This is a genomic window from Rhodopila sp. (assembly GCF_965277165.1).
In the GTDB taxonomy this organism is placed as follows: Bacteria; Pseudomonadota; Alphaproteobacteria; order Acetobacterales; family Acetobacteraceae; genus Rhodopila.
In genome coordinates this window covers 2,291,829-2,402,769 of record NZ_CBDICE010000006.1, presented here as the reverse complement: position 1 = coordinate 2,402,769, position 110,941 = coordinate 2,291,829, and the positions used below count along the sequence as shown (strand labels likewise).

Sequence of the window (110,941 nt, the reverse complement as noted above, 5' to 3'; positions counted from 1 at the left end):
TGCGGTCGGCGCGGATGGTGAAGCCATGAACGCGGTGCTGGGGCGTCGCGCGCTACTGGCCGGCGGCGGGGGCCTGATGGTGTCGTTCTCGCTGGCCGCGGAACCGCGGGCGCGGCCGGGCAGTTTGAAGCAGACCCCGGTGCTTGACGCCTGGATACGCGTTGCTGCTGACGGTCGGATCACTGTGTTCACCGGCAAGGCCGAGCTTGGTCAGGGGTTGACGACGGCGTTGTTGCAGGTGGCCGCGGAACAACTCGATGTCGCGATCGGGCGGATCGAACTGGTGACCGCCGATACCGCCCGCACCGCGAATGAGGGTTTCACCGCGGGCAGTCATTCGATGCAGGACAGCGGCACCGCGATCATGAATGCCGCCGCGCAGGTTCGGGGTTTGCTGACGAACGCCGCCGCGACCGCGTTCGGTGTGGGTTCGGATGATGTTTCGACATCGGATGGAATGGTCCGGGCGGCGGACGGTCGCAGCCTGGGGTATGGAGCGCTGGCGGCGAAGCTGGACCTGCACGTCGAGGCCCAGCCGGACAGTCCGCTGCGGGATCCGGCATCGTATCGGCTGATCGGCACCCCGATGCCGCGGATCGATATTCCGGCGAAACTGACCGGTGGCGCGTCGTATGTGCAGGACCTTCGGCTGCCTGGAATGCTGCATGCTCGCGTGATCCGGCAGCCCAGTGTCGATGCCGTGCTGCTGGATTTCGACACTGGGCCGGTTGAGCGTATGCCCGGGGTGATCAGGCTGGTGCGCGAGGCCAGCTACCTGGCGGTGGTCGCACGGAAAGAATGGCAGGCGATCAAAGCGATGCGTGCCCTGGCGGCGGCGGCGAGATGGCGGCAGACCGCCACGCTGCCGGATGAGGCGACGATTCTGGACACGATCCGGGCGCTGCCGGCGCGCGATATTCCGGTGCTGACGTGGCAGGCGGCGGCCGCGCCACCGGTGCGCCGGCTGCGGGCGCGCTACAGTCGTCCATACCTGATGCATGGCGCAATCGGTCCATCCTGCGCGGTGGCGCAACTGATCGACGGCAAGATGACGGTGTGGACCCATTCGCAGGGCGTGTTTCCGTTGCGCTCGGCGTTGGCTGGGCTTTTGCGTATGCCGCCCGAGCAGATTCGTTGCATCCATGTCGAGGCGGCGGGCTGCTATGGGCATAACGGCGCCGACGATGCCGCCGGCGACGCCGCGCTGATCGCGCGCGCGATGCCCGGGATGCCGATCCGGGTGCAATGGATGCGCGAGCAGGAGCACGGCAACGAACCCTATGGCGCCGCGATGATCGCCGAGGTCGAGGGCTCGCTGGATGCCGAGGGCAACATCGTGGACTGGAACTACGGGGTCTGGAGCAACACCCATAACCGGCGGCCCAATGTCGGCGGTCTGATGCTGCAGAACGCCGCGTTGCCCGATCCGCTGGCGGTGCCGCCGCCGGCGCCGATCCCGATGCCGGAGGGTGGCGGAGACCGCAACAGCAACCCGCTGTATCACTTCCCGAACGCCACCGTGGTATCGCATTTCATCCCTGAAATGCCGCTGCGGGTATCGGCGCTGCGTTCGCTGGGTGCCTATCTGAACGTGTTCGCGATCGAAAGTTTCATGGACGAATTAGCCGCCGCGGCGAGGGCCGATCCGGTGGCATTTCGCCTGCGCCACCTGCAGGACGAGCGCGCCAAGGCGGTTATCGATTTGGCGGCGCAGCGGTTTGGCTGGGTCGGAACCAGGCCGGGTGAGGGCAACGGGGGCGAGGCCAGGGGGGCTGAGGGCAGGGGGTTCGCATTCGCTCGCTACAAGAACCTGGGCGCCTATTGCGCCATCGCGCTGGCGCTGCGCGTCGAGCACGAAACCGGTCAGCTCCGGCTCGGCCGGGTGGTCGCCGCGGTGGACAGCGGCCAGCCGATCAACCCCGACGGTATCCGCAATCAGATCGAGGGTGCCATCGTCCAGGCGGCGAGCTGGACGCTGTATGAGCAGGTGCATTTCGATCGCCAGCGCATCCTGAGTACCGACTGGAGCGGCTATCCGATCATGCGGTTTCCGGCGCTGCCGGAGTCGGTGTCGGTGTATGTCGTTCCGCAACCGGGGCGACCTTTCCTGGGCACCGGCGAAGCGGGACAGGGCCCGACAGCCGCCGCCATCGCCAACGCGGTGCGCGATGCAACGGGAGTGAGGTTGCGCGATGTTCCGTTGACTGCGGCGAAGGTGAAGGCGGCGATCGGGGTCTAGTGTCCCGTGTCCGAAGTTCGCGATATCGGGCGAACATCAGCCTCGCGATACTGGCTCTTTGTTTTCAGTGGCCTGCCGATCCCATGCGTCCGCCGCGGAGTGCGGCGAACTTCTGGGGCAGGACACTGGGGGCATTGTCGCGTCTGGTTGACCAGCGGGCGATTCACGCTTTTGGCGATGCCGCCAAAAGCGATCGCGCGCTAGTGGTTCGGGTATGGTCATCATGGCGAGGGGATGAGAATTCCCGTTTTGTAGTCAGACTGATTTCTTCGATACGGCGATGAACTTCGTGTCTTAGTGTCTTAGTGTTAACGCCAACGTCGCGAGCCGCCCGCACATCCGGCCAGAAGTGCCTGACCGACAACGCACTTCCAGCCGCGGCGTCGCCACGTCGCGATCGCGCAGAGCGCGACCTGACCGCGAAAACGTCGGGTCCCGCAAATCTGTTTTCCGGCACCCAGCGTATCCCCCCATAAGCAACTTGGCGGGGCCCTGATTTCAGATGACCTCCGAAGCTGGGCTTTGCTTTCCGCGACAGAAGTCTCGGCAAGTGTGCATCCTTGCGGCCGCAGCGGCGCTGACCCCGGTATCGGTCAGCGCGCACGTAAAGTGGTTCTGCTCGATCGCCGATGTCAGCATGCCGCCGATCGCGCTGAGCAAGGTGCTGACGCCGATCTACGTTTCGGTCTTCTGCAGCTTTCTGCTGCTGGTGTTTGCCGGCTTCGTGCTGGATGGTGCGGTGGCGCAGCGGTGGCCTCGGCTCGCCTCCAGCGGCCGACTGCATGTCGAGACCGAGGAGAAGCTGCTGCGGCTCGCTGTGGGTGCGTTCTTTCTGCTGCTGTGGGACAAAGGCGCCGTGGTGTTGTGGGAGCGCGGGAACGCTATCCTGACGCCCGAACTGATGGCCAGCGTTGGCTGGATGGGTGTCTTGCAGTTCGCTATTGCGCTGTCGGTGGCGTGGCGTCGCACCTGCATCCTTGGCGCCGTCGGAATCGGCATCCTCTATGGTTTCGGGATCGATCAGTTCGGCATCTTTCACATGACCGACTATGTGTTCTTTCTCGGCATTGTGGCCTACCTCGCGCAAACATCGATCGGAACCCAGAACAGCCTTCGAATGCGCGTGCCGCTGCTGTCGGGCAGCCTGGCATTCAGCCTGATGTGGACGGCGATCGAAAAATTCGTCTATCCGGAATGGACCCTGTTCGTGGTCGCCGAGCACCCTGACCTGGCGTTCGGATTTCCATGGGGCTTTGTCGTGGTGGTCGCCGGCTTCGTCGAATTCACCCTGGCGTTCTACCTGATGACCGGAAGGGGGCTGGTGCGCTTCGGCGCGGCTGCCTACGCGTCCATTTTCATTGCCGCGATTCCCGAGTTTGGCCATCTGGATGCGGTCGGCCACATCCCGATCATCGGTATTCTGGCGGTGGTTTGCCTGCGCGGCGCATCGCCGTTGCCCCGGCTGCTGGGATTGATCCAGCGCCGGCCGATCGTCAATGCCGCTGGCGTCGCCGGCTTCTACGTTGCGTCGCTGGTCGTGCTGTTCGCGATGTATTACGGGCTGCAATGGTCTGAATACGGATGACAGCGCATCGAACCGCGTGGGGCTGGGTACCGTTCGGCCTCGGCCTGCTTGCCGGTCTGCTGCTGGCCGAATTGCTGAGCGTGATGATGGCCTATCCGACACCCGTCGTGGACCTGCTGCAGTGGTTGGATTTCGGCTTCGGCTGAGCTTTGCAGGGACGTGATTGCGATCCGTCGTCGTGCCTGCCAGAATCAAAGGGCGCGTGCCAGACTTGGGGCGCGTGCCAGACTTGGGGCGCGTGCCAGACTTGGGGCGCGTGCCAGACTTGGGGCGCGTGCCAGACTTGGGGCGCGTGCCAGACTTGGGGCGCGTGCCAGACTTGGGGCGCGTGCCAGACTTGGGGCGCGTGCCAGACTTGGGGCGCGTGCCAGACTTGGGGCGCGTGCCAGACTTGGGGCGCGTGCCAGACTTGGGGCGCGTGCCAGACTTGGGGCGCGTGCCAGACTTGGGGCGCGTGCCAGACTTGGGGCGCGTGACGGAGAACACCGATGCCAAAACGCCCATTGCGGATCGCCATCATCGGTGCCGGCATCGGAGGTCTGAGCGCGGCCGCCTGCCTGCGCCGCGTCGGCATCGATGTCAGCATCTACGAGCAGGCGAGGGGCTTCACGCGTCTTGGCGCCGGCATCCAGCAGGCGCCGAATTCGATCCGGGTGCTGTATGCGCTGGGGCTGAAGGACAAATTGCTGGCCCAGGCGTTCCAGCCCGACAGCAACGATTCGCGCGATCACGACAGTGGGCGGCTGACCAACGCCCACGCGCTCGGGCAGTCGGTTCGGGATCGTCATGGCGTGCCATATTTCCTGATGCATCGCGGCGATCTGCACGCCATGCTGGCGGAGCTTGTGCCGCCCGACATCGTCAGCCTCGACCACCGGCTGGTTGGCATGGAGCACGCCGCGGACCACGGTGTGCGCATGCGCTTCAGCAACGGAGAGGCGGCCGAGGCCGACGCCGTGATCGGCGCCGACGGGGTACATTCGGTGGTCCGCGAGGTCATGCTGGGCAAGGAACGACCGCGCTTCACCGGCCGCGTCGCCTACCGCACGGTGTTCCCAACCGCCAGGCTTGGCGACCTGCGGCCGCATCCTTGCGTCAAATGGTGGGGCCCCGACCGCCACATCGTCAGCTACTTCGTCACCCCTCGGCGCGACGAACTGTATTTCGTCACCAGCACGCCGGAGCCGGACTTCGACGTGGAATCGTGGTCGGCCAAGGGCGACCTTGGGACGCTGCGCGCGGCCTATGATACGTTTCACCCACAGGTCCGAGCGATCCTCGCGGCATGCCCCGATGTGCATAAGTGGGCGTTGGTGGAGCGCGATCCGCTGCCTCGGTGGGTCGAGGGCAATGTCGCGCTGCTGGGCGATGCCTGCCATCCGATGACGCCTTACATGGCACAGGGCGCTTCGACCTCGATCGAGGATGGTGCGATCCTGTCGCGCTGCCTGCGGGGCGTCGAGCGTGATGGAGTGGCACAGGCTTTGCGCCGCTACCAGGCTACACGCGAGCCGCGCACCAGCCGGATCCAGCGGACGTCGGCGCGGAACACCTGGCTGAAGGACCCGCACGACGCCGATTGGGTGTATGGCTACGATGCCTGGACCGCGCCGCTGGCGGAGTGAACGCGGAGCGGCGGTTGATGTGGCAAGGGTTTCGGCCGCGGCGGCTAGCCGCCTCAGGGGTGGTGCGTAGCCGAAGAGGAGCTGCGTGGCCGAAAAGGAGCTACGTGGCCGAAAAGGAGGTGCGTGGCCGAAGAGGAGCTGCGTGGCCGACGGGGCAAAGCGGGAAATCTTGTGACACAGGCGACAGACTTGCTGCCAATCTCACCTTTTCGCGTTCAGCATGGTCGCGGCAGCCGCATCGGTGCTATAGGCTGGCGCGCCTTATCGCCCCCATGGCCGCCGGTCAGTCCCGGATGCTTGCCCCATTGCTTCACGGACCCGACATGAACGACGCCGTTACCGATTCCCAGCGTGACTACCACGATACCGTGTTCCTGCCGCGGACCAGCTTCCCGATGCGCGGGGACTTGCCGAACAAAGAGCCGCTGATCCTGGCGAAATGGGACAAGATGGACCTGTGGGGCAGGCTGCGCGCTGCCTCGGTGGGGCGCCCGCTGTTCATCCTGCACGACGGGCCGCCTTATGCCAATGGCAACATCCATATCGGCACGGCGCTGAACAAGATCCACAAGGACGTCATCAACCGCACGCGGCAGATGGCCGGCTATGATGCCAACTACATCCCCGGCTGGGACTGCCACGGCCTGCCGATAGAGTGGAAGATCGAGGAGGGCTACCGCGCCAAGAAAAACGACAAGGACACCGTCCCGATCCTCGATTTCCGCGCCCAATGCCGCGCCTACGCCGCCGATTGGATGGCGGTGCAGGCCACCGAATTCCGCCGCCTTGGGGTCGAGGGCGCCTGGCGCGACCGTTACGCCACCATGGATCATGGCTCCGAGGCCGCGATCGCGGCGGAAATCTGCAAGTTCCTGCTGAATGGCGCGCTATATCGCGGGCTGCGCCCGGTGATGTGGTCGCCGGTGGAAAAGACTGCGCTGGCCGAGGCCGAGATCGAGTACCACGATCACACCTCGGCCACGATCTGGGTCCGCTTCCCTGTCGTGCGGCCTTCGGTGCCGGCGCTGAACGGCGCCGCGGTGGCGATCTGGACCACGACGCCGTGGACCATTCCCGGAAACCGGGCGGTCGCTGCCGGCGCCGACTTCGATTATGCCGTGATCGCGGTCGATGCCGTGGCGGAAACATCGCTGGCCCGGGTCGGTGAGAAGCTGGTGATCGCGGAGGCTCTGTTGCCCGCCGTGCTGCGCGATAGCGGGATCAACGCGCATCGCGTGCTGGCGGTGATCAAGGGAGCCGATCTGGCCGGCACGGTCATGGCCCATCCGCTGCGCGGCGCTGCTCGGGCGGATGGCGGCTACGACCAGGACACGCCGCTGCTGCTGGCGGATTTCGTCACCACCGAGGCCGGCACCGGGTTCGTCCACATCGCGCCTGGCCACGGCGAGGACGATTTCAGCCTGGGCCGAGCGAATGGGCTCGACGTCCCGGAGACGGTGGGCGACGACGGCAGCTTCAATGCATGGGTTCCGCTGTTCGCCGGCGTCCATGTCTACAAGGCGGCCGACCCTGTCTCTGCTGCGCTGACCGAGGCCGGCACCCTGCTGGCGCGCGGGTCGATCACTCATTCCTATCCGCATTCCTGGCGTTCCCGGGCGCCGCTGATCTTTCGCGCGACGCCGCAATGGTTTATCCCGATGGATGGGCCGCACCGGATCCGGGAGACGGCGCTCGCCGCGCTGGCCGCAACCCAGTTCGTGCCCGACCAGGGGCGCAACCGCATCGGTTCGATGATCGCCGCCCGCCCCGACTGGTGCATCAGCCGCCAGCGTGCCTGGGGTGTGCCGATCACCGTTTTCGTGGAGAAACGCTCCGGTCAGCCGTTGCGCGATCCGGCGGTCGTCGCCCGCATCATCGCCGCGTTCGAGGCCGAGGGCGCGGATGCCTGGTATGCGTCGCCGCCGTCTCGGTTTCTTGGTCCCGACCATGATCCGAACGATTTCGAGCAGGTGATGGACATCGTCGATGTGTGGTTCGAATCCGGGTCCACCCATGCCTTCGTGCTGGAAAAGCGCGGCCTGCCGTGGCCGGCCGATCTGTATCTGGAAGGCTCCGACCAGCATCGCGGCTGGTTTCAGTCCTCGCTGCTGGAGGCGGTGGGGACGCGCGGCCGGGCGCCGTTCAAGGCGGTGCTGACGGACGGCTTCGTGATGGACGAGAAGGGCCGCAAGATGTCCAAGTCGTTGGGCAACACCACCGCCCCCGACGAGGTCGCCGACAAGTACGGCGCCGACATCTTGCGGCTTTGGGTGATGTCGTCCGACACCAGCGAGGACCTGCGCATCGGCCCCGAGATCCTGAAGCAGCAGGCGGAGCTTTATCGTCGGCTGCGCAACACGCTGCGCTTCGCGCTGGGCAGCCTGGACGGGTTCAGCGAGGCCGAACGCGTGGCGGTGGCGGAGATGCCGGAGCTGGAGCGCTGGGTGCTGCACCGGCTGGCCGAGATCGATGCCAAGTTCCGCGCCGCCGTGGAATCCTATGACTGGACCGGGGTTTATCCCGAGCTGCACAATTTCTGCTCGCTCGATCTGTCGGCGTTCTATTTCGACATTCGGAAGGATGCGCTGTATTGCGACCGCCCCGACAGTGCGCGCCGGCGTGCCGCGCGCTGCGTGCTGGACCAGTTGCACCGCTATTTGTGCACCTGGCTCGCCCCGGTGCTGTGTTTCACCGCCGAGGAGGCCTGGTGCGCGCGTTTTGGTGACTCCGCCAGCGTTCACCTGGAACAGTTCCAGACTCCGGCGGCGGGCTGGCGCGATGCCGCGCTGGCCGCCAAATGGGACACCATCCGCGCCACCCGCCGTCGCATCACCGGCCCGATTGAGGAGGCGCGCAAGGCCAACACTCTGGGTTCCTCGCTGCAGGCCGCGGTGGAGCTGCCGTTGAACGCGGACCACGAAGATTTATTGGATGCCGCTGCATGGGCCGAGATCGCGATCGTCTCCTCCGTAACGCTCGTGTCGGACACGGCCGAACCCCCAGCGAGGGTCACGCCCGCCTGCGGCGACAAATGCGCCCGCTGCTGGAGAGTGCTGCCGGAAGTGGGGTCCAGCGCCGACCACCCGTCGCTGTGCCTGCGCTGCACCGACGCGGTGGATTCGGGGCTGGTTCGCAAGCCGGCGGCATGATCCGCCGCAACCTGATGCCGCTGGGGCTGATCGCGGCGTTGCTGGTGCTTGCCGCCGACCAGCTCAGCAAGTGGTGGGTGGTGAACCGGCTAGATCTGCCGGAATTGCGCCAGATCGTGCTGTTGCCGGTGCTAAACCTGACCATGGTGCAGAACAGGGGGGTTACCTTCGGGCTGCTCAATGGCCTGGGCGCCTGGGGTCATTATATCCTGGCAGTGATCGCGTTGGCCGTGGTCGTCGCGCTTGGGTTCTGGCTGCGGCGGGCGGAGACCCGGCTGGTTGCGGTGGCGATCGGAGCGATCGCCGGGGGGGCGATCGGCAATGTCATCGATCGGCTTCGGTTTGGCTGGGTGGTGGACTTCATCCACGCCCATATCGACACGCGCTGGGGCGACTTTTCGTGGTATGTCTTCAATTTGGCTGATGCCGCGATTGTCTGCGGGGTGGCGGCGCTGATCCTGGATACGCAACTGTCCAGACGCCGGCAGCGGCAGGACCGGGTGCCGACCTGATAGCGGGATGGCCGGGGATTTTGCCGGTAGGGTGATTTTGCCGGTAGGGTGATTTTGCCAGTAGGGTGATTTTGCCAGTAGGGTGATTTTGCTAGTAGGGCGGGGAGGTCTCGCCGGTAGGGGCGGGGCTTGCCCTCGCCGGAGCGGGGGCGGTTGGCGAGGTCGCCTGGGTCGGCGACGCGCGCTCCGCTGGACCGGTCGCCTCGGACGCTGTAGTGGAAGCGCCGTCATGGCCCGTATCGCGACGATCGAACGAAACACTTCGGAAACGCAGATCTCTGTTACCGTCAATCTGGACGGAACCGGGCTTGCCGACATTGCCACCGGCATCGGCTTTCTCGACCATATGCTGACCGCATTGGCCCGTCACGGGCTGTTCGACCTGAATATCCGAGCGGCTGGGGACCTGCAGATCGACTTCCACCACACGACCGAGGATGTCGGCATCGTGTTGGGTGCGGCATTGGCTCGCGCCCTTGGGGACAAGCGCGGCATCCGCCGTTTCGGTCATGCGCTGGTGCCGATGGACGAAACCCTGGCCGAGGCCACGGTGGATATCTCGGGGCGTCCTTTCCTGGCCTGGAACGTCGCCTTCGACCGCCCGAAGATCGGCGAGATGGACACCGAACTGTTCGAGGAATTCTTCCGCGCTTTGGCATTCAACGCACTGATTACGCTGCACATTACCCGCCGCGCCGGACACAATGCGCACCACGTCGCCGAGGCCTGCTTCAAGGCGGCCGCGCGGGCGCTGCGGGCCGCTACCGAACCCGACCCGCGCGTCGGTGACGCGATCCCATCGACCAAGGGGTCGCTGTGAGTTTCGACCGCGGGCCGCTTTTAGTTTGAGCCAAGGGGTCGCTTTGACTTTGGACCCACGGGGTGGCTGTGGGCTGCGACCCAGGGGTCGCTGCAAATATGCCCTCGCCGTGAAGGGACCGAGCGCTCGGCATGCAATCGGATCGCGCCGTCAGCTCGGAAGTTGCTGGAAGGTCGTCTGCAGTGCCGCTATGAAGGCGGTCGCAGTCTTGTTATGAAAACCTATACCGCCCTGCTGAAATCCAACGCCGAACCGGTCCTGGTGAAAGAGGGCTTTTCGTGGGGCGCGTTGCTGTTCGGCCCGCTCTGGCTGGCTGCCCACAGAGCCTGGGTTGCCGCGGCAATCAGCCTGGCCGGCTATATCCTGATTGCCGTGTTGGTGGCGAGGCCGGCAGCGACCGTCCTTTCGGTGGGGATGATGCTGATCCTCGGGCTGACCGGCAACGACCTGCGCCGCTGGGCCTTGCAGACGCGCGGATATCTGCTGCTGCACGTGCTCGCTGCCGGCAACCGGGACGACGCGTTCATGAGCCTGCTGCGGCAGCGCCCGGACCTTGGTGCCAGGTTCCGGCCGGATCCGGTATGACGAAGCCGCGCCTCATGCGGATAGCGGTGGTGGATTACGGCAGCGGCAACCTGACCTCGGCGTCGCGGGCGCTTTCGCTGGCGGCGCAGCGTGCCGGGATCGAGGCCAGCGTCACGGTAACCGCCGATCCCGCCGCGGTGGAAGCGGCCGATCGCATCGTGCTGCCGGGGCAGGGCGCGTTTGCCGACTGCGCCGCCGGCCTTATCGCCGTTCCCGGCATGCGCCAGGCGATCGAAACCGCGACCGCCGCCGGCACGCCGTTTCTGGGTATTTGCGTCGGCATGCAACTGATGGCTGAGCGCGGGCTGGAGCACGGGGTTACGCGCGGCTTCGGCTGGATCAGGGGTGATGTGGCGGAGATGGCGGCGGCCGGGCTGCGGCTGCCGCAGATGGGCTGGAACGCGCTGGATTTCGCCCCGGGTGGGCACCGGCTGCTGGATGGCTTGCAGCCGGGCGATCACGTCTATTTCGTGCACAGCTATGCCCTGGTGAATGGCGCGCCCGGCGAAACCATCGCCACGACCGACTATGGTGGCGCCGTCCCGGCCATTGTCGTCGCCGGCAACCGGGCCGGCACCCAGTTCCATGTCGAGAAAAGCCAGCAGGTCGGCATTCGGCTGCTATCCAATTTCCTGTGCTGGGCGCCCTGATCATGTCGGGTACGTCCTCGGCCAGCCGCGAGCCCGAGCTTCTGGTGGAGCGACTGGATCAATTCACCGATCAGGACCTGAATGCCCTGTGCGAAGCGACCGACGCCGCGATCATCGACGGCGGCGGCTTCGGTTGGGTCACCCCGCCCGGGCGGCGTCAACTGGAGACCTATTTCCGCGGCGTGCTTCTGGTGCCCGAGCGGGACCTGTTCGTGGCCCGTTTGAACGGCGACATCGTGGGGTCGGCGATCCTGGTTCGGCCGCCGCGCAACAACGAGGCGCAGGCGTTCGCGGCCAGCCTGATGCACTCCTTTATCGCACCCTATGCGCGCGGGCACGGCCTGGCGCGCATGGTGACCGAGGCGGTGGAAGATTGTGCCCGCGAACTCGGCTATCAGATCCTGAACCTCGACGTGCGGGACACCCAGACCGTCGCTATCCGGATGTACGAATCGTACGGCTATATTCGCTGGGGTGAGCATCCGGAATACGCGCTGGTGCGCGGCAAGTCGGTGAAGGGCTACTTTTTCTACAAGCGGCTGCGGCGGCCGAAGAGCGGCGGGGGGCAATGATTGCCCGACACGTCTGGCCTGGGCACGTCTGGCCTGGGCAAGCCTGGTGCGGACAGCCTGCATGACCGGCCTGACGCTGTATCCGGCGATCGACTTGAAGGATGGGCGGTGCGTCAGGTTGCGCCGCGGCGACATGGACCAGGCGACGATCTACGCCGAGGACCCCGGCGCGCAGGCCCGAGTGTGGCAGCGGGCGGGGTGCCGATGGCTGCACGTCGTCGATCTGAACGGCGCGTTCGCCGGTAAGCCGGTCAACGCCGCGGCGGTGCGCTCGATTTTGGCTGGCGTTACGATCCCGGTGCAACTCGGCGGCGGCATCCGCGATCTGGCCGGGATCGCCGCTTGGGTGGAAGCTGGCGTGCATCGGGTGATCCTGGGCAGCGCCGCGGCCAAGAATCCAGCGCTGGTGCCGCAGGCCTGTCGCGGCTTTCCCGGCTGCGTCGCCGTCGGCATCGATGCGCGCGACGGCTTGGTCGCCACCGAAGGCTGGGCCGAGACCTCGACGATGACGGCGCTCGACCTCGGGCTGCGGTTCGAGGATGCCGGGGTGTCCGCAATCATCTACACCGATATCAGCCGCGACGGGATGTTGGGCGGGATCAACCTGGAGCAGACGGTGGCGCTGGCGGAGCGGCTGACGACGCCGGTCATCGCCTCGGGTGGTGTCGGCTCGCTGGCTGACCTGACAGCACTGAAACAAGCCGCCCGAGACACCCGAATCGAGGGCGTCATCGTCGGACGGGCCTTGTATGATGGCCGAGTCGATGCCGCCGAGGCACTGTCGCTACTGGCCGCGTGACATCCGGATAAGTGGCGGCATGATCCGCTCCGGTTCGCCATCGTGGTGCCGGCCGGCGTTTACTTCTTGCATCATGCGGCGTCGCGCTTTCTAAACCACCCCCCATGCTGAAGCTCCGCGTCATCCCCTGCCTGGATGTGAAGGACGGTCGAGTCGTCAAGGGCGTCAACTTCGTTTCTCTGCGCGATGCCGGGGATCCGGTGGAGCAGGCCGCGGTGTATGACGCGGCCGGTGCCGACGAACTGACTTTCCTAGACATCACCGCGAGCCACGAGAACCGTGACACTATCCTCGATGTGGTGTCCCGTACCGCGGCTCGGGTGTTCCTGCCGCTGACGGTTGGGGGTGGGATCCGCTCGATAGAGGACATGCGCCGGCTGCTGCTGGCTGGCACCGACAAGTGCAGCATCAATTCGGCGGCGGTGGCGCGGCCGGACCTGGTGCGCGAGGCGGCGGCGAAGTTTGGCAGCCAGTGCGTTGTGGTCGCGGTCGATGCCAAGCAGACGGCGGCGGGCCAATGGCAGGTGTTCACACATGGCGGGCGCAATCCGACCGGCATCGACGCGATCGCGTGGTGCCGTCAGGTCGCGGCACTCGGCGCGGGGGAGATTTTGCTGACCAGTATGGACCGCGACGGCACCGGCCTGGGCTTCGACCTGGATCTGCTGCGCGCCGCGTGTGGCGCGGTGCGGGTGCCGGTGGTTGCCTCGGGTGGGGTCGGCGCGCTGGCCGATTTTGTTGCAGGCGCTGGGGCGGGGGCCACCGGGCTGCTGGCGGCCAGTGTGTTTCACTTCGGCCGGTTCAGCATCGCCGAAGTGAAACGGACGCTGGCGGATGCGGGATTGCCGGTACGGCTGCCGCGACCGGTTGCCTGAGCATGGCGAAATCGACCAAAAAGAAGGTCGCCGCCAGCCCGCGCAATCCGCTGCGGACACGGTTTGCCAAGCGGTCCGGCAAGAGCAAGAAAGCCCGCGGCGACGGGTCCGAGGCGCGCGCGGATGGCGATGCCGTCGTGCTCGACCGTCTGTTCGATGTCGTCGAGAGTCGTCGCGACGCCGATCCGACTATCAGCCACTCGGCGCGGCTGCTGTCGCGCGGCCCGGCCAAGGTGGCGCAGAAGTTCGGTGAGGAGGCGGTCGAGTGCTTGATCGAGGCGGTCGCCGGCAACCGTGAGGCGCTGATCGCCGAGAGTGCCGATGTGCTGTATCACCTGCTGGTGCTGTGGGTTTCGTCTGGCGTCAGTCCGTCCGATGTCTGGGCCGAGCTGATCCGCCGCGAGGGGATCAGCGGCATCACGGAAAAAGCCGCCAGGGCTAAGCCGATACCGGTTCGCAAGAGGCTTGGTACGTCGAAGATTCCCTAGTGTCCCGAGGCCGAAGTTCGCCATATCGGGCGAACACCAGCCTCGCGACACTCGCTCTTTGTTTTCCGTGGCCTGCTGATCCCATCCGTCCGCCGCGAAGTGCGGCGAATCTCTGGGGCAGGGCACTAACCATTTGCAGCACGACTGTGCGTGCCGAAAATAGTCTAGCGCTTTGTTTTGTCCCATGATTCGCTGGCCTTGAAGGTGCCGCACGGGCGTGATCGCGCGCTAGAACCGCGAGGCACGGGCGAGCCACCACTGGCTGAGCATCGAGCGGCGGGGTAAAATCCGAAGGTATACCAGCGGACTTGACTGATCGGTTGGCCGACCGGCCACTGGTATTCTATCGATTTTGCGCGCAGCCGCCACGCCAACCGATGCCGCGCATACCAGTCAGCCCTTCGGGCCGCTGGTACTACTACTCAAGGGGGATGCTTCGATGCCGGTCAATGGCCTGCCGCCCTATAATAGCCAGAACATTTTCGCGCGGATCCTGCGCGGCGAAATTCCTGCCAGGAAAATCTACGAGGACGAGTTCGCCTTCGCGTTCCATGACATCAACCCGCAGGCCCCGACGCATGTGTTGGTGATTCCGAAGGGCGCTTACTGCTCGTTCGCGGATTTCAGCGCCACCGCCACCGAGGCGGAAATCACAGGCTTCATCCGCGCTGTCGGCAAGATCGCCAGAGACCTGGGGCTCGAGGCGCCTGGCTATCGGTTGCTCGCCAATACGGGCGAGCATTCCGGCCAGGAGGTGGCGCACTTCCATATTCACCTGTTCGCTGGCCGGCCGCTGGGACGAATGATCCCGGGTTAGTGTCCCGAGTCTGAAGTTCGCCATAGCAGGCGAACCCCAGTCTCGTGCCACTAGCTCTTTGTTTTCAGTGGCCTGCTTGTCTCCTACGTCCGCCGCATAGTGCGGCGAACTTCGGAGGCAGGACACTAGGGTGTTCGGGGTTAGCTGCTGGCCTGCAACTGCTCCCGCATGTGGCGGGCGCGTGCCAGCACCTTGTTTTCGATGTCGCCGACCGTTGAGTCGGACACCGTGGCGTCCATCCATTGGCCGTTCTGTAATACCTGGCGGTAGATATTGACCCGCAGGCCGTCGCTGCGCAGATCGCGGCTGAGGATGTAGATCGTTGCCTTGAAGCGCTCACCGCTGGTGCCGGGCGGGGTGTACCAGTCGGTGATGATGACGCCGCCGAAGGGGTCGGCCGAAGCCAGCGGCATGAAGGCGATGGTGTCGAGCGCGCCGCGCCACAGGAACGCATTGACACCGATGCCGGTGCCGGCGCCACCGCCGACGCCTCGGTTCTTGTCGGTCGGGCCGTTCTTGCCGATGCCGAAAATGGTGCCGCTGTCATTGCCGCCCAGCCTGGTAACCGACGCGTCGCCTGCCGACCCGCTGCCCAGGCCCATGAAATCCGGCGGCGTGGTGTTCGGCTTCACGTCGTCGGCTGAACAGGCCGCGAGCGCGAGCACCGCGATCAGGGCCGCGGGATAGGCCCGGGCAGGAAACCATGTCGGTCGCATTGCGTTTGCATGCCTCATGTTGCCGATTCGGTCGAGTGCAGCCGTATTACCGCCACCGCGAGCGGTCAGCAATCGAGATTCTTATGGACGCGTCAGCGATAAAATTTCGTCGTCGAGACGGAGCGGCGGGGTGGTGCCCCGCCGCGTTGGTGCCATTTAGCTCAAGAGTAATGTCTACCAGGTCACAATAGTCGAGAACAGGAACCCCTGGCCATGCGCGTCGCGGGTGCTGGAACCCGGCACGCCGCTCGGGCTGGAGGTACCCAGACTGCCGGTGTTGAAGTCGAACCCGCCCTGGTGGCGCTGCACATACTGGTATTCGGCGACCAACTGAATGCCGGGAGCCAGCCGATAGGCACCACCGAAGCCGAACTCGTATTGATGCCGCTGCGACACGTGTACCAGGTTGGCGCTGCCCTGGTCTTGGATGATGCCGGCATCGATACCGGCGGTGACCGGGCCGTTGGCGTAGGTCAGACCATAGAGGAATGAATTTTCCGGCGCACCCCCGGTCGGACGCATCGCCGCCTGGCCATTGTACGCACCGCCGATATACGACACCGCGGCGGTCAAGTCGGCCGCCGTTACGGCGATGCCGGCCTGGTAGAAGCTCAGGTTGTCGTAGCGCAGGAAGTTGCCGTTCGCGGTCTTGAAAGCAAGAGAGCCAGGTGGGGCCGCCACATAGGCCGTGGTGGTCAGATCCTCCTTGCTGGCCGCCTCATAGAACGCGTAGGCCTTGAAGTCGACCGGCCCGAAGGTCTGCTGGAAACGACCACCGATACCGGTCTGGTTGTACCAGCGCTGCGCGTCGTCGCCCGAGGTGACCGAGATACAGGTGTTGCTGGCCTGGTTGCACAGCGTCGGCGACAGCGGGTTGGTCTGGGTGTTGTCGGAGTAGGCATTGCCCATGCTGGGGGCATACTGCACGCCGAAGTCGAAGCCGAAGAACTGCGGCGTCAGATAGACGATCTTGGCGTTGCCGTATTCGTTGCCGGCCTGCGCCAGCCACGGCCAGGATAGCCCGCCACCACCGGACGCGGCGATCGCCGTGGTTGCCTGGAAGCCACCCTGGAAGGTGCCGACGCCGCCGTCCCAGCACGACGAGCTGAACACGCAGTTGTCGAACAGCCCGACCACGCCGTCGGTCTGGCCGATGCGCACGATCCCCAGGCGGTCCGCCGCCAGGTAGGTAAACGCCCGCCGGACGAACAGGGTCTCGGTGGAGGTATTGCCACTGGGGCTGGTTTGCGCGCCCGGGGTGTTGGAGGCGCCGCCGCCGCCCGACTGGGCGATGCCGGCATAGAACGCGGTGCGGATTTCCGCCGCGGCGCCGTAGCGCAGGCCGTTGGCGGCCATCGCGTCCATGCCGGGATACAGCCGGAAGTAGGTCGCGATCCCGACCGGATTGATCTTGTAGCCGTTCGGCGTGCCGCCGGTCGGGCTCGGGCTGATGCCGACGTCGCCGGAGGTGTAGTTGGCCACGACGTCGGATTCCACGCGCCCATTCAGCCGGATGACAAGGGTGCCCGGCGCCGGCACTGCGTTGACGTTCGGCGCATAGATGGTGGACAGCGGACCCGCCGCCGCCGAACCGCTGGGCGTATTGGCGGTGCCCCAGGCGTTGTTGTTGTTGTTGGCGGCCGGGCCAGCGCCATACGGCGCCACCAACTGGCCTTGGTTCGGGTTCGCAATTTTCTGGGCAAGCGCCAGACTACTGGATGCTCCGAGAATGGCGGCACTGGTCATGAGAAGTTTACGCATGTGAGTCCTCCTTGTAACGCCGGTTCGCCGGCGACTCCTCAGGCCTCGCCCGCTGATCCCGCGGAACGGCGGATGGGCAGCCAGACCCGTGAAGTTAATGAAGCCACGGTCACTATCCCGCAACCCGGTTTGGGGGCATCTCATGGTATTTGCGAAACACTGTGCTATATAGACAACAGCGTGGCGGTGGCATCGGCAGTTTTTCTGCTTCGCCGCCCGAACGCTCCGTGAGGACGCCTCGACGCGAAAGAATGATGTGTATTCGGGCGGCGCGGCCAGTCAGACGAGCGGCGGCCACCGGCCGGATAAATCAGATCCCGGCGGCGCATCGCGATGCGGCCGGGTGACCGCTGCGGAGGTACCGCCGGCAGCTTGGCGATTCGGCTGGACCGGGGGCTTCACCCCTGGCTGAGCGCGGCGATCGCCCCGGCTGCGTGAACCAGTCGTGGAGGAAGCCGCTGGATGGTGCGCCCGTCCAGTCCGCCCAAAGCGGCGATGGCGGGGCCGCCGCCACGCCTTGTTATCCGAGCCAGGGCGGACCAGCGCAGGGGACCGAGGCCGCGGGCTCCGGGATGAGTCGCGGTGGCAAATGCCGGTGACAGGAACACCAGGTCGGCGCCGACGGCCCGAGCGCGTCGCAGGTCCGTGGCCGAATGGGCGGAACTGGTCAGTGTGCCCGGGCGGCGGATCACGCCGGGCCAGTGTCCGCCGCGCAGGTGCACGCCGGCGCACACCGAGGCCGCCAGCCGGACGTCGCCGGCGATCACCAGAACCAGCCGGCGCGCCCGGCAGATCCGCGCCAGGTCCATCGCGAGCCGGGTGCGCGCCGGGTCATCGTCGTGGCGCAGCACGACGCCCGCGCGCCCGCGCGGCAGATCCGCCACCGAGGCCCTGGGATCGGCCAACCGACGCCGGTCGGTGAACAGCCAAAGGCGCGGAAGCGGCCCGGCGCGCCGGCGCAGGCCCCAGGCCAGTAGTTTCAGGTCCATCGTTAGGTCATACCGGGCTGCGGATGGTGTCCGATCGCAGCTTGAAACGCGTCTTCCAGCGCGATCGGGCTCTAAGCCTTCGCATCGCGCACATAATAGTCCTTGAAGCGGGTTCGCAGATCAGTCTTCAGCAGCTTGCCAGTCGCGGTGTGGGGCAGGTCCGCCACCACAAGGATCTCATCCGGTAGCCACCATTTGGCGACCTTGTCCTGATACAGTGCGAGCACCGAGGCCGGATCGATCGTCTTGCCCGGCGCCGGCACCACCAGCAGCAGTGGCCGCTCGTCCCATTTCGGGTGCGCCGCGGCGATGACCGCCGCCTCGGCCACGTCGGGGTGCGACACCGCGATGTTTTCCAGCGTGATCGAGCTGATCCACTCGCCGCCGGATTTGATCACATCCTTCGAGCGGTCAGTTATCTGTATGAAGCCATCGGGGTCGATGGTGGCGACGTCGCCGGTGGCGAACCAGCCGGCCTCGTCCAGCGCGCTGTCGGGTTCATCACCGTGGTAGGCGTTGGCGATCCACGGGCCCTTGACTTTCAGGTCACCGAACGCGGTGCCGTCCCAGGGCAGCTCGTTGCCGTCACCATCGACGATCTTCATGTCGATGCCAGGCAGGATGCGGCCCTGCTTGAGCATGTGAGCCGCCGCCTGGTCCGTGGTCAGCCCGACCTGGGCCGGCTTGGGGGCGTTGTATGTGCCCACCGGGCTGATCTCGGTCATGCCCCAGCCGTGCTCGACCGCCACGCCATACTCGTCGCGGAACGCCTCGATCAGCAGCGGCGGGGCCGCCGATCCGCCGGTCATGATGCGTTGCACGGTTTCCAGCCGGTCGCCGCTTGAGCGCAGATACTGCAGCAAACCCATCCATACCGTGGGCACGCCGGCGGTGAAGCTGACCCGTTCGGAGTTCAGCAGGCCGGCCATGCTGGCGCCGTCGAGGTGTCGCCCCGGCAGCACCAGTGACGCCCCGGTCAGCGCCGCCGCGTATGGCATGCCCCAGGCGTTGACATGGAACATCGGCACCACCGGCAGCACCCGGCTGGTCGCCTTGATGCACAGCACGTCGGGCAGCGCGGTGGCGTAGGCGTGCAGCCAGGTCGAACGATGGCTGTACAGCACTCCCTTGGGGCGCCCGGTGGTGCCCGAGGTGTAGCACAGCGCGCTGGCGGTGTTCTCGTCGAAGCTGGGCCAGGCGTAATTGTCGTCCGCTTCGTCCATCAACTGATCGTAGCAGGCCAGTGCGATGCCGGGAGCCAGGGTCATGGGCGGCATGTGCGCGGCGTCGGTCAGCATGACGACTGTCTTGACGCTGCCCGAGACGTGCGGCGCGAGGGCGCTGGCCAGGGCGGCGAAGCTGATGTCGACGAACAGCACTTTGTCTTGCGCGTGATTGATGATGTAGCTGATGTCGTCGGCGTGCAGCCGCGGATTGATGGTGTGGCAGATCGCGCCCATGCCGGGGGCGGCGTAATATACCTCCAGGTGGCGATAGCCGTTCCAGGCCAGCGTGCCGACGCGGTCGCCGGCGGCGACGCCGAGCTTTTGCAGCACCCGCGCGAGACGGCGCGAGTGGGATTCAACGTCGCGCCAGGTGTAGCGGTGGGTGGTGTTCTCTTCGGTGCGCGACACCACCTCGCCCGACCCATGATGCCGCGCGGCATGGGTCAGGATCGAGGAAATCATCAAATCCTGCGTCTGCATCAGGCCGAGCACCGGCGTTACCTCCGGGTTTGTGTGTGCTGTTGGCCAAGGGCGGTGCCGCAAATACCGTCCCCTGGCCGCTTTCCCCCGAACCGTCCTACAGTACGGCGGTTGACCTGCCAATCTTCAAAGGGCGTTGAAATGGAACTGAAAACCGCGCTGATCGTGGGTGTCGGCCCCGGCTTGAGCGCCTCGCTCGCTCGGCTGTTCGCCAAACATGGACTGCAGGTGGCGATGGCGGCCCGCGATCCCAACAAGCTGCGCCAGCTTGCCCAGGAGACCGCAGGCGCGACGTTTGCCTGCGAGGCGACCGAACCGGAGGAGGTTGCGGCGCTGTTCGATGTGGTGATCGCCACCCAGGGGGTGCCCGACATCGTGGTCTACAACGCCAGCGCCCGGGCGAGGGGGCCGATCACCGATCTGGACCCGGGCGAGGTGGCGCGGGCCATCGCGGTGAGTGGTTATGGCGGCTTCCTGGTGGTGCAGCAGGCGGCCAGGCACATGGTGGCGCGCGGGTCCGGGGTGATCCTGCTGACCGGGGCCTCGGCCAGCGTCAAGGGCTATGCCAACAGTTCGTCGTTCGCGATGGGCAAGTTCGCGCTGCGCGGGCTGGCGTCCAGCATGGCGCGTGAACTGTCGCCGAAGGGGGTGCATGTCGCGCATTTCGTCATCGACGGCGGCATCCGCAGCGCCACGCGGGCGGATCCGAACGACAATCCCGATAGTATGCTCGATCCCGACGCGATCGCCGAGAGCTACTGGCAGGTTGCCAACCAGCCGCGCAGTGCCTGGACCTGGGAGGTCGAGTTGCGGCCCTGGGTGGAGAAGTTCTGAGTTCCTGGTGTCGGCTTGTCGTTGCCGCTGCTGGGGCGCGCTTGATACGTCAACAGGAGATTGAGACGATGCCCTTGGATGACGCACTACCGATCAGCCGCTTTCCTGTGCCTTCCTTGGCCGACCTGCCGAAGGACATTGCGGAGCGGGTGGCCGCGGTGCAGGAGAAGGCTGGTTTCGTGCCCAACGTTTTCATGGTTCTGGCGCACCGGCCTGACGAGTTTCGGGCGTTTTTCGCCTACCACGATGCGCTGATGGAAAAACCGGGCAATCTGACGAAGGCCGAACGGGAGATGATCGTGGTAGCGACCAGCAGCGTCAATCAGTGCCAATACTGCGTCGTCGCGCACGGGGCTGTCCTGCGCATCCGGGCGAAGAACCCGCTGCTCGCCGACCAGGTCGCCACCAACTACAGGAAGGCGGACATTACGGCCAGGCAGAAGGCGATGCTTGATTTCGCGGTCAAGGTATCGGTGACGGCCTACGAGATCGCGGAGGCGGACTTTGCCGGCTTGGCGCGGCATGGTTTTGGCGCGGAGGATGCATGGGACATTGCCGCCATCGCGTCGTTCTTCGGCCTGTCGAACCGCATGGCCAACGTGACCGCGATGCGGCCGAACGACGAGTTTTATGCGATGGGCCGGTAGTGCTTTGGCGATCCGAACAACCCGCGACGATTAACTGCGGCCCGATCTGAACGTCAAAATGCGGGTGGCTTTGTTATCAACCGTGGCTGAGAGCTACCAGCGCGGCCCACTCACAACGCGCAATCGACCTACCGATTCGAATACTGTTGACCACTCTTGGCTATGACAAAATCGAGCCATGTTGCCGGATGCTTTTAACACCAACCGTCTGGCTCTTAGGCCCGTTGCTTTGGCGGACGCACGGCCAACCTTCGACGGCTTTAAGATGGCGCCCATGCTCGGCTAACCATAGTCGTCCGCCATACGCAAACGCGGCCAGGTTTCCAGCCACCGCTTCGACCGAACACGATCCAGATACACTCCATGCTTGTTCCCGCTGAATCGGGGGGTGGACCGGAGCATCAAGGTGAAAAGGTCGTCCATACCGAAGGGCGCGGCTATTTCGTAGGTTCCGTCTTCAGTTTGATGTGCCGCGACCGCGGTTGCCGTTTCCGGCCAGCAGCGCATCGCCTCGGCCGCTGAAGTGTAGGGCGCATCCTCGTTGCGCAGGTGCATTCGAGCCTGATTTTTCACCGACCAGCTGATCGAGGGTTCTAAAGCGTGCAACGCCGCCTCCGCCCTATGGTCAATCGAGGATTCGGCTTGCGCAGGGTCGAACCAGATAACGTCTGCGTCCGCGGGGAGGCATGAGGGCGAGCGGCCATGCAGATGGTCCCAGACTGCATTTCTTACGAAACCGGCCCCGATCCAACAATCCGGTAACTCAAGCGAGGAGACCAATCCGAGTGCGCGGTGTCGGATCGGGTCGGCGGAGAGAATTGCTACGAGCGCCGCTGCGTGGTCCATTGCCAATCATAGTGCGGCCACAATGGCAACGCCGACAATCATCTGCCAGCCACCTATGGCTCGCGAGCTGCGACTTTGTTACCCGCCGCGACCTCGCAACGCCCGCGGCGCCGCCGACGGTTCGCCGGAGCCGCACCACTGGGAACCACCATGATCAGGACTGCCATTAGCGCCGTCGTATCGAACTATGTGCTTGTTTTCCTGGTGCTCGGCTTGTTGGTCGCCGCGGTGGCAATCGCGCGGGCGCCGCGCCCGCTGAGCAGCACGGTGGTGACCGAGAAGCTTCTGGCCTGGTATGTGCTGTTCAACATCGGCGTGATGTATCTGGTCAATTTCGTCTTCCACGTGTTTTTCGGTCACCTTGCGGCGGCGTTCATCGGCTGGGCCGACAGCCCATTTCAGGTTGAGGTCGGCATGGCCAGCCTGGGGTTTTCGATCGGCGGGTTCATCGCCGCGTTCGGCGGGTTCGACCGGCGGTTGGTGGCGGTGATCGGTCCCGCCATCTTCATGCTTGGCGCCGCTGCCGGCCATGTTCGACAAATGCTGGTCGCGGACAATTTCGCACCTGGCAATGCCGGGGTCATCTTCTACCTGGACATCCTGATTCCGTTGTTCGGCTTCGTGCTGTTGTGGCGGCAATACCGAGACCTGCGCCGTGGTCCGGGCAGGCAATAGCGACGGGTTTTGGGGGAGGGCCAGGACGGGTTGCGACGCGCGCCGAACTACTGGGCCACCCGCATCGCACCCACTGCAACCGGCGTGTCCTCACCAAGCGTGTGGCGGGTAAACCCGAATGAGACGCCCGCACCGATCAGCGACAGCGTTCCTGCCAGCACGAATGCCGAAGAAAAGCTGCCGGTGACCTGCACGATATAACCCGTAACGATCGGCGCCAGCAGCCCGAACACGTTGCCGCCCAGCACCATGAACGCGAAGGCGCGGCCGGCGTCAGCTTGCGAGCGCAGCAGGTCGCTCGCCAATGCGGCGTTGGTGGCGCTGGCGGTGCCGCCGAAACTGACCGGAAAGATCGTCAGCACTACCACCGCGGTCAGCGATCCGACGAACGGGATCGCCACTCCAAGCGAGCACAGCAGCAGGCAAACCACCACCACAATGCGACGCCCGCCGCGGCGCATCGTTTCGGGCGTCAATATCGCATCGCCGATCCAGTTGGTCAGGATGATCACCGCGCCACCGACCAGAAACGGCACCGAGGTGAACAACCCCGAGTTCACGATCGACAGCCCGCGCACCGTCTGCAGATAATTCGGCAGCCAGCTCAGATACAGGTAAACCGAATACACCGCGCAGCCTTGCGACACCGCCAACCCCCACATCGAGGGCGAGCGCAGCAGCCCGCGATAGCCGACCCCATCATGGTCGGCCAACCTCTCGCCGCCGTGCCGCTGCGCCAGGATGCGCTGGCGCTCGGGCTCCGGCAGCCAAGTGGTGCGTTCCGGGGTTGAGACAAATACCAGCCACACCACGACCCAGATCAGGCCGATTGCACCAGTAATGGCGAACGACCAGCGCCACGACGTGGCCTCGATCAGCCAGGCCACCAGCGGCGCACTCAGCGCCGGGCCGAACATCGTGCCGGCCTGGATGAGCCCGACGGCCAGCCCGCGTTCGGTCGATGGGGCCCAGTCGCGCACCCCGCGATAGCTGACCGGGAAGGTCGGCGCCTCACCCGCGCCGAGCCCCAGCCGGACCAACAACATGGTGCCGAAGCCGCTGGCCAGGCCGGTGAGCATCTGCGCCACCGACCAGAATGCTGCACCGATCGCGGCCACCCGGTGCGCGCCGTAGCCATCCACCAGTCGGCCGGCCGGCAGCATCATGGCAACATACGCCCAAAGAAACGACGAGAACAGATAGCCAAGCTGCAGCGGTGACAGGGCGAATTCCTGTGCCACCGACCGGCCAGCAACCGACATGTTGATGCGATCGAGGTAACAGATCACGTTGAAAACGAACAGCAGGAAATACACCCAGTAGCGGCGATGGGTCATCGACTCGGGCCTCCCGTTGCCGGTTGCGCTCCGGCTGGCCGGCGGACTGTAGCAGCGCGGCGGGGCAAGTCGAAGCCGAAGCCCAGCGGGGTCAGTGCCTTGCCAGGCCGCTGATACGCAAGACCACGCCATCGGCGCTGGTCTGGCTCGGTATCCGGTCTACCGACATCGTCCAGTCTTGCGCTGCTTGCGCGAGCTCCTGCTCGACCTTGGCGCCCTTCAGCAGCAGGCAAACCCCGCCATCGGCCACGAACCGAACAGCCAGCGGCAACAGCCGAGGCAGTGGGGCCAGCGCCCTGGCGGTCACCAGCGGCGCGGGGTGGACTGCCGCGTCCTCGATCCGGCAACAATGCACCATCGCCGGGGCTCCGGTTTCAAGTACGGCGGTGCGCAGGAAGGCCGCCTTGCGCTGGTCGGCTTCGATCAGGTCGAAGCGCACGCCGGTGGCGATTGCCAGCACCAGGCCGGGAAACCCGCCGCCAGTGCCCAGGTCGATCGCGCGGTCGATCCCCGCCGGCATCAGTGCCACCAGTTGCAGCGAGTCCTTGATATGGCGGTGCCACACCACCGCGCTATCGCGCACCGCGATCAGGTTCAGCGTTGCGTTCCAGCGCAGCAACAGGTCCTCGAACTGGCGCAGCCTCGCGTTCGCCGAGGCCGGCAGGGTCAACGCGGCTGCACTTCCACGGTAACGTGCGACAACTCGGCGAAGCGCCGCAGCCGCTGGCGGTAATCCTCGGGTGGGCGGTTGCGCCCGCTGACCACCGACAGCACCGCGCCGAGGTGCCCGGGCCCCAGTCGCCAGACGTGCAGGTCGGTCAATTTGTCGCCTTCGGTCTCGATTTCGCGCCGCACCCGTTCGGTCAACTGGCGGTCCGGGTTCATATCGAGCAAGATACGTCCGGTGTCGCGCACCAGCCCATAGGCCCAACTGGCGATCACGCAGGCGCCGACGATCCCGGCCAGCGGGTCCATCCAAAGCCAGCCAAAGGCGCGCGCCAGCAGCAACCCGACGATCACCAGCACCGACACGGCCGCATCCGCCATCACGTGGATCACCGCCGCGCGCAGGTTGTTGTCGCGGTGCGCGGCATCGTCGTGGGCGTGTTCCTCGAACGCCACCGAGGCGGCGGCATCGCCCAAGTGCAGGTCCACGGTAAAGGCGTGTGGTTCGGGAATGTCCTCGACGCTTTCCATCACCCCAGCGCTGTCGGCGAAGCTGAACCGCTGGCGGGACCCGTCGGGACGAATCGTTTCCGCCCACAGCGCATCGGCCCACGGCGCATCAACTGGGACGGCTTCGCGCACGCGGAACCGCGGTGGCACACCATCCTCGAAAATCTCCAGCGTCAGCCGGCGGCTGGCGATATCGACCCGGTGAGCGTCATCATGCCCATGCTGATGGCTGTGATGATGGTGATGGTTATGATGTTGGGCGCCGCTCAGCAGCCAGGCGCTGACGATATTCACCGCGAGTCCCAGGCAGGCGATCGGGATTGCCTCGGAGAAGACGATCGGCACCGGATGCATCAACCGCCCGACCGCTTCCCAACCGATCAATAGCGCGATCATTGCCAGCACGATGGCGCTGGTGAACCCGGCGAGGTCACCCAGCTTTGCCGTTCCGAAGGTGAACCGGGCATCCGTGGCGTGGCGCCGGGCGTAGCGGTAGGCCAGTGCGGCCAGGAGCAGGGCGCCGGCATGGGTGCTCATGTGCAGGCCATCCGCCACCAGTGCGATCGAGCCGAACAGCAGGCCGCCGACGATCTCCAGCAGCATCATCGCGCCGCACAGCCAGATTACCGCCCAGGTCCGCCGTTCGGCGTGTTCGTGACCCTCGCCCAGAAACACGTGGCTGTGCGGTTCCATGGATGGACCTCATTTCAGGTAGCTGCGCACGACTTCCAAAAGTTGGTCGACGGCGGCGCCGTTCAGCGCGCCGGGATGGGCGGCGGTATCGACCAGGTGCGTGCGCACATGATCCTCGACCACCTGCGCCATCAGCCCGGCCATGGCGCCACGCGCACCTGCGATCTGGTGCAGCACCTGCTCACAGTCGGCTTCACCGTCGAGCGCGCGTTCGATCGCGTCGATCTGTCCGCGCAGACGTCGCACGCGGACCAGCAGCTTCTGCTTGTCGCGGATGGTGTGCGCCATGGATAGGGGGATAGCCTATAGAAGCCGGCTTCGCAAGCGCGGATTGGGGCAGTTCCGGTGCCGGCGCGGCGCCCGTGCGGGGCCGGAGCGCGCCGGTTAGAAATGTTGCGGTGTATCCTTGGCGGGCATTCCCATATATGATGCGGTTTTAACGAGGGTGGACAAATTGGCGGCAGCAGAAATCACGACAGCCATGGTATCAGCGGCATTCGGGGCTACGGCGGCGCGGCCGAAGCGGCGCGATGATGATCCGTTCAAGACCGGCGATTTCGTCGTCTATCCGACCCACGGGGTTGGCAAGATCGACAAGATCGGCTCCGAAGTGATCGCTGGGCACAAACTGGACCTGATCTACATTTCGTTCGACGAGAACAAGATGACCCTGCGGGTGCCGGTGGCGCAGGCGCGGGTCACTGGGCTGCGCAAGCTGGCCACGCCGCAAGTGATGGCCGAGGTGATGACCATCCTGGCCGGCCGCCCCAAGGTCAGCCGGCTGATGTGGGCGAAGCGGGCGCAGGAGTTTCAGGCCAAGATCAACTCCGGCGACCTGAAGATGGTGGCTGAGGTCTGCCGCGACCTGCAGACTGCGGCAAACGGGTCGGCGCCAAGCTACAGCCAGCGGAATTTGTTTGAATTGGCGATCGATCGGTTGGCCGGGGAGTTTGCCGGGGTGGCCGGCACCGACAAGGCCGACGCCATCGTGCAACTGACGCAGAAGCTGGTCGATGGCCGGAGCGCCGATCAGGCCCGGTCGGACGGGCGCGCCGAAAAGGCGCGGGCGGATCAGGCCGATGCCGACAGCGCGCAGGAAGGTTCCGTATCGTTGGCGCCCACGTCGGTATAGAACAGCCCTTTGGGACTCGGCCGCACGCTCGGTCGGGCTCGGAGCAACGCCGAAGCGGACACGAGAGGCGATCATGGTATTCAAGCCGAATTACAACCAGCAGCGCGCTGAACGCGACCGCGCCAAGCAGGCCAAGAAAGAGGCCAAGGTGCGTGAACGCGAGGACGCCGCGGCGCTGCGCCGCAAGACCGAGCAAGACGGTGCCACTCCAGCGGCGGACACCGAGGAAGTCGGTAGTTAATAGTGGTCAAGTAATGGATTTGCCGTTCCTGCTCACCGGTCCGACGCTACCGGAGATCGCATCATGAAGGGGATAGCGCCGCGAGTCAGCCAGATTCTGGAAACCTCGCTCTACGTGGCGGATCTTGAGCGGTCGCAGACGTTCTACGGACGGGTTTTCGGCTTCACCGCGTTCATGATGGACGACCGGATGTGCGCCATGGAAGTACCGGGGGAGCAGGTGTTGCTGCTGTTCCGCCATGGCGCCACCGACCAACCCGCGCCGGGGCCTGATGGTGGTTTCATTCCGCCGCATCATGGTCACGGCGCGCTGCATCTGGCGTTCGCCATTCCATACGGCGAACTTGCGACATGGCAGGACCACCTGGCCGCCGAGGGGATCGGAGTGGAGAGCCGGCTCGGCTGGCCGCATGGGGGCACCAGCCTGTATTTCCGCGACCCTGACGGCCATTCGCTGGAGGTGGCGACACCGGGTCTTTGGCCAAACCGCTAGACGGTTCTTTGGTTAAGATATCGCAATGGTCGGTGCCTCTGAACCTTTCAGAGACTTGTCCAAAGCAGGGTCAAGCCGGAGACCGCAAGCAGGCCAAGCACCAATTCATGAAAGCGTTTGTCGCTCAGGCGCCGGTAGGTGTGGGAGCCGAACCAGGCGCCAAGGAAGGTGCCGGGAAGTGCGATGGCGACGAGCCCGCAAAGCTCGGCCGTCAGCAGGCCTGATAGCGCGTGCCAGACGACGACGGCGGCAAGGATTGCCAAGTTGAAGACCTGGAACACGCTGCGTCGCTGGTCCTTGGTCCAGCCTCGCAGCGTCGCCCATACGGTGGGCAGGGGGCCCGATAATCCGGCGAGGCCGCCCAGGATTCCGCCGGCGAAGCCGACCGCGCTGTCGGCCATGCGGCCGCCCGACATCAGCCGGGGCTGGCCCGATGTCACCAGCATGAAGCCGGAAAAGGCGATCAGGAAGACGCCGACGCTGAGCCGGAAGACATCGACGTCGAGCTTGGACAGCAACATGGTTCCAACCGGGACTCCAAGAAGGCCAGCCAGGACCATCGGCAGAACCCGGCGGCGATCGATCGCATGCCAGATTGTCGGCAACGTCTGGACTTGGGCTGCGACCGAGCAAACCGCGACCAGGGTGGCGGCGGGGGCCGGGGCGAGTACGTGCAGCCAAAAGCCGAGAGCGATCAGGCCGGTACCGAATCCGGCGAGGCCGGTGACGAAACCGCCGGCGACCGCCCCGGCGACGACCACCAGCGCGGTCGCCGGGGTCAACATCTTGGTTCAGCGGTCGATCCGCGGGCGCCGCGGTGTGGCAGCATTCGACGACTCCAGCCGGCGATGATGTCGGGCGGAGCGGTATGCGCGCCTGGGTGATCCGCGCCAAGAGCGGGTCGGCGGGGGCGCGGGTGGCCTTGGCCCGAGTTGGCGGGTGGCTGAGCGACCGAGGAACCGGGTCTGGTCGTGCGAACCTTGCTCCGGCACACTGGGTCGGGTTCGATGCCCGCGAGGAAACGCCATGGCCAAGATCATCATCAGTTGCGCCGTCACCGGCGCGATCCACACCCCCAGCATGTCGGACTACTTGCCGATCACGCCGGAGCAGATCGCCAGGTCCTCGATCGAGGCGGCGGAGGCTGGCGCGGCAATCATCCACTTGCACGCGCGCAATCCCGCGGATGGGTCGCCGACGCCCGATCCGGCGGTGTTCATGAACTTCCTGCCGGTGATCAAGCAGAGCACCGACGCGGTGGTCAACATCACAACCGGGGGCGGGCTGACGATGACCCTGGAAGAACGCCTGGCGGCGCCGCTGGCGGCTCGGCCGGAGATGTGCAGCCTGAACATGGGCAGCATGAACTTCAACATCTCCCGAGCCGGGGATCGCATCAAGGCGTGGAAGTATCCGTGGGAGAAGCCATACCTGGATGCCACTGACAATTTCATCTTCCGCAACACGTTCAAGGATATAGAGGGGATCGTCGAGCGGTTGGGCAAGGCGCATGGCACACGGTTCGAGTTCGAATGTTACGATATCGGGCATCTCTATAACCTGGCGTACTGTCTGGATCGCGGCATCGTCGAGCCGCCGCTGTTCGTGCAGTCGATCTTCGGCATCACCGGGGGAATCGGTGCGGAGCCGCGCAATCTGCTGTTTGCCAAGGAGACGGCGGATCGGCTGTTCGGTGACGCGTATTGCTGGTCGGTGCTGGCGGCTGGGCGGCACCAGATGGCGTTCACCACGATGGCCGGGATCAACGGCGGCAACGTGCGGGTAGGACTGGAGGACAGCCTGTATATCGGCAAGGGGCAGTTGGCGAAGTCGAATGCCGAGCAGGTGGCGAAGATCCGACGGATTCTGGAGGATCTGAGCCTGGAGATCGCGACGCCGGCGGAGGCGCGGGCGATATTGAAGTTGAAGGGCGGCGATCGGGTCGGGTTTTAGCGGCGGGGCGGTGATGCTCAGGCGCCGCGGCTTTATCGGCCAGTCCGGCGTGGCGATGCTGGCGTCGGCCGCGCGAGCGGATCAGCCGCCGCGGACACTGAAGCCGGGGGTGCTGCGGATCGGCACTTACTTCGTCAATCCGCCATTCGAATTTGTCTCCAATCACAAGCGGGTTGGCTTCGAGGTCGACCTGATGCGGGAGATTTCGCTTCGGCTAGATCTGCGGGCTAATTTTATCGATACGCGATGGCAACTCCTGCTTAACGAGATGCAGCAGAGCCGGTATGATTGCGCGATTGGCGGGATCACGATCACGCCCCGACGGCAGCAAATACTGGGGTGGTCGGTGCCCTATATGACCACGACATTGAGCCTTGTGGTCGATGGCCGGAGAACCCCGGCGACGGCGACGCTGGCCGACCTGAAGATGGCGACGGTCGGCGTGCAGGCGGCCACCACCGACTATGATGCGGCCGTCGCGATGAAACGCTCTGGCCGGATCGGCAAAGTCGCGGTTTATCCCTTCGCCCGCATCGCCGACGCCATCAGCGATCTTGTCGCCGGGCGAATCGGGGCGGTGATGAAAGTGTATCCGGTTGCGTCATGGCTGGCGCGAACCACGCCTGGCCTGCGCATCCTGGGTCAGGTTCCTGATGATCCGCAGCCCTTGGGCATCGGCTTCAACCTGAAAAACGCCCAGTTGCTGGCCGCGGTCAACCATGTGCTGGGTGATATGCGAGCGGACGGGAGCTACGACGGTTTGGTTCGGCGTTGGCATTTGGCGTAGCGCTGCGGTCACGCCGTGAGGTTGGCTTCGGCCAGGCGGCGGACTTCGTCGCGGATCAGGCCGTCGCGGGGCTGATCGAGCAGCGTGGTGAACCAGTGTTGCGGCGGGTTGCGGCCAGCGGCGCGCTCGAAGCTGAGGGCGCGCAGGCCAGCCTCGGCGTCGGGTGGCAGGCGATCCGGGATCGGTTGGTCGTTCAAGGTGCCCCAGATCAGTGCCCAGCAGCGGCCGACGGTCCACGGATTGTAGCCGCCGCCGCCCAGCACCAGCAGGCGGGGGGCGCGATGGCGGATTGCCTGGACGACGGCGCGGTGCGCGTTGTTGGACAGCGAAAGTTTTGCCAGCGGGTCTTCCTGCAGCCCGTCGGCGCCGGCCTGCAGCATGATCGCCTGCGGGCGGCGGGAGTCGATCAACGGCAGCACGGCGTTGGTCATGACGTGGGCGAACTCGGAGTCGTTGCAGCCGGCGGGTAGCGGAACGTTGCGCGCCTCTCCGCCGGCGCGGTCGGTGGCGTCGCCGGTGTGGGGCCAGCGGTTGGCCTCGTGCAGGCTGATGGTGAGCACGCGGGGATCGTCGTGGAAGGCATCCTGCACGCCGTCGCCGTGATGGGCGTCGATGTCGAGGTAGACGATGTTGTCCAGCCCGAGGTCGAGCCAGGTCAGCAACCCCAGCACCGGGTCGTTGAGGAAGCAGAAGCCCGAGGCTCGGGCCGGCCGGCCGTGGTGGGTGCCGCCGCCGGGGCAGTGGACGATGCCGCCGTTGGCGGTGAGATGGGCGGCCAGCATGACGCCGCCGGCCGATATTGCCGGGCGGCGGTAGACCTCGCGGTAGACCGGATTGCCCTCGGCGCCGATGCGGAAGCGGGCGCGGACCTCGTCGCTGACCGCCTGGTCGCGTTCCGCCTGGCGCAGCGCGGCCAGGTATTCGGGGTCGTGAAAGCGGGTGAGTTCGTCCTCCGACGGCATCGGCGCGTCGCGATAGACGCTGTCGGGCAGCCATCCGAGGGCGCGGCAGAGATCGGTGCAGACAGAAACGCGAGGGACGGCGAGCGGGTGCTTCGGGCCGTAGCTGGAGTTGCGGTAGATTTCGCTGCCGATGTAGAGCGGCGTCATCTAAGTCCGTTGCGGCATCGCCTGGGGGATGATGGTCTTGACGATCGAGGCGTCGAGTGCCTCGTAATCGTGGTAGCCGATGGTGGCGTAGAGTTCGGCGCGGGTCTGCATGTGCTCGATCATGTTCTGGGTGCCCCCGTCGCGACGGATCGCGGCATATAGTTTCTGTTGTGCCTTGTTGGCGACACGCAGGCTGCTGACCGGCCAGATCACCATCTTGTAGCCCATGGCCTGGAACTCCTCGGCGGTGAAGAACGGCGTGGTGCCGAACTCGGTCATGTTGGCGAGCAGCGGCACGCCGGGCAGCCGGGCGGCGACCTCGCGGAACATGTCGGCGGTTTTCAGGGCTTCGGGGAAGATCGCGTCGGCGCCGGCCTCGATGAACAGGTTGGCGCGGGCGACGGAGCCGTCGATGCCCTCGGAGGCGGCGGCGTCGGTGCGGGCGATGATGTAGAGGTGGCGGCGGGCGCGGCGCGCGGCGGCGATCTTGGCGGCCATGTCGTGCGGGTCGGCCAGCCGCTTGTCGTTGAGGTGGCCGCATTTCTTGGGCAGCAACTGGTCCTCGATATGGACCGCGGCGGCGCCGGCGTCCTCGAAGCTGCGGACCATGTGCATGACGTTGAGCGCTTCGCCGTAGCCGGTGTCGCCGTCGACCAGCAGCGGCAGGGCGGTGGCGCGGGCGATCTGGCGGATGAAGAAGCAGACCTCCTCGACGGTGATCATGCCGAGGTCGGGGATGCCCATGGACGCGGTCATCGCCGCGCCGGAGAGATACAGGCCGTCGAACCCCGCCTGTTTCGCCTGCAGACCGGCCTGGCCGTTGTGGGCGCCGGGCAACTGCAGGATACCAGGATGCTCGAGCAGGGCGCGGAAGCGGTCTCCGGCCGGTTTGGTGGGAAGATCGTCGGCGACGAGGTAGGTCATCAGGGGCTCCTTTTGGCTTTCCGATAGCGGATTGGCCGGGAGAAGAACAGGGTCGGGCGGACCGAGACCGGTCGAACGAGAAGTGAGGCTGCCATGAGTGACGACCCGTCGTGGCGTGAGCTGAACCGAGCGATGTGGGATGAGAAGGTGCCGCTGCACGTGGCCTCATTGGTTTACGACGTGGCCGGGTTCAAGGCTGGGCGGACCACACTGAAGCGGCGTGAGATCGCCGATCTTGGCGATGTGAGCGGGAAGCAGCTGATCCACCTGCAATGTCATTTCGGTATGGATAGTCTATCCTGGGCTCGGCTTGGGGCAGAGGTCACCGGGGTGGATTTCTCCGAACGCGCGGTGCGGGCGGCGCGCGAACTGGCGCGTGAGATCGGGATCGAAGCGCGATTCGTGGACGCGGACGTCTATGACGCGGTTGCCGCGGTCGGGCATCTTCAGTTCGATATCGTCTATACCGGCGTCGGGGCGCTGTGTTGGTTGCCTGATATCGAGCGCTGGGCGCGGGTGGTGCATGATCTGCTGCGGCCGGGCGGCGAGTTGTATCTGTTCGAGTTCCATCCGGTGAAGTGGATGATCGAGGCCTCGGCGCCGAACGCGGTCGAGATTCGCGATGGTTATTTCACGCCGTCCGAGGGGTATCGCGAGGCGGGCGGGGTGACCTATGCCGACGCCTCGGCCGCGGGCGCCGCGACCGTGCAATGGAACCATCCGCTGGGCGAGGTGGTGACGGCGCTGGCGCGGGTCGGGCTGCGGATTGAAAGCCTGCGCGAACTCGATCGGGACGTGCTGCGGCAATGGGATGTGATGCGACGCGCGGACGACGGGATGTATTGCATGCCGCCGGAGCGTCCGTCGCTGCCCTTGATGTATGTGCTGCGGGCGCGGCAGGGCGATTGAGGCCAGCGTTACATTTCGATTCCCTTGGTTACACGGATCTTCAGCCTTCCTTTACCTTTCGCTTCCAAGGTCGGCGAACAGCTTGGCAGGCGCCCGCAGGTTTTTCGTCGCAGCGCTATCATTCCGGAAACGATGCATGATTGAGCACGTCGTGGTGGTCGGTGACCTGTTACGGCCCCAAGGCGACGGGCGTCCGGGCGGCGTTGACCGGCCCACGCTGTGGCTGTGCAATGCTCTGAAGCATTCGATCCATCTCGCCAGCGGGCTGCGGACACGAGCCCTGACAACCAGCGACGACCCGGCGGTCGAGAATTGGATCCGCTCACGCCGCTCGCCGGCCGATGCCGATGCTGACTGGGCCGCGAGCTATGAGGGGCCTGGTCCAGCGGTTCTGGAGCAGTTGATCATGGCCCGACTGCGTCGCTGCTTCTGTATCGGCTACGAAATGCCACCCTGGCTCAGGCGGTTGCTGAGCGAGCATCAGATACCCTTTGTCGACCTACGGCTGGGCCCGGTCCGGTTCATGGACGACCTGCTGTTTGCGGCGCGTGGTTCAACCCTGGAGATGCAGGCAGCCCTGCTTTCGATGGCGATGCAGGAAAGCGAGGTCCGCGCCACGGCCGGGCTGCGCGAAGCGATGTGCCGGCTGATATCGGAGGCGGCGATTCCGGACAACACCTTGCTGGTTGCCGGTCAGCGACGGTTCGATTCCAGCCAGATCGTCGATCGAACGTTCTTTGACGCGTTCCCCAGGGCGGCGGAAATTCACCGCATCTGTGCCGGCTATTCGGCGGTGGTTCTCAAGCCGCATCCGCTGGATCGCAGCCATTCGTTGCTGGAGGTCGTGGCCGGCGCACCAGCCAATGTGATTGGCGTGATCGACGACAACGCGTATCGGATGATGGCGCTGCCGCAGATCAGCGCCGTGCTGACGGTGAATTCTGGCCTGGCGGTCGAAGCCGGGTATTTCGGCAAGCGGGTGCACACGCTGGCGTCACTGCCGATCAGCCTGGCGTGGCGCGGAGAGACGCCCGATCCGGAACGGCATGTGTCGCTGAACGATGTGGTTTTGACCCCGGATTTCTGGCGCATGATCCTGGCGCCCTATGTGCCGGTCAGCGCGGCGGATGGCATGCGGCTGCCACCGAAGCCGAACCGGCTGCGCATTGCTTTGGATAGTTTCTGGAACTACCAGCAGATCGACACCGACCGGATTCCGCGTCCGGATAACGCGCTGGCGTCGGCAATGTAACGATTGCCTGCGTTTGGCAACGCCTAGGGCATCATCGTGTTTGTTGACCGATAATGTCCCGCGAGTCATTGTTTTAGCGAGCGATTCACGCTTTTGGCCATGCCACCAAAAGCGATCGCGCGCTAAGCGGCGGCTTTGCGCGGTTTGGGCCAACGGGCGGCGACCTGTGGCAGGACCTCCTCGGCTAGTCGTCTGGTCTGTGCCAGCATGTCGGCGTCGCCTTCGGCGATCGGGCGCAAGATGAATTTCGATGCGCCGGCGGCGACATAGGCGTCGAGACGGCGCACGATGACCTCGGCGTCGCCGATGGCGAACAGGTCGTGGGGATCGCGGCCGGTGCGGTCGCGGTATTGCTGCATCACCTTCGCCACGCCTGGATCGTCGGCCGACCCGAAGCGGAAGGCGAAGGCCGCGCCGTAATGATCCTCGTCGATGCTGCGTCCGGTTTCCAGCAGTGCCTGCTTGATTCCGCTGATCACCTGGGCCACCGCATCGGGCGCTTCCGGGCCGGCCTGCCAGCCGGTCCCGATGCGGGCGGTGCGCTTGATCGCGGCTTCCGAGGCGCCCCCGATCCACATCGGCAGATCGGGCTGCACCGGCAGCGGTGCGATCGAGGCCTTGGCCAGCTTGAAGTGCCGGCCGTCGTAATCCAGCGGCTCGCCGGTCCACAGCCGGCTGATGATTTGCAGTGCCTCATCGGTTTTGCGGCCACGCGTGGTGGTGTCGACGTGCATCGCGGTCCATTCCGCGCCGCGCGGGCTGCCGATGCCGAAGCCGGGCAGCAGCCGGCCGTTGGACAGCACGTCGATGGTGGCGCACTGCTTGGCCAGCAGCACCGGTTCGCGGAGCGCGACCGAGACCACGTTGACGCCGAACTTGATCCGCCTGGTGCGTCCGGCGATGGCGGCCAGTGTGGTCATGCTCTCCAGGATTGGCGCGCGGCTGACGATGCGGTCGGTCTGCCAGATCGAGTCCAGGCCGGCTTGCTCGCATAGGTCGACCCAGCGCCAGAAGCCGTCCGCGGTCTGGAACGGGTATTCCATGATGCCGACGCCGACCGCGATATTGCGCGCCATCCGTGGTCTCCTGACGGTGTTGTTGTGATGGTCCCGCGATTCGGCGCCGCGGGCAATGGCCCCGACCTGGTTTCCAGTGGGGCGGCATCGGGCCTAAGGTTGCCGGCATCGATCATCCGGGTAGGGAAACCATCATGCAGCACGGCACCTATGAACATATCGCCGCCGAGGTGGCCGGCAATGTCGCCACGATCGAGGTGCGGCGCGGTCCGAACAACTTCATCGACACCGACATGGTGGCGGAGATCGCCGACGCGCTGGAAGTGTATGATCGCACCGTCGACGTGCGCGCGATCGTGCTGTGCGCCGAGGGCAAGCACTTCTGCGCCGGCGCCGATTTCGGCAGCCGCGGCCCCGACGGTGTGGCGCGAGCCACGAAGCGGGGGCGGCATCTTTACAAGGAAGCGCAGCGGCTGTGGCGCACCGGCAAGCCGATCGTCGCGGCGGTGCATGGTGCCGCGATCGGCGCCGGCGTCGGGCTCGCGGTGATGGCGGACTTCCGCGTCGCCTGTCCGGAGGCGCGGTTTTCCACCAATTTCACCCGTCTGGGGTTCCATCCCGGTTTTGGCCTGACCGCGTCGCTGCCTCGGCTGATCGGGATGCAGAACGCGGCGATGATGCTTTATACCGGGCGGCGGCTGACCGGCGAGGAGGCGCTGCGGATCGGACTGGTGGATACCCTGGTGCCGCTGGATCAGGTGCGCGCGAAGGCCCTGGAGGTGGCGACCGAGATCGCCGGGTCGGCGCCGCTGGCGATCGTTTCCACGCGGGAGACGCTGCGTCGCGGGCTGGCTGACGCCGTGGCGCAGGCAACGGAGCGCGAGTATGAGGAACAGGACTGGCTTCGCACCACCGCCGACTTCAAGGAGGGAACCAAGGCGATGGGCGAGCGGCGGGCGCCGAACTTCGCCGGGAGGTAGTGTCGGCCTCCGCGATCGGTCGCACTTAACGGTTTCTTAAGGACTGGACTGTAGGACTCGGCCTCTCGGGACGGAGGCCACTCAGCTTGAGCCAGTCGCTAAGCGTTGCGCGAATCCGTCTTGCGGTGTTCGTCGATGCCGCGCTGTGGCGTGGACTTTCCTGGGCTCGGGCGCTTGGTGGGCGTTCTCCGTTCGTGGCGAAACAATTGCGCCGCGCGGTGCTGCTGCTGTGGTGGACGGCGACGCTGCAGCTTGGCACCCATATCGGCTACTGGCTGCGTGCCAGGCGGCTGCGCCGGGTGGTTCCGGGCGCCCTGGCCGGGGCGGTGATCGAGACCATCGATCCGCGGGCACTCGACATTCCCTGTTCAGATGCTCCGGTGGTGTCGGTGATCATTCCGACCTATGGGCAGGTGGAGCACACGCTCCGCTGCCTGGCCTCGATTGCCGCCAACACCGTAGGGGTGGCGATCGAGGTGATCGTAGTGGACGATGCGTGGGACGGGGCGGGTGCTGCGGCTATGGGCCTGGTGCGCGGCGTTCGGCTGTTGCGCAACGGAACCAACCTTGGATTTCTGCGGAGCTGCAACTTGGCCGCCGCATCGGCTGTGGGCGAGTATCTGTTGCTTCTTAACAACGATACCCAGGTGATGTCCGGCTGGCTGGAGCCGATGCTATCGCTGTTTCGTCAGCGTCCCGACACCGGGGCGGTGGGGGCCAAGCTGCTGTATCCGGATGGGCGGTTGCAGGAAGCCGGCGGGATCATCTGGCAGGATGGGTCGGGGTGGAATTTCGGCCGTCTGGAGGATCCGGGCAGGCCGGCCTACAATTATGTCCGCGAGGTGGATTATTGTTCCGCGGCGGCGCTTATGGTGCGACGCGAAGTGTTCGCCGGATTGGGCGGCTTCGATGAACGCTACGCTCCGGCGTATTACGAGGACACCGATCTTTGCTTCCGCTTGCGGCGCATCGGTCTGAAGACGCTGTATCAACCGGCGGCTCGGGTGATTCACCATGAGGGCGTGTCGCACGGGCGCGACACCTCGGTGGGGATCAAGTCGCATCAGGTCGTCAACCGGTCGCGCTTTGTCGATGTATGGGCGGATGTGCTGGCGCGCGAGCATTGCAGGACCGGGGATCACGTTTTCCGAGCGCGCGACCGGGCGATGCATCGCAAGGTGGTGCTGGTGATCGATCATTATGTTCCGATGCCGGACCGTGATGCCGGTTCGCGGGCCATTATGTCATGCCTGCGGGTGCTGCTGGACGCTGGCTACTTGGTGAAGTTCTGGCCGCACAACCTGAGCTACAATGCGACCTATACCGAGGTGCTGCAGGATTTGGGCATCGAGGTGTTCCACGGACCCGACCAGGCGCCGTTCGATAGCTGGATCAGAGGCGTCGGGCGCGAGTTCGATATGATCCTGGTGAGCCGGCCCGATGTTGCCGAGGACGTGATGCCATCGTTGCGCCGGCACTGCCGGGCGCCGGTGGTTTATTACGGGCACGATTTGCATTTTCGCCGCATGCGCCAACAGGCCGAGTTAACTGGCGATGAGCGGCTGCTGCGTCTCGCCGAACATATGCGGCAGCGGGAGTTCTCGATTTGGCGGCAGGCGGATCTTTCGCTGTATCTTTCGGAAGAAGAGGCGCAGATCGCACTGGCGTTGCAGCCGGACGCGAAGATCGATTCGGTGGTGCCGTATTGCTTCGACCGGTTCGGCGAGGCCAGGGCCGCGCCGGCCTGCCGCGAAATCATCTTCGTCGCCGGCTTTGGTCATCCGCCGAACGAGGACGCCGCGGTGTGGTTCGTGAAGCAGGTACTGCCGCTGATCCGGGCCGACGTTCCGGAAGCGCATTTGTCGATTATCGGATCCGACCCGACCGAACGGGTGCGCGCGCTGGGCGGGGATGGCATCGCTTGGTTCGCCAATGTGACAGATGCCGAGCTGGAGGCGGCGTATCAGCGGGCACGGGTCGCCGTGGTGCCGTTGCGTTGCGGTGCCGGGGTGAAGCTGAAAGTGGTGGAGGCGCTGCGGACGGGGGTGCCGCTGGTGACCACTCCGGTGGGCGCGCAGGGGCTCCCGGGGCTGTTTCAGGTGGCCGCGGTGGAGGACGATGTCCAGTTGTTCGCCGCCGCCGTCGCCGGTCTGCTGCGGGATGACGCGGCGTGGGAAAAATCCAGTGCGCGGCAGGTGGATTTCGCTCGCAAGCGGTTTTCGCGGGAAGCGATGACGGCGTCGTTGCTTGGGGCGTTGAAGGTTGCTGCCTGATCGGATGGGGCGGCTGAATTGCGTGTTGCCAGGCGGGCGGCCGCATGGCTGGATGGCGGGCTGGATCACCGGGAGTGACGGGCCATGCCGAGCGGGCTGCAGCAACGTGAGCCGTTTCATCATCCTCGGGTGCGTGCGGACTGGCTGGCCAATCTGACCGAGGCGGTGCTGGACCCAGCGCAGCCGATCATCGACCCGCACCACCATTTGTGGAAGGCGCGGCCCGATCCTTATCTGTTGCCCGACCTGGTGGCGGATCTGACTTCTGGCCCGGGCGGGGGGCACAACGTTCTGGCCACGGTGTTCATCCAATGCGGGTCGGAATACCGCACCCAGGGGCCTGAAGAGATGCGTCCGGTCGGGGAGACCGAATTCGTCGCCGCCGCGGCGGAGCAATGCGAAACCGGCCGTTATGGCGCGCTGCGTGCCTGCGCCGGGATCGTCGGCCACGCCGATTGCCGGCTGGGCGAGCGGATCGACGCGGTGCTGGCCGGCCATGTCGAGGCCGGGGGCGGCCGCTTCAAGGGTATTCGGCACAGCGGAACGTGGGATGCCGCGATTGCTCCGACCGCGCCGCCGGGGGCGCCGTCGGGGTTGTATCGCGACCCGGCTTTTCGCGCCGGGTTTGCCAGGCTGCACGGCTTCGGCTTGACGTTCGAGGCCTGGCTGTATCATCCGCAACTATCTGATCTGGTCGATCTGTTGCGTACGTTCCCGGAGCAGAAGGTGGTGCTCAATCACTGCGGCGGACCGCTGGGGGTGGGGCCGTACCAGGGTCAGCGCGCCGAGGTATTCGCGCAGTGGCGTGCCTACATCACGGAACTGGCGAGCTTCCCCAATCTTTACGTGAAGCTGGGCGGCCTGGCGATGAACGTGAATGGGTTTGGTTATCACCATGAACCGCTGCCGGCGTCCTCGGGCGAGATGACGGCGGCCTGGCGGCCTTATTTCGATACTGTTATTACGGCCTTCGGGGCCGATCGCTGCATGTTCGAGAGTAATTTTCCGGTCGACAAGGGGATGTGCAGCTACGCCGTGCTGTGGAACGCGTTCAAGCGCGTCGCCGCGGGTTGTTCAGCGGACGAGAAGGCCGCGCTGTTTCATCGTTCGGCGCAACGGTTCTACGACCTGCCGGCGGTGGAGGACTTACCGGCCAGGTGAACGGGCGGATGCCGATCGGCGATGTGATCGTGCCGTATTTGAATTGGTCTTGCGCGGGCAAGGAGCAGCAGTCGATGGTTGAAAAATTCGTGCTTGCGGGGGCTTTTTGGGTTGCGGGTCAGAGGTCGCCCCAGACTTCTCGGGCCACTTCGACGCAGCGGGATAATTTAGCCCATTGCTGATCCTCGGTCAGCGTGTTGCCCTCCTCGGTGGAGGCGAAGCCGCATTGGGGTGACAGCGCGAGTTGTTCCAGCGGCAGGTATTTCGCGGCCTGGTCAATGCGGCGTTTCAATTCGTCCTTGCTTTCCAGTTCGCCGGTCTTGCTGGTGATGATGCCGAGCACGACGATCTTGTGGCCGCGCGGGACGAAGCGCAGCGGTTCGAAACCGCCGGCGCGTTCGGTGTCGTATTCCATGAAGTAGGCGTCGGCGTCGATCTGGTTGAACAACACCTCGGCGACCGGTTCGTAACCGCCCGATGCGACGAAGGTGGAGCGGAAGTTGCCGCGGCAGAGGTGCATCGAGATCGTCATCCCTGGCGAACGGCCGGCGATCGCCTGGTTCAGCATGTCGGCGTAGATGGTCAGCAGGTTATCGACGTGTTCGCCGCGCGCCTTCAGCATCGCGATCTGTTCGGGGTCGCACAGATAGGCGATGTTGACCTCGTCCAGTTGCAGATAGCGGCAGCCGGCGGCGCCGAAAGCGGCGACGGCCTTGTGGTAGGCGGCGCCGAGGTCGGCAAAGAAGCCGTCCAAACTGGGGTAGGCGGCTTTATCGATCGCCTGCCGGCCGCCGCGGAAATGCACCACCGAGGGCGATGGAATGGTTTGCTTGGCAACCGAATTACCCACGTGGCCGGCGAGGAAGCGGTAATCCTCGATCATCGTCGGCTGGGTCCAGCCGATGCGCCCGTTCACCCGCAGCTTGTGGCGCAGCGGGACGTTGCCGTGGAATTGGATCTTCTCCTCGGGTTCGTAGATCTCGACGCCATCGAGGCCGGCGACGAAATCATAGTGCCAGTAGGCGCGGCGGTATTCGCCGTCGGTGGCGGCGCGCAGGCCGATGTCCTGTTGCCTGGCGATGGCGGCGGCGATGCAGGTGTCCTCGATTTGGCGCAGGGCGTCGGGCGGCAGGGCGCCGGCTTTCGCGCTGGCGCGCGCCTGGCGCAGCGGTTCCGGGCGCAACAGGCTGCCGACGTGATCGGCGCGGAACGGCGGTTGGCGAGGCGGGGTCATGGCGGGTCCTCCTGGTGGTTTGTTGTTCGCCGCGTCCGCGCGTGGTGGACATTCCTCGGTTCGGGGCGGAATTCAGATCGTGCGGGTCCATTCGCGCACCGCGCGCACCACGGCTTGCGGCTGTTCGGGGATCAGCGCGTGGCTGGCGTCGGGAATGAGGACGACGCTGACACGCTCGGCGCCGAGATCGTCGCGGATGGTGTTGCGCGTGTCGGCCGGGCGCCAGGGGTCGAGTTCGGCCTGCAGATCGAGTACCGGCGCGGATCCGGCGGTCCACCACTCGGCTTGCGGCGTGGCGGCGCTGGCGGCGCGCTGGGCCTTCGACGCAACCGGGTGCCAGTTGCCCAGCCACGGCGTCGGGTCATGGTTGGGGGCGAAGAACGCGACGCGCAGGGCGGCGAGGCGGACCGGATCGGGCAGGCTGGTATCGACGCACTTCGCGAGTTCCTCACGCAGCGCCGGATTGGCTGATTTGGCGGCCGCTGCGGCCAGGATCACGCCGCGCACCAGATGCGGGTGGTCGGCCGAGAGGCAGCGGCCGATCCATTGTCCGAAGGCATGGCCGAGCACGAAGCATGGCGGCTGGGCCAGTTGCTCGATCACTGTCGCGACGTCGCGGGCGTAGTCGTGCAGCGTCAGGTCCTGCATCGGGCCGGTACTGCCGCACATGCCCCTGGGTTGCGGGCGCAGGACGCGAAACCCGACGGCTGCGAACATCTGGGCGATGGCGTCGAAATCCTCGGAATCACGCGAGGAAGATGGCAGCAGGACAAGAGCGTCCGCCGGCTCTATGTCCGCTTCATCCTGTATGACGTCGATCGACACGGTGTCGTACGCGACCGAAACCCGCCGGCGCTCGCCCATCTGCCTGCTCCCTGGTATTCGGCGGCAGGCTAGCCCGGTGCGTTGCTACACGGAACCCCGGCAACGGTGCGGTGCTGAGTGCCGCCGGACAACCCGAGCAGGCGGTCCAAGGCCGGGCGGATTCACCGCCGTATGGTTGACTTGGCTGGGATGGGTGTCAGGCGTTCTGATCCCAGTTCGGATCATCACTCGGACTCTGCCTGCCGCCTTCGGTCAGCAGCCCCTTGCCGGGGATGTGGTTGATTTCGAGCCGGATGCCGTCGGGGTCCTCGAACACGAAAAAATAGTAGCCTTCCGCCCATTCACGTTCGATCGGACCTCGGTCGATGCGGGCGCCCATTTCGCGCAATTTTTGCGCGGCCTTGTCCACGTCCTGGCGTCAGCGGGCACGCAGGCACAGGTGGTGGAGCCCGACGCGGTTTTGCATGAAACGTTGGCCTTCGTACTCGGGCGCGCAGCGCTGAATGCCCAGCGCCGTGCGGCCTCCGACATGGTAGACGAAATTGTTGCCGTCATAGACCTTCTTCAAACCGAGAAATGGTAAAAGCTCGCAATAGAATGCGCGTGATGCGTCGAAGTCACTGACCGTGAGAATGACGTGTGCCATTCCGTTGACCTCGATCATTGAGCCGCCCCCTGAGCCTGTTCGATTTCCCTCGGTAGTCTCCGCAATCCTGTCCTGACCTGCAACCCGTTCGCTAAAGTCAATAACGAGCATGACCGCGGTATGTTAGACGAGCGGCGTGCTGCGTAATCCACAGCGGCGAACAAGGCTGTCTTCAAGACGACGCTGTCTATAGACCCCCGAAGGACTGCACCCGATGGTGGGGAACGCAGACAGATCACGGAGCTAGGCGGGGCCGTGCTCGTCGTTGGCACAAAACTCTCACACCACCCTGCTTCGGGCCGGATAGAGAAATGGAACCAGCTAAATCGGGTCAAAAGCGGCTTTGCAATGGCTGCCGTCCGCTATTCTCAACAGCCTCGATAAAGATCGGTTCCCACGTTCGGATGTGTTTTCTCACGAGCGGCTTGATCGACTTTGCATCGCCGGCAGCGGCCAATTCGATCAGCCGAAAGTGTTCCCGCACGGAGTCGGCCTGACGCTCCCTGCCCGCCCGGGACGCGATGCCGTAGAGCCGCATCTTGTCGCGCAACGACATCGCCATTTCCGTTAGAAGCGCATTGCCGGCTGCATCGATGAAGGCGTAATGAAAGTTCCGGTCGGCCGCCAGATACTCACTGATATCATCAGCCGCCACCGCATACCTGATATCGTCGGCAAGAGAGCGCAGCCCGTCCAAGGATTTCTCATGACGATTGGCTAGTATCTCAGCGGCACGAACCTCAACAAGCTCTCGAACGTCGAAAAGATTGCGCAGATCTTCAAGCGTCGTCGCCGTCACCTTGAAGCCGCGATTGCGCATCGGGTCGACGAGGCCGTTACGAGCGAGTTCGAGCAAGGCCTCACGGACCGGCGTCGTAGAAACACCAAGATCGGCAGCCAAGGTCGGAACCGAATACATCGCTCCCGGCAGGCTCTGACCCGAGATGATCTCGGCACGCACAAGCTGCAGGACCTTTTCGCGCAAGTTTTGATCCATCGTTATCCTGCCGGTTCCGTCCTTGGTTCGGATCTTCAGCCGAGCCCAGCCGAATTGGCGACAGAGTGCGCCACTACGACTGGCTATAAGGAGATGTTGAGCTCGAAAGCCAATTCGTGCTCAGGAAGTGCCACCGCGAAAGCTGGGCAACGAGGAAAATTAGGATGGCGATTCTCCCATCCGGGCTGCATCAGGCGAAATCGATGGCAACAGGCCCCCTGCGTCCAGGGGGAACCCGGCACTAGCCATTGCCCCTGTCTTGGCGGCGAAATAGGAGCGCGACCACACCATATGCGGACCATCGGCCAACTGTCCCACCGCCTCGGAAATGCTCCCAAGACTGATTGGCCGGCCTGGGGTTCCGCAGTTGCCTTCTGTCACCTCGTGAATGATGGTCAGGATGCTGATGTCAGGATCGTTAGCCCCTGTCGCCGAGGTGATCGCCGAGGCTACCCGGCGATGGACCTCATTCTTATGGACGCGGCTCATTTAGCCTTCCGAAATCGTGATATGAACGACGAACCTGGCTGCACAGTCGAACTGTCCGCTTGGGCGTCCGGCGGCCCACAGATCGTCTGACGCGAACGCCGTGAAGAACACCCAGGCGAAGGCACCGTCGATCGGTGTATCAGCGCCGCACTTCATCTGGATAAGGACGTCTGTGAGACGCAGGCAAGCGCAGCCTTGGAGGCAATGTCCAGACTACCCGATGCGTAACCCACATCCATGACTGGCATCTTGCTTTCTCGTTCCTCTCTGCTGGCTGGGCGTGCTGCTCTCAGCCGTCATCGCCCTGATGTTTTTCCCATTCGCGAACACGGGCATTGTCGGGCATGGACGTCTCGACGAAGAACACGTCAGTGGTGTCGGCCATCTGGCACTCGATCGTTTCCGCACCCGAGACGCCAAGGCTGTCGCGGCGGCCGAGCGTAACGTCGCCGGATTTCAGCTCTCCATCCACGACGAAGACAAAGACGCCGTGTTGTGGGGAGCGCTGGGTGTAGGTGTAGGTGCCAGGCAGATCGGTCACGATGCGTGAGACGCGCAGATCCTGCGGGACCGGAAGAGCTCCATCGGCGTCGCCGACCAACTGAACGATACGATTTCGGCGTTCGCGAAGGTCGAAGTGGGACCGCAAGTAGGAAGGCGGCAGGTAAAGCTGATTCGGTATCAGCCACAGGTAGAAGGCGTGCATATCTTCCGGACCGATGCTGAGCTCGCAGTGCTTGCCGCCTGATCCTGCCGAGAAGACGTAGTAGTCGCCCTGTCTGAGTTGATCGACGGTGCCCCGCCCGGCCGTGTTGACGTGCGTCAGTTCACCTTCCAGAACGAAAGCGCAGATGACGAAGTTATGGTGTGGATGCATGTTGTAGCCGCATCCCGCACCATGAAACGTTTCGTCGCCCCACACGCGCACCGCCCCGAAGCCGGGGCGCCCGCTTTGGTATTGGTGAAAGTTGAACGAAGATTCCCGGCTGATGAAACTGCTGGGGTGTCCGGCGACATAGGACGACGCGCTCCCCTCGGAATAGATCACATCATGGCCGCGGTCCTTGGCGCGGAGGAGGAACGATTGCGTCATCTTGTTGCTCTCGTTGGTTGAATGTTGATCAGGCTTTTTGGGCGAGATCCTGTCCGCCGACGGCGTAACCGAGGACGACCATCTCGAATTGATCCTTGGGCGTACCGCAATCGGGGCAAACCCAGTCTTCGGGGATGTCGTCCCAACGGGTTCCGGGCGCGATGCCGTGCTCTGGCAGTCCCAGAGCCTCATCGTACGAGAAACCACAACCGAGGCACATCAAGCGCTTAAAGGTAATCGTCATGAGCAATCGCACGCGTTTAACTGGTGCGCGACGTATTATAGTAACGCGCTACTGAATGCAACATGCATTTGGTGTCAGCATGCCATTGGGCTTACTTGACGACCGCTTACCCGGATCGGGGCAGCGGCTTCAACCCGGACCCGCATTCGATGATGATATTTTAAGCTGTCGGGAGAGCCTCGCTGGGCGGCCGAAACGGACAGGCATCATCGCGTCCGTCGGCGGTTGGTTCGCGCTTTCGCCGTGACATCCCCGACGTCGATATCGGAACTATCATGCCGCCGCCGCGGCCAGATCGGGCCTGCCCCTTTGCAGCGCCCCGATAATCGCCCAATCTGACGGCAACGCGATTCATTCAGACCGGATGCAGCAACGCTTGGGCTGGCCGGCCGCGGCAAGGGGGAACATCACATGAGCAAGATCGACGGCGCCACCTTAATGGCACGCAGCCTGAAGCAGCAGGGTGTCGAGTATATGTTTGGCATCGTCGGATTTCCGGTCGGGCCAATCGCCGTCGCGGCGCAGAAGCAGGGCATCCACTATATCGGCATGCGCAACGAGCAATCCGCGTCCTACGCGGCCCAGGCGGTCGGCTACATGACCGGACGGCCCGGAGCGGCCCTGGTGGTGTCGGGACCGGGCGTGGTGCACGGGCTGGCCGGGCTGGCCAACGCGCAGCAGAACTGCTGGCCGATGATCCTGATCGGGGGCGCCTCACCGACCTATCAGAACGGCATGGGGGCGTTCCAGGAAGAGCGGCAGGTGCAGATCGCCTCGCCGTTCTGCAAGTTTGCCCACGCGGTCGAGCATGTTCACCGCATTCCGTTCTACGTCGAAATGGCGGTACGGCATTCGATCTATGGCCGCCCTGGGGCGAGCTACCTGGACATGCCCGATGACATCATCCTGGGCGAAGTCGAAGAGGACAAGGTGCATCAGGCGGCGACTGTCGCCGAACCGCCGCGGATGGCCGCGATGCAGCCCGACATCGACAACGCGCTGAATGTCCTGGAATCGGCGGAACGGCCGCTGGTGATCGTCGGCAAAGGCATGGCCTGGTCACGCGCCGAGGACGAGGTGCGGGCGTTCGTCGAGCGCACGCAGGTGCCGTTCCTGGCCTCGCCGATGGGTAAGGGCGTGATGGACGACACCCATCCGCTGTCGGTCGGCGCGGCGCGCAGCCACGCGCTGCAAGAGGCCGACGTGATCGTCCTGCTGGGCGCTCGGTTGAACTGGATCATGCATTTCGGCCTGCCGCCGCGCTTCAACAAGAAGGTGCGGATCGTGCAGCTCGACATCTCGCCCGAGGCGATCGGGCAGAATGTTCCGGCCGAGGTGGCGCTGGTCGGCGATGGCCGCGCGATCGTCGGGCAGTTGAACAAGTCGCTGGAGAACCGGCAGTGGTTCTATCCCAAGGACACGCCGTGGCGCGCCGCGATCGCGGAGAAATCAGCTGCCAACGCTCGCCAGATCAAGCCAATGATCGAGGACAACTCGACGCCGACCAATTACTACCGAGCGCTGAAGGATATCAGCGCCTGGGTGCCGAATGATGCGGTGATCATCGGCGAGGGGGCGAACACGATGGATATCGGGCGCACCCAGTTGCCGAACACCGCGCCTCGGCTGCGGCTGGACGCCGGTAGCTACGGCACGATGGGGATCGGCATGGGGTTTGCCATTGCCGCCGCGGTGGTGCATCCGGATCGGCCGATCGTTTCGGTGTCGGGGGATTCGGCGATCGGGTTCTCGGGGATGGAGATCGAGACCGCGTGCCGTTACCAGCTGCCGGTCAAGGTGGTGGTTTTGAACAACGGCGGGATCGGTGGCGGGATCGCCGATTTCCCCGAGGATCGCGCCAAGCTGCCGCCTCGGGTGCTGACCATCGGGGCGCGCTACGACAGGATGATGGAGGCGTTCGGCGGCAAGGGCTGGTATATCGAGGACCCGAAGGACCTGCGCGGCGCGCTGGATGCGGCGATGGCGTTCGACGGGCCGGCGCTGGTGAATGTGCGGCTGCATCCGGAGGCCGGGCGCAAGCCGCAACAGTTTGGCTGGCACACGGCCTGAACCGGGGCTTGACGCACGGCGGCGGGTCGCCAGGGCGACAAGCAATCACGAAAGCGGGCCGAGGCTTGCCACAGGACCCCCTTTTGTCCATTTTCTAGACCAACCACCGGTCAGGAAAAGGTCATGTCGGTTGAAGCCGTTATCGCCGCCGCGGCCGGTTTTCTGGGCGAGCGGATCACCACCAATGACGCGCTGCGCGACCACCATTCGCATGGTCAGGACACCCAGACGCCGGTGATGCCCGATGCCGTCGCCTTCGTGGAATCGACTGACGAAGCGTGCCGGTTGATGGCCCTTTGCCATGCCGAACATGTCCCGGTGGTGCCATGGGGTGCAGGGACCTCGCTGGAGGGGCATGTGACGCCGGTTCGCGGCGGCATCACGCTGGACCTGTCGCGGATGAACCGGGTGCTGGACGTTAGCCAGGCGGACATGGATTGCCGGGTCGAGGCGGGCGTCACCCAGGAGCAGTTGAACACGTATTTGCGCGACGTCGGATTGTTTTTTCCGGTCGATCCGGGCACCTCGGTTTGCACCATCGGCGGGATGTCGGCGACCCGCGCCTCGGGCACCAATGCGGTCCGCTACGGCACGATGCGGGACAATGTGCTGGGCTTGTCGGTGGTGATGCCTGATGGGCGGCCGATCCGCACCGGGGGGCGGGTGCGCAAGTCGTCGTCCGGCTACGACCTGACCCGGCTGTTCGTCGGCTCCGAGGGGACGCTGGGGATCATCACCGAGATCCAGCTTCGTCTGTGGGGCATTCCGGAAGCGGTGTCCTCGGCCACCTGTCAGTTCCGGACGCTGCAGGATGCGGTTGAGACGGTGATCGCCATCCTGCAATTGGGTATCCCGGTGGCGCGGATCGAACTGCTGGACGACGTGCAGATGGCAGCCTGCATCGCCTATTCGAAGCTGCAGGGGCTGAATGTGCTGCCGACACTGTTCTTCGAATTTCACGGCACTCCGGCGGGTGTTGCCGAACAGGCCGGTCAGGCGGAGGAGATTGCCGCGGGCTACAATGGTCTGGGGTTTGCGTGGGCGACCGAGCCGGCCGAGCGCGCCAAGCTGTGGGAGGCTCGGCATGACGCGCTCTGGGCTTGCCTGGCGTGGAAGCCCGGTCATAAGGGGATCGCGACGGACGCGATCGTGCCGATTTCGCGGTTGAGCGAGGCCATCCTGGGCGCCAAGCAGGATATCACCGACTCCGGCCTGACCGCGCCGATCGTCGGCCATGTCGGGGACGGCAACTTCCACACCGTGATCATGGTGCCGCCGGAGCCCGACGGGATGGCGCGGGCGTGGGCGCTCGACAAGAAAATCGTTGCCCGGGCACTGGCGCTGGGCGGTTCGTGCAGCGGCGAGCATGGTGTCGGCATCGGCAAGCGGGAGTTTCTCGAGCAGGAGCACGGTGCGGAGGCGCTGAGCGTGATGCATGCGGTGAAGCAGGCGCTGGACCCGCGCGGCGTGATGAATCCAGGCAAGATTTTTCTGAATTCGTGACGGAGACGGAGCGTATCGTCGATCTATGCCGCGTCCGGCTGGTGATGGGCCGGTAGGGGACACGGGCTCGCCTTTCAATACGACTACCCGTATCTTCACGACTACCCGTATCTTCTTTTGCAGGGCCAATGCGCCGGCGCATCAGGACCTAGTGGAAGCAGAATGGCAATCGATCGGTCGACAGGCGAACCGGGCTATCGCTTGGGCCGCCGCGATGAGAGGTCAGGACTGTCACAGCTTTCACGGCATCCGCCGCGAGGTCTTCAATCCGCCCTGGCCGACTGATCCAAGCAGTCCCAACAGTCACGATTTGCTGCTGTTCCTGGAGGACAAGCCGATCGGCCCGATCCAGATAGACGATTTGCGTAACGCGGGCCGCTGGGTTCCATCAGACAGCCGGCAACGAGGAAGCGGACTGGGATGAGGTGTTGAGGGGGGCATTGTTCAGATGCAAACGCGGCTGGATTGATGCTGCTCTTGATATGCCGCCCTTCGGTTCCCCGACCTCAGCCCTGATCACGCCGACCCGGTGATCGTGCTTTTGTAGTTACGATCCGGCGCGCCTGCCGGACCCCAACTCTGATGATGACCCGCATCACCTTGCGGCGGCTGTCGTCGCATTTATAGCTTGTTCGGCATTGGCTTCCGTGATCGTTCTTGCTTGGGCGAACCGAGTCAGTTGGCGATTTCTCCGGCGGCCTTCCGAGTAGCACCAACGGCTTCACGCGCCGCGCGGGCCATAAGCCCGCTGTCGTTGGCAATGGTGCAGAGTTGAAAGCCCATCTGCATCATTCGCGCGGCATAGGCAGCGGTTCCGTTGTGAATGCCTGCGAACTTGCCATGCCTTTTGCATGAAGCCAGCAGCTTGCCATAGATTTCGAGGATGACGGGCTCCTCGCGGTCGAGGATTGGGATCAGCCCGAGCGACAATCCCATGTCGGATGGGCCGACATAGATGCCGTTCATACCGGGGACGCTCAGGATTTCGTCGATATTATCGATGGCTTGCTGAGTCTCGATCATTGGGATGACCAGGATTTCGTTGTTCGCGGTCGCCTGGTAGCTGCTCGCCTCGCCATACATGGCGGCCCGGATGGGGCCGTTGCTGCGCTTACCGGCCGGCGGATACAGACAAGCATCGGCCAGTGCTTTCGCCTCGGCCGCGGTGTTGACCATCGGGCAGACGATACCCATTGCGCCTCCGTCCAGGCACTTGCCTATAATTCCGGGTTCGTTCCAAGGCACGCGGACGAGCGGCGTAACCGGATGAGCCTGCATGGCCTGAAAACACTGAACCATGGACTGGTAGTCCTGCACGCCGTGCTGCATGTCGACCGTGACGCTATCCCATCCGCACTGGGCCATCACCTCCGCGGAGAAACCGGACGGGATTGCAAGCCAACCATTGACGTTTGCCTTGCCCGCGTCGATGCGCGCCTTGAGTTTGGTGGTCATGGAGGCTTTCTCCCGAGTTTGACGAGGTCGGCACGCTAGGCGCGGGTCGGCGGAGCGTCAACGCAGCCGGTCCCGATCGCCACCGACCGGGGGCATGACGCCAACGTCAGGGCAAAGAGCTGGCGCGGAGTGGCAGTGTCCTTGCCGCGCTGATCCTGCTGCCAATCCCGCGGGCTTTAGCCGCCGGTCTGGGGGCGGGCGATACCGGCACCGAGGGGCAGGAAGTCAGAGGCGTGATGCGCTTGATTGATGCACGAAATGCCGGCCAGCATTCCAATCGCGAGACCCCCGGCGGCCTGGGTCGGGTCGATCACCGGCAGCCCAAGCGCGCCGCGAAGCGCCGCCGCGTGGTGCGCCATGCCGGTGCATCCCAGGATCACCGTCCCGGCGCCCAAATCGGCGAGCTGGCGCCCGGCGGCGAGAAGCGCAGCGCCGGCTGCGTCGGGCTCCAGTAAGGTGTCCATTGATACATTCAGTGCCACCTCGCCCGCCAGGCGGTCGCCCAGCCCCATCGCGCGCAGCGCGAGTTGGTGGCGCGCCCTGGACGATTCGACAAGCGCGATCACGCCGAACCGTTCGGCACGCGCCACCGCGGCGGCGACCGCGGAGCGGAAGATGCCCAGCACCGGACGGGCAGTGACGGCGCGCACGGCCTCGATCCCCGGATCGGAGGCGCAGGCGATGATGTAGGCATCAGCGTCGGAGCGCTCGACCAGGCGGCACATCGGTTCCACGACGGCGTGCCAGTCGCGCCAGGAGTAGATTGCCGGGGGGCCCTCCGGCAGGGTGGCGACGTCGAAGTTTGGACCGGCATTGAATCGGAACGGTGCCAGGGTTCGAGAGATCGCCGCGGAACATGCCTCAGAGCTATTAGGATTGATTACCAGGACGCGGGCCATGCCGCATTCTTCCGCCGGCGCGGGTCAGGGATCAAGACGGCCGATATGGTATTGCGGCGCAGCGAGGCCTATATTTCCGGCCGATTTGTCGCCCGCCTGCGTTTAACCCGATGACTCATCGGGGTTAATCTTCTGTCAGGCGGCCGGAAGGACCTGAATATGACCCCAATGCGATGGCAGCCCGATCGGTCTGTCGCCACCAACCCCTGGCCGCATCCGCCCCTGGTCACCGCGATCGGCCGGGGTCTGATGGGGCGCTGCCCGGCTTGCGGCGAGGCCCACCTGTTCAACGGCTTTCTTCGCGTGGTGACCGCGTGCCAGAACTGCGATGCGCCGCTGGGGCTGGCCCGAGCTGACGATGCGCCGTCGTATTTCACCATCCTGGTCACCGCTCATGTGGTGGTGCCGCTGTTGATCATCGTCGATCGTATGGGCCAGCCTCCGATCTGGCTGATGTCGTCGATCTTCATTCCGTTGACATTGGTCTTGGCGATCGGTTTGCTGCGACCGATCAAGGGCGGCACGGTCGGGCTGATGCTCAATCTGAATATGCTGAAAATCGACGCCGCCGAAACATGAGCAGCTCCGCGGTCAGCGCCTCGCGTCTCGATCGGGTGATCTTGGATGGCGATGTGCCCAATAACCTTTCGCCGTTCATCGAGGCGGACCGCGAGCAGGCGGTTGCCGATCTGGCGGCAGCCAATCACTTCGCGCCATTGATCGGTACCGAAGCGCCGGGGCCGTATGCGCTGCATCTGTCGATCCTGGAAGGGCGGTTGATTTTCGACATCAGGGACGTGGCCGGCGACCCGCTGACCGCGGTCGGGCTGGCGCTTGGGCCGTTCCGTCGGTTGGTCAAGGACTACCAGTTGCTGGTGGACAGCTACATCAAGGCGGTCGAGGAGGGTCGCGAGCAGCGTATCCAGGCGATCGACATGGGTCGCCGGGGCTTGCACAACGAGGGCGCGGAGTTGATGACCCAGCGGCTAGCCGGCAAGATCGACATCGATTTCGATACCGCGCGCCGGCTGTTTACCCTGGTTTGCGTGCTGGCGCAGCGTATCGCCTCGAGATGAGGAACAGATCAGGATAAGGATGGGGCGATGAAGATCGACGGCATCGCTTATCGCAGCGTCTGGCTGGACCCTGGCGACGGCTGGTCGGTCCATATTCTGGACCAGACCAAACTGCCGTGGTCGTTGGAGGTGCTGCGCCTGGCCACGCGGGACGAGGCCGCCCATGCGATCAAGTCGATGCAGACGCGCGGGGCCCCGCTGATCGGTGCCGTGGCCGCCTATGCACTGTGCCTGGCACTGCGCGCGGATGCCTCGACCGAGGCGATGGAGCGTGACGCCGAACTGATCGCCGCGACGCGGCCGACGGCGGTCAATTTGCGATGGGCTCTGGACCGGATGCTGACCCGGCTGCGCAATACGCCGGCGGCGGAGCGGGTCGCTGTCGGCTATGCCGAAGCGGCGCTGATCGCCGACGAGGACGCGGCGCAGAATGCCAGTATCGGTCGGCACGGGCTGCCGCTGATCGAAGCCGCGGCGCGGCCTGGGCAGGCGGTCAATGTGCTGACCCACTGCAATGCCGGATGGCTAGCCACGGTGGATTGGGGCACCGCGCTGTCGCCGATCTATACCGCGTTCAATGCCGGCGTCGATCTGCATGTCTGGGTGGACGAAACGCGCCCGCGCAACCAGGGCGCGGCGTTGACCGCGTGGGAGCTGGGCAAGCATGGCGTGCCGCATACCGTGGTGGCGGACAATGCCGGGGGTCACTTCATGCAGCACGGCATGGTCGACCTGGTGATCGTCGGTGCCGACCGGGTGTCCCGCACCGGGGACGCCGCCAACAAGATCGGCACCTACCTGAAGGCACTGGCGGCGCGCGACAACGACGTGCCGTTCTGGGTGGCGATGCCGTCCTCGACGATCGACTGGACGCTGTCCGATGGGGTGGCGAATATTCCGATCGAGCAGCGTCCGGCGACCGAAGTGACCGAGATGACCGGGCGGCTGGACGATGGCTCGATCGCCACGATGCGGATCGTTGCCGCCGACAGTGCGGCGGCCAATCCGGCGTTCGACGTGACGCCCAGCCGGCTGGTGACCGGGCTGATCACCGAACGCGGCCGCTGCGCGGCGACGGAAGCCGGGCTGCTGGAGCTATTTCCGGAGCGGCGGTCGGTCTAGCGGCGAGCAGTGAGGCAGGCCCAGACGCACCCGAACAGGCAGACGCCGTCGGCGGAGAGGCGCTCGCACCTTCGGTTGCGGGTTTCGATCCAGCACACCCGCTTCACGATGGCGACGAAGTGAGAACTTGAGACCTTGGGCCGCCTGGAGCGGGGCGAGTAGCACGCGCGCGACAAATTCCGGGCGGCACGAAGCATAATTCTTCTCTCCGCTGACGCCTGGGTTTTAGTCCCGATGGAGACACGGTATGGCTGACACGAACAAGGTGATAGCGATCACAGGTGCTAGCAGCGGCATCGGGCGGGCTACCGCGCAACTGCTTGCCAATCGCGGATATACCGTGGTGCTCGGCGCCCGCCGCGAGAATGTCCTCGCCGCGCTGGCGTCCGAGCTGAACGATGCGGGAGGACAGGCGGCGTATCAGGTTACCGACGTCACGCAGCGCTCCGATCTCGAGGCCTTGGTCGGGCACGCGATCGAACGCTTCGGTCGGCTTGACGCCATCGTCAACAACGCCGGAATCGGCCCGATCTCGCGCTTCGACGCGCTTCGCGTCGAGGATTGGGACGCGATGATCGACGTGAACCTGCGCGGCACGCTCTACGGTATTGCCGCCGCGCTGCCGGTGTTCGCGCGACAGGGTCATGGCCATGTTGTCAACGTGATCTCGACCTCCGGCCTGAAAATGGTGCCGACCCAGGGCGTCTACGCCGCGACGAAGAACGCGGTGCGTACGGTGACGGAGGTGTTGCGGCAGGAAGCCGGGCCGAACCTCCGCGTGACCGAGGTGTCGCCGGGCGTGATCGCCACGGATTTCGCGAGTTCCATTACCGATCAGCCGGCAAAGAGGGCGGTCGAAGAACGATTGAAGGGCATTGCAATCCCCCCAGATGCGGTCGCGCGCGGCATCCTCTTTGCGCTCGAGCAGCCGCCCGAAGTGGATGTCGGCAGCATCGTCATCCGACCGACCGCACAGGATTAAGTTTACGACGGGTCAGGTGCCGAGAACGGGGCGGCCGCATGGTCTAGCTTCACAGTTGGGCACGGCGCGCAAAAGCGGCGACCAGACGGTGTTCTCGCCCCGGGAGCGCATTCGGTTTCCTGGCGACCTGATCGAGCAGCGCATGTTCCCGATCTTTCCATGGTTCCCGCCGGCCGACAGCGACGTCGACGGGGTCCACTGGGCGAACATCCTGAACGAGTTCCAGCGCTGATCGTTCCCGGCCATGACGATCCGGGAACGATCAGCGCTGGAACTGGTATCGCACATCGAGAACGTGGGGCGGCGGGTGCGGGCGTTGCGCGTGGTTGGACAATCCGCCCAGGACATAAGCCCGCGGCCATCCCGGATTGGCAGCATCCGGGGGTGATCGATTGGGAAATCAACTATTTCACGGCGCAGCCGAGGTGACGCGGCGCTGCGTGGGACCGGCGGGGCGACCCGCAAAGCCGGCGCTATTGCGTCGCCTTCTCGGCTGCGTGACTGATTGCGTGGCCGCCGGCCGAGAGATCCTGGCCGGCTCCGGACACGGTGTTACAGGCCGCCAGCAGGGGCGACATTCCGAGCAGTGCCAGCAGAGTCAAGGCGATCGGGAGGTTTTTGCGCATGGCGATACTCCTGGATGGCTGCCTGGGGGTTGGGGTTGCCGGAATTCAACGGCGGCCGCCTCCGAGCAACGATCCTAGCACGCCGCGGACAAGTTGGCGCGCCACCGTACTGCCGACGGTTCGCGCGGCGCTGCGGGCGAGGCCGTCGACCACGCCTGGATGATATCCGCCGCGCGGACCGGTGGACCCGAACAAGATGTTCGACAGGCCGCCCCAGGGGTTGGCCTCGGCCGCCTGCGGGATCGTCGGTGGTGGGTTCGTCGGTTGGGGGGACAGCGGCGACGGCGCGGGCGAGGCAACCTGCTGATGCGCCTCGGGCGGCACGACGGCTCCACCGCCGGCGCGGTCGCGCAGCATCTCGAACGCCGATTCACGGTCCACCGCGGTCTCGTAGACGCCGGCGACGATCGATTGCCGGATCAGGGCCTGGCGTTGTTCGGGGGTGATCGGGCCGATCTGGGACGCCGGCGGCAGCACGAAACCGCGCCGGGTGATTTCGGGCGTGCCCTTGGCGTCGAGAAAGGAGATCAGCGCCTCACCGACGCCAAGCTGGGTGATCGCGGTTGCCGCATCGAGCGCCGGGTTCGCCCGCATGGTGTCGGCCGCGGCTTTCACCGCCTTCTGGTCGCGCGGGGTGAAGGCGCGCAGCGCGTGCTGCACGCGGTTGCCGAGCTGGGCGAGCACCTTGTCGGGGATGTCGAGCGGGTTCTGGGTGACGAAGTAGATCCCGACGCCCTTGGACCGGATGAGCCGGACGACCTGCTCGACCTTGTCCAGCAGGGAGCGTGGCGCGTCGTTGAACAGCAGGTGCGCCTCGTCGAAGAAGAACACCAGCTTGGGCTTATCGGGCTCGCCGACCTCGGGCAGTTTTTCGAACAGTTCCGACAGCAGCCACAGCAGGAAGCTGGCGTAGACGCGGGGGCTGTTCATCAGCCGGTCGGCGGCGAGGATGTTGATCATCCCCTGGCCGTTATCGGTCTGGATCAGGTCGTCGATGTTCAGCATCGGCTCGCCGAAGAAATGCTCGCCGCCCTGGGCCTCGATCTGCAGCAAACCGCGCTGGATGGCGCCGATCGAGGCCGGGGAGATGTTGCCGTACTGGGTGCGGAAGCGCGCTGCGTTGTCGCCGACGAATTGCAGCAGTGCGCGCAGGTCCTTCAGATCGAGCAGCAGCAGGCCAGTGTCGTCGGCAACCTTGAAGACGATGGACAGCACGCCTTCCTGGGTTTCGTTAAGGTTGAGCAGGCGCGTCATCAGCATCGGGCCCATGTCGGAGACCGTGGCGCGGACCGGGTGACCTTGCTGGCCCCAGACGTCCCACAAAGTGACCGGGCAGGCCTGCCAATGGGGCTCGGGCAGGCCGAGACTGTCCAGGCGGGTTTTCATCCGCGCGGATGGCGCGCCGGGTTCAGCGATACCGGTCAGGTCGCCTTTGACGTCGGCCATGAACACCGGCACGCCGATGCGGGAGAAGTTTTCCGCCAGCACTTGCAGGCTGACGGTCTTGCCGGTGCCGGTGGCACCGGTGATGCAGCCGTGGCGATTGGCGAGCGCGGGTAGCAGGGTCAGGTCGGTGTCGCCGGATCGGGCGAAGATCAGGGGTTCAGCCATGCGCCGGTGCCTCGCTGGTTGGTGGGCCGTTTGCCGACGCCTTGGATCTGGCGTTGGATCGGCCCACTTGGCTGTTGCAGTGTAGTTCAGGATCGGGCTGGCGATAATACCGGGGCGCTGCATCGCTGCTTGCGTGGCGACCGATTTCGCGTCGGGCGGATCGCATCGATCTGCGCTTGAGCCGATCGAGTGGCGGGTGGATCTGGTGGATGCGCCGTGAGCGGCGCATCCACGGCTTGATTGGCGCCAACGGGATCAGGGGTTCGGTGCCTGTTTCCTCATTTTGCTTTTTTAAGAACCGGCACAAGCCGGCACGCATCGGATCGGCGGACGGGCGCGAGTTGATTGCATTCCGATAGCGGTGTAACGCCAGTGCGCAATGATAGAACTCGCCGCAGCGCCCGGCTGTTTACCCCCCGGCCGACGTATCTACGCTATTGGTGACATCCACGGCTGCGCCCGGCAACTCGGGAACCTGCACGAGATCGTCGCCCGGGACCTGGCACGGCGACCGATCAGGTCCGCTCTTCTGTTGCATATCGGCGATTACGTCGACCGCGGCGCGGATAGCGCGGGGGTGATCGCCGGGCTGCTGGATGGCTGCCCGGTTGCCGGGGCGGAGATGGTCAACCTGATGGGCAATCATGAAAGTACCATGCTCGACGCGCTTTCCGGCGAGCGTGCGGCCGGCACAGACTGGCTGTTCGCCGGCGGCCGGGCGGCACTGCAAAGCTACGGCATCGATCCGGACGGGCCGCGCGAGGGTTGGGCGGCCCTGATTCCGCAGGCGCACCAGGATTTCTTGCGGGACCTGGTGCTGATGCACCGGGAAGGCGGCTACGCCTTCATCCATGCTGGGGTCCGCCCGGGCATCGAGCTGGCGCAACAGGCGCGCGACGATCTGCTACGCGCTCGCCAGCCGTTTCTGTATTCCGAGGCTGACTTTGGTGCTGTCGTGGTGCATGGCCATACCCCGGTGAAGGCTCCGGTTGTGCGCCACAACCGCATTGCTATCGACACCGGCGCGGTGTTCGGCGGCAAGCTGACCTGTGTGGTGCTGGAGGCTGATACGCTGGGCTTTCTGGCCGCCGATCCGGTGGACCGGCCGGTCTCCATTGCCCATAGGTAACGTGACCGTGGTGGGTTTCGCGTGCAGCTTCGGCGGGCCGCGTTCGGGCCGGCGGTTTCCCTGAACCGCGCTTAATGCTAGCTAGCGCGCCCCGGAGACACGCGCGCACCCATGTTCGATTTCGCCTGGTCGGAAATTGCCCTGATAGGAGCCGTCGCACTGATCGCGATTGGGCCAAAGGACATGCCCGCGGCGATCCGCACGGTGTCGAGCATGATCAAGAAGGCGCGCCGCATGGCGGCCGAGTTTCAGACCCATGTCGATGAGATGGTGCGTGAGGCGGATCTTGGCGATGTGAAGAAGGCGTTCACCGACATCCGCAACCTGGACCTACCCAGCCTGCTGGAAAAGCACGTCGATCCGGACCGGTCGATCCGCAACACCTTCGCGGACGACCCGTTCAAGCCGACCTACCCGACGGCCGGCGAGGTTCCCACCCTGGACGAAGTCGCTGTCGCCGACCGCGGCGGTGCCGAACCGGTGCCCGAGCCGGAGTCTGAGCCGGAGGTCGCGGCCGAGGCGGAGAAACCGCTGGCGCCGGCGTTTATCCCGCCCGGGCTGGTGCCGCCGCCGGCAACCCGGGCCGCCGCGATGCCGGCCGAGGCGCCGGCGTTCATTCCCCCCGAAGCCGTGCGGCAGCGCCAGACCTAGGCGCGGGCAGCCGGCGGAGCATCGAGAAAGCCGAACGTGGCAACCATCGAAGACGACCCGATCAACGACAAGCCGATGCCGCTGCTCGAGCACCTGATCGAGTTGCGCCGGCGGCTGATGTGGTCGGCGGCCACGTTCCTGGTGTGTTTTTTCATCGCATACTATTTTTCCAGCGCGATCTACTACTTCCTGGCCGAACCGCTGGCCAACGTGCTGCGCGAGCAGGGCAATCCCGATCCGCACCTGATCTACACGCAGTTGTACGAGGCTTTTTTCACCAAGATAAAGGTCGCTTTCTTTGGCGGTGCGTTCGTTGCCTTTCCAATGATCGCGGTGCAATTATGGCTGTTCGTGGCGCCTGGGCTGTACCGCAGCGAGAAGCGTGCACTGTTGCCGTTCCTGGCGGCCACGCCGGTGCTGTTCGTGCTGGGCGCGGCGCTGGCGTATTACTTCGTGTTCCCGTTTGCGTGGCGGTTTTTTGCCAGCTTCCAAACCTCGACCGGCGGCGGCGGGGTGCCGATCGAATTGCTGCCGAAGGTGAGTGAATACCTCGATCTGGTGATGAAGCTGATTTTCGCCTTCGGCATCACCTTTCAGCTTCCGGTGGCGCTGACGCTGCTGGCGAAGGTCGGCATCACCAGTTCGGCGCAACTGAGGAAGTTCCGCCGCTATGCTTACGTCGGCATGTTCATTATCGCGGCGATCCTGGCGCCGCCGGACGTGATCACCCAGACCGGCCTGGCTTTGCCGTTGATCGCATTGTACGAAATCTCCATTCTGAGTGCGAAGTGGGTTGAACCCAAGCCGGTCGAGGTCTGAACCGATGCACGACATCCGTGCCATCCGAGCCGATCCGGACGGCTTCGACGCTGCGCTGGCCCGTCGCGGACTGGCGCCGGCGGCGGCCTCGGTGCTGGCGGTGGACGCCGATCGACGGGCCGCGCAGACCGCGCTGCAGGACAAGCAGGCGCGGCGCAATGCGCTGGCCAGGGAGATCGGGCAGGGCAAACGTAGCGGCGCCGACACCGCCGAGCTGGAAGCCGAGGCGACCGCTCTGCGCCGCGACATGGACGGGCTGGAGACGCGGGTGCCCGAGCTCGATGGCGGCATCAGGCGGGTGCTGGAGGGGCTGCCGGCTGTGCTGGATGCGTCGGTGCCGGATGGATCCGACGAGAGCGCCAACGTGGTGCTGAACGAGGTTGGCGAGAAGCGCGATTTCAGGTTTGCCCCGAAGCAGCATTTCGAGCTTGGCGAGGCGCTCGGGATGATGGATTTCGCCACCGCCGCCAAGCTGGCCGGGGCGCGCTTCGTGATGCTTCGCGGCGGGCTGGCGCGGATGGAGCGGGCGCTTGGCCAGTTCATGCTGGACCTTCACATCTCGGAGCACGGCTATGTCGAGATGGTCGTGCCGTCGCTGGTGAACGATGCCGCTGCCTATGGCACCGACAAATTGCCGAAATTCGCTGACACGATGTTCCGTACGACGGATGGCCGCTGGCTGATCCCGACCGCAGAGGTTCCACTGACGGCGACGGTCATGGGCGAGATTCTGCCCGGAGGCGATCTGCCAGTCCGTATCACCGCTCTTACCGACTGTTTCCGGAGCGAGGCCGGGGCCGCCGGTCGCGACACGCGCGGGATGTTGCGTCAGCACCAATTCCGCAAGGTCGAGCTCGTGTCGATGTGCCATCCGGACCAAAGTGCCAGTGAGCACGAGCGGATGACAACTTGCGCCGAGGCCGTATTGTCGCGGCTTGGGTTGCCGTTCCGCCGCGTCGTGCTGTCCTCGGGCGATACCGGTTTCGGCGCCGTAAAGACCTACGACCTTGAGGTCTGGCTACCGGGTCAGCAGGCTTGGCGCGAGATCAGCTCTTGCTCCAACTGCCGGGATTTCCAGGCGCGTCGGATGAATGCGCGCTTCCGTGGCGGCGTGGACGGCAAGTCGGTCGCCTATTTGCACACGCTGAACGGGTCCGGTGTCGCTGTCGGCCGCGCGCTGATCGCGGTGATGGAGAATTACCAGCAGGCCGACGGGTCGATCGGCGTGCCGGAGGTTTTGCGTTCCTACATGGGCGGAACGCAGCGGATCAGCGCGGCCTAGCTTTTTGCTTTGTCGAGCGATTCACGAGCCTCGCGCGAACAGCGCGTCCTTCGGACGACGAACGTTCCGCCCAAGCCGCGATCGCGCTGCAGATTTCAGGCGCGCAGCCCGGCGATGGTTTCCAATTGCCGAGGATCGTCCGGGGGGATCACCAGCAGCACGTCGTCGATGCCCAGATCTTGCAGCCGGTTCAGCCGATCCTTGGCCTCACGCGGGGGGCAGAACAATGAGATCTTCGGCTCGTGGCTGATCGGCAGGTTGGGCGGCGTGTCGCGGAAATCGGTAAACACGTTGGCCAGCACCGCCCGTTTGCCGCCGGCGTCGCGGAACATCTTCAAACCGATCGCCAGGTCCTCGGGTGCGGTGTGAATACCCGAAGCGATCCAGCCTTGCAGCACCTTGGCCGACAGGTTGATCCATCGCTCGCTGCGCCATGCGCCCAACAGGACCGGGGGGCCGTCCTCAGTTCCGGGCCAGGCTGACAAAGCTGGACCATATACCGGCTCGCCGGCCCAGACCCGGCGCATGACGTCGAGATAGGCGGTCAAGGTCTTGAACCGGGCGTCATAGTCGGCCTGCACCGCGTCGAAGTCGTGACGGGTGGATCCGCTGCCGATGCCGAAGCGGAGCCGGCCATTTGACAATGCATTCAAGGTCTGCACGCGGTGGGCGTGTTCGACCGGATGGCGTAGCGGCACCTGAACCACGCATGTGCCGAGTTCGATCCGCGATGTCTGTGTCGCCAAAGCACCGAGCAGAATGAGCGGGTCAAGTGTCGGCTTGCCGCGGGCGAATGCGTCGGTCGCCCATAGGCCGTGAAAGCCGAGTGCCTCGACCTGGCGGGCGACGGCGCAGACCTGGTCGGCCACGCGCGGGCCGGCATGTGCGGCAGACGGTATTGTAACGATTCCGATACGCAAGCGTTGTCTCCTTCTATCTTCAGGCGCGTCCGTGGCGTTTCGGGTTCGGAAATTCGCCATGGCGGGGCGAGCCTGGTCTTCCAATTAGCTGCCGCGCAGTGAACCAATTCAACGCCAAGGCATCAGACCGTTTACTGCAATATGGCCCATTTCTTTGTTTGAGCGCGCGCGCCGGGGGGATCCATCGATTGCGATTGTTGGTGTTTTATTGTCCCCTGAACTTCGCCGGGCGTTTCTCTCGGAAGGCGGCGACACCTTCGTTATAGTCGCTGGTCATGCCCGCTCGACTTTGCAATCTCGCCTCGAGGTCGAGTTGGCTGCTGTAAGTGTTTTCCATTGATTCCCAATACATTTGTCGGATCATGCCCAGTGATTTCGGACCGGCGGCGAGGCCGTGCGCCAGTTGCATCGTCTTCGGCATCAAATCGGCGTCTTCTTCGAGACGGTTGATCAGGCCCCAGGCGAGTGCAGTTTCGGCCGACAGGCGCTCGGCCAGCAGCGAAAGCTCCATCGCGCGTGCCATGCCGATCAGGCGCGGCAACAACCACGATGAGCCGCAATCGGGAACCAGGCCGATGCGGGCGAAGGCCTGCAGAAAGGAGGCGGAGCGCGCGGCGATGCGGATGTCTCCGGACAGCGCGAGGCTCATGCCGGCGCCGGCGGCGATTCCGTTGATCGCGGTGACGACCGGGATGGACAGCGCGCGCAGCCTCATAAACATTGGATTGTACCAGGATTCGAGTGTGCTTGTGAGCTCGCCGCTGGCCTCGGCGGCTCGGTTGCGCTGCGCCTGGTCGGGGTCGTTTAGATTGGCACCGGAACAAAACGCCCGTCCCGCGCCGGTGATGACCAGGCAGCGTGGCGGGTCCTGCTCGATGCGATCCATGGCGGTCGTCATGTCTTCGCGCAATTTTTGTCCGAAGGCGTTGAGCACGCTGGGGTCGTTCAGCGTCATCACCGTGACGTCTCGAGTGGTTTCCAGCAGGATTTTGCCGTGCTTCATGTTGCGCTGCCCCAGGGTCGGTTTGCGGCGTTGTGGGTATTTGCCAGGGTAGCAGCCCGGCGGGGGAACGCCAGGGGCTGCGATCACCGAATTGGGTGGGTCATCGGGCGGTGCAGTGCGGCGGCAGTTTTTCTGTGTCGCAACTGGGCCAGAACGATCGGGCTGGATGCCCGGCCAAGTCAAGGGCCGTCAGCGATGAAATCGGCCGTCGCCGTAGGCCGATGAAGCGACCTGCCGGGCCGGTTTGTCAATCGTTATGACATCCTCCACTAAGACAGCCAGCCTTTTTCAGCGCAAACAGGCTGGATGGGCAATAGAGGTGGTGCCGAAGTTTAGAGCGGGCTGTTGATCGCTGGCGTCGTCTTCTGCGCCGGGCAGGGCGGTGGAACAACAACGAAGTGGCAAGTAGTCACGAGAACGTTTCAACCAGGACTTTCAGGTCCGAGCGCCGGTTTTCCGGGCTGCCTTGCGTGCGGATTTTTTTATTGGGGGGGCGACGCTGCGGCTGCGGCCGAGTCCCATCTTCTTCGCCAGACTCGAACGGGTTTCCGCATAGTTCGGTGCCACCATCGGATAGCTTGAGGGCAAGCCCCACTTGGCACGATACTGATCGACGGTCAGGTTATGCTCAGTCATCAGGTGCCGTTTCAGCATCGTCATCTGCTTGCCATCCTCAAGGCAAACGATGTAATCGGGGAATACGGACTTGGTGACTGCGACGGCGGGTTTGGCGGCCTCGACCGGTGCGATGGCTTCACCGACGTTGGACAAGGTTTTGTAAACCTCGCGAATCAGGCCGGGCAGATCCTCGACCGACACCGGATTTTTCGTCACATGGGCACTTACAATTTGGGCGGTCAAGCCCAAGACATCTTCTGCCATCTGTTCTTTCCTGCAACTCAGTGAAGTTGATATACGACAGATCGGTTCACCATGCCATAGTCCTTTTAGCTAAAATTTTCTATAACTGGCCTGCGCGAGCAATCCGATTTGCCGAAGCACGTGGTTTGACGCCATGCTTAATTGCCAAAGCCGGGGGAAATCATGGAATTGGGCCTGACTGGAAAGGTTGCACCGGTAACCGGCGGTAACCGGGAGATCGGCGCAGCGGTTGGGGCCGAACTTGCAAGAGAAGGCATGCATATTTGCCTGGTGGCCCGCGACTCGGCGAAAGCGGCGGGAGGTCGCCGATACCCTTGTAAGGACAGCAAACATCGGCGTCCATGGGGGTTGCCCTCGATCTGCGCGACCCGGCGGCGCCAGCACAAGCCATTGCGCAGGCAGTCGAGCATTTCGGTCGGCTCGATCTGTTGGTGAACAATGCCGGGGTAACCAAGTGGGCGGATTTCTTCAGCTTGACAGAAGAACACTGGCAGGACGGCTTCGCGCTCAGGTTTCACGGCCACGTGAGGATGACGCGAGCGGCATGGCCGCGGGTGCGCGAATCCAACGTCGGCGTCGTTCATATCGTCGGTGTCGGGTCGCGCTCCGAGTCGGCGGAATTCACCATCGGCGGGTCGGTCAGCGTTGCATTGATGAATTTCACCAAGGCGATGACGGATATCAGCACAGAGCACAGAGCACGGGGTTCGGGTCAACGCGGTCAATCCGAGGCTGATCGGGACCGACCGTTTCACTCGCAATGTAGAGCGGGTGATGCGCGATCGCGGTCTTGTCCGCGACGAGGCTTCACGGTTCCTGGTTGCTTCGCATGGCACTGCCCGGGTTGGCAGACCGGAGGAAATGGTTCCCTGTTGGCGTTCTGGCGTCCGCCGAGCCGATATCGACGGCGGGGCGACGCGGTCTTCTTAGCGCGGGATGCTGATCGGTAGCGCGGCAAGGGAGCGATGCAAATGGCGATCATCGAGGATGCCGTTACGACCCAATTGGCGGCGTATGCAGCGTCCATCCAGTACGGCGACCTGCCCGATGCGGTGCGGCGGGAGGCAATGCGGTCGTATTTCAACATCCTCGGCTGCATGCTGGGCGGCGCGCGTCATGATGGGGTAAACATCGTCGATCGCTCGCTTGGCGGTTTTGCCGGCAAACCGGTCGTCACGCTGGTTGGCCGCGGCGGCAAGTCCGACGGTCTGCACGCGGCGCTGATCAACTGCCTTGCATCGAGTGTCTACAGTTTCGACGATACCCACGAGCAGGCGGTGGTGCATCCCAGCGGTCCGGTCGCCGCCGCGGCGCAAGCGGTGGCGGAGATGCAGCCGGTATCGGGGCGCGACTTCCTGGCGGCTGTCGCGCTGGGGGTGGAACTGGCATGCCGGCTATGCAAGGCGGTGAGCGTGCCGCCGGCGAAAGGGTCGATGGCGTGGTCCGGCACCGGGATCAGCGGCGGGATCGGAGCCGCCGCGGCGGCGGGCCGTCTGCTTGGGCTGGATCAGGCGGCCATGCGTTCGGCGATCGGCATCGCGCTTTCGCAGGCCGGTGGATTCCGCGCCATGCACGGCAGCCTGTGCACGCCGCTGATGCCGGCTGGCGCGGCGCAGTCCGGGTTGCGCGCGGCGTTGCTGGCGCGATCCGGGTTCACCAGTTCGCCCGCCGCGCTGGAGGGGCGGCACGGCTACCTGAGTGTGTTCTCAGAGCAGCCCGACCTGGACGCGCTGAGCGGCGGCCTGGGCCAGCGGTTCGAGATTCTGCGCAACACCTATAAGCCGTATCCGTGCGGCATCGTCATTCATCCGATCATCGATGCCTGCCTCGAGCTGCGGCGGCGGTATCGACCGGATCCGGACCGGATTACCTCGGTGTCGATCGCTGCCTCGCCTGGCGCGATGCTGCTGTGTAACAACCGGTCTCCGCGGGATGAGATGGAGGCTCATGTCAGTCTGCATCACTGGGTCGCGGTCGCCTTGCTTCGCGGTTCGGCGCGAATCCGCGACATGGATACCGAGACCGCGGTAAAGGATCCGGCGCTGATGCAGTTCCAGCGCCGGGTGGAGGCAACGCTGGATCCGGGCAGGGCGGCCGATTCGGCCGAGGTCAGCATCACCCTGACCGACGGTTCGCGCCACAGCAGCCGGATCGAGCACTGCATCGGTAGCGCCACGCGGCCGATGACGGATGCCGAACTGGAGGCGAAATTTGCCGCCATGGCGATTCCGGTGATGGGGCAGCAGCGCGCCGACGCGTTGATGTGGCAATGCCGGGATTTGCCGAACCTGGCCGACGCCGGGGACGTGGCGCGGGCGGCGGCTTGAACGCCGCGGGCCGGCGTGGTCGCCAGGTTGATTTTGCCATAGCGAAGCGGCCGCGCCGGGCAATGGCGGGTGGGTCAAACCGCTCGGATTTGTAACAAAATATCTGAAATGGAGTTGACGGCCTGGTCTGTTGCCGCGCACTACCGGCTGCGACCGGCATCGGGTCGGGCGTGGCTGATCGAGGCCGCGGTCAGCGGCGAGGAAGCACCGCATCTGCCTGCGCATCTATGCCACTCCGGGCGGCGAGTCGCATTTCGACGAAGTCGAATTGCCGCCGACGACGATGTCGGTGCACCCTGATGCCGTGCCGTTCGACGTTTCGGCCAGTTATCCGGCGTCTCGCGTCCGCCTCACCCGCATCCCAGTGGGCATACTCGAGGCATACGGTACCAAAGCCGAATCTTACGGTTAGGCTGGATGGGTCGGTTGAATACGAGACGAGCGACGGAGAGGTGCGCCACGTTCAGGCGGGTAGCCTCGTGTTAGTGGAGGACACACACGGCAAGGGTCATCTGTCACGCCATTCCGCAGAGGCGCAAACTATTATCTGGATCTCACTGCCGGACGGCCTCGATTTGCCACCCGCATAGACGTCCGGGCACGCTGCCGAGAGTCTGCTTTTTCCCCTTTCGGTTATTCTGAGAGCCAAAAACCCCGGCGAAGATGGATGAGGGACCTCGATATCCAGGTCGGCAACCCGTCAAAACCTCTGTGTCGAGGTACTAGATACTGATCAATCCAGGGGTCGCGGCCACCGTTTCGCTGGCGGGGAAGACCTTGCCGAGGGCGGCGGCGCCGAGGCCCAGATGCTCGGTCAGCATACCCTTTGCCACCGCGCGCAGATCGGCGGTGGGAGCCAGGTCGCGGTTCTCGAATAGCTGATCCGGGCGCAGGCCGGGCCATGTCGTCTGGACGCGGCCCCCGGCGACGGCACCGCCGATCAGGAATGCCACGGTCGCGGTGCCGTGGTCGGTACCCTTGGTCCCGTTCACCCGCGCGGTGCGGCCGAACTCCGTCATCACCAGAACCGCGGTCTGGGCCCAGGCCGGTCCGAGCGCGGTCTTCAGCGCCACCAGCCCGGCGTCAAGCTGTTTCAGCGTCGCGTTCAGGCGAATGGTTTGCGCGGTGTGGGTGTCCCAACCATCGATCTCCAGGGCGGCGATGCGGGGACCGTCGGGCGCGGCAAGCATATCGCCGGCGGAGCGGGCCAGCGTGGCGAAGGCGCTGTTGCCGGCATCCGCTGGATGCTGATCGGCCGCCATCACCGTGGTGCTGAAACCACGCGCGCGCAGCCCCTCGGCGATGGCGGGGCCGATGATCGGGTCGTGCCGGTTGAGCGCGGCGATGCTGGCGTAGAGGTCGGGCGCCGGGGTGGCGAAGCCGTGCGGCGCCCAGTTTGCCACCTGCGCCGGCCCGCGCAGCAGCAGCGGCACCGAAACGCCGACCGCGAGCGCATTGCCCTCGGGACGGGGGGTTGCCGCCGGCAGCAGCGCCATGACCGCGCGGTTCAGCCAGCCGCTGGTCATGCGATGGTCGGCGCCGGATTCCAGGTAGTCCTGCGCCTCGAAATGGCTGCGCACGCGGTAGCAGCCGGCGACCGCGTGGACGATCAGCGCCTGGTTGTCGCGATACATGTCGTGCAGGCCGGCCAGCGCCGGGTGCAGGCCGAAGAAACCGCCGAGGTCGAGCACGCCCCCCGGTTGGCCGGGCGGCGGCGGCACGATCTCGGCGCGCAGCGCGGTCAGGCCGGGGTCGCCGTAGGGCACCACCGCGGACATGCCATCGAGCGCGCCGCGCAGGATGATGACGACCAGGCGTTTGTCGGTCGGCGCCGAGGCCAGCGCCAGGACGCTGCGGCCGAGGCTGAAGCTGGTGGCAAGACCCAGCAGGGCGGTGCGGCGGGACAGGATCATGGATCAACGCCTCTGGAATTCAGGGCTGGTCAGTAACAGGGTCATGGCATCGCGGCGCGAGCCGGCACGCGCCATCGCCTGGCGGGTTTCCGGACGCAGCAACGGGCCCATGGTGGTGTCGGCGATGTCGACCACGTTGCGGTCGCCGATGCGGCCGGCGAAGCCGCTGGCCCAGTCGATCCGGCGCAGCATTGCCTCGGGCGCGGCCCAATCCTCGGCGCGATCGGGCCAGCCGTTCGGTGCTGGCGCCGCCCATAGCGGCTGACCGAGGCCGGCCAGAATGCCAAGCATCGGCAACTGGTCGGGCGCAACGTCGAGCGAGCGGACGCTGGCCAGCAGATAATCGATCGGCGCGCGCAGCTTGACGCCGGGTTCCCAGGCGGCATCCAGTTGAACCAGCGCCGCGGATGCCGCCCCGAGGTCGCCGTTCGTATCACGCAGCACGGTCTGTATGTTGTGGACGGCGTCCGCTGGGGGATCGTCGGCGACGAAATGACGCACCAGCTTGGTGGCGAGGAAACGGTGGGTGGCCGGGTGATCGGCGAGGAACGCCAGCGCCTCGACGCCGCCTTGCTGATCGGCCGGAAACCGGCGTCCCAACAGCGTCTGCGGGCCGGGTTCATGAGCCAACGGCCGGTAGCGAAAACCCGGCGGGTCGGATTTCAGGTCGATCGACCAGCCGGTCAGGATCTTGGCGAACGACGTCACATCGGCCTGGGAGTAGCCGGCGGCCGGGCTTAGCGTGTGCAACTCCATGCACTCGCGCGCAAGGTTCTCGTTAAGGCCGCGGTGGGTTCGCTCGCCAGCTGGGCTGTCGGGGCCAAACGAGCGGGCGTTTTCCAGGTACATCAGCATCGCCGGGTGGCGCATCACCGCCAGCAGCATGTCGCCGAAGCGGCCGGTGACGTGTGGACGAATGGCCTCTTGCATGAAGGCAGCGGCGACGCACGCGCAGGCACCCTGGCGGCGCGAGATGGTGAAGTGATTGGCCCAGAACCAGACCAGCCGCTCACGGAACGGGGCCGGGGTGGTCACTGCGTTGGCCAGCAGGGCGGTGGCCTGGGCCTTGAACAGCGCGGCGGAGCGGCGCTGTCCTGGCGGCGGCTTGGTTTGCCGATCCTCGCGCAGCGTGGCAAGGCCCTTGGCCGTCGTCGGCGGATCGTCGAGCTGGGTCGGGTCTGGCTGGCGCAACTGGTCCAGCAGCCAAGACGCCGGGTCGGGGGGCAGCGGTTCGCTGGGTCGGCGGCCAAGACCGAACCGTACCAGGGCTTGAGCGGTGCGTGTGTCCATGGTGGAAACTCTAGCTGGCTATGATGTGTCACAGTGTGATAAACCGTTTGAAAGGTTGTTGCTTCGTGTTCGCGCAACCTGGGCGTTCACCGCAATGCGGGTGCCTGCCGCTAATGGAAGGTACCTTGGGCAGTGGCGCGTCTAATGGCGTGCGAGGCAATTCGCACTTGCAAAACCGCGCAAGCTATCGCATTTCCCGCCCCACATAACCGGTCGAGCGTTCGGCCGGCACGAAAGGCGGGCGCGCGGGGCTTTCCCCAGATCCAGCGATGGGTCGCGCGCCCTTTCTGATATGCCCGTTCTGGTATGGCCGTCGGGTGCTCGTTTGATGGAGGTTCGCCGTGTCTGTTACGCCGCTCGATAGAATACGCAACATCGGGATCACCGCGCATATCGACGCGGGCAAGACCACGACGACTGAACGGATTCTGTATTACACCGGTGTGTCGCACAAGATCGGCGAAGTACACGACGGCAACACCACCACCGACTACATGGAGCAGGAGCGCGAGCGCGGCATCACCATCACCTCGGCGGCGGTGACCTGCGAGTGGAAGGACACCCGCATCAACATCATCGACACGCCGGGCCATATCGACTTCAACATCGAGGTCAACCGCAGCCTCCGCGTGCTGGACGGCGCGATCTTCATCATCGAGGGCGTCGCCGGGGTGCAACCGCAGTCGGAGACCAACTGGCGCCTGGCCGACCGCTACAACGTGCCGCGCATCATCTTCATCAACAAGCTCGACCGCACCGGCGCCGACTTCTACCGCGCCTTCGACACACTGCTGGAAAAGCTCGACATCGTCGCATTGCCGTTGCAGTTGCCGATCGGCGTCGAAGACGGGTTCCTGGGCGTCGTCGACCTGGTGGAGATGAAGGCGATCATCTGGGAAGGCGGCGAGCTGGGCGCAAAATACCATTACGAGGACATCCCCGCCGACATGGCGGAGCTGGTGGCGACACACCGGCAGACGCTGCTGGATACCGCGCTGTCGGTCGATGAGCAGGCGATGGAGGAGTATTTCGACAAAGGCGACGTCTCGATCGAAACGCTGAAGCGCTGTATCAAGCGCGGCACCATCGATGGCGCGTTCCGTCCGGTGCTGTGCGGCACGGCGTTCAAGAACAAGGGCGTGCAGCCGCTGCTCGACGCGGTGATCGATTATCTGCCGTCGCCGATCGACGTGCCCGGCATCGCCGTCGCGATCGAGGAAGGCGAGGAAGAGGGCAACCTCGCTGACCGCCGCCGCATCCCGGCCGATCCGAAGGCGCCGTTCGCTGGCCTGGCGTTCAAGATCATCAACGACAAATACGGCACCCTGACCTTCGTGCGGGTCTACGCCGGCAAGTTGAAATCCGGTGACATGGTGCAGAACACCACCAAGGGCCACCGCGAGCGGATCGGCCGGATGTTCCAGATGCACGCCGACAAGCGGGCCGAGATCAAGGAAGTCGAGGCCGGCGACATCGCCGCCTTCGTCGGCCTGAAGGACACCGGCACCGGCGACACCCTGGCGTCGAACGACGACCCCGTGGTGCTGGAGCGGATGGCGTTTCCGGTTCCGGTGATCGATATTTCGGTTGAGCCGCGCACCAAGGAGGCGGTCGAGAAGATGACGCTGGGTCTGCAGAAGCTGGCCGGCGAAGACCCATCGCTGCGGCTGCGCACCGATCAGGAGACCGGGCAGACCATCCTGTCCGGCATGGGCGAGCTCCACCTGGAGATCATCATCGACCGGCTGCGCCGCGAATACGGCGTGGACTGCAACATCGGCGCGCCACAGGTCGCCTATCGCGAGACGATCTCCAAAGCGCACACCGAGACCTATACGCACAAGAAACAGTCCGGCGGGTCTGGTCAGTACGCCGAAGTGAAGATCATCTTCGAGCCGCTGGAGCGCAACACCGGCGTGGTATTCGAGAACAAGGTGGTCGGCGGGTCGGTGCCGAAGGAATACATCCCGGCGGTGGAGAAGGGGATCAAGGTGCAGGCCGATACCGGCGTGCTGGCCGGGTTCCCGACAGTAGACTTCAAGTACACCCTCGTCGACGGCAAGTACCACGACGTCGACTCGTCAGCCCTGGCGTTCGAAATCGCCGCCAAGGCGTGCTTCCGCGACGGCATGAAGCTGGCCGGGCCGATCATCCTGGAGCCGATCATGGACGTGGAGGTGACCACGCCGCAGGACCATGTCGGCGACGTGGTGGGCGATCTCAATCGCCGGCGCGGGCAGATCCAGAACCAGGAGAGTTCGGGCTCGACGGTGATCGTGCGGGCGCATGTGCCGCTGAAGGAGATGTTCGGCTACATCTCGCACCTGCGCAGCATGACCAAGGGGCGTGCGTCGTTCACCATGCAGTTCCATCACTACGATCCGGTGCCGCGCAATGTGGCAGACGAGATCATGAAGAAGACGGCCTGACGGACATGATTGTTTAAGCACGGTAGTCTTGCGCGGCTGGGGGCAGCCTGGCTGCGGGACTGGCGTTTTTCAGACCATCACGGCAGCAGCCAGACTGGGTCCTTGATCCGCGCCAGGAACGCCGCGTGGGCAGCGATCTCCTGTTCGGTCGGCACGACCGGATGCGGAGTGCGCGTGCCGGTGTGAAGGTAGACGGTGACCGGCCCGCGCGCATCGTGCGCGGCCAGCGACAGGCCGCGTTGGCGGCCACCGGTCAGCTCGACATAGACCTCGGCCAGCAGCTTGCAGTCGAGCAGCGCGTTGTGGGTGGTGCGCGCCGACAGGTCGATCGAAAATCGGCGGCATAGTGCGTCCAGGCTGTTCGGCATGCCGGGGAAGCGGAGTTTCGCCAGGGCCAGCGAGTCGATCATGCGGTCGCGAGCCAGCACGGGCAGGCCGGCGCGGGCGAATTCCATGTCGAGAAAGGCAAAGTCGAACGCCGCGTTATGCGCGATCAGCTTGCTGTCGGCGAAGAACGCCACAAGCTGGGCGGCGGCGTCGGCGAATAGCGGCTTGCCGATCAGATCACTGTTGGTGAATCCGTGCACGCGCGATGCCTCGGTCGGGACATCGCGTTGGGGATCGATCAGCGCGTGGAAATGCTTGCCGGTGGGCAGATCGTTGATCAACTCCAGCGCGGCGACCTCGATCACACGGTCGCCGTTCAGCGGGTCTAGCCCGGTGGTCTCGGTGTCGAACAGCACGGCCCGCGTCATGCGCGCAGTGTCCGGATGAACCGGCGCAGCGCCTGCAGGGTGTGGGCGCGCGACAGACCCGTGCGCACCACCAGATCGGCGCGACGGCGTTTTTCGGCATCGGGCATCTGGCGGGCGATGACCGCCTCGACGTCGGCCTTGGACATGCCGCGGCGCAGCGCCACGCGGTGGACCTGGATCGCGCGCGGGGCGGAGACGACGACCACGGTGTCGACCCGCTGGTCGCCGTTGACTTCGAACAGCAGCGGGATGTCCAGCACCACGGCGCGTTGGCCGGCGCGACGGGCGCGGGCGACGAAGGCGCGTTCATCGGCTTCGACCATGGGATGCAGGATGTGCTCGAGCCGGGCCAGCGCTTCTGGGTTGCCGAGCACGGCGGCTCGCAAGGCGTGGCGGTCGGTGGCGCCACGGCTTGTGGTGCCGGGAAATGCCGCCTCGATCAGCTTGACCGCTCGGCCGCCCTTGGCCTGCAGCCGATGCACCGCCAGGTCGGCATCGAACACCGGGATGCGGGCTCGGCGGAACGCCGCCGCGGCGGTCGATTTGCCCATGCCGATGCCGCCGGTCAGACCGATAATTCTCAAGCGGAGATCCTCAGGCCGGTAGCAGGTCGGCGGCGACGAAGCGGCGCAGGGCGTCGTCCACCGTCGGGTCGGCGCCGAACCAGGCGCGAAATCCCGGCACCGCCTGGTGCAGCAGCATACCGAGGCCGTCCACGCAGTTGATCTGGCGGGCGCGAGCGGCGGCGAGCAACGGCGTTTCCAGCGGCACGTAAACGATATCGGCCACGGTCAGACCAGGCGCGGCGCGGTCGAGGTCGATGCGTAGCGGCGGTTGGCCTGCCATGCCCAGCGGCGTGGTGTTGATCAGCAGGGCGTTATCGGGCAGGGCATCGTCGCGCGCGTTCCACTCGATCACCTGCAGGCCGGGCAGTTCGCGGGCCAAGGAGTCGGCGCGCGATCGGGTGCGGTTGGCGATGCTGACCGGCACGCCCAGGTCCAGCAGCACCGCCGCCACCGCACGCGCCGATCCGCCAGCACCGAGGATCAGCGCCGGGCCGGCGGCAGGGTCCACGAGCTGCGCTCGCAGGTTGGCCAGGAACCCCCAGCCGTCGGTGTTGCTGCCGATGATCCGGCCGTCGCGGAACACCATGGTATTCACCGCGCCGGCACGGCGCGCCGATGCCTCGACCTCGTCACAGACCGCGAAAGCCGCGATTTTGTGCGGGATGGTCACGTTGACGCCAGCAAATCCGGCCAGCATCAGCCCGCGAATCGCTGCTGGGAAATCGGCGGGGTCGATCGGCAGCGGCAGATAGGCACCGTCGATGCGGTGGCGTTCAAGCCAGAAGCCGTGCAGCCGGGGCGATCGGGAATGGCTGACAGGCCAGCCGGTGATCCCAGCTAACCGCGCCGTGCCGGAGAGAATCGTCATGCGGCGGATTTTACCGGGTGGCGAGGCCGATGTCATTGCGGAGAAGCGGTTCCGTTCGGCGGCCGGCTCGCGCGGATACCGGTTGTTGGACCGCCGCGGGGCTTTACCTTACATAACTGATCCGTTATATAGCCTTATGGATACGCAAGGCTCGCTGAACAGGACGTTTGCCGCTCTCGCCGACCCGACACGGCGTGCCATCCTGGTCCGGCTTGCGCGCGGTGACGCCACGGTTGCGGAACTGCAGAAGCCGTTCGCGATCAGCCAGCCGGCGATCTCGAAGCACCTGAAGGTGCTGGAGGCCGCCGGGTTGATCGAGCGCAGGCAGGCGGCCCAGTCGCGGCCTCGGCACCTGAATGCCGCGGCGCTGAACCAGGCGACGGCGTGGTTGCGGCAGGTGCGTAGTCTGTGGGCCGACAGCTTCGATCAACTAGATGATTTCCTGAAAGAAACACGCCCAACCACCGAGGAGGAATAGCGATGGAATCAAATGAAACGGCCAACGCCGGGGCGTTCGTCATCAGTCGCGCGTTTGGCGCGCCACGCCAACGGGTGTGGGATGCTTGGACGAAGCCCGACCAGCTCAGCCGCTGGTTCGGCCCGAAAGGTGTCACGACAACGGTGCTGGCGCACGAGCTGCGGCCGGGCGGGATGCTGCATGCGCACATGGATACGCCCGATGGCGGGCGGATGTGGGCGAAGTTCGTCTACCGCGAGATCGTTGCGCCGTCGCGCCTGGTCTGGATTCACTGCTTCTCCGACGAGCATGCCGGCGTGGTGCGCGCGCCATTTTTTGACGGCAACTGGCCGCTTGAACTGCTGACCACGGTCACGTTTAGCGAGGAGGGTGCGGCGACGCGGGTGACGCTGACCTGGGCGCCGCAGAACGCGACCGAGATTGAGCGGCGCACCTTCGCGGCCAACATGGGCTCGATGAACCAGGGCTGGACCGGCAGTTTCGAGGTGCTCGACGGACTGCTGGGCGGAGCATGAGAGGCTCAGGTGAGGAATTTCTCGGTCCAGCTCCTGTAGTCGCCTTCGCGGGTCAGCTTGGCCATCAACTCGGACGAGGCGATGCCCGGCAGGGCCGATGGCTTGATGCCATCGCGCAACGCCTTCAGCGTGTCGTAGGTCGCCTTCACCGCGGCGGAGAACGGCTGATGGCCTTGCAGCGCGATGCGCACGCCACGACTGGCGAGGTAGTCCGTGTCCTGCAGGTCGCCCGACACGCCGCCCAGCATCAGCGGGATGGTGACTTCGGCGGCGATCGCATCGAGGTCCTGGCGGGTCAGGCCGCCGGCGATGAACAGCGCGTCCACGCCGGTGGCCTGATAGGCCTTCAGCCGCTTGATGCCGTCCGCCAGACCGTTGATCGAGGGCGAACTGGTCCGCCCGATCACCACCAGTTCGCTGTCCTGGCGCGCGGCCAGCGCGGCGCGCATCTTGCCGACGCCTTCTTCCAGCGAGATCACCGTTGGCCTGGTCTCGCCGAAGGCGCGCGGCAGGTGCGTGTCCTCGATCATCAGGCCGGCGACGCCGGCGGTTTCGAGTTCCTGCACGGTGCGCATCACGTTCAGCGCGTTGCCGTAGCCGTGGTCGGCATCGACCATCAGCGGCAGCGTGCCGGCGCGGTTGATCCGATAGGCCTGGTCGGCGAACTCGGTCAGCGTTAGCACGATCAGGTCGGGCGCGCCCAACACGGTGAAGGACGCGATCGAGCCGGCGAACATGCCGACCTCGAAGCCGAGTTCCTCGGCAATGCGGGCCGAGATCGCGTCGTGCACCGACCCTGGGTGGATGCAGGCGATGCCACCGATGGCGGTCCGGTAGCGTTGGCGGCGATCGGTCCAGTGCATGGTTTCCCCCGTTGCGAAGCGGCTGCATGTTAGAGCACGAACGCGCGGAGCGGAACGTCCCCCAACGCCGGTAAATCGAGCCGAGCCACTCAGGATGACGCTGGCAGGATGACGCTGGCAGGATGACGCTGGCAGGATGACGCTGGCAGGATGGTCGGGGACGGAGAAGGGAGACGGCAAGCATGGAGCATCACTACGCCGACATGGGCGACGTGCGGCTGCACTACGTGACGGCGGGGCAGGGCTTCCCGGTGGTGCTGATGCATGGCTGGCCGCAGAGCTGGTATGAATGGCGGCTGGTGATGCCTGGTCTGGCCGAACGGTTTCGGGTGATCGCGCCCGATCTGCGCGGATTGGGCGATTCGTCGCGTCCGGCCGATGGCTACGACAAGAAGACGGTCGCGGGTGATATCTGGCGGTTGGTGCATGATGTCCTGGGGATCGATCGGTTCAATCTGGTCGGCCATGACTGGGGTGGCCCCGTCGCCTATGCGCTCGCCGCCGCGCATCCGGACGCGGTGCGCAGGCTGGCGATCCTGGATGTGACAATCCCCGGCGACGGCAGCCCGAACATCAGCCAGGGCGGCCGGCGTTGGCACCACGCGTTGCATCAGACCCTGGACCTGCCCGAGGCCCTGGTCTCGGGCCGCGAGGACATCTACCTCGGCTGGTTCTATCGCAGCTACGGCGCCAGGCCGGATGTCATCGCGGAGACGGATATCGCGGAATATCTGCGGGTTTACCGGCAGCCGGGCGCGTTGCGCGCGGGGTTTTCCTACTATCGCGCGATCCCGCGTGACATCGCCGACAACGCGGCGATCGCGGCCGGCTTCAAGCTGCCGATGCCGGTGCTGGCACTGGGCGGTGATCGTTCCTGGGGGCGCAGAATGGAGGTGGTCGAGTCGCTGCGTCGTCTGGCGGTGGATGTGCAAGGCGGCATGATAGAGAATTGCGGCCATTGGATGCCGGAGGAACAGCCGGTGGAGCTGCTTGCTCGGCTGCTGGGGTTTTTCGGCGAGGCGGAGCGGTCATGAATGCGGACGGAACGCGGCCCCCACGCGTGGAAAAGTGCCCTGCAATAACGATTTTTGATGGGCATAACGATGCCGTGCAGTATCTGCGGGAGTACCGGCCGGGCGGGCGGGATTTCCTGGTGCGGTCGGATGACGGCCATCTTGACCTGCCGCGTGCCAGGGAAGGTGGACTGATCGGCGGCTTGTTCGCGATGTTCGCCAAACCGGAACGGCCGCCCGAGGCGGATCTGATCAAGTCCGGATCGGGATATGAGGTGCGCCTTGCGGGTCCGCTCGAGTCCACTTATGCGCGCGACCGGATCGACGCCCAGTTGCGTGCCCTGAACCAGTTGGTGGATCGGGCAAATGGCCAGATTCGCTGGGCGAGAAATGTCGATCAGATCGAGGCGGGGCAGCGCGACGGCGCGTTCGTGATGGTGCTGCACCTGGAAGGTGCCGAGGCAATCGGTCCCGATCTGGATAATCTGGAGCAGTTGTACGCCGCCGGGCTGCGTTCCCTTGGTCTGGTCTGGAGTCGGCCGAACATTTTCGGGCACGGCGTGCCGTTCGCGTATCCTCGGTCCCCCGATACCGGGCCGGGCCTGACGGCGACGGGAGCGGCGTTGGTGCGGGCCTGCAACCGTCTGGGGATCATGATTGACGTGTCCCATCTCAACGAGCGGGGCTTCTGGGATGTCGCGGCGCTGAGCACCGCGCCCCTGGTCGCCACGCATGCCTGCGCGCACGCGATTTGTCCGTCGACACGCAATTTGACCGACCGGCAGCTTGATGCGATCCGCGCTTCCAACGGGGTTGTCGGATTCAATCTCTGTGTCAATGACGTGCGACCCGATGCCCGGCTGGATGCCGACACGCCGCTCGACACCGTGGTGGATCATCTGAACTATCTGATGGAACGTCTTGGCGAGGACTGCGTCGCGTTGGGATCGGACTTTGACGGCGCGGTGATGCCAAGGCCGATCGGGGACGCCAGCGGTCTGCGGCATCTGGTCGCCGCGCTGCGTGCTCGGGGCTTCGATGATGTCACGCTGCGGAAGATTTGCCTGGAAAACTGGCTTCGGGTGTTCCGGCTGACCTGGCGGTGTGCCGGGCGGCGTCGAGCTGTGGCGTGCGCTTGGCGGCCATGTCCTGAAGCACCCGGCCCTGCCGGCGGGCGCCGCGCCTGAAGGGATCCGTTTCGGTGTTATCGACGCAGTGACGGCAACAGGATATCGCGCAGCACGGCCAGGGGTGGGCGCCATTGGTCGGCGGCGTCGTAGTTGCCGGCGGTGATCGCGACGACCAGATCGAGCCGTGGCAGCAGAAATAGGCGCTGGCCTCCGTTGCCGATGGCGCTGATCGTTTGCTCCCAGCGGACACCGCCGGCCGCATCGTCCATCGGCGTGGCGCCGAGATACCAGTGATAGCCGTAGTGTCTGCCGTCCGGCATGGATGCATGCGGGCCGAACGAGGCCTGCAGCCAGCCGGGCGGAATGGTCGGTGGGTTTTGCCGGTCGCTGATCGCCGCGGCGCCGAGTCGGGCGAGGTCGCGCAGGCGCATGCGGAGCCCGGAGGCGGCGATCGCATGGCCGCCGTTGTCGCGATGCCATTCGACGTGCCCGATGCCCAGCGGGGCGAACAGTGCCTGCCGGGCGTAGTCCTGCAGCGAGTGACCGGTGCCGTTGGCGATCAATCGCGCGAGCAGGGCGGTGGCGCCGCCGTTGTAGGTCCAGCTCTGTGGCGCCGCTGCGGCGATCGGCCGGTCCAGCACATAGCGGATGCGATCGGCGGCGTTGTCCATCGCGATCTCGCTGTTGCGGGGATCGGAATACGGCCGGGTGGTCTCGTCCCATTCGGTGCCCAGCGTCATGGTCAGGGCGTGGGCGATCGTCCAGTGCCGGCGGGCCGGATCGACCGCGAGGTCGCGGTATTGCGGAAATTGTTCGAGAAGGTTGGCGTCCGGACCGGGCACGTGGTTTGCCGCGAGGGCGATGCCGTAGAGCAGGCCGACGATGCTCTTGGTCACCGAACGTAGGTCGTGCAGCAGGTCGGGGCTGAAGCGGAGCACACCGAGCGGCCTGGCGCGGGCGGTGTCTGGACCGGATAAGTAGCGTTCGAGGAAGATTTGGCCGCCGCGCGCCGCGAGCACGCCGTGCAGGTTCGGCAAGACCCCAGCCTGGCGTGCGATTTCGAACCGATCGTTCAGGTCGGGGGCGAAGCCGGCCTTTTCCGGATCGGTGATGTCCCAATGCGGCGGCGGCGTTGGCATGGCCGTAATCCTCAATCAGATTCGGATCGGCACCCAGATCTGAAACCCACCGGTGCCGGCGTGCGGGTCGAAGCGTTCGTCGTAACGTTCGAACACCGGCGCATCGGCGACCTGGTGTCCCGATTGCGGCAACCAGTGGTTGAAAATCGCCACGAAGGTCGCGCGAACGGTGGAGACATGGTCCGTATGGGTGAACACCGCGTAGCGCTGGGCGGCCACGCGAAGCCTGGCCAGGTCGTTTGGCAGGGAACCTAGGTCCCCGACCTCGACGCCGGCGAGGTAGTCGAAGCCGCTGTCGTCGGTGTTGTAGCAGACGCCGTAGCTGATCCGGTCCACCTGCCCGGGCACATGGCCGGTATGCTCGCGGAAGCGTTGCCATAGCGCCGGCAGTGCAGCGAGGGTCGTGAAGCTGTAGCGCTCGGACAGACCGGCGATGAGCAGCGTGCGGCCATCTTCGATGCGCGGTGTTTGCGGTGTGAGTTTGGTTGTGTCGTCCATGCGATAAGCCTCCACCAATAACAGATCATCAAGTTTGGCCTGCGCCCGCAGTGCATCCGGCGTCAGGCCAAACTGGTCACCGAACGCTCGGGTGAACGCCTCATGCGAGGCATAGCCGGCGTCCAGCGCCACCGTCAGAATATCGGGCGCGCCGTTTGCCAGCGTCTTGGCAGCTTCGGTCAGGCGCCGGGCGCGAACGTAGCGCATCACCGAATGGCCCGTCGTCAAGCCGAACGCGCGAAGCATGTGAAAGCGCGACACGCCGGCAACTTGCGCAACATCCGCCAATGTTATATCGTTATCGAAATTACTCTCGATGAACCACAATGCCTTGGCTACAGGTTGCATCTCTGTTCCCTGCCGGTCCCTACCCGGGGTATCGATTTTCATTTAGTCCGGTCAGCGGCGACGTGCTTGACCGCGATTGCGCAGGGCCGCCGGCTGGCGCATTTTCGCCCTGAATATTCGTGCTGAGAACGGCTTGGCTTTTTATTTACTCACACGATTCAAACGCTCTGGAGGCTCGACTCGGTCTGCCTGGGTGCTGTCGGAGTTTGATCAGGAACAAGGCGATGATCTTTCCGAAGCGGCTGCAGACGACCGCCGCGGTCGCGGCCCACTACGACGAGCTTGACAGCTTTTACCGCGAGATCTGGGGTGAGCACATTCATCACGGCTACTGGGCGACCGGGCGGGAGACCGCCGAGCAAGCCGTATTGGCTCTGGTCGAACTGTTGGCCGACCGATTGCGCTGCGAACCGGGGCATCGGCTGTGCGACATCGGCTGCGGCTACGGCGCCACCGCCAGAATGCTCGCCGGACGTCACGCGGTCGATGTGACCGGTGTTACCATTTCGCCGGTGCAAGCCAAGCAGGCGCGGTCGGTTGCCAACGAACACGTCCGCATCGTGCAGCAGGACTGGCTGACCAATGGTTTCGCCGCGGACTGTTTCGACCGCATCTACGCGATCGAAAGTTCCGAACACATGCCGGACAAGCAGCGCTTCTTCAACGAAGCCTTTCGCACGCTGAAGCCGGGCGGCGTGTTCGTGGTGTGCGCCTGGCTTGCTGGCGACCATCCCAACCGCTTGCAGGTCCGGCACTTGCTGGAACCGATCTGCCGCGAGGGCCGGTTGCCGAGCATGGGAAACCGAGCAGACTACCAACACCTTGCCGAGGCGGCGGGCTTCCGCTTGATACAGACCGAGGATATCAGCGATCGCGTCGCGCGCACATGGTGGATCTGCATCCGCCGCGGGCTGGCCGCGCTGATCGCCGATCGTCGGTATTGGCGCTTCCTGCTAGACCGGACTGCGACCGAGCGGATCTTCGCGGTCACCATGCTGCGGATCATGATCGCATACCGTATCCGCTCGATGCGCTATTGCCTGATGGTGTTCTGCCGGGACGCCTGACGATCAGGGCCCTGCGAGCGCGCCTGCCACCGCGCCGCTCATGCAGGTCGCCAAGGTTCCCGAAAGGATCGTGCGCAGCCCTAGTTGCACGATCTCGGCCCGGCGCGCCGGCACCATCGCGCCCAAGCCGCCGATGACGATGCCGAGGCTGCCGAAATTGGCGAAGCCGCACAGCGCGTAGGTCAGCACCATGCGGCTGCGGGGCGAGAACGTTCCCGCCGGCAACTGAGAAAAATTCAGGTAGGCGACGAATTCGTTGAGCACGGTTTTCGTTGCCATCAGCATCGAGGCGGCTGCGGTCTCGGCCCACGGCACGCCGATCAGCCACATCAGCGGGCGGAACGGCAGCGCGAGCAGGCGCTGCAGAGTGACGGTACTGCCATCCCAGGTTCCCAGCAAGCCCAACGCCATGTTGACCAGCGCGACCAACGCCACGGTGACCAGCAGCACCGCGATCACGGCGGCGAGGATGGGCAGGCCGTCCATGGTGCCCTTGACCAGCGCATCCAGGCTGCTGTGCGGCGGATCGTCCAGCGCCAGGCGCCCCTCGGCTCGGTCTGAGGCATCGAACGGCACCATCAGCGCCGCCACCGCCAACCCGGCCGGGGTGCTGATGATCGAGGCGATCAGGAGGTGGCCCAACGCATTGGGGACAAATGGGCCGAGGAACGAGGCGTAAATGATCATCACCGTGCCAGCCACGCCAGCCATGCCGCAGGTCATCAGCGCGAACAGTTCACCGCGCTGCATCCGCGACAAATAGGGCCGCACCAGCAAGGGGGCCTCGATCATGCCGACGAAAACATGGACCGCCGCACCCAGCGCCAACGGGCCGCTGATGCCCATCGATCGGCGCAATACCCAGGCGAACGCGGCGGTGATCCGTTGCAGCAGACCCCAATAGAACAGCAGGGACGCCAGTGCGCTGATCGTCAGGATCAGTGGCAGCGCCTGGAACGCCAGGATGAAGCTGGCGCCGGGATGGGCCTCGGCGAAGGCGGGCGCGCCGCCACCGAGATAGCCGAATACGAACTGGGTGCCGACCAGCGTCGCCGCATGCAGCGCGTTGGCGGCATCGTTCAACCAGAACATCGCCCGGTTGGTGCCTGGCACGTCGATCAGCAGCAGCGCGAACGCCAATTGCAGGGCCACGCCGCAGGCCACTGTCCGCCAGGGGATGCGCCGGCGGTCCTCGCTGCACAGGAAGGCCAGCAGCAGCAGTGCGGCCAGCCCCAGACCTGCATGCAACAAAGGGCTGGCATGCAGCATGGGGCCGGCATGCGCCATCAGCCGGCGGGTTTCTGATTGAACGGAAAGTATGCCGGGAATTCGCCCACCGCCGTCATGTCGACTTCCACCATGGTCAGCCCCTTGATCGCCAATGCCTTGGCAACCGTATCGCCAAATGTATCGGCATGGGAAACGCGGAAATACGGAATGTCGGACAATCCGGCCAGCTTTTCCAGATCGGGGCTGTCGAGGTCGGCATAGTAACGGCGTCCCTGGGCGGTGGCGTCCTGGATACGCTTGATCACGCCGTAGCCGCGATCGTTCATCACGATCACCGTCATGTCCAGGTTCTCCTGCACCGCGGTCCACAGCTCACCGACATTGAGGAAAAAGCCGCCGTCGCCGGTCATGACGACGGTCTTGCGATCGCCGGCGGCGGCGGCGGCGCCGATGCCCAGGCAAAGCCCCTGGCCGATGCCGGCACCCACTGGATAGACGTTCTGGTTCGGCGCGTTGAGCGGGAACACGCGGTTGCCCCAGGTGGTGTTGCTCTGGGTGACGTCGCGCGCCCAGATCGCATCGCGTGGCATCACCTTGCGCAATTGCTCGCTAAACGTGCCATAGGCGCCCAGCGTGTCGATGAACGCCCGCTGCGCGTTGCGTTTCAGCTGCTTGAATTCCTCGACATAGTCGGAAGCGACCTTGAGCTTTCCCTCGATTCGGCTGACCAGGGCGTCAAGCGTTGCCGCGGCGTCGCCGCAGACGAAGTAATTGCTGGCGTAGGTGCGCCCGTTGGCCTCGGGTTCGGCGTCGATCTGGATCAGATTGTCCGGCAGCCTGACATTGAAGTCGTTGGTTTCGTGTCCGCGCACGCGGCAGCCGACGACCAGGCACAGATCGACGGTCTGGTAGAAGTCGGTGACGGTCGGCATGCCGCTGCCGGTCAGGCCGCCGAGATTCTGGGGATGGTCCTCGGGCACCGTGGCGCGGCCGTTGAAGCTGGTGACCATGCCGAAGCCCATGTCCAGCAGCCTGGCGGCGGCGCGACCGGCGTTCTTGGCGCCATTGCCCAGCCACAGCAGTGGCCGTTTCGCAGCGATGACCCGCGCCGCCAGTTCGTCCAGTTCGGGCGCTGTCGGCACTCGGGGCGGCGGCAGCGGCAGCACGAAATTGTCCAGCATGGCCGGCCGGTCCAGCTTGGTGCGCTGCAGGTCGATCGGCACCTCGACGCTGACCGGCCCCATCGGCGGGGTCAGGGCCTGCACCGCCGCCTGGGTCAGCACGCCCAGCGCGTTCTGCGCCGAACGGATGCGGTAGGCGGCCTTGCAGACCGAGCCCATCATGCCGAGCTGATTGTAGGGGTCGTGCACCGGGCCCATGGCGCGATCGGCGAATTTGGTCGAGGTCAGGCCGGTGATGTGCAGCACCGGGGATCCGGCGAACCGCGCCTCTATCAGGCCGCCGATGGTGTTGGCGGCGCCCGGGCCGGTGGAGGACAGGATAACCCCCAAACCGCGCGAGACCCGCGCGTAGCCATCCGCCATGTGCGCGCCGCCGAGTTCGCCGCGCGCCATCATGAAGCGGATGGTGTTGCGCCGGCCGATCCCGTCCAGCATCGGAATGTTGTGCACGGAGGCGATGCCGAACACGGTGCTGACGCCACACGCGGCGAGGAATTCGGCGACGAGATCGCCGACGGTGTAGTCGCTTGCCATTTTGAACTCCCACGGTCTGCGGACGAAGCTGAAACAGAGCTCAGGTCGCGTCAACGCCGGCGGGGTGGGGCGATGTGTTGGGGCTGGTCGGTTAGCGGTGCGGGGTTGGTGCGGGGCGTGGGCGGTCGACGATCCGGAAAGCGGTCAGGTCATTCGTGGTCCGGCCTGGCGGTTTCCGCCAGTTCCACCAGCGCTCGGTCGACGGACGGATTTATGCCCGGCGCGAGGTATCGCAAGGGGCCGCCATCGTTGCGCGAAGCCAGCAGAACCGGCGCGGCCGAGGCTGCGCTGTTGTCGAATATCATCAGCAGATCGGCGAGCGGCGCGAACCATTCGAGTTCCTGGTGCGAGCGGTGGTGCCGCGCGATCGCCGTTGCGGGATCGACGTCGTGTCCACCCTTGGCGGCACGCTCGCTGACCCGAAGTGGGGCAAGTTCCGGAGGATGCAGGGAAATGTAGATGAGCCCGAAGCGGAACCCGTTCGCCTTCGCTTTCAGCACGTCGTCACGGTATTTTCCGGACGACAACACCGTTTCCACCACGAAGCTGTGGCCCGCGTTGATAAAGTGTTCGACTTGCTGATCGACCGCGATTGCGGCCTGAAGGTTAAGCTCCGATGGTCTGGCCTTCGGAAACCGGTTGCGGAGCACCAGGGTGTGTTCGTCAGCGTTAAGCTTGATCAGATATTGATGACCCAGATCGTCAAGAAATCGGCTGGCGAAGCTGGACTTTCCCGCACCGTTGGGGCCGGCGATCAGCCACATCCATCGGGCCATGCCGGGCGGTGATCGTCACCGCCGGGGGACGCTGCGGGCCTTGAGTGGGCGGCGGACCACCAGCTTGCCGTCGACGGCGCCATGGGTCGGGATGCCCAGCCGATCGTTTTCCGCTACCTCGGCTCTGGCGGCGCGGACAAACGAGTGTTGCGCCAGCGCGATCAACGCGTCAGCATCCTCGAACAGAGCATCGTCGTTTGCCGCGTCCTTCGGTTTACGCACGGCCGCCATGGCGTTGCTCCTGCGGGGGTACCATGATCCAATAGTGGTGTTTTTGGCAGCGTTTCGCAAGATTTGCTCGGCGATGAGCAAGTTTGATAGGCGGTGCCATCGGCTGGTTCGAATGAAATGAGCATCAAGCCGCGGCGCCCCCGACAGAAATGCGACGGAAAATGGCCCCGACGGAATTCGAGATGCCCAAGTGGTTGGGTGATCCAATGGCCGGGTTTGGTCAACTTGCCCGGCCGACAGTGCCGCCTAGGCGGCAGCCATTTGTTTTGTCATACCATACAAGCGCCTGGAACGATCCGCCCAGCGCGATCATGCGGTAGGGTTGGGAATGCCAAGTCACCTGCTGGATACCGCCGAGGGCCAACGGCTTGCCAACCGAACGGCCTGGCTGCGTTGGGGACCGTACCTGTCCGAACGCCAATGGGGCACGGTGCGCGAGGACTACTCGGCGGACGGTGACGCCTGGAACTATTTCCCGTTCGAGCAGGCCCATCAGCGCGCCTACCGCTGGGGTGAGGACGGTATCGCCGGCTTCACCGACGATCGGCTGCGCTGGTGCCTGTCGCTGGCGCTGTGGAACGGGCGTGACAAGGTCCTGAAGGAGCGGCTGTTCGGGCTGACCAACGAGCAGGGCAATCATGGCGAGGACGTCAAGGAGCTCTACTACTTCCTGGATGGAACCCCGACGCATTCCTACATGCGCATGCTGTACAAGTATCCGCAGACGGCGTTCCCGTATGACGAATTGCTGGCCGAGAACCGGCGGCGCGGCCTGGACCAGCCGGAATACGAGTTGCTCGATACCGGCGTGTTCGATGGCGACCGCTACTTCGATGTGACCGTGGAGTATGCCAAGGCGACGCCGGATGACATCCTGGTTCGCATCATCATCGATAACCGCGGGCCGGAGGCAGCCGATCTGCATGTTCTTCCGCAGTTATGGGCGCGCAACACCTGGGACTGGCGAACGGGCATCCCGGAGCCCGGATTGGAACTGTCAAACGGCGGCGTGATTGCCTGGCACAACCGGATGCCGACCCGCCTTCTATCGATCGATACCGGTGCGCGCTGGTTATTTTGCCGAAATGAGACCAACAACCGGGTGCTGTACGGGTCGCAGGACCCTGGTCCGTTCAAGGACGGCATCAATGACTTCGTCGTGGCGGGACGCGATGACGCGGTGCATCACAGCAAAGGCACCAAATGCGCGGCTCATGTGCAGTTGAGCGTGCCGGCGCACGGGCGCCGAGTGGTTCGGTTGCGCTGGCGGCCGAGTGGCGTTGATGCGCCTGAGGCGGCGGCAACCGGGGTAGCCGTTGCCAATGTGAGCTCCAGCGCGCGAGCCGACGCTTTCGCCGACCACGATGCGGTGTTCGCCCAGCGGATCGCTGAAGCCGACGAATTCTACGCGGCCCTGCAGACCAAGCTAGCCGACCCCGATGCCAGGCTGGTGCAGCGCCAGGCGCTGGCCGGCATGCTGTGGTCGAAGCAATTCTACCGCTACGACGTGCGCCGTTGGCTGGAGGGCGATCCATTGCAGCCGAAGCCTCCGCCGGGCCGCGAAGGGGCCCGCAACAGCGACTGGCAGCACTTGAACAACCGCGATATCATCTCGATGCCGGACACCTGGGAGTATCCCTGGTACGCGTCCTGGGACCTGGCGTTTCAGTGCGTCACCTTCGCTCTGATCGACCCGGAATTCGCCAAGCAGCAACTTCTGCTGCTGACGCATGAATGGTTCATGCATCCGAACGGTTCGCTGCCGGCCTATGAATGGGGGTTTGGCGACGTCAACCCGCCGGTGCATGCCTGGGCGGCGTGGCGGGTGTTCCGGATGGATGCCGGGCTGCGCGGCACCGCGGATTTCGAGTTCCTGGAACGCGTGTTCCACAAGCTGATGCTGAACTTCACCGGCTGGGTCAATCGTCAGGACGTCGATGGGCGCAACGTGTTCCAGGGCGGCTTCCTGGGACTGGACAATATCGGGGTGTTCGACCGCAGCAAGAAGCTTCCGGTGGCCGGGCGGATCGACCAGTCGGACGGCACTTCGTGGATGGGGATGTATGCGCTGAACATGATGCGGATTTCGCTGGAGCTGTCCACGCGCAACCGCGTCTATCAGGCGATGGCGACGAAATTCTTCGAGCATTTCCTGGCGATTGCCGCGGCGATGACGCAACAGAACGGCCGCCGCGGGCTGTGGGACGAGACCGATCAGTTCTACCACAATGTGCTGCGGCGACCGGATGGGTCAGCGATTCCGCTGCGGCTGTTCTCCCTGGTCGGGCTGTTTCCGCTGTTCGCGGTAGAGGTGCTGGAGCCCGGAGTGGTGGAACGCTGCCCGGAATTCGCCGAACGGCTGCGGTGGGTGTTAAATCATCGGCCCGATCTGGCGGGTCTGGTATCGCACTGGGATGTCGAGGGGAAGGGCTCGCGCCGGCTGCTGTCGCTGCTGCGCGGCCACCGGATGAAGGCGCTGCTGAGGCGCATGCTGGACGAGACGGCGTTTCTGTCGCCGTATGGGGTGCGCAGCGTGTCGCGCCAGCACCTGGACAAACCGTTCACGCTCGACCTCGACGGCCAGCATTTTCAGTTGAGCTACGTGCCGGGCGACAGCAACAGCCGGGCGTTCGGCGGCAACTCGAATTGGCGCGGGCCGATCTGGATGCCGGTGAACTTCATGATCATCGAGTCGCTGTATGGCTTCCATCACTACTATGGCGACGATTTCCGAGTGGAATATCCAACCGGATCGGGCGTCACTCACAGTCTGCGCGAGATCGCCGATGCCCTGTCTGATCGGCTTATTCGGCTGTTCCTGCGTGGGCCGGATGGCAAGCGTCCCATATCGGGCGATGTGGCCAGGTTGCACGATGATCCATTGTTTCGCGACCACGTGCTGTTCCACGAATATTTTCATGGCGATACCGGGCAAGGGCTGGGGGCATCACACCAGACCGGCTGGACCGGTCTGGTGGCGCTGCTGCTGCATGGGCGGGAGTTGGATGACCCGACGCAAATGGATATGCCGACCGGGTAGCCCGGCCGACCGGGCAGCAGCGCAAGTGTGCGCGACCGGTTGCTGCTCGGGTCGGAACGGCCTCGCGTTCAGGCCAGTTTCGCCAGCACGGCGTCACCGAACAGGCGCATCGACGCCTCGGCCGCGGCCAGCGGCAAATCGTTGAAATTGACCTGCAGCGAGGCGGTTTCGAAGCCGCCGACCTGGCGCTGATAGGTGGCGATGGTGTCGAGGATCCGTTGCGGCGTGCCGGCCCAGATGGCGCATTTTTCCACCTGGGTCTCGAACGTCTCCCGCGCCAGCCCGGCGATGACCTTGTCGTAGCCCTTGTAGTCCGCCGAACGTGTGTCCGAGACCCAGGCCGATGCGGCTGTTACCAATGATCGCAAGTATCGCTGCAACGGTCCGCGGGCGAGCCGCTCGGCTTCCGCCTGATCTTCGTGGCATAGCATGTGGAACGCCAGCATCACCGAACCGCGGCCGGGGTGGCCGGCGCTGCGCCAGGCCTCGCGATAGAGGCCGATCAGTTCGGCCATCGCCGCGCCGCCCATCGGGATCGCCATGATGCCATGGCCCAGCGTGCCGGCGCGTTCGAACGATTCCCTCGATGCCAGGGCGGCGACATAGAACGGCGGGCGTGGGCGCTGGGTCGGGCGCGGCAATGACGTCACGTTTTGAAAGCTGTGAAATCGTCCGGCGGCGGTGACGTCGGGTTCCTCCAGCAGGCGGCGTACCTGTTCCATGCCCTCTTCGAACCGGGCTCGGCTTTCGTCGAGATTGACGCCGAAATGGGCGAATTCATGCGGCAGGAAGGCGCGGGCGAAGCCGACATCCAGGCGCCCGTCGCACAGCGCGTCGAGCATGGCGATCTCGGCGGCGAGTTTCAGTGGGTTGTTGAATGCCGGCAGCACCGCGCCGGTGACCAGACGAGCGTGGCGGGTTATCTGGGCGGCGGCGGCCAGGAAGATCATCGGATTGGGGCTGTAGCCGCCGTATTCGTTGAAGTAGTGCTCGATGGTGCGGACGTGGTTGTAGCCGTAACGATCGACCAGCCCGACGAGGTGCAGCGCGTCGTGCCAGTAGTCGCGGGCGGACTTCTGTTCGGGGCCGATATCGGGAAAGAACTGGATGCCGACCTGCATGGTTCCTGTCGATCCCCCGGTGGGTTGCGACACGTAGCGATAGCACGAAGTTGCGGCTCTGAGCCACGGGGGGTGGAGGACGCCGGCCGATGCAATCAGGGACACGAAAGCGGGCTGAGAAATGGAGGTCCGGGCCGGAATCGAACCGGCATCCGCGGATTTGCAGTCCGATGCATCACCACTCTGCCACCGGACCCCGGGTGCAGGAGGCGGTATATGGTTCGCCGCTGGCTTTTGGGTCAAGAGGCCAGTTGGGCTGGGTTTGAGCGGGGGCAAGAGAAGCCGCCCGGCGTTATGCGCGATGGATTTAATCGGGTGCAACAATATCCCGGCGGCGCGGATACACCCATTGCTGGGCACGAGCGGGGTAGTGATCGGCCTCAGCCGCGAGCGCTGGCCGGATCCGAGGCGCGTGCCGGGACCGGTTGGGCGGGCGTGTCAGGCGATGGGTAAGGCGTGGCTGATGGATTCGGGTGATCCGGAGCGTGGCGCGCCTGCTGGGTCCTGCGTTCGTCATCGCCGATCGAGCCCGCGCGATCCGATCGCTCGGACAGTGCCCGGTCGACGCCGGTCATCAGCCGCGCGCCGCTGCCGTAGGTGATCCACGCCCAGACCCAGTTCAGGTAGACCACCATCTTGTTGCGCGCGCCCAGTAGCAGGAACAGATGCACCGCGCCCCAAAGCATCCAGGCCAGAACCCCGGTCATGCGCAACCAGCCGAAATCGGCGACGGCGGCGGACCGGCCAAGCACCGCGAGCTGGCCGTAGTCGCGGTAGTGGAACGGCTTCGGTGCGCTGCGACCTTCGATGCGGGCACGGATCATCCGCCCGAGATGATAGCCCTGCTGCTTGGCTACCGGAGCCAGAGCCGGCAAGGGCTTGCCGTCCGGGCCAGCCATTTCGGCAACGTCACCTATGGCGAAGATATCGTCGTGGCCGACAACCGAGCCGTCGGCATTGACCTTGATCAGACCATGACGGCCGGGCTGGGCATTGATCCATCGCGCCGCCGGTGTTGCCTCGGTGCCGGCGCACCAGAACACGTTCGCCGCCGCGATCCGATGCCCGGCGGCGGTGATGCCGTCGTCGCGCACGTCCTCCACGGTCTCACCGGTGCGGACCTCGACGCCCAGCGCCTTCAGCTTGCGGTCGGCATAGGCCGAAAGCCGTTCGGGAAACGATGCCAGCAGGCGCGGGCCGCCCTCGCAGACCACCACCCGGGTGGATTTCGGATCGATATGGCGGTAATCGCGCGCCAGGGTGGAGCGCGCCAGTTCGGCGATGGCGCCGGCCAACTCGACGCCGGTGGGTCCGCCGCCGACCACGACGAAGGTCAACAAGGCACGGATCTCGCCCGGGTCGGTGCGGCTTTCGGCGAGCTCGAACGCGCCCAGCACGTGCAGGCGGACGCGTTCCGCGTCATCCAGCGTCTTCAGCGAGATCGACCGCGAGGCCCAGTCATCGTGGCCGAACCAACTGTAAACGCTGCCGGTCGCCAGGATCAGGACGTCGTACGGGATTTCGCCGGTTTCGCGCACTCCGACCAATCGCCCGGCGGTGTCGACGCCGTCCACTTCGCCCATCAGGACGCGGACGTTGGGTCGGCGTGAGAAAATCGAACGGATCGGCACCGCGATGTCGGATGGGGCGAGTGCCGCGGTGGCAACCTGGTACAGCAGGGGTTGGAAAAGGTTGTGGTTGGTGCGGTCGAGCAGGGTGATGTCGACCGCCGCCGGGGCGAGTGCCTGAACGACGTTCAGGCCGCCAAATCCGGCGCCGACCACGACAATGCGCGGCCGCTGTTGCGATAACGCATCGGCTGTCCCGGTCATCTGGCCCACACCGGTGCCACGCCGGCTGGCCGCCGCAGGTCGAAGCCCGGTTGGGTGCCGCAGATCTGGTCGGGGGCGAAACAGACGCCTCGGCTGCCCGTCATGTCGTTAACCTCGGAGCTGGAATGGCACGCCGCGGGCGCGCTGATAGGCTTAAGCAGCTCGGGCGGTGTCGGGTTCCCGCCACGCGGGTCAGAAGCACGGCGGCGCGAGGTCATACCAGCGGCCCGAAGACTTGACTCATCGGTTAGCCGACCGGCCGCTGGTATTGATTTTGCGCGCAGCCGCCACGCCAACCCTGCGCGCATACCAGTCGGCCCTTCGGGCCGCTGGTATCAGTCCTCGCCTTTGCGGAATGGAGACTCCTCGGCCAGCGCCGCCATCTCGGCCTCGATCCCGGCGCGCTCTTCGGTAACAAAACTCGCCACCGCCCGACGCAGCCCGGCATGGGCGATCCAATGGGCCGAATAGGTCGGTTTCGGCATGTAGCCGCGCTGGATCTTGTGCCGCCCCTGAGCGCCGGCTTCGACCCGCCGCAGGCCGTGCTCGATCGCCCAGTCGATGGCACGGTAGTAGCAGAGTTCAAAGTGCAGGAACGGCCAGTCGCCTCGGCAGCCCCAGTTGCGCCCGTAGAGCGCCTCGTCTCCGGCCAGGTTGAGCGCGCCGGCGACCGGCTTGCCGGCATTTTCGGCGTACATCAGCACCACCCTATCGCCCAGGCGCTGCCCGAGCAGCGAGAAGAACGATCGGGTCAGATAGGCCGATCCCCATTTGCGATCCACGGTCGAATGGTAGAACGCATAAAAGGCATCCCAGTGCCGTTCGGTGATGTCGGATCCCGACAGGGCATGGAATGTCAGGCCCGCGGCATTGGCGTCGCGCCGCTCGCGCCGCAGGATCTTGCGTTTTCGAGACGACAGCGCGGCCAGAAACGAGTCGAAGTCGGCGTAGCCTTCATTCTGCCAGTGAAACTGCATGCCGATGCGACGCAGCCAGCCGGCGTCGCCCAGTCCAACCCATTCCTGCTCGGTGCAGAATGTCAGGTGCACCGAGGAGAGCGAGAGCGACTGGCAGGCTTGCTCCAGCGCGTTGGCCATGGCCGCGACCGGAATGGCGGCATCAGGATGGCGCAACAGGCGCGGCCCCGGCACCGGGCTGAACGGCACCGCCGCCTGCAATTTCGGGTAATACCGCTCACCGACCCGTTCCAGCGCGTTGGCCCAGCCGTGGTCGAACACGTATTCGCCGTAGCTGTGCGACTTGGCGTACATCGGCACGACGGCGACGATCGCCGCGTCGCGTCGCAAGACCGCGTGCTGCGGCAACCAGCCGGTGCGGGCGTTGGCCGATCCGCTGTCCTCCAGCGCACTGAGGAAGCCGTGGCTGAGGAACGGATTGCCTTCCCCCGCGCAGGCGTCCCAATCGGCGGCATCGATCTCGGCGATCGCGGGATGCAGCGTCAGGGTCAGGGTCGCCGCGGCATCCGCCATCCGGTGCTGCCTAGAAGATTTCAAACAGGCCCTCCACCTCTACCGCCGCATCGGCCGGCAACGACGGCACGCCGATGGTGGTGCGGGCGTGCCGTCCGGCTTCCCCGAACACCGCGACGGCGAGGTCGGAGGCGCCGTTCATCACCAGCGCATGCTGGGTGAACTCCGACGGCGCGGCGATGAAGCCGCCCAGCCGGATCACGCGCTGCACGCGATCCAGGTCACCGTTGCAGGCCGCTTTCAGGTGCGCCAGGACGTTGATGAAACACAGCCTTGCCGCCTGCTTCGCCTGGTCGAGCGAGACGCCCCAACTGACCTTGCCGGTGATCGCGATCTCTCCGTCGATTGCCGGCACCTGACCGGAGACTACGACCAGGCGCCCGGTGACCACGTAGGGCACGTAGTTCGCGAGCGGCGACATCGGGCGGGGCAGGGTGATGCCGAGTTCCGCGATCGTTGCTTCGATTCGACCCGCCATGGGGTGCTCCTTCGCGACATTGCGTTGCAGCGTAACCCATGATCGCACCGCGCCAAAGGGGGACAAGGCGCGGCTGGGAAAATTCGCTGGGTCAGCTGGGGTCGGGCGGTATTTTGGTCAACTTCGCGGCGCTCGGCTTGATGCGGCCGACGCGCTGCTAAGATAGATGTCAAGCGGACCCTGTGCCGCGGAGGGAGCAGGAGCAGATGTTTTCGACACCGGGATCGGCGGCGCGCAGCGCTGGCAGCGTGGCCCGACCAGCGGTCGGCGGTGGCGCAGTGGCCCGAGTGATGGCGTTGGGCGTGGTCATGTTGCTTGGCGCTTGCGCGGCGTCGCCCGACGCAGCGTTCCGCGTGTTGCCGGGGCCCGGAAAGGACCAGGCGGCGTTCGGGCAGGATCAGGCGGTCTGCCAGCAACATGCGGTCGCGCATACTGGCTACGGCACGCCGGCGCCCCCAACGGCGGGCGCGGCCGCCAAGCCGGGCGCAATCGCCGCCACTGGCGTGCCGTTCGACGCCACCGGGTACCTGCAGTGCATGGCCTCGCGAGGGGACACGGTGCAGGCCCAGCCAAGCGCGTATCCCTTGGGAATTTACCCGGATGAATACCCCTACGCGTATCAATATGGCTATCCGTACGCCTACTCATACGGTGTTCCCGCCGAACCCGGATATCCTTATCCGTTCTATGATGGGGCCTTGTATGGCGGTCTGGGCCTTGGCTTCGGCTTCGGTGGCGGGCGGTTTTTCCATGGTTCGTTTCACCATGGATTTCACCACGGCGGCTTCGAACACCATGGCTTCGAACACCATGGCTTCGGTCATGGCGGCTTCGAACATGGCGGCTTCGAACATGGCGGCTTCGGGCACGGCAGTTTCGGGCATGGCGGTTTCGGGCATGGCGGTTTCGGTCATGGCGGCGTCGGGCATGGCGGCTTCGGGCACCGATAGGCTGCGATGGGCAGAGGTCTGGCCGCAATCAGGTCAAGCCGGAAGCGGCCGGCCCGCTGTCTCCGGTGCCATGGCGATTGCCGGCAGCCCGATCAGATAGATCAGTGAAACGGCGGTGATGGCCAGCGGATACGATCCGGTTAGCGCCACAGTCACACCCACCAGGGTCGGCCCGACCGCCCCCAGCACCCGTCCCAGGCTGAACGCGAAGCCTGCCCCGAACGAGCGCTGCGCGGTGGGGAACAGCTCTGGCAGCCACAGTGTGAATAGCGCGAACACGCCGTTGGTGAAGAAGCCCAGCGGAGGCAGCAGCCAGATGAACAGCGTCACGCTGTCGATCAGCATCGCGGCAAGCAGGTAGGCTGCCAGGACCGAAACCAGTGACCCAATGAAAAAGATCGCCGCGGCGCGCCGCCGTGGCCCGATCCCGGTGGCGATCCAGGGCATCAGCCCACATGCGACGAAGGTGCCTCCGTTCAGCAACAGACCGCTGAACGAGGCGGTGCGCTGCGCCGCCGCCATCGGCGTTCCGGCCGCCGTCAACTTGGAGATGATCAGGGTCGGGGCCCAGAACGTGCAAGACCACAGGCCGAAGATGATGCACGCCATCATGCCTGCGGCTGCCCAGGTGGTGCGCGCCTGAGGTCCGCGGAACAACGGCCCGAGGCCCGGGCCGGCCAAGCGGCGGGACCCCGCCGGCTGGGGTTGCGCCACGGCTCGGCGCCAGACCTTTGGCTCCGGCACGCTGCGCCGCAGCCAGACTGTCAGCAGCGCCGGCAATACCCCCAGCAGGAACACGCCGCGCCAGCCGATCAGCGGCACCAGGAATGAGGCAGATACCGCGAGCAACCCGCCGATCGGGGTTGCCGTATGCAGCCAACTGGCGAGCCGTATGCGCATCTTCTCGGGCACCGATTCCTGCAGCATCGGCGTTCCGGCGGCCCATTCGCCGCCGACACCAAACCCGGCCAGGAAGCGGAACACCGCGAACGAGGTCAGGCTCCAGGCGACGCCGCACAGCGCGGTTGCGAACGAATACATCAGGATGGTGAGGCACATGATGCGGACGCGTCCGAAACGATCCGCCATCCAGCCCCAGAACATCGAGCAGGCCCAGCCCAGCATGAAGATCGAGAACAGGTAGCCGCCATAGCGCGCGATGTTGCCCTTGCTGGCGTCGAGGCCGCCGCTGTGCAGCAGATCGATCAGCGCCGGGACCAGTACGAAGATGTAGAGGCCGCTGTCGAACCCATCGAGCATCCAGCCGCTCCAGGCGGCCCAGAATGCCCTGGCCGGCGAGACCGACGCGTCCTCGGCCGCAGCCACATCCTTGGTAACCGCCACTATCGATTCCCCCCCGTGTTGTTGGCGGGAGAGCAGCACCGACGGGACACCGCCGCAAGCCGCGAGCGACGATCAGGCAGGGCCGATGAGCCGCTGGGCACGTGTGAACGGGGTGGTTCGGACAAAGTGCCGGCGATTGCCCGAGACCGTGGACGTCCGACGTGCGATCGCGGTAGCGATCAGCCGAAGGCTGACCGGCGCCGGGGGCAGCGATCAGCGCTGCACCACCCGCAGGCCGCGACGCCGAGCCCGCGGCGAGGCCTCGGGCGGCAGTTCCAGCGGCAGCAGCGGCGACTGATCGCGGGCGCCGTGGCCGACGGTGTCGGCTTCCTCGATCTCGGCATCGGGCAGGTCGCGCCGGCCCAGATAGTTGGCCGCCAGATTGCGGAAGGCGTAGTCCAGCAAGGACGTGGCTGCGTGCACCGCCGGGTCACCCTCGACCAGTCCGGCGGGCCCGAACCGGGTGAAGGTGAAGGCCTCGACGAAACGTTCGAGCGGCACACCGTGCTGCAGACCGAGGCTGACCGCGTGGGCGAAATTGTCCATCAGGCCGCGGAATGCCGCGCCTTCCTTGTGCAAGGCGACGAAGATTTCTCCCAGCGCGCCGTCGTCATATTCCCCGGTTCGCAGGAACAGCTTGTGGCCGCCGACGGATGCCTTCTGGGTGTAGCCGCTGCGCCGTCCAGGCAATTCCCGCCGCTGCACGGTTGCGGACCGGATCGCCAGTGGCATCGGGCGCGGCGGCATCAGGTGGATGAACGGCGCCACCGCGTCGTGCATCGCCGCGTGCGCCACCGACCCGTGTGACGGCAGAGGATTGCCGCCGGCCAGCGCGGTCGCCAGTGCCTGCTCTGCGGTGATGCCGTTCGCTCCCAGCCACGCCCGAGTGGTTCGGGTCAGGTCGCCGGCTTGGCCAACGGGGGAGAATGCCGGGGCAATGCCGCCGGTCTCGCAGCCCAGCAACGCTTCGGCCGGTCCGGGGGGAGCGATCGCCGTGGTGGTACGATGCAGCACACCCTCGATCGCCGCCGCCGCCGCGCGGGCGGCGTGGGCGGCGGCCGGCAATCCAGCTATCGCAGCGCGGGCGGGGGGCAGCGGCCAATCGAACGGTGCCGGCCGCATTGAACCGGCCAAGCGTGCCAGGCGCCCGGAGGTTGCATCTGCTCGGCCGCGCACGATCGCGGCGAGGCAGCGCGCGACATCGCGTGCCGACTCGGTTGCGTAATCGAGGCCCAGCGCGGCCAGCAGCCCGGCGAGGTCGGCTAGCCGGATACTGATATCGCGCGCCAGCGGGGCAGCGAATCGCAGTGCGATCACCGCGGTTTCGACCGCCTCGGCGAGGTCCGCCAGATCCATTTGCGCATCACTGTCGAGGAACGCCGGCAGGTTCAGCACGAAGCCCGGACCATCCTCGGCATCGAGCCGCCAGATCGCCTCGGTCGGCGCGGCGCGGCGCAGCAGCAGCAGCCGGTGCAAACGGTCAGCGAGCGGGATATCGCAGCCGGCCGTTGCCGCCGCGGCGGCGATCGGCGCGATCCAGGCCTGCGCGGCTCCCGCCAGAGTGGCGGGGCCGGGGTTCGGCGCCAACCCGGCCAGCGCCGCGGCGGCGGAGTCGTCCCAGGAGGTCGGCAGCGAGACCGAGCGCGCTGTCGCATCCGGATCGGGCGACGCCTCGGTGCGCCGCATCCGCACGCCTTGCCAGATTCGATGCGGCCAGATCCGATGCGGAGTACTCCGAGGGCTTTTCATGGCGCCGATGTTATTCGACGCTGAGACGTCGGAATAGCTTATTTGGTGGCCAGACGAGTTCGTTTACCCAAAATGTTGTGGATAACTCGCCTCGGCGCAATATCCGCTACGCCGCGGAACGGACCGTCTAAGGCTGTGTCGGACGCCGCATGGCGGTGGGTGGACCTGGGTGTGAGGCGTGCGTATATGTGGCGCCATGAATATCGGCACATGGATCTTCACCAGGCTCAAAGGTCGCCAGATCGGCACCGACGCGGTGGGCAACATCTACTACGAGGAGAAGCACCAGCGCCCGGGCAGTCTGCGCAATCGTCGCTGGGTGATCTATGCGCAACGACCGGTGGAGGCGAGTGCCGTGCCGCCGGAGTGGCATGCTTGGTTGCATTACACGACCGATGCGCCATTGCCGGACACCGGCCGCAAGGTGTGGCAGAAGCCGCATCTGCCGAATGCCACCGGCACGGCGTCCAGCTACCGCCCGCCCGGGCATGATTACGAGGGTGGACAGCGCGCCCGCGCCACCGGCGACTATGAATCCTGGACACCGAGTTAGCATCACGATGGGGCGTCATGGTGTCGCGGAGACGCTGACCGGTGCGTTGGTGCTGGTGGTGGCTGTAGCCTTCCTTGCTTATGCCGTGGTGCACTCGGGCCGCACTACGGGATCAGGCTATTCGTTGCTGGCCCGGTTCGACCATATCGACGGCTTGTCGGTTGGCGCCGACGTGAAGATCGCCGGGGTCAAGGTCGGCACGGTGACCGAGGCAACGATCGACCCGAAGAATTTCGTCGCGGTGGTGACAATGGACGTCGAGGACAGCATCCAACTGCCGAAGGATTCCGGAGCCTCGATCGTCAGCGAGAGCCTGCTGGGCGGCAAGTATATCTCGCTGTCGCCGGGGGGTGATGAGACCATCCTGAAGCCCGGCCAGACCATCACCATCACCCAGTCCTCGGTCAGCCTGGAGGAACTGCTGGGCAAGTTCATCTTCAGCGTGACCAGCCTGAACGGATCGAAAAGCAGTCCCGGGGGGAGCGGCCAAGCGGGGAGCAATCAATCCGACGGCAAACCGGCGGGCAGCGGGGCGCCAGGGACCTCGCAGCCGGCAGGCCAGGGTTCGGCTGGCCAGCCCTCGGGTGCGTTGGCACCGCTGTCGAAATGATCCCGCCTGCTCCCGCAAGTTGGCCCGGGCTCGACGGCAATGCCGTCGGCTGCCGTGAGAAGCTTAAAATGCTGGCGGAAAACTATGCCGAGGTGTCGCAGGTGCTGCAGGATGCTTTCGAGGATGCGGTTCTGATGGGGGTCGACGAACAGGGGATGCGTCGGGTGCTGGCGGCGATCGTCGCCGGTCTCGACTCGCCCAGGCGTGCTGCCGGATGAGGACCATCGGCACGGCCGCGGCTGTCGCTGTCGTGGCTCGTATGGCACTGCGCGGTCTTGCCGTGGGAGCGCCGATCTGGGCGATGCTTGCGGGTGGCGCGATCAGCCCGGCCTGGGCGCAGAACGGGGCGACCTCCGGCGGATTGCCTCCGTTGCAGAAGCAGAAACGGCCTGAAGGCTACCCGGCGGCCCCGATCGCTCCGACCTGGCAAGGCGGACAAGCAGGCGCCGAGCATGGTGTTCCCGGTGGGCGGGACGATTCCGCACAGGGCGTTCCTGGGCAGGGCATTCCTGGGCAGAGCACTCCCGAACAGAGCATTCTGGGTGGGCAGCGCGTTCCGGGGCAAAGTGTGCTTGGCGGAAGCGGCGGCGACGGGGGGGGCAGCGGAGGCGACGGGCAGAACGTATTGAGCGGCCCGGGTGCTGGGCAAGTCGGGCCGCCGCAGGGCGAGGGCAGTCCGGGGCAAACGATCCCGACACCGGATGCGGCAGCGCCCGATGCCGGCGACCAGGCGCAGGCGCCGCAAGCCGCACCGGCGGCACGGCCGGCTCCAATCGAACGACCCAACGTCTGGGTGCCGGCCACGGTGGCGAAACTGCAGGCGCTGGACAAGGTTGACGCCCAGGCCAAGGAACTGACGATCAAGGTCGGCCAGACCGCCCGCTTTGGCTCGCTGACCATCGCGGTGAAATCCTGCATGATCCGGCCGCCGAACCTGCCGGCCGACGCAGCCGCCTATCTGGACGTCACCGACAGCCACCCCGACCAGCCTGGGTTCGACGGCTGGATGCTGCAGGACGAGCCATCGGTCTCGATGATGCAGCACCCGATCTACGATCTTCGCGTCACCGGCTGCGCCTGACGTATGGACAGCCTGCCGCCATTCAACCGCGCTGCCCTGCTGCTGGATATGGATGGCACGCTGGTTGATCTGGCACCGACCCCGGACGCGGTCAGCGTGGCCCCAGGCCTGCGCGCCACCCTGGCGGCACTGCGACAGGCGTTGAGCGGAGCCCTGGCGATCGTCACTGGCCGTCCGATCGAAACCGTGGACCGGCTGTTCGACGATGCCCCCGGCGCGGTCGCCGGCGAGCACGGCGGTGCCATCCGTCACGCCGCCGGAGACCCGATCGAGCGCGTCGATCTGCCGTCACCGCCATCGCACTGGCTGGCTGAGGCCGACGCCCTCGAGCGGTCCCACCCGGGGGCTCTGCTGGAGCGCAAGGCGCGTGGTTTCGCGCTGCATTATCGTGCGGCGCCGGACGCTCGGGACGCGTTGCGCGGCGCGCTGGACCGGTTGCTGGCAACAGGGTCCGGCTTCGAACTGCATCCCGCCCACATGTTGTGGGAAGTCCGTCCGCTTGGCGCCGACAAGGGCAGCGCGGTGGCGGCACTGATGCAGCGTTCGCCGTTCGCCGGTCGGCTGCCGATTTTCATTGGCGACGATGTCACCGATGAGGACGGGATGCGCGAGGCGCGCAAACACGGCGGCGCGGGCTATCGCGTCGATGCGGTGTTCCGCGACCCCGACGGCGTGCGGTCATGGCTGCGCCGTTCGGCGGACCTCGGCGACTGGGCACCATTATCATGAAATTGGGGGAATTCGACGTCCTGACGTTCGATTGCTATGGCACGCTGATCGACTGGGAAGACGGCATTTATGCCGCGCTGAGACCGTTGCTGTCGCGCGCCGGCATCGCGCGGGACGGCGGTGCGCCGTCGCCGTCCGCCACGTCATGGTCGCGCTCGGGCGTGGCCTGGTCGCGCGACGCGGTGCTGCAGGCGTTTGCCCGAACCGAGGTCCGGCAGCAGGAAAATACCCCTGGGATGATCTATTCAGACCTGCTGGCCGAGGTGCATGGGCAGTTGGCCACTAAATTCGACGTGGCTCCAGACCCGGCCGAGGCTGCCGGGTTCGGCGCCTCGATTGCCGACTGGCCGGCGTTTCCCGATACTGTCGAGGCGCTGCAATATCTGCGACGGCATTTCCGCCTGGTGATCCTGTCGAACGTCGATCGAGCCAGTTTCCAGGGGACCAACAATCGCCTGGGGGTGACGTTCGACGCGGTCTACACGGCCCAAGAAATCGGGTCCTACAAGCCTGATCCGCGCAATTTCTCCTATCTGGTCGATCGACTGCGGGAGCAGGGGATGGTTCAGCGGAAAATCCTGCATGTCGCGCAGAGCCTGTTCCACGATCACGTGCCGGCCAAGGCCATTGGCCTGGCCCGCGCCTGGATCGATCGGAGGGGCAGCGGCTGGGGCGCGACCGCGCCGGTAACGGCGGAGGTCGGCTACGATTTCCGCTTCACCAGCCTGGGTGAATTGGCCGGTTCGCATCGCGCCGACGGATGACAGCAGCGGATGACAGCGCCGCTACCGGGTGGTCGCGGTATCGATTAACTTGACCCGGACCTAATCCAAGGCGAACGGGAGGAGACATCAATGTCGCCCAGCAAGCGGTGGCTCATGGCCGCTACAGGCGCGCTATCCCTGACGACCAGCGCCTCGGCGGAGGACCTGATCACGACGCATCGCCTGTCGGCGGCACTCGCCGGCGAAGCCGTGGCCGCGGCGGTTTCCAAATGTGCCAGCCAGGGGTATGGCGAAACCGCCGTGCTGGTTGATGCGGACGGTGTGCGCCAGGCGGTGCTGCGCGGCGATCGCGTCGGCAGTCATTCGCTGGATAGCGCGAACGACAAAGCCTACACCGCCGCGTCGTTCAAGACCGACACCGGCGCGCTGGTCGAGCGAGCGAAGACGGTGCCGGGCTTTGCCGCCTTATTCACCCAGATCCCGCATCTGGTGCTGTTCGGCGGCGGCGTGGTCATCAAGCTGGGCGATGAAGTCGTCGGTGCGATCGGCGCCGCCGGCGCCCTGGGCGGCAATCTTGACGAGGCCTGCGCCCGCGCCGGGGTGGACAAGATCCGCGATCGCTTGAAGTAAACCCGCGCCACGGTTCGACAGCGTCGGTCGAGTTCGCCCGAAGTAGATACATACGTATACCTTCATCGACACGTCACGGCGCGAATGGAGTGCGGCTGGGTGGGCGGACAGCGTGGTCTGCTGTCGCGGCCACCCAGGACACGCGCAGTGGTCCGGCTGCTGTTCATTCCGATGAACGACGCAGCGTAATCATTTCATCAGGACGGTGGTGCCCTCCGCTTGTGTGGCCTTGAGCAGCCGTGGGTCGAGGCCCAGCGCCGTCAGGATGGTCGGAGCGATCTGCGTTGTGTAGGAGAGCGTTTCAACCACCTGCGGCTGGATCCGCGGTGCCGACAGCAGCAGCAGCACGTTGCGGTCGTCGTCGGAGAAGCCGCCGTGTTCGGCAAGCTTGGTGCCGCTGGTGCAGATGATGCCGTGGTCGGTCACGGCGATGAAATCGGGCACCCGACTATTTGCGAACGGGTCGCCATACAGTGGGGTGAGCGAAGTCCGGTCAAGCAGTTGGGAGATATGCAGGGTTGCCGCGTTGGCCAGCAGATAGGCCTTGGCGGCGTCGTAGTCCGCCTGCTGCAGGTCCGGCTGCAGCCAGATCAACCCGGCGTCGTCGCAGATCTCGAAGCCGTGGGTGCCGAACCCGGGTGTGCTCTGGAATGGCTTATCGGACTGGATGGCGCGGGCCTTCGGGTCGATCGGCGACTGGCCGTGCTTGGCACTGACGATCACCAGGGTCGAGTCTTCGAGACCCTGCGAGTTGAGTGCCTGCTCGAACTTGCCCAGCGCATCATCGACGAACTGGAGTTGCTTTGTCAGCGCGTTGCCGGGGGTTGCGTTGCTGTCCAGGTAGCCGCCGGTCAGGCTGGGGTCATCGTCATAGCCCGCCGTGGCGAGCTTCTGCCCGACGCTGACCGCCTGGAAGTTCATGCCGAAGATCGCAGGCACGCCAGGATGCGCGGTCGCAGTGCTGTTCAGGCCGTTGATCCAGTTGATCACGGCATTGACTTTCAGGCTGTCGTAGGTCCGCACGCCGGCGAAGCTTGTAGTATAATCTTGACCCGCCGGAGCACCGGGAAGCTGCGAGTTGATCTCTGGCGCGAAAAGATCGTCGATGCCCTTGCCGGATGGCCCGCTAAGAACCTCGTAAGCCGGATGTTTGTCCGACCAAGCGGTGACGCCGCCGGCCTGCTTGATAATCTCGAAGATGGTGTTGGTGCGGATGTATTGGTGCGGGTAGACCGGCTCGCAACCGCCATTGACCGCACGGCGCTGCATGTTGTCCGGATCCAACTGGGTATCGACCTGACCGAGGGTTCCCCCGGCTGTTACATCCGTAACCAAAGCGGTGGAAAAGTCATAGCTCTTGTCGAGTTCCTCGAAATTGGTCAGCTCGGCGCCGGGGGTGCCGGTGCAGCCCGGGTCGGCCATGCCCTGGCTGGTGTAGGATGCCTTTGAGGGATACACGGTGCGGTCATAGCTGTCGTCGTAGAACAGTCCGGCCGTCTTCGGAGTGGCCCCGGTCACCTGGGCGATCATGCCCGGATAGCTATCGGACGGCGCGGTGGTAAAGGCGTTCGGGTAGATCAGTCCGGTGCCGGCCAGTTTGGCGAAATTGCTGTTCGGATTGTTCTGGATCCAGTTGGCAAGGTCGATGGCATGCATGCCGTCGACGCTGAGCAGCAGAACATGTTCATAGCCGGAGCCAACGGCCGGGTTCTTGCCCGAAGTCGGTTGGCCGGCAATGGTCGGTGATGCCACGGCAAGGGCCGCTGTCGTTGTGACCAGATAATTCCAAAGTGATCTCATGCTTTTGGGCTCCCCGTTCGATGCGAACGAGGGGGTTTATGATTGCCGGATGGGTCATCCGGATGACGCGGCGCAAATGACGCCAAGGTTACACCAGGGGAAATCCATTCCCCAAGTGCGCCACGTTTGCGTGTACCTCCGGCGTCGGTTCCAGTTCCCCGACCGGACTGGCCTGCCGGGGTCGGTCGGGCGGTAATGAGCTAGATCGGCGGCAGTGAGCTAAGACCGCTCCGCCGCTGCCGCCGCCGCATCGATCGCCGCCGCGATTGCCTGAACCTGCTGGTCTGGGATCGCGCTGCCTGCCAGGCGCAGCCGCAGAGCGGTCTTCAGGTTCTCGACCGCCCGGATGATCCGTGGGTCGGGTTCCAGGTTGCGCTGTCTGGCGATGCCGTCGATGCGCGCCTGGATGGCGTCGACCGCGGCCTGGTTCGTGCGTCGAGGAACGCCGTTGCCAGCTTCGGTTGCCTGTATACAATTTCTTGCCGTCCGCCGTCGCGACGCTGGCCAGCCCCTGTTCCTGCAGCATCGTCAGCGTGGGGTAGATAACTCCGGGGCTGGGGCTGTAGCCGCCGCCCATCCGGTCCTCCAACGCCTTGATCAGGTCGTAGCCATGGGCTGCCCTGGTTGCGATCATGCCGAGCAGAATGAAACGAAGGTCGCCATGGTCGAATATCCGGTGCCGTCCGGAGCGATGATGGCCGCGACCGCCGAAGCGTTCGCCCGCGTCCAGCGGGCCGCGAACGAAGCGCCGGTCGGCGGGTCGATCGTCGGGATGGTGGCGCGGCAGGTCGTGCTCTGGTCCATGAGGTTGATGTCGGCGGCCGTGGTGGTGATGGTGCATGGTCTCTGATCTCCTTGTGAGCCGGGCTTAATGGTCCCGGCCGCCAAGATGTAATTGAGATATATCTTGAGTGCAAGACATATCTTAAGAATATCGCATGGTCGCCTTCCATGAGCAGCAAATTCTGGCTATCGTTGATGAAATCATCCCTCACAGGAGACGCGGCGGCATGAAGCGATTTTTCGGCGGCCACGACACCAGTGCGGACGAGTTTCCGGTCAGCCAAACGGAGCAGGAGTGGCGCGAGCGACTCGATCCCGCCCAGTTCAACGTTTTGCGCAAGCACGGCACCGAACGGGCCGGCAGCAGTCCGCTCAACGCCGAGAAGCGTTCCGGCACCTTTCGGTGCGTCGGCTGCGGCAAACCGCTGTTCGAAACCGCGGCGAAGTTCGAAAGTCATACCGGTTGGCCAAGCTTCACCCAACCGCTGCAAGGCGCGGCTGCCACCACCGAGGACCGCAGCCTGTTCATGACCCGCACCGAGGTGCATTGCGCCGACTGTGGCGGTCATCTCGGGCATGTGTTTCCCGACGGACCGCGTCCGACCGGCTTGCGCTATTGCATGAACGGGGTTGCGATGGCGTTTCAACCTGAATAGACCGGATTCGAGGTCAATCGGTGGCTTCGACCGCAGTGTTGATCCGGGCGAGCATGTCGGGCGAGATCCGCATCTCCCGCGCCACCTTGTCCTGCTCGCCCAGCATACGCTTGCGTTGCTCGGCCAATTCTCCTGCTGCAACGGTCTCCAGTCTGACCCCGTGCTGCTTCAGTTCCTGGGCGGCGCGGACCTGCGCGGTCGCCAGATTGGCTCGATAGGTCGCTATGTTCGCCGTCCACAGGTCGGTGACCAGGACCTTCAGGGCGGGTGTCAGCGTGGCCCAGAATGCCCCGCCGATCATCGGGATGTAGTCACCCATCGATTGGTGGTCGATCAGCCCGAAATGCAGCCCGGCATCCCATAGTTTGGCGCTGGCACAGCTCTCATCGGTGCTTTGCAGCGCATCGAAGGTGCCCTGCGACAACGCCAGCGGCACGTCCGGCCAGGCGGTGGTGGTCGGCACGGCGCCGAAGAACCTGGCACGCCAGGCTTGGGCGAAACCACCCGAATTGCGAATTTTCAGACCGCGCAGATCGGCCAGCCGGCGCAGCGGCCGTCGCGAGCTGTACCAGTTGCTGAAGCCCAGATCGATCCAGCGCCCGGGGATCGTCACCCTCAGCGTCTGGCTGACCTGGCGGTTCACCAGATCGCCAGGGATGCCGTCGATCGCACGATGGGTGGTTTCGATCGGCTGGCCATAGAACAGCGGCAACTGCGCCAGATCGGCCTCGGGTACGTAGGCGGATACCAGCCAGGTGCCGGGAGCCGCCATCTCCACCTGTCCCAGCACCAACGCCTTGATCACATCGCGGTCGGCGAACAGTTGCCCGCTGTCGAACAACCGCGGCACGATGGCGCCCTGCGACGCTGCCTGGAGCTTGTTCAGGAAGTCCGCGATCGAGGCGGTCCGGCCGTGGCTGGGCGAGGTGTCCACCGATACGCGCATGTGGAACGGATCAGCGCGCGCGGATCGAATGAACGGCGCCCACAGGGGCGCGCCCACGGCCGAGCCGAGCGCCGTGCCGAGCGTCGAACCGAGAACGATTCGACGCCGGAGAGGCATGTTCAGGCTCCGGCGGTAAGGTCGCGCGCGCTGATCGACTGGATGGCCGACAGTCGCTTGAACAGCACCTCGGCCGGGATCGGCGAGTGACCGGCATCCAGGCAGTCGGCGAACTTGTCATACAACTGCGCGTCGGTCAGCGGGCGCGACGGATGCCCGGTGGCCCGCGCCACCGGATCACCGGCAAGGGTCTGCCCACCGGCGAGCTTGACCGTAACCTGGTCAGACGATGCGGCCCCTGGCAGTTCCGGGTCGTAGTCCGTGGTGGTGACGATCTCCACCTTGCGCATCAGGGCCTGGATATCGGGCCGCTGCACGAACGCGTCGGTCAGTTCGCGCAGTCCGACCCGCTGGGCGACAACGCCGCTGGCCATGCAGAACTCGATACTGAACTTTGCCGCCAGACCGGTGTCGGGCTGGTGGTTGCGCAGCACGGTGGCAAAATAGTCGCTGAGGCTGACGGTGATTTTCTCGACGCGGTCCGGCTGGATCGGACTAGTGTGGACCAGATCGAGCATGCAGTCGATCGCCCGATGCGTGCAGTAGCAGGTGGGGTATTTCTTGATGCCGAGGCCCTGTGAAAGGATCGCCCATTCGCTGCCGGCCTTGCTGGCGCTGTCGCGGTCCTCGGAGTTGGCGGGCGAGATCGCGTGCAGGAAGCCTTGCGGGTGTTCCAGCGCGTCGGTGTTGGCGGTGAAGCCGGCTTCGGCCAGGCGCGCGGCGATGACGCCAGCATGGGCAGCCTTGCCCGCGTGGAACGGCTTGGTCATGGTGCCGAAATTCGACATCAGTCCGGCCGACTGCGAGGCGCCGAGGGCGATCGCGATGGCGGCCTTCTCGGCATCCAGCTTGCGCAGCTTGGCGCAGGCGGCGGCGGCGCCGGGCGCACCGTATAGCCCGGTCGGGTGCCAGCCCTTCTGGTGCAGCAATCCGCTGTCGCGCCGGAACAGCTCGGCCCAGGTTTCGTAACCGGCGACATAGGCAGTGATCATGTCGGCGCCGGAGGATCCGAGGTGTTCCGCCTCGGCCAGAATCGCCGGCACCAGCACGGTGCTGGGATGGCCGCGCAGCGCGACGTCGTCGTAGTCTAGCGCGTGCGCGGCGGTGCCGTTGATCCAGGCGGCTTCCGGGGCCGGGGCATGGCGCGCGCCGAAGGTCAGGGTGGCCGGGCCGTCGGCGGGTGCCAGCGTCTCGGTCATGATCCGCACGCTGTCCTCGTTGCGTCCGGCGATCATGGTGCCGATGCTGTCGATGAACCCCATGCGGGCAATCCGCGCAGCCTCCTGGGGCAGCCGGTTCGGCGACAGGTCGGCGACGAACTGGCCAAGCGATTTTGTCAGTGCCATGGACGGTTGCTCCGGTTCGGCGGGATCGGTCGGGCGGCTATGGTCGTCGGTGCTCAAGCCCGATATTCCCGCGATCAGCCGGCAGGTCAACCGCCGGTCGGGAAAACCGTTTGCGGGATCAACGCGGTCATGGACGGGACTTCCGGGTTCATTGTCCTGGTTCGTGCGGCAGGGACGGCTGATTTTTTACCACGGAGAAGATTGAGGGTCACGAAGCACCACGGAGGCGCTTCTTGTCTCGCGCTGTCGGTTGGATGCGGCGTTCCGGAGCGCCGCACCAGTTGATCTTCAGAACGGCACGCTCATTCGACGGGGCCGAGGCTCGCAGATATCACCGACTTCACGGCCAGGTTATGGTCACTCACCTCAAATGATCTCGAGGAACCCGGAACGAGCCAGTTTCGCATCCACTACGTCGGAGCGGTGCGTCGCATGCAAGTACAGCCCACAATCTATTTTCAAGGTAAGTGCAGGGAGGCTATCGATCTCTACCGCAAGGCGGTAAAAGCCGAGTTGATATTCGAAAAGCTAATCGGAGGGAATGCCAGCCTCGAATTCATAAAACCCCGACCTGAAGATAAATTCCTTCAAGCCGCGCTTCGAAATGGACAATCCGTTATTCTGGTTTCGGATGGTCACTGCGCTGGAAACAGTTCGCGCGAAACATCCTCAGGGTGCTGCTCAACCGCAGCCCCACTTCGCATGCGCATAGCCTGACGAAAGCGGCGAACATTGCGCAGCGTGTACTGATCCTTCGAAGCGGACGGGCGGAAGTGTCCCAACACAGGCCGCTGGCTCGGGTGCCACACAGCGATGAAGATCGTGCGCCACTTGGCGCTGAAAATCACATTTCAGCCGGTTGCCGCACTACTCGCATTGACCGACTCGTTCTTCGTGGTGCTTAGTGGAACTCATGCTTCCTCCGTGTTGAAACTTTCCTGCATGTGCGTCATACCGTCTTTTATGACACTTACAAGAAACGAATAGCAGGTATCGGTATCCCGGATGGAATACCGATACCGCGCCTTCTCAGGCCGACAACGCAGCCGGCTCCGTCCGCAACCGTTTCACCATCAACTTGTTCAGCGCGTGAATATAGGCCCGCGCCGAGGCGACGATGGTGTCGGCGTCGGCGCCCTGGCCATCGACCATCTTGCCGTTTTCCTCCAGCCGGACGGTGGTCTTGGCCTGCGCATCGGTGCCCTCGGTCACCGCGCCTACCGAGAACAGCACCAGATTGGCGGTGTGCGGGAAGATCGCCTGGATCGCATTAAAGGTCGCATCGACCGGCCCGTTGCCGGTCGAATGGGCCGACCGGGTCTCGCCATCCACCTGCAGCTCCAGTTCCGCCCTTGCCGGCCCTTTCGACCCGGCATGCATATCCAGCGAGACGAAACGGATCCGTTCGTGGTCGCGCATGACCTCATCGTCGACCAGGGCGATGATGTCCTCATCGAACACCACCTTCTTGCGGTCGGCCAGATCCTTGAAGCGGCGGAACGCGTCGTTGAGCTGATTGTCGCCGACCTTGTAGCCCAGCGTATTCAGCTTGTCGCGGAACGCGGCGCGACCCGAATGCTTGCCGAGCACCAGGCTGTTCTTGGTCCAGCCGACGCTTTCGGGGGTCATGATCTCGTAGGTGGCGGCGTTCTTCAGCACGCCATCCTGGTGGATGCCGGCTTCATGGGCGAAGGCGTTGCGGCCGACGATCGCCTTGTTCGGCTGCACATCGAACCCGGTGATGGTCGCCAGCAGCCGCGACATCCGCAGCAGCCCGGTGGTCTTGATGGCGTTGTGGTGCGGGATCGCATCCTGGCGGGTGCGGATCGCCATCACCAGTTCCTCGAGCGAGGCATTGCCGGCCCGCTCGCCGATGCCGTTGATGGTGGATTCCACCTGGCGGGCGCCGGCGCGGATGGCGGCGAGGGTGTTGGCGACACCGAGACCCAGGTCGTTATGGTTGTGGGTGGACAGGACCACCGTCTCGATATTGGGAACCTTGGCGCGAATCTGGCCATACATCCGTTCCATATCCTCGGGCAGCGCGTAGCCAACGGTATCGGGCAGGTTGATGGTCGTTGCACCCGCCACGATCGCCGCCTCGACGCAGCGTGCCAGAAAATCGATGTCGCTGCGCGTCGCATCCTCGGCCGACCATTCGACGTCGTCGGCGTGCTGGCGGGCGAGCTTGACCGAGTCCACCGTCGCGGCGATCACCTCATCGGGTTCCAGCCGCAGCTTGTATTTCATGTGCAGCTCGCTGGTGGCGATGACGATGTGGATGCGTTTGCGCTTGGCGTTGCGCAGCGCGTCGGCCGCGCGCAGCACGTCCTGGGCACCAGCGCGGGCGAGGCTGGCGATCACCGGGGAGTCGTCGCGCTGGCCGATGCTTTCGGCGATCGCCTTGACGCTTTCGAAGTCGCCGGGCGAGGCGATGGCAAAGCCGGCCTCAAGCACGTCGACACCAAGTTCGGTCAGCGCCTCGGCCATACGGATTTTCTCGTGCAGGTTCATCGAGAAGCCGGGCGACTGCTCGCCGTCGCGCAAGGTGGTGTCGAAGATGATGATACGGCTGTCGTCCAGCTTGCCGAAGCTGGGATGGGTGATGGTCATAGGGTGGTTCCTTGGGCGGGGTCTGTTGACACGACTATAGCCTCAGGGGTTCCCCTGAGCGAGCCGGCATTCAACAACCCGGCGCGACGCTCAGGGGCGGCTAAGTCGAAGCAGCAGGAGCAAGCCGCGGGCGCGCGATGACGCGGACGCAATTGCGTCAACGGTCGAGATCGCGAGGACGGCAGCGTCGGACATACCTTCACCCTAGCGTCGTCCGCCGGGCGGCGCAACAGTATCTATCCCCTCACGAACCGACGCTCGATGCCAGGGTTCAGCATTGCCCGAAGTGTTTTTGGCCTTTCGCAACAGGCCGTGTACAACCGCTTCATGGCCAAACCTTTCCGCACCGACGTATCGGCGCCGGTTCTGATCACCGCTACGACGGAGCTACAGGCATTCTGCCAGCGCATGCACGGCGAAACATTCATCACCGTCGATACCGAGTTCATGCGCGAGCGCACCTACTGGCCGGAACTCTGCCTGGTGCAGATTGCCGGCGACAACGAGGTCGCGGTCATCGATGCCCAGGCGGACGGCATCGATCTGTCCTGCCTCGGCACACTGTTCGCCGATACGGCGGTCACCAAGGTATTCCACGCCGCGCGCCAGGACATCGAGATTTTCGTCCTCCGGTTCGGCGACGTGCCTCGCCCGATGTTCGATACCCAGGTCGCCGCGATGGTGGCGGGCTTCGGCGATCAGGTCGGCTATGACGCGCTGGTCTCCAGCTTGACCGGGGGGACCATCGATAAGGCGCACCGCTTCAGCGACTGGTCGGTTCGGCCGCTGTCGGCTGCCCAGATCGCTTACGCCGCCGCCGATGTCACCCACCTTCGGGATGTCTACATGCGGCTCAGCCGGCGGCTGGAGCAGGAGGACCGGCTTGGTTGGGTCGCCGAGGAGATGGCGATCCTCAACAACCCCGCCACCTATCGCGCCAACCCGGACACCGCGTGGGAGCGGCTGCGGCCACGCACCAACAACCGGCGCCTGCTGCAGACTCTGAAACAGATCGCCGCCTGGCGCGAGAAAGAGGCGCAACGCGTCAATATCCCGCGCCAGCGGCTGATCAAGGACGAGGCGCTGCTGGAGATTGCCGCGACCGCTCCGGCGACCGCCGAGGCACTGGCCCGGGTGCGCGGGGTGACGCGCGGATTCGCCGAGGGTAAGTCCGGTTCGGCGCTGATCGAGGTTCTGGCCGCCGCACGCCTTGTGCCTGACGCCGAGCTGCCGGCCGGTCCGCAACAGCGGGACAATGCGCGCCCGTCGGCGGCGCTGGTTGCGCTGCTGAAGGTGCTGCTCGCGGCGAAAACC

Annotated in this window: 110 protein-coding genes and 1 tRNA gene (2 of these 111 only partly in view); 60 read left to right on the top strand and 51 right to left on the bottom strand. The window is 65.2% G+C overall.

Features of this window, described 5'->3' with window-relative positions; genetic code table 11:
• The 15 genes from ACQY4Y_RS23270 to ACQY4Y_RS23200 form a co-directional block, all read left to right on the top strand.
• On the top strand, positions 1-29 hold the 3' end of the coding sequence (locus ACQY4Y_RS23270; RefSeq protein WP_428492952.1) for a (2Fe-2S)-binding protein. The gene continues 439 nt to the left of window position 1, outside the view; only the last 29 of its 468 coding nucleotides appear in the window; its start codon lies off the left edge, out of view; it ends in the stop codon at positions 27-29.
• Positions 26-2,239 carry a molybdopterin cofactor-binding domain-containing protein gene (locus tag ACQY4Y_RS23265; RefSeq protein ID WP_428492951.1) on the top strand — a complete coding sequence of 738 codons (2,214 nt, stop codon included), beginning with the start codon at positions 26-28 and terminating at the stop codon, positions 2,237-2,239. The genes ACQY4Y_RS23270 and ACQY4Y_RS23265 overlap by 4 nt, the downstream gene beginning before the upstream one ends.
• Positions 2,240-2,789: 550 nt before the next feature.
• Positions 2,790-3,824 carry a hypothetical protein gene (locus ACQY4Y_RS23260; protein WP_428492950.1) on the top strand — a complete coding sequence of 345 codons (1,035 nt, stop codon included), beginning with the start codon at positions 2,790-2,792 and terminating at the stop codon, positions 3,822-3,824.
• On the top strand, positions 3,821-3,970 hold the full coding sequence (locus ACQY4Y_RS23255) for a hypothetical protein (protein ID WP_428492949.1): 150 nt from the start codon (positions 3,821-3,823) through the stop codon (positions 3,968-3,970). The genes ACQY4Y_RS23260 and ACQY4Y_RS23255 overlap by 4 nt, the downstream gene beginning before the upstream one ends.
• A gap of 342 nt (positions 3,971-4,312) precedes the next feature.
• Positions 4,313-5,449 (top strand): FAD-dependent monooxygenase, encoded by a 1,137-nt coding sequence (locus ACQY4Y_RS23250; protein WP_428492948.1) that lies wholly within the window; start codon positions 4,313-4,315, stop codon positions 5,447-5,449.
• Positions 5,450-5,772: 323 nt separating this feature from the next.
• Positions 5,773-8,598 carry an isoleucine--tRNA ligase gene (gene ileS, locus ACQY4Y_RS23245; protein ID WP_428492947.1) on the top strand — a complete coding sequence of 942 codons (2,826 nt, stop codon included), beginning with the start codon at positions 5,773-5,775 and terminating at the stop codon, positions 8,596-8,598.
• On the top strand, positions 8,595-9,110 hold the full coding sequence (lspA, locus tag ACQY4Y_RS23240; RefSeq protein WP_428492946.1) for a signal peptidase II: 516 nt from the start codon (positions 8,595-8,597) through the stop codon (positions 9,108-9,110). Before ileS ends, lspA begins: the two co-directional genes overlap by 4 nt.
• 229 nt (positions 9,111-9,339) lie before the next feature.
• Entirely contained in the window at positions 9,340-9,930 is a 591-nt protein-coding gene (gene hisB / locus ACQY4Y_RS23235; RefSeq protein WP_428492945.1) for an imidazoleglycerol-phosphate dehydratase HisB, read from the top strand.
• 213 nt (positions 9,931-10,143) lie between these two features.
• Entirely contained in the window at positions 10,144-10,515 is a 372-nt protein-coding gene (locus tag ACQY4Y_RS23230; RefSeq protein WP_428492944.1) for a DUF2628 domain-containing protein, read from the top strand.
• Complete coding sequence (gene hisH, locus ACQY4Y_RS23225) at positions 10,512-11,165, top strand: imidazole glycerol phosphate synthase subunit HisH (RefSeq protein ID WP_428492943.1); 654 nt, start codon at positions 10,512-10,514, stop codon at positions 11,163-11,165. Before ACQY4Y_RS23230 ends, hisH begins: the two co-directional genes overlap by 4 nt.
• On the top strand, positions 11,150-11,737 hold the full coding sequence (locus ACQY4Y_RS23220) for an N-acetyltransferase family protein (protein WP_428492942.1): 588 nt from the start codon (positions 11,150-11,152) through the stop codon (positions 11,735-11,737). The genes hisH and ACQY4Y_RS23220 overlap by 16 nt, the downstream gene beginning before the upstream one ends.
• Positions 11,738-11,798: 61 nt before the next feature.
• Positions 11,799-12,536 carry a 1-(5-phosphoribosyl)-5-[(5-phosphoribosylamino)methylideneamino]imidazole-4-carboxamide isomerase gene (gene hisA, locus ACQY4Y_RS23215; protein ID WP_428492941.1) on the top strand — a complete coding sequence of 246 codons (738 nt, stop codon included), beginning with the start codon at positions 11,799-11,801 and terminating at the stop codon, positions 12,534-12,536.
• Between the two features lie 104 nt (positions 12,537-12,640).
• Positions 12,641-13,411 (top strand): imidazole glycerol phosphate synthase subunit HisF, encoded by a 771-nt coding sequence (hisF, locus tag ACQY4Y_RS23210; protein ID WP_428492940.1) that lies wholly within the window; start codon positions 12,641-12,643, stop codon positions 13,409-13,411.
• Between the two features lie 2 nt (positions 13,412-13,413).
• Entirely contained in the window at positions 13,414-13,899 is a 486-nt protein-coding gene (locus ACQY4Y_RS23205; RefSeq protein ID WP_428492939.1) for a phosphoribosyl-ATP diphosphatase, read from the top strand.
• Between the two features lie 439 nt (positions 13,900-14,338).
• Positions 14,339-14,716: a histidine triad nucleotide-binding protein gene (locus ACQY4Y_RS23200; protein WP_428493700.1), complete on the top strand. Its 378-nt coding sequence runs from the start codon at positions 14,339-14,341 to the stop codon at positions 14,714-14,716.
• A gap of 140 nt (positions 14,717-14,856) precedes the next feature.
• On the opposite strand, the gene ACQY4Y_RS23195 is transcribed toward ACQY4Y_RS23200, so the two are convergent.
• From ACQY4Y_RS23195 to ACQY4Y_RS23180, 4 genes are all read right to left on the bottom strand, one after another.
• A complete protein-coding gene (locus tag ACQY4Y_RS23195; RefSeq protein ID WP_428492938.1) occupies positions 14,857-15,432 on the bottom strand; it encodes a DUF3576 domain-containing protein in 576 nt (191 codons plus the stop codon).
• A 174-nt stretch (positions 15,433-15,606) separates the two neighbouring features.
• Positions 15,607-17,193 (bottom strand): hypothetical protein, encoded by a 1,587-nt coding sequence (locus tag ACQY4Y_RS23190; protein WP_428492937.1) that lies wholly within the window; start codon positions 17,191-17,193, stop codon positions 15,607-15,609.
• Positions 17,194-17,591: 398 nt separating this feature from the next.
• Complete coding sequence (locus ACQY4Y_RS23185) at positions 17,592-18,182, bottom strand: thiamine phosphate synthase (RefSeq protein WP_428492936.1); 591 nt, start codon at positions 18,180-18,182, stop codon at positions 17,592-17,594.
• A gap of 71 nt (positions 18,183-18,253) precedes the next feature.
• The gene (locus ACQY4Y_RS23180; protein ID WP_428492935.1) at positions 18,254-19,888 is read right to left on the bottom strand and encodes a long-chain-fatty-acid--CoA ligase; all 1,635 of its coding nucleotides are present in this window, start codon (positions 19,886-19,888) and stop codon (positions 18,254-18,256) included.
• A 141-nt stretch (positions 19,889-20,029) separates the two neighbouring features.
• Between ACQY4Y_RS23180 and ACQY4Y_RS23175 the strand changes: the two genes are divergently transcribed.
• Positions 20,030-20,722 (top strand): SDR family NAD(P)-dependent oxidoreductase, encoded by a 693-nt coding sequence (locus tag ACQY4Y_RS23175; protein ID WP_428492934.1) that lies wholly within the window; start codon positions 20,030-20,032, stop codon positions 20,720-20,722.
• A 68-nt stretch (positions 20,723-20,790) separates the two neighbouring features.
• Entirely contained in the window at positions 20,791-21,369 is a 579-nt protein-coding gene (locus tag ACQY4Y_RS23170) for a peroxidase-related enzyme (protein WP_428492933.1), read from the top strand.
• 282 nt (positions 21,370-21,651) lie between these two features.
• Here the strand turns inward: ACQY4Y_RS23170 and ACQY4Y_RS23165 are convergent, their stop codons facing one another.
• Entirely contained in the window at positions 21,652-22,215 is a 564-nt protein-coding gene (locus tag ACQY4Y_RS23165; protein ID WP_428492932.1) for a nucleotidyltransferase family protein, read from the bottom strand.
• Positions 22,216-22,365: 150 nt separating this feature from the next.
• Between ACQY4Y_RS23165 and ACQY4Y_RS23160 the strand changes: the two genes are divergently transcribed.
• A complete protein-coding gene (locus ACQY4Y_RS23160) occupies positions 22,366-22,890 on the top strand; it encodes a DUF6790 family protein (RefSeq protein ID WP_428492931.1) in 525 nt (174 codons plus the stop codon).
• Between the two features lie 47 nt (positions 22,891-22,937).
• Here ACQY4Y_RS23160 and ACQY4Y_RS23155 read toward each other — a convergent pair whose 3' ends face one another.
• The 4 genes from ACQY4Y_RS23155 to ACQY4Y_RS23140 all read right to left on the bottom strand — a co-directional run bounded on the left by ACQY4Y_RS23155 (position 22,938) and on the right by ACQY4Y_RS23140 (position 26,384).
• The gene (locus ACQY4Y_RS23155) at positions 22,938-24,227 is read right to left on the bottom strand and encodes an MFS transporter (RefSeq protein ID WP_428492930.1); all 1,290 of its coding nucleotides are present in this window, start codon (positions 24,225-24,227) and stop codon (positions 22,938-22,940) included.
• Positions 24,228-24,318: 91 nt separating this feature from the next.
• Positions 24,319-24,897, bottom strand: a complete 579-nt coding sequence (rsmG, locus tag ACQY4Y_RS23150; protein WP_428492929.1) for a 16S rRNA (guanine(527)-N(7))-methyltransferase RsmG — start codon at positions 24,895-24,897, stop codon at positions 24,319-24,321.
• Positions 24,894-26,096, bottom strand: coding sequence for a CDF family Co(II)/Ni(II) efflux transporter DmeF (dmeF, locus tag ACQY4Y_RS23145; protein ID WP_428492928.1), 1,203 nt, complete (start codon positions 26,094-26,096; stop codon positions 24,894-24,896). The genes rsmG and dmeF overlap by 4 nt, the downstream gene beginning before the upstream one ends.
• Before the next feature lie 9 nt (positions 26,097-26,105).
• A complete protein-coding gene (locus tag ACQY4Y_RS23140; protein WP_428492927.1) occupies positions 26,106-26,384 on the bottom strand; it encodes a metal/formaldehyde-sensitive transcriptional repressor in 279 nt (92 codons plus the stop codon).
• A gap of 193 nt (positions 26,385-26,577) precedes the next feature.
• Here ACQY4Y_RS23140 and ACQY4Y_RS23135 point away from each other — a divergent pair, with 193 nt between their 5' ends.
• From ACQY4Y_RS23135 to ACQY4Y_RS23125, 3 genes are all read left to right on the top strand, one after another.
• Positions 26,578-27,228, top strand: coding sequence for a CarD family transcriptional regulator (locus ACQY4Y_RS23135; RefSeq protein WP_428492926.1), 651 nt, complete (start codon positions 26,578-26,580; stop codon positions 27,226-27,228).
• A 73-nt stretch (positions 27,229-27,301) separates the two neighbouring features.
• Complete coding sequence (locus tag ACQY4Y_RS23130) at positions 27,302-27,469, top strand: hypothetical protein (protein WP_428492925.1); 168 nt, start codon at positions 27,302-27,304, stop codon at positions 27,467-27,469.
• A 63-nt stretch (positions 27,470-27,532) separates the two neighbouring features.
• Positions 27,533-27,961: a VOC family protein gene (locus ACQY4Y_RS23125; protein ID WP_428492924.1), complete on the top strand. Its 429-nt coding sequence runs from the start codon at positions 27,533-27,535 to the stop codon at positions 27,959-27,961.
• A 47-nt stretch (positions 27,962-28,008) separates the two neighbouring features.
• Here the strand turns inward: ACQY4Y_RS23125 and ACQY4Y_RS23120 are convergent, their stop codons facing one another.
• On the bottom strand, positions 28,009-28,746 hold the full coding sequence (locus ACQY4Y_RS23120; protein ID WP_428492923.1) for a sulfite exporter TauE/SafE family protein: 738 nt from the start codon (positions 28,744-28,746) through the stop codon (positions 28,009-28,011).
• A 241-nt stretch (positions 28,747-28,987) separates the two neighbouring features.
• Here ACQY4Y_RS23120 and ACQY4Y_RS23115 point away from each other — a divergent pair, with 241 nt between their 5' ends.
• Both ACQY4Y_RS23115 and ACQY4Y_RS23110 read left to right on the top strand, forming a co-directional pair.
• Positions 28,988-29,914 (top strand): 3-keto-5-aminohexanoate cleavage protein, encoded by a 927-nt coding sequence (locus ACQY4Y_RS23115; protein WP_428492922.1) that lies wholly within the window; start codon positions 28,988-28,990, stop codon positions 29,912-29,914.
• Positions 29,915-29,927: 13 nt separating this feature from the next.
• The gene (locus ACQY4Y_RS23110) at positions 29,928-30,701 is read left to right on the top strand and encodes an ABC transporter substrate-binding protein (RefSeq protein ID WP_428492921.1); all 774 of its coding nucleotides are present in this window, start codon (positions 29,928-29,930) and stop codon (positions 30,699-30,701) included.
• 8 nt (positions 30,702-30,709) lie between these two features.
• Here the strand turns inward: ACQY4Y_RS23110 and ACQY4Y_RS23105 are convergent, their stop codons facing one another.
• A complete protein-coding gene (locus ACQY4Y_RS23105) occupies positions 30,710-31,810 on the bottom strand; it encodes an acetoin utilization protein AcuC (RefSeq protein ID WP_428492920.1) in 1,101 nt (366 codons plus the stop codon).
• A complete protein-coding gene (prpB, locus tag ACQY4Y_RS23100) occupies positions 31,811-32,734 on the bottom strand; it encodes a methylisocitrate lyase (protein WP_428492919.1) in 924 nt (307 codons plus the stop codon). It lies immediately after the preceding gene.
• A gap of 93 nt (positions 32,735-32,827) precedes the next feature.
• On the opposite strand from prpB, the gene ACQY4Y_RS23095 reads away from it, so the two are divergent.
• Both ACQY4Y_RS23095 and ACQY4Y_RS23090 read left to right on the top strand, forming a co-directional pair.
• Positions 32,828-33,643 (top strand): class I SAM-dependent methyltransferase, encoded by an 816-nt coding sequence (locus ACQY4Y_RS23095; RefSeq protein ID WP_428492918.1) that lies wholly within the window; start codon positions 32,828-32,830, stop codon positions 33,641-33,643.
• Positions 33,644-33,779: 136 nt separating this feature from the next.
• Complete coding sequence (locus ACQY4Y_RS23090) at positions 33,780-34,895, top strand: hypothetical protein (protein WP_428492917.1); 1,116 nt, start codon at positions 33,780-33,782, stop codon at positions 34,893-34,895.
• 122 nt (positions 34,896-35,017) lie between these two features.
• On the opposite strand, the gene ACQY4Y_RS23085 is transcribed toward ACQY4Y_RS23090, so the two are convergent.
• The gene (locus ACQY4Y_RS23085; RefSeq protein ID WP_428492916.1) at positions 35,018-35,971 is read right to left on the bottom strand and encodes an LLM class flavin-dependent oxidoreductase; all 954 of its coding nucleotides are present in this window, start codon (positions 35,969-35,971) and stop codon (positions 35,018-35,020) included.
• A gap of 134 nt (positions 35,972-36,105) precedes the next feature.
• Between ACQY4Y_RS23085 and ACQY4Y_RS23080 the strand changes: the two genes are divergently transcribed.
• From ACQY4Y_RS23080 to ACQY4Y_RS23070, 3 genes are all read left to right on the top strand, one after another.
• Complete coding sequence (locus ACQY4Y_RS23080) at positions 36,106-36,891, top strand: enoyl-CoA hydratase/isomerase family protein (RefSeq protein WP_428492915.1); 786 nt, start codon at positions 36,106-36,108, stop codon at positions 36,889-36,891.
• 86 nt (positions 36,892-36,977) lie between these two features.
• Positions 36,978-39,164, top strand: coding sequence for a glycosyltransferase (locus ACQY4Y_RS23075; protein ID WP_428492914.1), 2,187 nt, complete (start codon positions 36,978-36,980; stop codon positions 39,162-39,164).
• 84 nt (positions 39,165-39,248) lie between these two features.
• Positions 39,249-40,325, top strand: coding sequence for an amidohydrolase family protein (locus tag ACQY4Y_RS23070; RefSeq protein WP_428492913.1), 1,077 nt, complete (start codon positions 39,249-39,251; stop codon positions 40,323-40,325).
• A 118-nt stretch (positions 40,326-40,443) separates the two neighbouring features.
• Here the strand turns inward: ACQY4Y_RS23070 and ACQY4Y_RS23065 are convergent, their stop codons facing one another.
• From ACQY4Y_RS23065 to ACQY4Y_RS23035, 7 genes are all read right to left on the bottom strand, one after another.
• Positions 40,444-41,559 (bottom strand): 5-methyltetrahydropteroyltriglutamate--homocysteine S-methyltransferase, encoded by a 1,116-nt coding sequence (locus tag ACQY4Y_RS23065; RefSeq protein ID WP_428492912.1) that lies wholly within the window; start codon positions 41,557-41,559, stop codon positions 40,444-40,446.
• Between the two features lie 72 nt (positions 41,560-41,631).
• Positions 41,632-42,423 carry an alpha/beta fold hydrolase gene (locus tag ACQY4Y_RS23060; protein WP_428492911.1) on the bottom strand — a complete coding sequence of 264 codons (792 nt, stop codon included), beginning with the start codon at positions 42,421-42,423 and terminating at the stop codon, positions 41,632-41,634.
• A 157-nt stretch (positions 42,424-42,580) separates the two neighbouring features.
• Positions 42,581-42,793 carry a VOC family protein gene (locus ACQY4Y_RS23055; RefSeq protein WP_428492910.1) on the bottom strand — a complete coding sequence of 71 codons (213 nt, stop codon included), beginning with the start codon at positions 42,791-42,793 and terminating at the stop codon, positions 42,581-42,583.
• A gap of 9 nt (positions 42,794-42,802) precedes the next feature.
• Positions 42,803-43,048, bottom strand: coding sequence for a VOC family protein (locus ACQY4Y_RS23050; protein ID WP_428492909.1), 246 nt, complete (start codon positions 43,046-43,048; stop codon positions 42,803-42,805).
• Positions 43,049-43,361: 313 nt separating this feature from the next.
• Positions 43,362-44,015, bottom strand: coding sequence for a GntR family transcriptional regulator (locus tag ACQY4Y_RS23045; protein WP_428492908.1), 654 nt, complete (start codon positions 44,013-44,015; stop codon positions 43,362-43,364).
• A 790-nt stretch (positions 44,016-44,805) separates the two neighbouring features.
• Positions 44,806-45,609, bottom strand: coding sequence for a pirin family protein (locus ACQY4Y_RS23040; protein ID WP_428492907.1), 804 nt, complete (start codon positions 45,607-45,609; stop codon positions 44,806-44,808).
• Positions 45,610-45,637: 28 nt separating this feature from the next.
• On the bottom strand, positions 45,638-45,853 hold the full coding sequence (locus ACQY4Y_RS23035) for a rubredoxin (RefSeq protein ID WP_428492906.1): 216 nt from the start codon (positions 45,851-45,853) through the stop codon (positions 45,638-45,640).
• 411 nt (positions 45,854-46,264) lie between these two features.
• On the opposite strand from ACQY4Y_RS23035, the gene oxc reads away from it, so the two are divergent.
• The 3 genes from oxc (at position 46,265) to ACQY4Y_RS23020 (ending at position 49,850) form a co-directional block, all read left to right on the top strand.
• On the top strand, positions 46,265-47,923 hold the full coding sequence (oxc, locus tag ACQY4Y_RS23030; RefSeq protein ID WP_428492905.1) for an oxalyl-CoA decarboxylase: 1,659 nt from the start codon (positions 46,265-46,267) through the stop codon (positions 47,921-47,923).
• 123 nt (positions 47,924-48,046) lie between these two features.
• Complete coding sequence (locus ACQY4Y_RS23025; RefSeq protein ID WP_428492904.1) at positions 48,047-49,426, top strand: FAD-binding oxidoreductase; 1,380 nt, start codon at positions 48,047-48,049, stop codon at positions 49,424-49,426.
• 25 nt (positions 49,427-49,451) lie between these two features.
• The gene (locus tag ACQY4Y_RS23020; RefSeq protein WP_428492903.1) at positions 49,452-49,850 is read left to right on the top strand and encodes a hypothetical protein; all 399 of its coding nucleotides are present in this window, start codon (positions 49,452-49,454) and stop codon (positions 49,848-49,850) included.
• A gap of 251 nt (positions 49,851-50,101) precedes the next feature.
• Here ACQY4Y_RS23020 and ACQY4Y_RS23015 read toward each other — a convergent pair whose 3' ends face one another.
• Positions 50,102-50,881: an HpcH/HpaI aldolase family protein gene (locus ACQY4Y_RS23015; RefSeq protein ID WP_428492902.1), complete on the bottom strand. Its 780-nt coding sequence runs from the start codon at positions 50,879-50,881 to the stop codon at positions 50,102-50,104.
• Positions 50,882-51,057: 176 nt separating this feature from the next.
• Positions 51,058-51,780 (bottom strand): aspartate/glutamate racemase family protein, encoded by a 723-nt coding sequence (locus ACQY4Y_RS23010; protein WP_428492901.1) that lies wholly within the window; start codon positions 51,778-51,780, stop codon positions 51,058-51,060.
• Positions 51,781-51,939: 159 nt separating this feature from the next.
• On the opposite strand from ACQY4Y_RS23010, the gene ACQY4Y_RS23005 reads away from it, so the two are divergent.
• The 5 genes from ACQY4Y_RS23005 to ACQY4Y_RS22985 all read left to right on the top strand — a co-directional run bounded on the left by ACQY4Y_RS23005 (position 51,940) and on the right by ACQY4Y_RS22985 (position 55,192).
• Positions 51,940-52,359 (top strand): DUF983 domain-containing protein, encoded by a 420-nt coding sequence (locus tag ACQY4Y_RS23005; protein ID WP_428492900.1) that lies wholly within the window; start codon positions 51,940-51,942, stop codon positions 52,357-52,359.
• Complete coding sequence (locus tag ACQY4Y_RS23000) at positions 52,356-52,856, top strand: UPF0262 family protein (protein WP_428492899.1); 501 nt, start codon at positions 52,356-52,358, stop codon at positions 52,854-52,856. Before ACQY4Y_RS23005 ends, ACQY4Y_RS23000 begins: the two co-directional genes overlap by 4 nt.
• A gap of 27 nt (positions 52,857-52,883) precedes the next feature.
• Positions 52,884-53,978, top strand: coding sequence for an S-methyl-5-thioribose-1-phosphate isomerase (gene mtnA, locus ACQY4Y_RS22995; protein WP_428492898.1), 1,095 nt, complete (start codon positions 52,884-52,886; stop codon positions 53,976-53,978).
• A 247-nt stretch (positions 53,979-54,225) separates the two neighbouring features.
• On the top strand, positions 54,226-54,960 hold the full coding sequence (locus ACQY4Y_RS22990; protein ID WP_428492897.1) for an SDR family oxidoreductase: 735 nt from the start codon (positions 54,226-54,228) through the stop codon (positions 54,958-54,960).
• A 55-nt stretch (positions 54,961-55,015) separates the two neighbouring features.
• Positions 55,016-55,192: a hypothetical protein gene (locus ACQY4Y_RS22985; protein ID WP_428492896.1), complete on the top strand. Its 177-nt coding sequence runs from the start codon at positions 55,016-55,018 to the stop codon at positions 55,190-55,192.
• A gap of 241 nt (positions 55,193-55,433) precedes the next feature.
• Here ACQY4Y_RS22985 and ACQY4Y_RS22980 read toward each other — a convergent pair whose 3' ends face one another.
• Positions 55,434-55,586: an entericidin A/B family lipoprotein gene (locus tag ACQY4Y_RS22980; RefSeq protein WP_428492895.1), complete on the bottom strand. Its 153-nt coding sequence runs from the start codon at positions 55,584-55,586 to the stop codon at positions 55,434-55,436.
• A 45-nt stretch (positions 55,587-55,631) separates the two neighbouring features.
• Positions 55,632-57,197, bottom strand: a complete 1,566-nt coding sequence (locus ACQY4Y_RS22975; RefSeq protein ID WP_428492894.1) for a helicase HerA-like domain-containing protein — start codon at positions 57,195-57,197, stop codon at positions 55,632-55,634.
• Positions 57,198-57,576: 379 nt separating this feature from the next.
• On the opposite strand from ACQY4Y_RS22975, the gene ACQY4Y_RS22970 reads away from it, so the two are divergent.
• The 4 genes from ACQY4Y_RS22970 to serS all read left to right on the top strand — a co-directional run bounded on the left by ACQY4Y_RS22970 (position 57,577) and on the right by serS (position 61,078).
• Positions 57,577-58,326, top strand: coding sequence for a metallophosphoesterase (locus tag ACQY4Y_RS22970; protein ID WP_428492893.1), 750 nt, complete (start codon positions 57,577-57,579; stop codon positions 58,324-58,326).
• A 111-nt stretch (positions 58,327-58,437) separates the two neighbouring features.
• Positions 58,438-58,977: a Sec-independent protein translocase protein TatB gene (gene tatB, locus ACQY4Y_RS22965; protein ID WP_428492892.1), complete on the top strand. Its 540-nt coding sequence runs from the start codon at positions 58,438-58,440 to the stop codon at positions 58,975-58,977.
• A 75-nt stretch (positions 58,978-59,052) separates the two neighbouring features.
• The gene (gene tatC / locus ACQY4Y_RS22960; RefSeq protein ID WP_428493699.1) at positions 59,053-59,796 is read left to right on the top strand and encodes a twin-arginine translocase subunit TatC; all 744 of its coding nucleotides are present in this window, start codon (positions 59,053-59,055) and stop codon (positions 59,794-59,796) included.
• Positions 59,797-59,800: 4 nt separating this feature from the next.
• Positions 59,801-61,078, top strand: coding sequence for a serine--tRNA ligase (gene serS / locus ACQY4Y_RS22955; protein ID WP_428492891.1), 1,278 nt, complete (start codon positions 59,801-59,803; stop codon positions 61,076-61,078).
• Positions 61,079-61,173: 95 nt separating this feature from the next.
• Here serS and ACQY4Y_RS22950 read toward each other — a convergent pair whose 3' ends face one another.
• The 3 genes from ACQY4Y_RS22950 to ACQY4Y_RS22940 all read right to left on the bottom strand — a co-directional run bounded on the left by ACQY4Y_RS22950 (position 61,174) and on the right by ACQY4Y_RS22940 (position 63,883).
• Positions 61,174-61,998, bottom strand: a complete 825-nt coding sequence (locus tag ACQY4Y_RS22950) for an LLM class flavin-dependent oxidoreductase (protein ID WP_428492890.1) — start codon at positions 61,996-61,998, stop codon at positions 61,174-61,176.
• Positions 61,999-62,203: 205 nt separating this feature from the next.
• A complete protein-coding gene (locus tag ACQY4Y_RS22945; RefSeq protein WP_428492889.1) occupies positions 62,204-63,001 on the bottom strand; it encodes an enoyl-CoA hydratase/isomerase in 798 nt (265 codons plus the stop codon).
• Positions 63,002-63,436: 435 nt separating this feature from the next.
• Positions 63,437-63,883: a MucR family transcriptional regulator gene (locus ACQY4Y_RS22940; protein ID WP_428492888.1), complete on the bottom strand. Its 447-nt coding sequence runs from the start codon at positions 63,881-63,883 to the stop codon at positions 63,437-63,439.
• Between the two features lie 341 nt (positions 63,884-64,224).
• Between ACQY4Y_RS22940 and ACQY4Y_RS22935 the strand changes: the two genes are divergently transcribed.
• Both ACQY4Y_RS22935 and ACQY4Y_RS22930 read left to right on the top strand, forming a co-directional pair.
• On the top strand, positions 64,225-64,833 hold the full coding sequence (locus ACQY4Y_RS22935) for an SDR family NAD(P)-dependent oxidoreductase (protein WP_428492887.1): 609 nt from the start codon (positions 64,225-64,227) through the stop codon (positions 64,831-64,833).
• Between the two features lie 21 nt (positions 64,834-64,854).
• Complete coding sequence (locus tag ACQY4Y_RS22930; protein WP_428492886.1) at positions 64,855-66,210, top strand: MmgE/PrpD family protein; 1,356 nt, start codon at positions 64,855-64,857, stop codon at positions 66,208-66,210.
• A gap of 722 nt (positions 66,211-66,932) precedes the next feature.
• Here the strand turns inward: ACQY4Y_RS22930 and ACQY4Y_RS22925 are convergent.
• Positions 66,933-68,123: a DUF1501 domain-containing protein gene (locus tag ACQY4Y_RS22925; protein WP_428492885.1), complete on the bottom strand. Its 1,191-nt coding sequence runs from the start codon at positions 68,121-68,123 to the stop codon at positions 66,933-66,935.
• Positions 68,124-68,126: 3 nt separating this feature from the next.
• Entirely contained in the window at positions 68,127-69,413 is a 1,287-nt protein-coding gene (locus ACQY4Y_RS22920) for a DUF1800 domain-containing protein (protein WP_428492884.1), read from the bottom strand.
• 341 nt (positions 69,414-69,754) lie between these two features.
• On the opposite strand from ACQY4Y_RS22920, the gene fusA reads away from it, so the two are divergent.
• Positions 69,755-71,842, top strand: coding sequence for an elongation factor G (fusA, locus tag ACQY4Y_RS22915; RefSeq protein WP_428492883.1), 2,088 nt, complete (start codon positions 69,755-69,757; stop codon positions 71,840-71,842).
• A gap of 77 nt (positions 71,843-71,919) precedes the next feature.
• Here fusA and dnaQ read toward each other — a convergent pair whose 3' ends face one another.
• The 3 genes from dnaQ to ACQY4Y_RS22900 are packed head-to-tail and all read right to left on the bottom strand — an operon-like array spanning position 71,920 to position 74,031.
• A complete protein-coding gene (dnaQ, locus tag ACQY4Y_RS22910) occupies positions 71,920-72,597 on the bottom strand; it encodes a DNA polymerase III subunit epsilon (RefSeq protein ID WP_428492882.1) in 678 nt (225 codons plus the stop codon).
• Positions 72,594-73,181 (bottom strand): dephospho-CoA kinase, encoded by a 588-nt coding sequence (gene coaE / locus ACQY4Y_RS22905; protein WP_428492881.1) that lies wholly within the window; start codon positions 73,179-73,181, stop codon positions 72,594-72,596. Before coaE ends, dnaQ begins: the two co-directional genes overlap by 4 nt.
• Positions 73,182-73,191: 10 nt before the next feature.
• A complete protein-coding gene (locus tag ACQY4Y_RS22900; protein WP_428492880.1) occupies positions 73,192-74,031 on the bottom strand; it encodes a shikimate dehydrogenase in 840 nt (279 codons plus the stop codon).
• Here ACQY4Y_RS22900 and ACQY4Y_RS22895 point away from each other — a divergent pair.
• Positions 74,030-74,509, top strand: a complete 480-nt coding sequence (locus ACQY4Y_RS22895) for an ArsR/SmtB family transcription factor (protein ID WP_428492879.1) — start codon at positions 74,030-74,032, stop codon at positions 74,507-74,509. The genes ACQY4Y_RS22900 and ACQY4Y_RS22895 overlap by 2 nt on opposite strands.
• A gap of 2 nt (positions 74,510-74,511) precedes the next feature.
• Positions 74,512-75,024, top strand: coding sequence for an SRPBCC family protein (locus tag ACQY4Y_RS22890; protein ID WP_428492878.1), 513 nt, complete (start codon positions 74,512-74,514; stop codon positions 75,022-75,024).
• Between the two features lie 5 nt (positions 75,025-75,029).
• On the opposite strand, the gene ACQY4Y_RS22885 is transcribed toward ACQY4Y_RS22890, so the two are convergent.
• On the bottom strand, positions 75,030-75,887 hold the full coding sequence (locus tag ACQY4Y_RS22885; protein ID WP_428492877.1) for an isocitrate lyase/PEP mutase family protein: 858 nt from the start codon (positions 75,885-75,887) through the stop codon (positions 75,030-75,032).
• A 182-nt stretch (positions 75,888-76,069) separates the two neighbouring features.
• Here ACQY4Y_RS22885 and ACQY4Y_RS22880 point away from each other — a divergent pair, with 182 nt between their 5' ends.
• Both ACQY4Y_RS22880 and ACQY4Y_RS22875 read left to right on the top strand, forming a co-directional pair.
• Positions 76,070-76,921 carry an alpha/beta fold hydrolase gene (locus tag ACQY4Y_RS22880; RefSeq protein ID WP_428492876.1) on the top strand — a complete coding sequence of 284 codons (852 nt, stop codon included), beginning with the start codon at positions 76,070-76,072 and terminating at the stop codon, positions 76,919-76,921.
• On the top strand, positions 76,918-78,087 hold the full coding sequence (locus ACQY4Y_RS22875) for a dipeptidase (protein ID WP_428492875.1): 1,170 nt from the start codon (positions 76,918-76,920) through the stop codon (positions 78,085-78,087). Before ACQY4Y_RS22880 ends, ACQY4Y_RS22875 begins: the two co-directional genes overlap by 4 nt.
• A 17-nt stretch (positions 78,088-78,104) precedes the next feature.
• On the opposite strand, the gene ACQY4Y_RS22870 is transcribed toward ACQY4Y_RS22875, so the two are convergent.
• Together ACQY4Y_RS22870 and ACQY4Y_RS22865 are read right to left on the bottom strand one after the other, a co-directional pair.
• Positions 78,105-79,169, bottom strand: a complete 1,065-nt coding sequence (locus ACQY4Y_RS22870; RefSeq protein WP_428492874.1) for a serine hydrolase domain-containing protein — start codon at positions 79,167-79,169, stop codon at positions 78,105-78,107.
• 15 nt (positions 79,170-79,184) lie between these two features.
• Positions 79,185-80,015 carry an AraC family transcriptional regulator gene (locus ACQY4Y_RS22865; protein WP_428492873.1) on the bottom strand — a complete coding sequence of 277 codons (831 nt, stop codon included), beginning with the start codon at positions 80,013-80,015 and terminating at the stop codon, positions 79,185-79,187.
• Between the two features lie 224 nt (positions 80,016-80,239).
• Here ACQY4Y_RS22865 and ACQY4Y_RS22860 point away from each other — a divergent pair, with 224 nt between their 5' ends.
• Positions 80,240-81,082 carry a class I SAM-dependent methyltransferase gene (locus ACQY4Y_RS22860; protein ID WP_428492872.1) on the top strand — a complete coding sequence of 281 codons (843 nt, stop codon included), beginning with the start codon at positions 80,240-80,242 and terminating at the stop codon, positions 81,080-81,082.
• A 3-nt stretch (positions 81,083-81,085) separates the two neighbouring features.
• On the opposite strand, the gene ACQY4Y_RS22855 is transcribed toward ACQY4Y_RS22860, so the two are convergent.
• The 4 genes from ACQY4Y_RS22855 to ACQY4Y_RS22840 all read right to left on the bottom strand — a co-directional run bounded on the left by ACQY4Y_RS22855 (position 81,086) and on the right by ACQY4Y_RS22840 (position 85,034).
• Positions 81,086-82,369: a NupC/NupG family nucleoside CNT transporter gene (locus tag ACQY4Y_RS22855; RefSeq protein WP_428492871.1), complete on the bottom strand. Its 1,284-nt coding sequence runs from the start codon at positions 82,367-82,369 to the stop codon at positions 81,086-81,088.
• Complete coding sequence (locus tag ACQY4Y_RS22850) at positions 82,369-84,027, bottom strand: thiamine pyrophosphate-binding protein (protein ID WP_428492870.1); 1,659 nt, start codon at positions 84,025-84,027, stop codon at positions 82,369-82,371. Before ACQY4Y_RS22850 ends, ACQY4Y_RS22855 begins: the two co-directional genes overlap by 1 nt.
• A gap of 149 nt (positions 84,028-84,176) precedes the next feature.
• Positions 84,177-84,803: a zeta toxin family protein gene (locus tag ACQY4Y_RS22845; protein ID WP_428492869.1), complete on the bottom strand. Its 627-nt coding sequence runs from the start codon at positions 84,801-84,803 to the stop codon at positions 84,177-84,179.
• Positions 84,804-84,818: 15 nt separating this feature from the next.
• The gene (locus ACQY4Y_RS22840; RefSeq protein ID WP_428492868.1) at positions 84,819-85,034 is read right to left on the bottom strand and encodes a hypothetical protein; all 216 of its coding nucleotides are present in this window, start codon (positions 85,032-85,034) and stop codon (positions 84,819-84,821) included.
• A 328-nt stretch (positions 85,035-85,362) separates the two neighbouring features.
• On the opposite strand from ACQY4Y_RS22840, the gene ACQY4Y_RS22835 reads away from it, so the two are divergent.
• A complete protein-coding gene (locus ACQY4Y_RS22835; RefSeq protein ID WP_428492867.1) occupies positions 85,363-88,074 on the top strand; it encodes an MGH1-like glycoside hydrolase domain-containing protein in 2,712 nt (903 codons plus the stop codon).
• A gap of 68 nt (positions 88,075-88,142) precedes the next feature.
• Here the strand turns inward: ACQY4Y_RS22835 and ACQY4Y_RS22830 are convergent, their stop codons facing one another.
• From ACQY4Y_RS22830 to ACQY4Y_RS22810, 5 genes are all read right to left on the bottom strand, one after another.
• Positions 88,143-89,195, bottom strand: a complete 1,053-nt coding sequence (locus tag ACQY4Y_RS22830) for an LLM class flavin-dependent oxidoreductase (protein WP_428492866.1) — start codon at positions 89,193-89,195, stop codon at positions 88,143-88,145.
• 122 nt (positions 89,196-89,317) lie between these two features.
• A tRNA-Cys gene (locus ACQY4Y_RS22825) sits at positions 89,318-89,391 on the bottom strand.
• A 184-nt stretch (positions 89,392-89,575) separates the two neighbouring features.
• On the bottom strand, positions 89,576-91,027 hold the full coding sequence (locus ACQY4Y_RS22820) for an NAD(P)/FAD-dependent oxidoreductase (protein WP_428492865.1): 1,452 nt from the start codon (positions 91,025-91,027) through the stop codon (positions 89,576-89,578).
• 335 nt (positions 91,028-91,362) lie between these two features.
• Positions 91,363-92,517, bottom strand: coding sequence for a GNAT family N-acetyltransferase (locus tag ACQY4Y_RS22815; protein WP_428492864.1), 1,155 nt, complete (start codon positions 92,515-92,517; stop codon positions 91,363-91,365).
• Between the two features lie 10 nt (positions 92,518-92,527).
• On the bottom strand, positions 92,528-92,995 hold the full coding sequence (locus ACQY4Y_RS22810; protein WP_428492863.1) for a RidA family protein: 468 nt from the start codon (positions 92,993-92,995) through the stop codon (positions 92,528-92,530).
• A 206-nt stretch (positions 92,996-93,201) separates the two neighbouring features.
• On the opposite strand from ACQY4Y_RS22810, the gene ACQY4Y_RS22805 reads away from it, so the two are divergent.
• A complete protein-coding gene (locus ACQY4Y_RS22805; protein ID WP_428492862.1) occupies positions 93,202-93,945 on the top strand; it encodes a hypothetical protein in 744 nt (247 codons plus the stop codon).
• 33 nt (positions 93,946-93,978) lie between these two features.
• On the opposite strand, the gene ACQY4Y_RS22800 is transcribed toward ACQY4Y_RS22805, so the two are convergent.
• Entirely contained in the window at positions 93,979-95,289 is a 1,311-nt protein-coding gene (locus tag ACQY4Y_RS22800; RefSeq protein WP_428492861.1) for an MFS transporter, read from the bottom strand.
• Positions 95,290-95,502: 213 nt separating this feature from the next.
• Complete coding sequence (locus ACQY4Y_RS22795; RefSeq protein WP_428492860.1) at positions 95,503-96,975, bottom strand: TSCPD domain-containing protein; 1,473 nt, start codon at positions 96,973-96,975, stop codon at positions 95,503-95,505.
• Between the two features lie 259 nt (positions 96,976-97,234).
• On the opposite strand from ACQY4Y_RS22795, the gene ACQY4Y_RS22790 reads away from it, so the two are divergent.
• The 7 genes from ACQY4Y_RS22790 (at position 97,235) to ACQY4Y_RS22760 (ending at position 101,366) form a co-directional block, all read left to right on the top strand.
• On the top strand, positions 97,235-97,591 hold the full coding sequence (locus tag ACQY4Y_RS22790; protein ID WP_428492859.1) for an NADH:ubiquinone oxidoreductase subunit NDUFA12: 357 nt from the start codon (positions 97,235-97,237) through the stop codon (positions 97,589-97,591).
• 7 nt (positions 97,592-97,598) lie between these two features.
• Complete coding sequence (gene mlaD / locus ACQY4Y_RS22785; RefSeq protein WP_428492858.1) at positions 97,599-98,201, top strand: outer membrane lipid asymmetry maintenance protein MlaD; 603 nt, start codon at positions 97,599-97,601, stop codon at positions 98,199-98,201.
• 68 nt (positions 98,202-98,269) lie between these two features.
• Entirely contained in the window at positions 98,270-98,419 is a 150-nt protein-coding gene (locus ACQY4Y_RS22780) for a hypothetical protein (protein WP_428492857.1), read from the top strand.
• Positions 98,416-99,282: a DUF2155 domain-containing protein gene (locus ACQY4Y_RS22775; RefSeq protein WP_428492856.1), complete on the top strand. Its 867-nt coding sequence runs from the start codon at positions 98,416-98,418 to the stop codon at positions 99,280-99,282. Before ACQY4Y_RS22780 ends, ACQY4Y_RS22775 begins: the two co-directional genes overlap by 4 nt.
• Before the next feature lie 3 nt (positions 99,283-99,285).
• Entirely contained in the window at positions 99,286-100,011 is a 726-nt protein-coding gene (gene otsB, locus ACQY4Y_RS22770; protein WP_428492855.1) for a trehalose-phosphatase, read from the top strand.
• Positions 99,963-100,775 (top strand): HAD family hydrolase, encoded by an 813-nt coding sequence (locus ACQY4Y_RS22765; RefSeq protein ID WP_428492854.1) that lies wholly within the window; start codon positions 99,963-99,965, stop codon positions 100,773-100,775. The genes otsB and ACQY4Y_RS22765 overlap by 49 nt, the downstream gene beginning before the upstream one ends.
• Positions 100,776-100,865: 90 nt before the next feature.
• Positions 100,866-101,366, top strand: coding sequence for a GlcG/HbpS family heme-binding protein (locus ACQY4Y_RS22760; protein WP_428492853.1), 501 nt, complete (start codon positions 100,866-100,868; stop codon positions 101,364-101,366).
• A gap of 189 nt (positions 101,367-101,555) precedes the next feature.
• Here the strand turns inward: ACQY4Y_RS22760 and ACQY4Y_RS22755 are convergent, their stop codons facing one another.
• Complete coding sequence (locus ACQY4Y_RS22755; RefSeq protein ID WP_428492852.1) at positions 101,556-103,166, bottom strand: alkaline phosphatase family protein; 1,611 nt, start codon at positions 103,164-103,166, stop codon at positions 101,556-101,558.
• 88 nt (positions 103,167-103,254) lie between these two features.
• A complete protein-coding gene (locus ACQY4Y_RS22750) occupies positions 103,255-103,800 on the bottom strand; it encodes a PadR family transcriptional regulator (protein WP_428492851.1) in 546 nt (181 codons plus the stop codon).
• 27 nt (positions 103,801-103,827) lie between these two features.
• Here ACQY4Y_RS22750 and ACQY4Y_RS22745 point away from each other — a divergent pair, with 27 nt between their 5' ends.
• The gene (locus tag ACQY4Y_RS22745) at positions 103,828-104,016 is read left to right on the top strand and encodes a hypothetical protein (protein WP_428492850.1); all 189 of its coding nucleotides are present in this window, start codon (positions 103,828-103,830) and stop codon (positions 104,014-104,016) included.
• Between the two features lie 160 nt (positions 104,017-104,176).
• Complete coding sequence (msrB, locus tag ACQY4Y_RS22740) at positions 104,177-104,605, top strand: peptide-methionine (R)-S-oxide reductase MsrB (protein ID WP_428492849.1); 429 nt, start codon at positions 104,177-104,179, stop codon at positions 104,603-104,605.
• Between the two features lie 13 nt (positions 104,606-104,618).
• On the opposite strand, the gene dctP is transcribed toward msrB, so the two are convergent.
• The 3 genes from dctP to ACQY4Y_RS22725 form a co-directional block, all read right to left on the bottom strand.
• Positions 104,619-105,551 carry a TRAP transporter substrate-binding protein DctP gene (dctP, locus tag ACQY4Y_RS22735; protein ID WP_428492848.1) on the bottom strand — a complete coding sequence of 311 codons (933 nt, stop codon included), beginning with the start codon at positions 105,549-105,551 and terminating at the stop codon, positions 104,619-104,621.
• 119 nt (positions 105,552-105,670) lie between these two features.
• Complete coding sequence (locus ACQY4Y_RS22730; protein ID WP_428492847.1) at positions 105,671-107,071, bottom strand: MmgE/PrpD family protein; 1,401 nt, start codon at positions 107,069-107,071, stop codon at positions 105,671-105,673.
• A 972-nt stretch (positions 107,072-108,043) separates the two neighbouring features.
• Complete coding sequence (locus ACQY4Y_RS22725) at positions 108,044-109,627, bottom strand: 2-isopropylmalate synthase (protein WP_428492846.1); 1,584 nt, start codon at positions 109,625-109,627, stop codon at positions 108,044-108,046.
• Between the two features lie 327 nt (positions 109,628-109,954).
• Here ACQY4Y_RS22725 and rnd point away from each other — a divergent pair, with 327 nt between their 5' ends.
• Positions 109,955-110,941, top strand: partial view of a ribonuclease D gene (gene rnd / locus ACQY4Y_RS22720; protein WP_428492845.1) — the 5' portion only. 195 nt of this gene lie beyond the right edge of the window; 987 of the gene's 1,182 nt are visible here — the first part of the coding sequence; it begins with the start codon at positions 109,955-109,957; its stop codon lies beyond the right edge, outside the window.

Bases quoted from the DNA above. Each gene is read 5' to 3' on its own strand.
- ACQY4Y_RS22860 (WP_428492872.1), top strand. From the start codon at position 80,240: ATGATCTTTCCGAAGCGGCTGCAGACGACCGCCGCGGTCGCGGCCCAC.
- ACQY4Y_RS22805 (WP_428492862.1), top strand. From the start codon at position 93,202: ATGTTTTCGACACCGGGATCGGCGGCGCGCAGCGCTGGCAGCGTGGCC.
- ACQY4Y_RS22940 (WP_428492888.1), bottom strand. From the start codon at position 63,883: ATGGCAGAAGATGTCTTGGGCTTGACCGCCCAAATTGTAAGTGCCCAT.
- serS (WP_428492891.1), top strand. From the start codon at position 59,801: ATGCACGACATCCGTGCCATCCGAGCCGATCCGGACGGCTTCGACGCT.
- ACQY4Y_RS23025 (WP_428492904.1), top strand. From the start codon at position 48,047: ATGTCGGTTGAAGCCGTTATCGCCGCCGCGGCCGGTTTTCTGGGCGAG.
- ACQY4Y_RS23160 (WP_428492931.1), top strand. From the start codon at position 22,366: ATGATCAGGACTGCCATTAGCGCCGTCGTATCGAACTATGTGCTTGTT.
- ACQY4Y_RS23120 (WP_428492923.1), bottom strand. From the start codon at position 28,746: ATGTTGACCCCGGCGACCGCGCTGGTGGTCGTCGCCGGGGCGGTCGCC.
- hisH (WP_428492943.1), top strand. From the start codon at position 10,512: ATGACGAAGCCGCGCCTCATGCGGATAGCGGTGGTGGATTACGGCAGC.
- otsB (WP_428492855.1), top strand. From the start codon at position 99,286: ATGGACAGCCTGCCGCCATTCAACCGCGCTGCCCTGCTGCTGGATATG.
- ACQY4Y_RS23185 (WP_428492936.1), bottom strand. From the start codon at position 18,182: ATGGACCTGAAACTACTGGCCTGGGGCCTGCGCCGGCGCGCCGGGCCG.
- ACQY4Y_RS22755 (WP_428492852.1), bottom strand. From the start codon at position 103,166: ATGAGATCACTTTGGAATTATCTGGTCACAACGACAGCGGCCCTTGCC.
- ACQY4Y_RS22890 (WP_428492878.1), top strand. From the start codon at position 74,512: ATGGAATCAAATGAAACGGCCAACGCCGGGGCGTTCGTCATCAGTCGC.
- ACQY4Y_RS23190 (WP_428492937.1), bottom strand. From the start codon at position 17,193: ATGCGTAAACTTCTCATGACCAGTGCCGCCATTCTCGGAGCATCCAGT.
- ACQY4Y_RS22975 (WP_428492894.1), bottom strand. From the start codon at position 57,197: ATGGCTGAACCCCTGATCTTCGCCCGATCCGGCGACACCGACCTGACC.
- ACQY4Y_RS22790 (WP_428492859.1), top strand. From the start codon at position 97,235: ATGAATATCGGCACATGGATCTTCACCAGGCTCAAAGGTCGCCAGATC.
- ACQY4Y_RS23255 (WP_428492949.1), top strand. From the start codon at position 3,821: ATGACAGCGCATCGAACCGCGTGGGGCTGGGTACCGTTCGGCCTCGGC.
- hisB (WP_428492945.1), top strand. From the start codon at position 9,340: ATGGCCCGTATCGCGACGATCGAACGAAACACTTCGGAAACGCAGATC.
- ACQY4Y_RS22980 (WP_428492895.1), bottom strand. From the start codon at position 55,586: ATGCGCAAAAACCTCCCGATCGCCTTGACTCTGCTGGCACTGCTCGGA.
- ACQY4Y_RS22765 (WP_428492854.1), top strand. From the start codon at position 99,963: ATGGCTGCGCCGTTCGGCGGACCTCGGCGACTGGGCACCATTATCATG.
- ACQY4Y_RS23050 (WP_428492909.1), bottom strand. From the start codon at position 43,048: ATGATCGAGGTCAACGGAATGGCACACGTCATTCTCACGGTCAGTGAC.
- ACQY4Y_RS23130 (WP_428492925.1), top strand. From the start codon at position 27,302: ATGGTATTCAAGCCGAATTACAACCAGCAGCGCGCTGAACGCGACCGC.
- prpB (WP_428492919.1), bottom strand. From the start codon at position 32,734: ATGACCTACCTCGTCGCCGACGATCTTCCCACCAAACCGGCCGGAGAC.
- ACQY4Y_RS23015 (WP_428492902.1), bottom strand. From the start codon at position 50,881: ATGACCACCAAACTCAAGGCGCGCATCGACGCGGGCAAGGCAAACGTC.
- ACQY4Y_RS22840 (WP_428492868.1), bottom strand. From the start codon at position 85,034: ATGGCGGCCGTGCGTAAACCGAAGGACGCGGCAAACGACGATGCTCTG.
- ACQY4Y_RS22970 (WP_428492893.1), top strand. From the start codon at position 57,577: ATGATAGAACTCGCCGCAGCGCCCGGCTGTTTACCCCCCGGCCGACGT.
- ACQY4Y_RS23175 (WP_428492934.1), top strand. From the start codon at position 20,030: ATGGAACTGAAAACCGCGCTGATCGTGGGTGTCGGCCCCGGCTTGAGC.
- ACQY4Y_RS23110 (WP_428492921.1), top strand. From the start codon at position 29,928: ATGCTCAGGCGCCGCGGCTTTATCGGCCAGTCCGGCGTGGCGATGCTG.
- ACQY4Y_RS23040 (WP_428492907.1), bottom strand. From the start codon at position 45,609: ATGACGCAATCGTTCCTCCTCCGCGCCAAGGACCGCGGCCATGATGTG.
- ACQY4Y_RS22775 (WP_428492856.1), top strand. From the start codon at position 98,416: ATGAGGACCATCGGCACGGCCGCGGCTGTCGCTGTCGTGGCTCGTATG.
- lspA (WP_428492946.1), top strand. From the start codon at position 8,595: ATGATCCGCCGCAACCTGATGCCGCTGGGGCTGATCGCGGCGTTGCTG.
- mlaD (WP_428492858.1), top strand. From the start codon at position 97,599: ATGGGGCGTCATGGTGTCGCGGAGACGCTGACCGGTGCGTTGGTGCTG.
- ACQY4Y_RS22885 (WP_428492877.1), bottom strand. From the start codon at position 75,887: ATGCACTGGACCGATCGCCGCCAACGCTACCGGACCGCCATCGGTGGC.
- ACQY4Y_RS22865 (WP_428492873.1), bottom strand. From the start codon at position 80,015: ATGCAACCTGTAGCCAAGGCATTGTGGTTCATCGAGAGTAATTTCGAT.
- ACQY4Y_RS23135 (WP_428492926.1), top strand. From the start codon at position 26,578: ATGGTATCAGCGGCATTCGGGGCTACGGCGGCGCGGCCGAAGCGGCGC.
- ACQY4Y_RS22900 (WP_428492880.1), bottom strand. From the start codon at position 74,031: ATGACGATTCTCTCCGGCACGGCGCGGTTAGCTGGGATCACCGGCTGG.
- ACQY4Y_RS23205 (WP_428492939.1), top strand. From the start codon at position 13,414: ATGGCGAAATCGACCAAAAAGAAGGTCGCCGCCAGCCCGCGCAATCCG.
- ACQY4Y_RS23195 (WP_428492938.1), bottom strand. From the start codon at position 15,432: ATGCGACCGACATGGTTTCCTGCCCGGGCCTATCCCGCGGCCCTGATC.
- ACQY4Y_RS23070 (WP_428492913.1), top strand. From the start codon at position 39,249: ATGCCGAGCGGGCTGCAGCAACGTGAGCCGTTTCATCATCCTCGGGTG.
- tatC (WP_428493699.1), top strand. From the start codon at position 59,053: ATGCCGCTGCTCGAGCACCTGATCGAGTTGCGCCGGCGGCTGATGTGG.
- ACQY4Y_RS22945 (WP_428492889.1), bottom strand. From the start codon at position 63,001: ATGAAGCACGGCAAAATCCTGCTGGAAACCACTCGAGACGTCACGGTG.
- oxc (WP_428492905.1), top strand. From the start codon at position 46,265: ATGAGCAAGATCGACGGCGCCACCTTAATGGCACGCAGCCTGAAGCAG.
- ACQY4Y_RS22870 (WP_428492874.1), bottom strand. From the start codon at position 79,169: ATGCCAACGCCGCCGCCGCATTGGGACATCACCGATCCGGAAAAGGCC.
- ACQY4Y_RS22820 (WP_428492865.1), bottom strand. From the start codon at position 91,027: ATGACCGGGACAGCCGATGCGTTATCGCAACAGCGGCCGCGCATTGTC.
- ACQY4Y_RS22815 (WP_428492864.1), bottom strand. From the start codon at position 92,517: ATGGCGGATGCCGCGGCGACCCTGACCCTGACGCTGCATCCCGCGATC.
- ACQY4Y_RS22930 (WP_428492886.1), top strand. From the start codon at position 64,855: ATGGCGATCATCGAGGATGCCGTTACGACCCAATTGGCGGCGTATGCA.
- ACQY4Y_RS22935 (WP_428492887.1), top strand. From the start codon at position 64,225: ATGGGGGTTGCCCTCGATCTGCGCGACCCGGCGGCGCCAGCACAAGCC.
- ACQY4Y_RS22990 (WP_428492897.1), top strand. From the start codon at position 54,226: ATGGCTGACACGAACAAGGTGATAGCGATCACAGGTGCTAGCAGCGGC.
- ACQY4Y_RS23265 (WP_428492951.1), top strand. From the start codon at position 26: ATGAACGCGGTGCTGGGGCGTCGCGCGCTACTGGCCGGCGGCGGGGGC.
- ACQY4Y_RS23200 (WP_428493700.1), top strand. From the start codon at position 14,339: ATGCCGGTCAATGGCCTGCCGCCCTATAATAGCCAGAACATTTTCGCG.
- ACQY4Y_RS23020 (WP_428492903.1), top strand. From the start codon at position 49,452: ATGCCGCGTCCGGCTGGTGATGGGCCGGTAGGGGACACGGGCTCGCCT.
- ACQY4Y_RS23065 (WP_428492912.1), bottom strand. From the start codon at position 41,559: ATGACCCCGCCTCGCCAACCGCCGTTCCGCGCCGATCACGTCGGCAGC.
- ACQY4Y_RS23170 (WP_428492933.1), top strand. From the start codon at position 20,791: ATGCCCTTGGATGACGCACTACCGATCAGCCGCTTTCCTGTGCCTTCC.
- ACQY4Y_RS23230 (WP_428492944.1), top strand. From the start codon at position 10,144: ATGAAAACCTATACCGCCCTGCTGAAATCCAACGCCGAACCGGTCCTG.
- ACQY4Y_RS22780 (WP_428492857.1), top strand. From the start codon at position 98,270: ATGCTGGCGGAAAACTATGCCGAGGTGTCGCAGGTGCTGCAGGATGCT.
- ACQY4Y_RS22835 (WP_428492867.1), top strand. From the start codon at position 85,363: ATGCCAAGTCACCTGCTGGATACCGCCGAGGGCCAACGGCTTGCCAAC.
- msrB (WP_428492849.1), top strand. From the start codon at position 104,177: ATGAAGCGATTTTTCGGCGGCCACGACACCAGTGCGGACGAGTTTCCG.
- ACQY4Y_RS23005 (WP_428492900.1), top strand. From the start codon at position 51,940: ATGACCCCAATGCGATGGCAGCCCGATCGGTCTGTCGCCACCAACCCC.
- ACQY4Y_RS23080 (WP_428492915.1), top strand. From the start codon at position 36,106: ATGCAGCACGGCACCTATGAACATATCGCCGCCGAGGTGGCCGGCAAT.
- ACQY4Y_RS23165 (WP_428492932.1), bottom strand. From the start codon at position 22,215: ATGGACCACGCAGCGGCGCTCGTAGCAATTCTCTCCGCCGACCCGATC.
- ACQY4Y_RS22725 (WP_428492846.1), bottom strand. From the start codon at position 109,627: ATGACCATCACCCATCCCAGCTTCGGCAAGCTGGACGACAGCCGTATC.
- hisA (WP_428492941.1), top strand. From the start codon at position 11,799: ATGACCGGCCTGACGCTGTATCCGGCGATCGACTTGAAGGATGGGCGG.
- ACQY4Y_RS23105 (WP_428492920.1), bottom strand. From the start codon at position 31,810: ATGACGCCGCTCTACATCGGCAGCGAAATCTACCGCAACTCCAGCTAC.
- dnaQ (WP_428492882.1), bottom strand. From the start codon at position 72,597: ATGACGCGGGCCGTGCTGTTCGACACCGAGACCACCGGGCTAGACCCG.
- ACQY4Y_RS23000 (WP_428492899.1), top strand. From the start codon at position 52,356: ATGAGCAGCTCCGCGGTCAGCGCCTCGCGTCTCGATCGGGTGATCTTG.
- ACQY4Y_RS23155 (WP_428492930.1), bottom strand. From the start codon at position 24,227: ATGACCCATCGCCGCTACTGGGTGTATTTCCTGCTGTTCGTTTTCAAC.
- hisF (WP_428492940.1), top strand. From the start codon at position 12,641: ATGCTGAAGCTCCGCGTCATCCCCTGCCTGGATGTGAAGGACGGTCGA.
- ACQY4Y_RS23010 (WP_428492901.1), bottom strand. From the start codon at position 51,780: ATGGCCCGCGTCCTGGTAATCAATCCTAATAGCTCTGAGGCATGTTCC.
- tatB (WP_428492892.1), top strand. From the start codon at position 58,438: ATGTTCGATTTCGCCTGGTCGGAAATTGCCCTGATAGGAGCCGTCGCA.
- ACQY4Y_RS22850 (WP_428492870.1), bottom strand. From the start codon at position 84,027: ATGGCAAGCGACTACACCGTCGGCGATCTCGTCGCCGAATTCCTCGCC.
- ACQY4Y_RS23140 (WP_428492927.1), bottom strand. From the start codon at position 26,384: ATGGCGCACACCATCCGCGACAAGCAGAAGCTGCTGGTCCGCGTGCGA.
- ACQY4Y_RS22795 (WP_428492860.1), bottom strand. From the start codon at position 96,975: ATGCGGCGCACCGAGGCGTCGCCCGATCCGGATGCGACAGCGCGCTCG.
- ACQY4Y_RS22830 (WP_428492866.1), bottom strand. From the start codon at position 89,195: ATGCAGGTCGGCATCCAGTTCTTTCCCGATATCGGCCCCGAACAGAAG.
- ACQY4Y_RS23060 (WP_428492911.1), bottom strand. From the start codon at position 42,423: ATGGGCGAGCGCCGGCGGGTTTCGGTCGCGTACGACACCGTGTCGATC.
- ACQY4Y_RS22880 (WP_428492876.1), top strand. From the start codon at position 76,070: ATGGAGCATCACTACGCCGACATGGGCGACGTGCGGCTGCACTACGTG.
- ACQY4Y_RS22895 (WP_428492879.1), top strand. From the start codon at position 74,030: ATGCGGCGGATTTTACCGGGTGGCGAGGCCGATGTCATTGCGGAGAAG.
- ACQY4Y_RS22925 (WP_428492885.1), bottom strand. From the start codon at position 68,123: ATGATCCTGTCCCGCCGCACCGCCCTGCTGGGTCTTGCCACCAGCTTC.
- dmeF (WP_428492928.1), bottom strand. From the start codon at position 26,096: ATGGAACCGCACAGCCACGTGTTTCTGGGCGAGGGTCACGAACACGCC.
- ACQY4Y_RS23095 (WP_428492918.1), top strand. From the start codon at position 32,828: ATGAGTGACGACCCGTCGTGGCGTGAGCTGAACCGAGCGATGTGGGAT.
- ACQY4Y_RS23085 (WP_428492916.1), bottom strand. From the start codon at position 35,971: ATGGCGCGCAATATCGCGGTCGGCGTCGGCATCATGGAATACCCGTTC.
- ACQY4Y_RS22845 (WP_428492869.1), bottom strand. From the start codon at position 84,803: ATGGCCCGATGGATGTGGCTGATCGCCGGCCCCAACGGTGCGGGAAAG.
- ACQY4Y_RS22875 (WP_428492875.1), top strand. From the start codon at position 76,918: ATGAATGCGGACGGAACGCGGCCCCCACGCGTGGAAAAGTGCCCTGCA.
- ACQY4Y_RS22810 (WP_428492863.1), bottom strand. From the start codon at position 92,995: ATGGCGGGTCGAATCGAAGCAACGATCGCGGAACTCGGCATCACCCTG.
- ACQY4Y_RS23035 (WP_428492906.1), bottom strand. From the start codon at position 45,853: ATGACGATTACCTTTAAGCGCTTGATGTGCCTCGGTTGTGGTTTCTCG.
- ACQY4Y_RS22920 (WP_428492884.1), bottom strand. From the start codon at position 69,413: ATGGACACACGCACCGCTCAAGCCCTGGTACGGTTCGGTCTTGGCCGC.
- ACQY4Y_RS23180 (WP_428492935.1), bottom strand. From the start codon at position 19,888: ATGCAGACGCAGGATTTGATGATTTCCTCGATCCTGACCCATGCCGCG.
- ACQY4Y_RS22760 (WP_428492853.1), top strand. From the start codon at position 100,866: ATGTCGCCCAGCAAGCGGTGGCTCATGGCCGCTACAGGCGCGCTATCC.
- mtnA (WP_428492898.1), top strand. From the start codon at position 52,884: ATGAAGATCGACGGCATCGCTTATCGCAGCGTCTGGCTGGACCCTGGC.
- ACQY4Y_RS22750 (WP_428492851.1), bottom strand. From the start codon at position 103,800: ATGATCGCAACCAGGGCAGCCCATGGCTACGACCTGATCAAGGCGTTG.
- ACQY4Y_RS22855 (WP_428492871.1), bottom strand. From the start codon at position 82,369: ATGGCGCATGCCGGCCCCATGCTGCATGCCAGCCCTTTGTTGCATGCA.
- ACQY4Y_RS23250 (WP_428492948.1), top strand. From the start codon at position 4,313: ATGCCAAAACGCCCATTGCGGATCGCCATCATCGGTGCCGGCATCGGA.
- ACQY4Y_RS23115 (WP_428492922.1), top strand. From the start codon at position 28,988: ATGGCCAAGATCATCATCAGTTGCGCCGTCACCGGCGCGATCCACACC.
- ACQY4Y_RS23125 (WP_428492924.1), top strand. From the start codon at position 27,533: ATGAAGGGGATAGCGCCGCGAGTCAGCCAGATTCTGGAAACCTCGCTC.
- ileS (WP_428492947.1), top strand. From the start codon at position 5,773: ATGAACGACGCCGTTACCGATTCCCAGCGTGACTACCACGATACCGTG.
- ACQY4Y_RS23090 (WP_428492917.1), top strand. From the start codon at position 33,780: ATGATTGAGCACGTCGTGGTGGTCGGTGACCTGTTACGGCCCCAAGGC.
- dctP (WP_428492848.1), bottom strand. From the start codon at position 105,551: ATGCGCGTATCGGTGGACACCTCGCCCAGCCACGGCCGGACCGCCTCG.
- ACQY4Y_RS22745 (WP_428492850.1), top strand. From the start codon at position 103,828: ATGGTCGAATATCCGGTGCCGTCCGGAGCGATGATGGCCGCGACCGCC.